This is a genomic window from Pseudomonas azerbaijanoccidentalis, from assembly GCF_019145495.1.
In the GTDB taxonomy this organism is placed as follows: domain Bacteria; phylum Pseudomonadota; class Gammaproteobacteria; order Pseudomonadales; family Pseudomonadaceae; genus Aquipseudomonas; species Aquipseudomonas azerbaijanoccidentalis.
The window spans coordinates 1-114,799 of record NZ_JAHSTU010000012.1 but is presented as its reverse complement, the minus strand read 5'-3'; the positions used below and the strand labels follow the sequence as shown (position 1 = coordinate 114,799).

The following is a 114,799-nucleotide window of genomic DNA, read 5'->3' as shown; positions in this document are numbered from 1 at the left end:
CATCAGTGCCGGGAACGAGCCGCGGGTCACCAGGCTGTCCAGGGTTTCGCGAGCGTACGGGAACAGGATGTTCGGGCAGAACGCACCCAGGGTGTGGCTCATCGAAGCGTCGTCCAGGTTCTTGATCAGGAAGATACCGGCCTGTTGCACTTCGGCGATGAACGCCACTTCGTCACCGTTTTTCACGGTAACCGACAAGGTCAGCACGACTTCGTGGAAGTCAGATTCCAGAGCCTTTTGGCGGGTGTTCAGATCCAGACCGACACTCGGCTCCCACTGCTGGCGGAAGATCGCCGGGCTTTTTGGGGCCTCGAAGGACAAGTCACGTACGTAGATGCGCTGCAAGGAGAATTGCGGTGCGGTTTCTTCTTCGCTAGCTGCAGTGTTCTGTTGGTCAGTCATCTCAGATCCTTTCTGATCTTGGGCTTTTATAGGGTATGAAATCGAATTCAAGCCTTGAGCAGTGCGTCGAGCTTACCGGCGCGCTCCAGGGCAAACAAATCATCACAACCGCCAACGTGGGTGCTGCCGATCCAGATCTGCGGCACGGATGTACGTCCGGCCTTCTGAGCCATTGCGGCACGCACCTGCGGCTTGCCATCGACCTTGATCTCTTCGAAGGCCACGCCTTTGTTCTCGAGCAGGTACTTGGCTCGGGAGCAATAAGGGCAGTAATCGCTGGAGTAGACGACGACGTTGCTCATATCACTTCACCAGCGGCAGGTTGTCGGCTTTCCAGCTGGAAACACCACCGGACAGCTTGGCAGCGGTGAAGCCGGCCTTCATCAGCTCGCGAGCGTGGGTGCCGGCAGTCTGGCCCATGGCGTCGACCAGAATGATGGTCTTGGCCTTGTGCTTTTCCAACTCGCCGACGCGGGCGGTCAGTTTGTCGTGAGGAATGTTCAACGCGCCAACAATGTGACCGGCGGCAAAGTCTTTGGCTGGACGAATGTCGATCACCACGCCCGCATCTTTGTTGACCAGGCCGGTCAGTTCACCGGTGCTCAGGCTACGGCCGCCGCCCTGCATCTGATACGCGATCAGTGCGGCCAGCAGTACGACGAAGATACCGACGAGAATGTAGTGGTTAGTGGCAAATTCAATCAGGTGAGCAACCATCGAAGGAGGTTCCAGGGCGTTAAAATGTCGGCCAGTATACACAGCCACTATGGTGGGCCAAACCCCGTCCGGCGGTGACGTGGCCGGAACTTCGCTTTAAACTGCGACTCCCTTTTTCCATTACCCCTTTTACCTCAGCCACGAGTGGATTCCATGACTACCACGCCTAAACCTTTGGTCCTGATGATTCTCGACGGCTTCGGTCACAGCGAAAACCCCGAATCCAACGCCATCTTCGCTGCGAAGAAGCCCGTACTGGACCGTTTGTGGGCCACTGTGCCGAACGGCCTGATCTCGGGCAGCGGCATGGACGTCGGCCTGCCGGATGGGCAGATGGGCAACTCCGAAGTCGGCCACATGAACCTCGGCGCCGGCCGCGTGGTGTATCAGGATTTTACTCGCGTCACCAAGTCGATCCGCGACGGTGAGTTCTTCGAGAACCCGACCATCTGCGCCGCCGTCGATAAAGCCGTCGCTGCGGGCAAAGCCGTGCACTTCATGGGCCTGCTGTCCGATGGGGGCGTGCACAGCCACCAGGATCACCTGGTCGCCATGGCCGAACTGGCCTTCAAGCGCGGCGCCCAGAACATCTACCTGCACGCCTTTCTCGACGGCCGCGACACGCCGCCGAAAAGCGCTCAGTCGTCGATCGAACTGCTCGATGCCACGTTCCAGGCGCTGGGCAAAGGCCGTATCGCCAGCATTATTGGCCGTTACTTCGCCATGGACCGTGACAACCGTTGGGACCGCGTGTCCCAGGCTTACAACCTGATTGTCGACGGTAACGGCGAGTTCAATGCCGCCACCGCCCAGGAAGGCCTGCAAGCCGCCTACGAGCGTGGCGAGAGCGACGAATTCGTCAAAGCCACCTCGATCGGCGAACCGGTAAAAGTCGAAGACGGCGATGCCGTGGTGTTCATGAACTTCCGCGCCGACCGCGCTCGTGAGCTGACCCGCGTGTTCGTCGAAGACGATTTCAAGGAATTCGAACGCAGCCGCCAGCCAAAACTGGCCGGTTTCGTCATGCTGACCCAATACGCCGCGAGCATTCCTGCCCCATCGGCCTTCGCTGCCGGCAGCCTGGAAAACGTACTGGGTGATTACCTGGCGAAAAACGGCAAAACCCAGCTGCGCATCGCTGAAACCGAGAAGTACGCGCACGTGACCTTCTTCTTCTCCGGCGGTCGTGAAGAACCGTTCCCGGGCGAAGAGCGCATCCTGATCCCGTCGCCAAAAGTCGCAACGTATGACTTGCAGCCGGAAATGAGCGCGCCAGAAGTGACCGACCGCATCGTCGATGCCATCGAAAACCAGCGCTATGACGTGATCGTGGTCAACTACGCCAACGGCGACATGGTGGGTCACAGTGGCGTGTTTGAGGCGGCGGTGAAAGCCGTTGAATGCCTGGACCAGTGCGTCGGCCGTATCGTCGAAGCCCTGGAAAAAGTCGGCGGCGAAGCCCTGATCACCGCTGACCACGGCAACGTCGAGCAAATGTCCGACGAAACCACCGGCCAGGCGCACACCGCGCACACCACCGAACCGGTACCGTTCATTTATGTCGGCAAGCGCGACCTGAAGGTCCGCGAAGGCGGCGTGTTGGCGGACGTGGCGCCGACCATGCTCAAGCTCTTGGGCCTTGAGCAACCGAAGGAAATGACCGGGACTTCGATTCTGGTGTAATCCAGTCGTCCAAACACCGCAAAACCCTGTGGGAGCTGGCTTGCCAGCGATAGCAATCTGGCAGCCAACAGATATGTTGAATGTGCCGACGCAATCGCTGGCAAGCCAGCTCCCACAGTGGTTTATGGGGTTTTCGAAAAGGAATTCGTGCTGCTACTTGCTCCAGTTATCACACAGTCCCAATTGGGCATTTTTTTTGCTGCCCATGGCGGGCATACTAGGCCGTCCCTTTCCCTGGTGTCGCCCGCCTCTATGCTTCGCGTCCTGATAGCCCTTGCTCTGACTTGCCTGCTCCAACCGGCCTTCGCTGACGAGCGCGCGCAAACCCAACAACAGTTGGACGCTACGCGTCAGGACATTGCCGAGCTGAAAAAGCTGCTGGGCAAGCTGCAGGAAGAAAAATCCGGTGTGCAAAAGGATCTCAAGGGCACCGAGACCGAAATGGGCAAGCTCGAGAAGCAGGTCGATGCCCTGCAAAAAGAGCTGAAGAAAAGTGAATCCGAGCTGCAGCGGCTCGATGCGGAGAAAAAAAAACTCCAGAGCGCGCGCACTGAACAGCAGCGACTGATCGCCATCCAGGCCCGCGCGGCCTACCAGAACGGTCGCCAGGAATACCTCAAGCTGCTGCTCAACCAGCAGAATCCGGAAAAATTCGCCCGCACCCTCACCTATTACGACTACCTGAGCCAGGCCCGCATGGAGCAGTTGAAGAACTTCAACGAAACCCTGCGCCAACTGGCCAATGTCGAAAAAGACATCGGCTTGCAGCAGGCACAGTTGCTGGTTCAGAAAAGCAGCCTCGACACCCAGCGCGACGAACTCGACAAAGTCCGCCAGGAACGCCAGCAAGTCCTGGCCAAGCTCAATGACGACGTGAAGGCTCGCGACCAGAAACTGGCAGCCCGCGAGCAGGATCAGGCAGACCTGTCTAAAGTCCTTAAAACCATTGAAGAAACCTTGGCTCGCCAGGCCCGTGAGGCAGAAGAAGCGCGACAAAAAGCGCTGATCGCCCAGCAGGAAGCCGAAAAAAAGCGTTTACGTGAGGCCCAGGCTCAAGCAGACGAGACTGACGCCCCACGCAAACCGGTCAAATCTACACCTGGCGCGCTGGTATCAAGCGCCGGCGAAACCTTCGGCGGCGCATTTGCGTCAACCCGCGGCAAACTTCCTTGGCCTGTCGATGGTCGACTGTTGGCACGCTTCGGTGAAAGCCGTGGCGACGATGCACGGACCAAGTGGGACGGCGTAATGATTGGCGCGTCCGCCGGCAGCACCGTACATGCGGTGCATGGCGGTCGCGTAGTGTTCGCCGACTGGTTGCGCGGCGCCGGGCTGCTGGTGATCCTTGATCACGGCAACGGTTTTTTGAGTCTTTATGGTCACAACCAGACATTGCTCAAGTCTGCGGGTGACGTGGTAAAAGCCGGTGAGTCCATCTCCACTGTGGGTAGCAGTGGCGGCCAGGACACACCGGCATTGTATTTCGCGATTCGTCAGCAGGGTCACCCGAGTGATCCGGCACAATGGTGTCGCGCGCAAGGATAAGCGCGCTGCCTAATTCAGGAGTTCGTTCGACATGCTGCATTTGTCCCGCCTTACCTCGCTGGCCCTGACGATCGCCCTGGTGATCGGCGCGCCTCTGGCGTTTGCCGCTCAACCAGCCCCGGCGGTCGCGCCTGCGGGCACTGCTGCGACCACCAAGGCGCCATTGCCGCTGGAAGAGTTGCGCACCTTCGCCGAGGTTATGGATCGGATCAAAGCCGCTTATGTCGAACCGGTAGACGACAAGACCCTGCTGGAAAACGCGATCAAGGGCATGCTCAGCAACCTTGATCCGCACTCCGCCTACCTTGGGCCGGAAGATTTCGCCGAATTGCAGGAAAGCACCAGCGGCGAGTTCGGCGGTCTGGGGATTGAAGTTGGCGCCGAAGACGGCTTTATCAAAGTGGTCTCGCCCATCGATGACACGCCAGCTTCCAAGGCCGGCATCCAGGCGGGCGACTTCATCGTCAAGATCAACGGCCAGCCCACCCGCGGCCAGAGCATGACCGAAGCCGTGGACAAGATGCGCGGCAAGATCGGCGAAAAAATCACCCTGACCCTGGTGCGCGACGGCGGCACTCCGTTCGACGTGACCCTGGCCCGCGCCATCATTCAAGTGAAGAGCGTGAAGAGCCAGTTGCTGGAGTCCGGCTACGGTTACATCCGCATCACCCAGTTCCAGGTCAAGACCGGCGAAGAGGTCTCCAAGGCCCTGGCCAAGCTGCGCAAGGACAACGGCAAAAAGCTCAAAGGCATCATTCTCGACCTGCGCAACAACCCGGGCGGCGTGTTGCAGGCAGCGGTGGAAGTGGTCGACCACTTCATCACCAAGGGCCTGATCGTTTACACCAAAGGCCGGATCGCCAACTCCGAATTGCGCTTCTCCGCCACCGGCAAGGACGAAAGCGAAGCCGTGCCAATGGTTGTGCTGATCAACGGCGGCAGCGCCTCGGCCTCGGAGATTGTTGCCGGCGCCTTGCAGGATCAGAAGCGTGCGGTGGTCATGGGGACGCCAAGTTTCGGCAAAGGCTCGGTGCAAACCGTGCTACCGCTGAACAACGACCGCGCCCTGAAAATCACCACTGCGCTGTACTACACGCCTAATGGCCGCTCGATCCAGGCCCAGGGCATCGTGCCGGACATCGAAGTGCGCAAGGCGAAGATCACCAGCGAACAGGACAGCGAATACTTCAAGGAAGCTGACCTGCAAGGTCACTTGGGCAATGGCAATGGCGGCGCCGACAAGCCAAGCAGCTCCGGCGGCAAAGCCAAACCGATGCCACAGGACGACGATTACCAGCTGGCCCAGGCCCTGAGCCTGCTCAAAGGGCTGAGCATCACCTCCGGCCGCTGAGATGTTTCTGCGGCTAGCCTTGGGCCTGTTGTGCTGCCTGGTGGGTGTTGCTCACGCTTCCCCCGCCGCTGCGGCGCCACAAAAGGCCTATCTGAGTTTAATCATCGACGACCTAGGGCAGAGCCTGCCCCGGGATCGCCGCGTGCTGGCCCTGCCAGGTCCTGTGACCACGGCGATCATGCCGGACACACCCCACGCCACCGAATTCGCCCGCGAAGCCCATCGCGCCGGCAAAATCGTCATCCTGCATATGCCCATGGATCCGGCCACCGGGCCCTTTGCCTGGCATCCCGAGCTTCCCATCGAAGAGCTTGAGAAACGCCTGAACGCGGCGTTCAAAATGGTCCCCTACACTGCCGGCATCAACAACCACATGGGCAGCCGCATGACCGCGCAGCCCGCCGCCATGGCATGGTTGATGGCGGACTTGCAGCGTCGTCATAAATTCTTCGTCGACAGCCGCACCAGCGCGCAAACCGTGGCGGCGCAGCAGGCACAGAAGATTGATCTGGCGAGCGTGTCGCGCGATGTGTTCCTCGATGATGAGCGCACTGAAGCGGCGATCTTCACTCAGCTACAGACAGCCATCAGCCTGGCGCACAAACAGGGCTCGGCGGTGATGATCGGGCATCCATACCCGCAGACATTAGCGGTGCTTGAACGTGAATTGCCGAAACTGAAGGCTCAAGGGATTGAGTGGATTGATATCAAACAGATGATCAGCGTGCGCAGCAATCGGGCGACGGCGGCGCATGGCAAGGATGGGGTTTACCGATAAAAAGATCGCAGCCTCCGGCAGCTCCTACATTGGAATGGTGTGCATCCTGTAGGAGCTGCCGGAAGCCGCGATCTTTTAAAAGGCTCTAGAGATACTTCGCCATGATGTCATCCACCACGCCGTCTTTACGCAGCTGATCCAGCGCGGCTTGCAGCTTGGCCACCGTTTCATCCGGGACGGCTTTATTCAGCGCCAGGTAAAGCTCGGCGCTGTTGAACCGCAGCACAGTCTTGAGCCCGCTCACGCCTTCCTGGCGCGCCAGATAGCGCCCGGCCGGATCGCCCGTGGCCCACAGATCAATCTGGCCGTTGACCAGCTTCTTCGCGTTGTCCTGATCACGCAAAACCACCACCGGGTTCAAGCCTTGCCTGGCCAGCGTCGTGGCAATGGCGTCGCCCTTGTAGGCGCCGATCTTGTACTTTCGTGCGTCATCCAGGGTTTCGAGGGTGATTTTGCTGTCAGCCTTGGCCAGCATAATCCAGTCATCCGGACCAATCGGTCCGACCCACTTGAAGAGTCGCTCGCGGTCCGGCAAACGCGCCATCACAAACGCCCCGTAACCTGGGTTTTCCAGGGCGAGTTTGTAGACCCGCTCCCAAGGGAAGCGCAAGGTCAGGCTGTAGGTGATGTCGGCACGCTTGAAGATTTCGCGAACGATGTCGGTGGCGATGCCATCGATGTTCTCGCCCTGGGCGAAGTTCTTGCCGTTCTTCGCCATGTTGTACGGAGGGAAATTTTCCGTCAGCAACACCATGTCGGTGTCAGGTCTGTCGGCGGCATGCGCCGCACTGACGAACAACAGAGAAGCGCTGGCAAGGGCAAAAAGAAGACGTTTAAGCATGTCTGGCTACCGAAATCCATGGCGTCCCCAAGAGTGCCCTGAGCCCGCCATGATGTCCACTGGCCTGTATGGGTTTGTTTAGCGCATCACGATGCCGCGATGAGCCATATAAGCCTTGGCTTCCTGCACGGTGTATTCGCCGAAGTGGAAAATACTCGCCGCCAATACTGCACTGGCGTGGCCTTCGAGAATGCCGTCGGCCAAATGCTGCAGGTTGCCGACGCCGCCGGAAGCGATCACCGGAATGCCCAGCGCATCGCTGATGGCACGGGTCACGCCCAGGTCGAAGCCGTTTTTCATGCCGTCCTGATCCATGCTGGTCAGCAGGATTTCACCGGCACCCAGGCCTTCCATCTTCTTCGCCCACTCAACGGCGTCGAGGCCGGTCGGCTTGCGACCGCCATGGGTGAAGATTTCCCAGCGCGGGGTTTCGCCCGGACCGGAGACTTTCTTTGCATCGATGGCCACCACGATGCACTGCGAACCGAAATGCTGCGCGGCTTCGCCGACGAATTCCGGGTTGAACACCGCCGCGGTGTTGATCGACACCTTGTCCGCGCCAGCATTGAGCAGGTTGCGGATGTCTTGCACGGTGCGCACGCCACCGCCCACGGTCAACGGGATGAACACCTGGCTGGCCATGCGTTCAACGGTATGCAGCGTGGTGTCGCGTCCGTCGACGCTGGCGGTGATGTCGAGAAAGGTAATCTCGTCCGCGCCCTGCTCGTCATAACGACGGGCAATTTCCACCGGATCGCCGGCGTCGCGGATGTTTTCGAATTTCACACCTTTAACGACACGGCCGTTGTCCACGTCCAGGCAAGGGATGATGCGTTTGGCCAGCGCCATGGTCAGTCCTCAGCCTTTGTACGAATCGCAGAAAGCTTGCGCTTCAGCGACGTCGAGGGTGCCTTCGTAGATCGCCCGGCCAGTGATTGCGCCGATGATGCCTGGCGCCTTGGCGTCGAGCAGCGTCTTGATGTCACCCAGGTTGTGGATACCACCGGAAGCGATCACCGGGATCGATGTAGCCGCCGCCAGTGCCGCGGTAAACGGCACGTTGCAGCCCTGCATCATGCCGTCTTTGGCGATGTCGGTATAAACGATGGCAGACACGCCATCGGCTTCGAATTGCTTGGCCAGGTCGATCACCTGAATGGTGCTGATTTCAGCCCAGCCATCGGTCGCGACGAAACCGTCTTTGGCGTCCAGACCAACGATCACCTTGCCCGGAAAAGCACGGCAGGCTTCAGCGACGAAGGCCGGATCTTTCACGGCTTTGGTGCCGATGATCACGTAGCTCACGCCAGCCTTCACGTAGTGCTCGATGGTTTCCAGGGAGCGGATGCCGCCACCGATCTGGATCGGCAGGTTCGGGTAGCGCTTGGCGATGGCCGTGACCACTTCGCCATTGACTGGCTGGCCTTCGAAGGCGCCGTTCAGGTCGACCAGATGCAGACGACGGCAACCGCCCTCCACCCACTTGGCAGCCATGCTCACCGGGTCATCGGAGAACACTGTGGAATCTTCCATGCGGCCCTGGCGCAGACGAACACAGGCACCGTCTTTAAGATCGATAGCGGGAATAATCAGCATCTGGCAAACCTTCAAATTTGAATGTTCAGCTTGGCTCGGAAATCAGTTTTTCTCGAGCGCCCACAGGTCGCTTTCGATGCTTTCGAACCTCTCTTTGAGGTGCGCCTGCACATCGAAAATCGCCCTGTTGTAATAGTGCGGAGCAATTTCACGGGTAAACAGCTCAAGAATTTCAGCCGCCTCGAACGAGCCGAGGTCGAGTTCAAAGCGGTCTTCCATGAAACGCTTGATCTTGTGATTGGCCTCGTTCTCCTGTTCAGGAGTGAGGGTCAGGATCGGCGGCTTTTTCTTGACGGCCATTTACCAGCGACCGTCCCACGCAGCGAAGTTCTGCAGCAATTGCAGGCCATGGGTATGGCTTTTCTCCGGGTGGAACTGCACGGCGAAACGCGAGCCATCGGCCAGCGCCGCGGCGAAATCGACCCCGTAATGACCGCCACCCACCACCTGACGCGCATTGGCGGCGGCGATGTAGTAGCTGTGCACGAAGTAGAAACGCGCCATGTCCGGAATGTCGTGCCACAGCGGGTGACTGACCTTCTGCTTCACTTCGTTCCAGCCCATGTGCGGGACTTTCAGGTGTTCGCCGTCTTCATGCAGGTCTTTGCCGAAGAACTTCACCGCGCCCGGGAACAGGCCGATGCAGTCAACGCCGTCGTTCTCTTCGCTGGTGTCGAGCAAGGCTTGCATGCCGACGCAAATACCGAGGAACGGACGATCCTGACTGACTTCACGCACCAGCGAGTCGAAACCGAGGCGACGAATTTCCGCCATGCAATCGCGAATCGCGCCGACGCCGGGGAAAACCACCCGGTCGGCTTCGCGAATCACGTTGGCATCGCTGGTGATCAAAACCTTGCCGGCACCGACGTGCTCGAGGGCCTTGGCCACCGAGTGCAGGTTGCCCATGCCGTAATCGATTACCGCGACTGTCTGCATTACAGAACGCCCTTGGTCGATGGCATTTGCCCGGCCATGCGGTCATCGAGCTCGACGGCCATGCGCAGGGCGCGGCCGAAAGCCTTGAAGACGGTCTCGATCTGGTGGTGGGTGTTGTGCCCACGCAGATTATCGATGTGCAGGGTGACGTTGGCGTGGTTGACGAAGCCCTGGAAGAACTCCTGGAACAGGTCAACGTCGAAACCGCCGACGGTGGCGCGGGTGTAGGGAACGTGCATCTGCAGGCCTGGGCGACCGGAGAAGTCGATCACCACGCGCGACAGCGCTTCATCGAGCGGCACGTAGGCGTGGCCGTAGCGACGGATGCCTTTCTTGTCGCCGATGGCTTTTGTGAATGCCTGCCCGAGGGTGATACCGACGTCTTCCACGGTGTGGTGGTCATCGATATGCAGGTCGCCCTTGCTGACAATATCCAGGTCGATCAGCCCGTGACGGGCGATCTGGTCCAGCATGTGCTCAAGAAAAGGAACACCGATATCGAATCGGGCCTTTCCGGTGCCATCAAGGTTGATCGAGGCTTTGATCTGGGTTTCCAGAGTGTCGCGCTCGACAGACGCCATACGTTCGGCCATCACCAGCTCCGCAAAATCATTGGGCGAAAAAGGCAACCATTATAGGGGCGCGGGCCGGAAACAGAAACACGGGAGGTGATATGACTGACGGAGTGAATCCGGGGTGTCGCGGGTAGACATGTGTATACAAGCTACCGGGGCACACCGCACAAACAAGTGTGGGAGCGAGCCTGCTCGCGAAAGCGGTAGATCAGCCAACAATTATGCCGACTGACACTCCGTCTTCGCGAACAGGCTCGCTCCCACAGTTTTCGCGTTTATGCAGCTAACACCTTAGTGAAACAGTACTGCCGTCTTCTGCAGAGTCACCCACACACCCCACGCCAACGGAATACCCACCGCCAGCCAGGCAGCAATTGCCAGAGGCTTGGTGCCCGGCGCCGCTTTCCACTCCAGCGAGGTGCTGGCGTCAGCGCCCTTGTCGTGACCCAGCGCCTGTTCGGCAGCCAGTTCTGCGTCGGTCATGAAGTACTTGTCGGCCACCGGACGCACCAGCAGGTTGCAGATGAAACCCAGCACCAGCAGGCCGGCGAGGATGTACAAGGTGATGTCGTAGGCCGCGGCACGTTCAACGCCGATGCTCAGCTGATACTCACGCAGGTAGTTCACCAGCACCGGACCCAACACGCCCGCCGCCGCCCATGCGGTCAGCAGACGGCCGTGGATCGCACCGACCATTTGCGTACCGAATAGATCCGCCAGGTAAGCCGGAACAGTCGCAAAACCACCGCCGTACATCGACAGGATGATGCAGAACGCCGCCACGAACAGCGCGACGTTGCCCAGGTGGCCGAGGTTCGGGATCAGCGCGTACAGCGCAAAGCCAAGGGCGAAGAACACGAAGTAGGTGTTTTTGCGTCCCAGATAGTCCGAGAACGAAGCCCAGAAGAAACGGCCACCGATGTTGAACAGGCTCAGCAGACCGGTGAAGCCGGCAGCGATCGCAGCGATCGAAGCCAGTTGCCCGGCATCCAGCTGACCAAATGGCAGGTCATTGCCCAACAATTTGCCGCCGAACACTTCCTGCAACAGCGGCGAAGCCATTCCCAGGATGCCGATACCGGCAGATACGTTCAGGCACAGCACCAGCCAAACGAGGCGGAATTGCGGGGTTTTCCACGCCACATTCACGTGTACGTGACGGTTGGTGATCATCGCGTTCGAGGCTTTTTTCGCAGGTGCGGTCCAGCCTTCAGGCTTCCAGCCGGTTGGCGGCACGCGGTAGGACAGTGCGCCACCGATCATGAACACGAAGTAGATCGCGGCCATGGCTACGAAGCTCTGCCATACGCCAACGCCTTCAGGCGAACCGAAGTGGCTCATCAAGGCTGTCGCCAACGGTGCACCAACCATCGCACCGCCACCGAAGCCCATGATCGCCATGCCGGTCGCCATGCCACGCTTGTCCGGGAACCACTTGATCAGGGTCGACACCGGCGAGATGTAACCCAGGCCCAGGCCGATACCGCCGATGACCCCGGAACCGATCCACATCAACCAGATCTGGTGCGTGTAGATGCCCAGCGCCGAAATCAACAGACCGCCACACCAGCACAGTGCCGATACAACGCCAGCCTTGCGTGGCCCGGCGTGCTCCAGCCAGCCGCCCCAGATGGCTGCCGAGCAACCCAGGAAGATGAAGAACAGGGTGTAGATCCAGCCGAGCATCGAGATCGGCCAGTCGCATTGCGAAGAAAAGACTTGAGCGATAAAGCTCATGTCCGGCGCACAGGCCATCGGTTTAGTGATGCCGAGCGCTTTGGACAACGGCAGCCAGAACACCGAGAAGCCGTAGGCCATGCCGATGCAGAGGTGGATGGCCAAAGCGGCCGGTGGTACCAGCCAACGGTTGAAACCGGGCTTGGCGATGATGCGCTCCTTAGACAGGAACGCTGGCTGGCCGGCAAAACCGTCCGCCGCGATACTCGTGGTCATTGTGTATCCCCCAATTATTAGTATGGTTCGCCAGACACTCTTCACCCCCAGCCTTTATGCGCACGCATGACTGTTTTCTAAGGCGAAGCTCCATTTTGGTGCGGCATCAAGTCGCAGAAGGACTGACGAACGGGCGAAGGTTACCATTTGCACGTGACAGAAAAACCAAACTGATATCACCTTTTTTACCGTTGTCTGTTCTCGTACCACTGAAGGATCCACCATGCCCATCGTTGTCGAGTCACTGAACCACGCCACTGAACAAGATCGGATGGATCTCCAGAAGATCTACCTTGACGCTCCACAGTGGCTGTTTGCACCGTTTGCAGGGGATGCGCAGCTGATTGAAGCCTGCCTGCAGGACGGCTCATTGATTGCAGGACGTTTCAACGATCGATTGTTGGGCGCGGCCCATCTGCAGCGCGGCGTGGAGATCTGGCATATGTCTCAATTGTGCGTCCGAAAAGTCACCCGACGTCGTGGGGTCGCGGAACGCCTGGTGCGGCAAGCGCAGACCATGGCTGCCCAGTCCGGCGCGTCCCTGCGCCTGTTAGCGCCCGCCGGTCACCTGGAGGCCCAGGCTTTGTCGGCAAAGCTGAACGTGCCGCTCGATGCCCTGTCCGACTGATCGCTGACCGGTCGTCTCTTTTGGAGCGCTATACTCCCCGGCTAAATTTTGAATTCGACTAACTACAAGGACTCGCCCATGAAAGCGTTCGGCAAAATCCTGGGTCTGGTACTTCTCGGGCTGTTGCTGATCATTGTGGCGCTGGGCTTTGCCCTGACGCACCTTTTCGATCCCAACGACTACAAAGACGAGATTCGCCAGATTGCCCGCGACAAGGCCCACATCGAGCTGACGCTCAATGGCGATATCGGCTGGAGCCTGTTCCCATGGCTTGGCCTGGAATTGCACGACGCCGGTGTCGCGACCCTGGCCAAGCCCACCGAGCCTTTCGCCGACTTGCAGATGCTTGGCCTGTCGGTCCGCGTGCTGCCGCTGCTGCGTCGTGAAGTGCAGATGAGCGACGTGCGCGTCGAAGGTCTCAACCTGCGCCTGACCCGCGACAAGGATGGCCACGGCAACTGGGAAGACATCGGCAAAGTGCCCAAGCCGGCAACCCCGGACACGCCACCAGCATCGTCCAGCGAGCCTGAGGCACCAACCACCGCTCAGGCAGAGAAACCGGCCCAGCCGATTCGCCTGGACATCGACAGCCTGACGGTCAACAACGCTCGCGTTGAATACAACGACGAAAAAACCGGCAAGCAGTTCAGCGCCGAAAGCATCCAGCTGAGCACCGGCCCGGTGCATGATTCCACCAACATTCCGGTCAAGCTCACTGCGTTCCTCGGCACCAACCAACCGGTTCTGCGGGTACGCAGCGAGCTCAGCGGCGAACTGCGTTTCGAACGCGCGTTGCAGCGGTACAAGCTTGAAGACATGAAACTGTCCGGTGAAATCGCCGGCGATCCGCTGCAAGGCAAGACCATGACCTTCGCCGCCCAAGGCCAATTGCTGCTCGACCGGGCCGCCAACGTCGCCGAGTGGACCGGGATCAAGATTTCCGCCAACCAATTGCGTGCGCTGGGTGAGTTGAAGGTCAATGACCTCGACAAAACCGCGCAGGTCAGCGGTGGCCTGTCGATTGCCCAGTTCGACCTGGCGAAGTTCGTCGACAGCATCGGCCAGAAACTCCCGGCCATGGCTGAAGGCAGCCTGAGTAAAGTTGAACTGGCGACGCGTCTCGCGGGAACGCCCTCGAGCCTTTCGCTGGACGACATCAACCTCAAAGTCGACGACAGCACGTTCACCGGCCGCATCGCCGTCGAGGATTTCGCCAAGCAATCTCTGCGCGCAAACCTCAAGGCAGACACGTTCAATGTCGACCGTTACCTGGCGCCGAAGTCGGCCGAGGCCAACAGCGCCAAGCAAGTACGTCAGGCTGAAGTCGCCAGTACCGAAGCCGATGCCATGGCCGGCGCCGGCAGCACGCCGCTGCCACAGTCGCCGACCAAAGAGGCGTGGAGCAGCGAGCGCCTGTTGCCAGTGGAACGCCTGAGCAAACTGGACGTGGACGCCGACCTCACCTTCGGCCAGTTGACCCTGGAAAAATTGCCAATTCACAATGCAGTGCTCAAGGCCAACGGCCAAGGTGGCATGCTGACACTGGCGAGCCTGCGCGGTGATTTGTACGAAGGTAACTTCGAAGCCAAGGGCACCCTCGATGTGCGTCAGCAGGCGCCTGTGCTGAACCTGCAGACGCAGATCAGCCGCGTGCCAGCGGAAAAAATCCTCGAGAGCCAGGGCAAAGAACCACCGGTCAAAGGTCTGGTCACGCTCAACAGCACCCTGACCGGCACGGGCAACAGCCAAAAAGCGCTGATCGAAACCCTTAACGGCAACGCCAGTTTCGTCATCAACAATGGCGTGTTGCTCAACGCCAACCTTGAGCAGCAGCTGTGCAAAGGCATCGCCACGCTCAACCGCAAAACCCTCAGCGGCGAGCCACGGGGCAAGGACACACCGTTCCAGGAGCTCAAGGGCAACCTCAATTTCCGTAACGGCGTGGCCAGCAATCCGGACCTGAAAGTGCGCATCCCGGGCATGACCGTCAACGGTGACGGCGATGTCGATCTGCGAGTGCTGGGTATGGATTACCGCGTAGGCATCGTTGTCGAAGGCGACACCAGCGCCATGCCGGACCCGGCCTGCCAGGTCGGCGACAAGTTTGTCGGTATCGAGTGGCCGCTGCGTTGCCGTGGTCCGCTGGAACTGGGCGCCAAGGCTTGCCGACTGGACAACGAACGCATGGGCCAGGTCGCGAGCAAACTGGCGGGCGAACGCATCGGCGAAAAAATCGACGAGAAGCTGGGCGATAAAGTCAGCCCGGAACTCAAAGACGCACTCAAGGGGCTGTTCAAGCGATGAGAGCCGAGCAGTTTTCAACGGCGGTGCTGGACTGGTTCGACCGCCACGGCCGGCACGATTTGCCCTGGCAGCAGGACATCAACCCGTATCGGGTGTGGGTCTCGGAAATCATGTTGCAGCAAACCCAGGTCAGCACCGTACTGAATTACTTCGACCGTTTCATGGCCTCGCTGCCGACGGTCGAAGCCTTGGCGTCTGCGCCGGAAGACGAAGTGCTGCACCTGTGGACCGGCCTGGGTTACTACACCCGCGCTCGCAATCTGCAGAAGACCGCGAAGATCGTCGTCGAGCAGTACGGCGGCGAATTTCCCCGGGATGTGGAAAAACTCACTGATCTGCCGGGCATCGGTCTGTCCACCGCTGGCGCCATTGCGAGCATCAGCATGGGCCTGCGCGCGCCGATTCTCGACGGCAACGTCAAACGCGTGCTGGCGCGCTTTACCGCGCAAGAGGGCTACCCCGGCGAGCCGAAGGTCGCCAAACAGCTCTGGGCAAACGCTGAGCGCTTTACGCCGCATGATCGGGTCAACGCCTACACCCAGGCGATGATGGACCTGGGCGCGACGCTCTGCACCCGCAGTAAACCCAGCTGTCTGCTGTGTCCGCTGGTGAAGGGGTGCGAAGCGCACATGCTCGGCCTGGAAACCCGCTACCCGATCCCCAAGCCGCGCAAAGCCATCCCGCAAAAACGCACGTTGATGCCGATGCTCGCCAACGGTGAAGGGGCGATTTTGCTTTACCGTCGCCCGTCAACGGGCCTGTGGGGCGGTTTGTGGAGCCTGCCGGAACTCGACGACCTCGACGACCTGCCACATCTGGCATCGCAGCACTCGCTGGAACTGGGCGCGCAGCAATCGCTTGCGAACCTGGTGCACACCTTCAGTCATTTCCAATTGTCCATCGAACCCTGGCTGGTTCAGGTCCAGGACGCCGGCCATCACGTGGCCGAGGCCGACTGGCTCTGGTATAACCTCGCCACCCCGCCGCGCCTGGGCCTTGCCGCCCCGGTCAAAACCTTGCTCGAACGCGCGGCCGCCGTATTGAACGCAGGAGAGTCGTCATGACCCGCACCATCATGTGCCGCAAGTACAAAGAAGAATTGCCAGCCCTGGAACGCGCTCCGTTCCCGGGCGCCAAAGGCCAGGACATTTTTGATCACGTCTCGGCCAAGGCCTGGGCCGACTGGCAAAAACACCAGACCCTGCTGATCAACGAAAAACGCCTGAACATGATGAACGCCGAAGATCGCAAATATCTTCAGGGCGAGATGGACAAGTTCTTTTCCGGCGAGGATTACGCCAAGGCCGAAGGCTACGTGCCGCCGTCCGAATAACCCCCCGATTTCGTAAGCGACGGAATTAATTTAAGAAATTTTAAAAAAGTCGTTGACGTAAATCCGAAAAACCCTTTTAATGCGCCCCGTTGCCCAGATAGCTCAGTCGGTAGAGCAGGGGATTGAAAATCCCCGTGTCGGCGGTTCGATTCCGTCTCTGGGCACCAAATACCGAAAACCCTGAATCGCAAGATTCAGGGTTTTTTTATGCCTGCGATTTGATAGCCATCAAAAAATCGGCCATTGCCACAGGCCATAAAAAACCTGGATCGCTGGATTCAGGTTTTTTGTTCGCGAGCCCTCCCTAGCTTTCGCCATTCCAATGGAAGACCAGGTTACGGGCCGCGCCGCTGCCGATATCCGCCACATCACGCCGCACCTCACCATTGCGTGTGGCGATGACGGTGTACTTGCCGGCCGGCAGTTGCACATACACCAACGGGCCGGCGTTATTCAGTTTCAGGACGGTCTGGCCTTGGGCTTTTTCAATGACCACGTCCACGTCCGGGATGTATTTGTTGTCCGCGCCGACAGCGAAGGTCATGTGCAGGTTGTAGCCCGTGGTTTGCTGGATGGCCTTTGCCTCATCCTCGCCAATCCCGCCGGACAGGTAAGTAATGCCGTTTTGTTCCTGCCGCTGAATCTGCACACCTGAGCTGCCGATAGGCTCAACGCTGGCAGCAGGTGCCATCGCAGAAAACATGAACGCGCCGACCGTGGCGATGGGCAATATCAGTGAATGGAAGTTCTTCATAGTGGCGACTCCCGGGCTCTACAGAACCCATTCGTTACCTGTGTTTTGATTTCTTGGCGAAGATACGAGTTTCAGAATGATTCAGTCTTGGGTTGAGTACGAAATGTACTACGAGAATCACTCCTCGGATCTGACCTGATATACGCCCGGTCCTGCGAGAGAAACCGGTATTTCCTGCCGACTTCTCAGTGTCGGCCGGCATCGTTGTCCCAGGCCGTTTGCGATTCTCTTCTGCGTGTTCAACGCCACGCGGAAGACTTCATGAGCGCTCTCAAACCCGGCGACACCCAAGACCCACAACTCGCTTCACTACTTGGCAATCTTGGCGAACCGATCCGCCAAGCACGTCAAAAAGTGTTGCGTGCGGTCGACACCCTTCAAGTGCAAACCTGCTGGCAGATCGGTCGGCATATTTTCGAGTTCGAGCAAGGAGGGGCTCGGCGCGCGGGTTACGGAAAACAATTGCTGTCGACCCTGGCAGAGGTGCTGACAGCGGAGTTTGGCAAAGGCTTTGACGCCTCCAACCTTCGCTACATGCGCCTGTTCTATCAAGCATTCCCAATTCGTGACGCACTGCGTCACGAATTGAGCTGGACCCACTACCGCCGTCTGCTTCGGGTCGACAACGATAGTGCTCGTCTCTGGTATATGAACGAATCAGCCACCCAAAACTGGTCAAGCCGCGCCCTGGAACGCCAGATCAACACGCTTTACTACGAACGCCTGCTGGCAAGCCGCGATCGCGGCAGCGTCAAGCAGGAGGCCGCTGCCAACATTCAGAACATGAAAGCCGGCCCTCGGGATTTCATCCGCGATCCGGTAGTGCTGGAGTTTCTTGGCTTGCCCAACGCGGGCAGACTTCAAGAAAGCGAAATAGAGCAGGCGCTGATCGAGCAGCTTCAGGGCTTCCTGCTGGAACTGGGCAAAGGATTTGCGTTCATCGCCCGCCAACAGCGCATCAGCACTGACAGTAAGGACTTCTACATCGATCTGGTGTTCTACAACTACCTGCTCAAGTGCTTTGTCATCTTCGATATCAAGCGCGGTGAGCTGACCCATCAGGATGTGGGGCAGATGGATATGTACGTGCGAATGTATGACGACCTCAAGCGCGCAGATGAAGACAGCCCCACCGTTGGCATCATTCTCTGCGCACAGAAAGATGAGTCCGTGGTGCGTTACTCGGTGCTGGAGGGCAATGAACAATTGTTTGCCAGCAAATATCAGCTGGTATTGCCGAGCGAGGAAGAGTTTCGCGCGGAACTGGATCGAGAGCGGGCAGTTCTGGAAGAGCGGCTCGATCAAAAGCCGTGATGGTTGCGGTGGATTGTTCATCGGCTGCGTGAAGACTATCGTTGGCAACTACCCGCAAAGGTCTGGCTCCGATGAATTTGCAGGAAACACCACTACTTGCTCCCGTACAAATCGAGCTTCCGTTAACCAGTGATGCGCTTGGCGAGCCCTTCAGGCAAACCGCTGCCGATGGCTTCGTCCTCGGCGGATTCGCCTGGCGGCATGCGGCTGCGGACTCCACTCGCCCGGTCGTCGTCATTAACGCCGCAACCTCGGTCCGCTGCCGACACTACTCGCGTTTCGCCGATTACCTGTTCGCTAACGGCTTCGATGTCATTACCTATGATTATCGAGGGATCGGCGAATCGCGTCCGGCGTCAATCAAAGGACTACAAGCCACTTGGACCGACTGGGGCGCCCTGGATTTCGAGGCGATGCTCCAACGTGCGCAGCAAGCGTTTCCCGGTCAGCCGATTGATGTGGTCGGTCACAGCTTTGGCGGCTGCGCAGCGGGCCTGGGAGCCTCCGGACAAATCATCCGACGCCTGGTGACGGTCGGCGCGCAATTCGCTTACTGGCGCGATTACGCGCCCGCCCATCGCTGGCGCATGTTTGGCAAGTGGCACGTGGTGATGCCTTTGCTGACGAAGATCTGTGGTTACTTTCCCGGCAAACGCCTTGGCTGGCTGGAAGACACGCCCGCCGGGGTGGTCCGTGACTGGAGCACGCCCACCGCCCGCTACGAAACGCGTCCCAGCGGTCGGATAATCAACGATCACCTGCCCTTCGCCAACGTCACCGCGAATACCCTGGCGATCAGCATCAGCGACGATCCCTACGGCACTATTGCGGCCATCGAACGCCTGCTCGCCTACTTCACCGGCAGCTCCAGGACACACCTGCGCATAACGCCCGAAGACATCGGCGAGACAGAAGTTGGTCATTTCGCCTTTTTTCGCAGCGCATACCAAGCCACACTATGGCCCATTGCATTGTCCTGGTTGCAGAACGGTGAGCTGCCCCCTGACACACCCGGGCGGACAATACCGCGCAGCCACCCCAATTAACGCATAACGGAACAACACCCATGGCCTCCGCCAACAAGCAGCAAAAACGCGCCTCCCGCGCCAAGGCCAAGGCCAAGCAGAACCGCAACCAACGCGCTGCCGCGCCGGTCGAGCTGGACCCGAACGATGACCGCATTGACTTTGAATCGGTTGATCTGACCGAGTTGTTCAAAGAAATGCTCGATGCGCAAAAGATCAGCCAACAAGCCATGTGCGCAGCCTTTCTTGAACACCCACTGCTTGCACTGGTGCTGGAGCAGGAGGGTGAAGAAACAGCGACGGACTTCATCATCGCGGCGCTGATCGAGTATCGCCAATGGTCTACCGAAGCGGATGAAGCCAGTGCTCTGGCGTGGATCGAATCCCCGGAGTTCCAGATTGACTACGTAACGGCGTCCGAAGTCATCGCAGCACAAAACCAACAGAAACCGAACTGAGTTCCCATGGCCTCCCTGAACAAGCAACAGAAACGCGCCAAACGCGCAAAAGCCAAAGCCAAGCAGATCAACATCCACGGCAGAAAGCCCGCCGAACTGGACGATGACCTTGGTCACCTTGCCGAGCCGATCCCGGAATACACCCTGGCAATGTTCAGCAAAATGCGCGACGCCGAAGCCGTCAGCCGCGGCGAAATGCTCTCGGTCCTGCTGACGAACCTGGCCTTCATCATCATCGACCATCCAGAACTGCTGGACATGGAGAACGCCGACGACGAAGGCATGGCCGCCACCCACCTGGCCGCCGACATGCTGATCGACTACCGCATGTGGGCCGACGGCATGGACCGCGAAACCGCCCAGGCCTGGCTCAGCGAGCCGCAATTCATCACCGACTTCGGCGATGCCCTGGACGTCTATAGCCGATCTCAGGCAGCGCCGGAAGAAAAAGCCGAGTAACCACTTGGCTTCGGCAAACAAAACGGCCGCTTGTCATCACTGACAGCGGCCGTTTTTATTTCAGCCAGAGTACTTAGCGCGCGACTGCCGCGACCAGTTTCTCATGGCGACGACGACGGGCCACCAGCAAGCCGGCAGCCACCACCATCAGGCTCAACAACCCTGTGGCGATGATTTCCACACGGTGGGCTTCCTGGAACAGCATGATGGTCAGGGCCGCAACGATGAAGACGATCACCGCGTAAGTCAGGCCCGGGAACAGCCACATGCTGAAGGCGATTTTTTCACCACGGGCAATGCGCTGCTTGCGCATACGCAGCTGCGAAAACGCGATCACCAGGTAAACCAGCAGTGCAATGGCGCCGGAACTGGCCAGCAGGAACTCGAACACCGCCGCAGGCGCCACGTAGTTGGCGAAGGTGGCAAGGAAGGCTGCACCGGTGGACAACATCACCGCCCAGTAAGGCGTGCCACTTTTATTGGTGCGCGTGGAAACCGCTGGCGCATCGCCGCGCTTGCCCAGGGAAAACAACATGCGCGACGACGTGTAGAGCGCCGAGTTCAGGCAGCTGGTTACCGCAACCAACACCACAATGTCGACGATCATCTTGGCGTTCGGGATGCCCATGCGGTCAAGCACAGTCTGGTAGGAACCAACGCTGGCCAGAATCGGGTCGTTCCAAGGCACCAGGGCCACGACGATGAAGATCGACACGAGGTAGAACAAGCCGATCCGCCAGATCACCGAGTTGGTGGCCTTGGAGATTTGCTTGCCCGGGTCTTTCGATTCAGCGGCCGCGATGGTCACGATCTCGGTGCCCATGAAGGAGAACATGGTGGTCAGGATTGCGCCCAACACGGCGCCCATGCCGTTTGGCAGGAAGCCTTGGGTGTCGAACAGGTGCGAAACACCGCTGACTTGACTGTTCGGCAGGAAACCGAAGATCGCCGCCAGGCCAAGAATGATAAAACCGATGATCGCCAATACTTTGATCAGGGCGAACCAGAACTCGAACTCACCGTAGTTCTTCACGCTGAACAGATTGGTCACGGTCAGCAGCATCGTGATGACCAGTGCGAAAGCCCAGATGTCCACACCCGGGAACCAGGCGTGCAGGATCGTCGCGGCGGCGTTGGCTTCCAGCGGGATCACCAGCACCCAGAACCACCAGTAGAGCCAGCCGATGGTGAAACCGGCCCAGTGACCGATTGCGCGGTCGGCGTAAGTGGAAAATGAACCGGTGTCCGGCGAAGCCACGGCCATTTCGCCGAGCATGCGCATCACCAACACCACCAGCATGCCGGCGGCGGCATACGCCAACAGAACAGCCGGACCTGCAGCAGCGATGGCGTGACCCGAGCCAACGAACAGGCCGGCGCCGATAACACCGGCAATCGACAGCATGGTCACGTGGCGCGGTTTGAGCCCCTGTTCGAGGCCATTAGAGCTTGGGGTACTGCTCATTAAAACTACCTTTGTAAGGAGAAGCGAATGCGTGCATCCCGTTTAGCGATCCTTCTCGTAAAAAGAAACCAACGGGGCGTTCCGGATTCTGCATGCAATAATTGCGCCAAAATGTTTCAAAACCCTCTGCAGCGGGGCTCTGCTCCTGACCGGACAGTCATCGCAAGTCATTGAGATTAATGGCAATTTGCCAGATCGTTACCCTGCGACCCACTTTAAGGACGAACCAAGGCACCCGAAACACACCCCAAAAATGCTCAACGCACAATAAAAGTGCGTTTGGCCGGTTAGCGCTTCCCACCCCCCGCCAAAGCTGGCAACATCGCGCCCTTTTTGCGACAGCCGCTGCGCTTTTTGTTTGAAAGCCAGGTTCAAACGGCTGTTCGGTTGTTGATGGGGCGACAGTCTGCTGTGCCGATGCGACAACCTGCCATATGCCACCCGTTTACTGCCCGTAGCGCTGTTGGCTGCCCTTGAAACGCTATGCTAGCTTGGCCGCCACGCCAGGAAGGCCGCCAACAGCAGGAGCGAAACACACAATGAGGAACGCACATGGCTGAGGCCACGCCCGCGCTTGAAATCCGCAACTTGCACAAACGCTACGGCTCGCTTGAGGTGCTCAAAGGTATCTCGCTGACCGCTCGCGACGGCGACGTGATCTCGATCCTCGGCTCCTCCGGCTCCGGCAAGTCCACGTTCCTGCGTTGCATCAACCTGCTGGAAAATCCGCATCAGGGGCAGATCCTGGTGGCCGGTGAAGAACTCAAGCTCAAGGCCGCGAAGAACGGCGAACTGGTTGCCGCCGATGGCAAACAGATCAACCGCCTGCGTAGCGAGATTGGTTTTGTGTTTCAAAACTTTAATCTGTGGCCGCACATGAGCGTGCTCGACAACATCATCGAAGCCCCGCGCCGGGTGCTCGGCCAGAGCAAGGCTGAAGCCATCGAAGTCGCCGAAGCCCTGTTGGCCAAGGTCGGCATCGCCGACAAGCGCCACGCCTACCCCGCGCAATTGTCCGGCGGCCAGCAACAACGCGCAGCCATCGCCCGCACGTTGGCCATGCAACCCAAGGTCATCCTGTTCGACGAGCCCACCTCCGCGCTTGACCCGGAAATGGTCCAGGAAGTACTTAATGTCATCCGCGCCCTGGCCGAAGAAGGCCGCACCATGCTGCTCGTGACCCACGAAATGGGCTTCGCCCGTCAGGTCTCCAGCGAGGTGGTGTTCCTCCACCAGGGCCTGGTAGAAGAGCAAGGATCGCCACAGCAGGTGTTTGAAAACCCGCTTTCGGCGCGCTGCAAACAATTCATGTCCAGCAACCGCTAACGGAGCTACCCGCATGCAGAACTACAAAAAGGTCTTCCTGGCTGCCGCCGTCACCCTGGCGTTCAGCGCCGGTGCCATGGCCGAAACCCTGAAGATGGGCATCGAAGCGGCTTACCCGCCGTTCAACAATAAAGATGCCAGTGGCAATGTCGTCGGCTTCGACAAAGAGATCGGCGATGCCTTGTGCGCCAAGATGAAAGTCGAGTGCACCGTCGTCACCTCCGACTGGGACGGCATCATCCCGGCCCTGAACGCCAAGAAGTTCGACTTCCTGATTTCCTCGATGTCGATCACCGACGAGCGCAAGCAAGCGGTAGATTTCACCGACCCGTACTACTCCAACAAGCTGCAATTCATCGCACCGAAAAGTGTCGACTTCAAAACCGACAAGGCTGCGCTGCAAGGCAAAGTGATCGGCGCACAACGTGCAACCCTCGCCGGTACCTGGCTTGAAGACAACATGGAAGGCGTTGAAGTCAAACTCTACGACACCCAGGAAAACGCCTACCTCGACCTGACTTCCGGTCGCCTGGACGGCATCCTCGCCGACAAATACGTCAACTACGAGTGGCTGAAAAGCGACGCCGGCAAATCCTATGAATTCAAAGGTGACCCGGTAGAAGAAAGCGACAAGATCGGTATCGCCGTGCGTAAAAACGATCCAATCCGCGAGAAGCTGAACGTCGCGCTGAAAGAAATCGTTGCTGACGGCACCTACAAGAAGATCAACGACAAGTACTTCCCGTTCAGCATCTATTGATCCTGACCTGCCGAACCGGCGCCCTCCTCTGAGGGCGCCGGTCCCCGGCATTGCCTGCCGCGATTTGAAAAGAAATCCATGATTATCGACCTCTACGGATTCGGCCCGGCGCTCGCCGCTGGCGCGCTGATGACTGTGAAACTGGCACTCTCGGCCCTGTGCCTGGGGCTGGTGCTCGGTTTGCTCGGCGCCTTGGCCAAGACTTCCCCGTACAAGCCGCTGCAATGGCTTGGCGGCACTTATTCGACCCTGGTTCGCGGCATCCCGGAATTGCTCTGGGTACTGTTGATCTACTTCGGCACGGTCAACCTGATGCGTGCCTTGGGCGAGTTCTTCGGCAACCCCGACCTTGAACTCAATGCTTTCGCCGCGGGTGTGATTGCGCTGGGACTGTGCTTCGGCGCCTACGCCACGGAAGTGTTTCGTGGAGCGATCCTCGCCATTCCCAAGGGCCATCGTGAGGCCGGCGTGGCCCTGGGCCTGTCGAAATGGCGCATCTTCACCAAGTTGATCATGCCGCAGATGTGGCGCATCGCCCTGCCCGGCCTGGGCAACCTGTTCATGATCCTGATGAAAGACACTGCGCTGGTATCGGTGATCGGCCTGGAAGAAATCATGCGTCATGCGCAAATCGGCGTGACCGTGTCCAAACAACCGTTCACGTTCTATATGGTCGCTGCGTTCATGTACCTGAGCTTGACGGTGCTGGCGATGACCGGCATGCACTTCCTGGAAAAACGCGCCGCTCGCGGCTTCGCGAGGAGCACACAATGAACTGGGAAGTCATCATCAAGTGGTTGCCGAAACTGGCCCAGGGCGCGACTCTGACGCTGGAGCTGGTCGCAATCGCCGTGATCGCCGGCCTGCTGCTGGCGATCCCGTTGGGTATCGCTCGCTCGTCGAAGCTTTGGTGGGTCCGCGCATTCCCCTACGGCTACATCTTCTTTTTCCGTGGTACGCCGTTGCTGGTTCAATTGTTCCTGGTCTACTACGGCCTCGCGCAGTTCGACGTGATCCGTAACAGCTCGATGTGGCCGTACCTGCGAGACCCGTTCTGGTGCGCCACGGCAACCATGACGTTGCACACCGCGGCCTACATCGCCGAGATACTGCGCGGCGCCATTCAGGCGATTCCTCCGGGCGAGATCGAAGCAGCGAGAGCCTTGGGCATGTCCAAACCCAAAGCGCTGTTCTACATCATCCTGCCGCGTGCCGCGCGCATCGGTCTGCCGGCGTACAGCAACGAAGTGATCCTGATGCTCAAGGCCAGCGCCCTGGCCAGCACCGTGACCCTGCTGGAGCTGACCGGCATGGCCCGCACCATCATTGCCCGGACCTACCTGCCTGTGGAGATCTTCTTCGCCGCCGGCATGTTCTATCTGGTGATGGCTTACGTGCTGGTGCGCGGCTTCAAGCTGCTGGAGCGCTGGTTGCGCGTCGATGCCTGCCAAGGGCGTTGAATCCCACGTGTTGACGGGCGAGGCCCTACTCGCCCGCTTCACGGCGCTGGATACTTTTCTTACAGAGCATCAGGCGCTGTGGAAGCCTCGACCGTTCACGCATCTTCATCTGCCGTGGGAAGCTTCCCACCCGGAACTGGCTGCCTGGCTACGCGGGCGGTCACTGAAAGATGCGGAAAACGCTCACAACCAACCTGCTCTTCTGGACGCCCCCGAGCCTTTCACCTCATTAGCGGCAATGTCCGTTGCACTGAGCGCCGTGGGTGAATTGCCAGCCCATGCGCTCCCAACGGCGGGCCATCGACTGAACGTCGACGTGCCTGGGCGCAAGTGGCATCAGATCGAAGCCTTCGCCAGTCGCTTGCAGTTTGCCGATGCACCCAGGCACTGGCTGGACTGGTGCTCCGGCAAAGGACACCTTGGGCGCCGGTTGTTGCAAACCGGCCAACAGCTGACCTGTGTGGAATACGACCCAGCGCTGGTTGCCAGCGGCCAGGCCCTCAGCCAGCGTCATCACCTGCATGCGCTACATGTTGAGCAAGATGTGCTCGCCGCCACCGCGGCTGCGCTGCTGAAAGCTGAACACACGCCCGTTGCCCTGCACGCCTGCGGTGATCTGCACGTACGGCTGATACGGCTGGCCAGTGCGGCAGGCTGCAAGCAGCTCGCCATCGCCCCCTGCTGCTACAACCGGATCAGCCTGGCCAATTACGCGCCGATGTCTACCGCCGCCCAAGGTTCAGGCCTGCGACTGTCGCTCGATGATCTCGCGTTGCCCATGAGCGAAACCGTCACTGCCGGCGCTCGCGTGCGACGGCAGCGCGATACATCCATGGCCCGGCGACTGGGCTTCGACCTGCTGCAACGCGAGCTGCGCGGCGTTGACGATTACCTGCCAACCCCGTCTTTGCCCAGTGCCTGGCTGGATAAACCCTTCGCCGATTACTGCCAGCATTTGGCCCAACTCAAAGAGTTATCCACAATCGCTACGCAAGATTGGTCAGCCCGCGAAGCCAGTGGCTGGCAACGCTTGGCGTATGTGCGCAATCTTGAGCTGCTCCGTGGACTTTTCCGACGCCCATTGGAGCTGTGGCTGGTGCTAGATCGGGCACTTTTCCTCACAGAGCAGGGATACACCATACGCCTCGGAACATTCTGTGAAAGCCCGCTTACGCCGCGCAATTTCCTATTCCTGGCAGAGTGCCCTTAAGCAACGCCAGCCTGTGGATAACTCTGTTGATGAAATTATCGTGGATCCAATATTTACAGCTGTTTCAGAGGTGAAACTAAAGTGTTCAGATTTTGAACAGGGGAATAAAGAACCTGAAAAACAGGGATTTGCGAATAGATGAGAACGAGTCCACAAATCTTCACCTAATCGCGTGCAACTCAAATTCCATTGTGCATAAGCATTCGATCAAAAGGACATAACCGCCAAATTCGGGGCGGCTTGGGCGGAATATGCGCAAGCTTTCACTCATTGAAGTGAAAACCAAGGCAACCGGGATCGTAGGCACCTTAGTGGCAACCAGCTAGTATCGGTGACCTCACAGGCAAATGATTCAGCAGAGGCCACGTTTTGAATCTCAATACCTTGATAGAGCATTGGCAGTCGGAAGTTTCCAACAAGAAAAAACGTGGCAGCCGCACCGGCCTTATCAGCAATATCCTCAAGCGTATTCGCAAGAACAATACGCTGCGCTACTTGTTCATGTTCCGTCTGGCCCAGTACTTCTATTCCGGTAACAGTTTTGCCCGCTGTTACGCCAAACGGCTGGAGCGCAAACTCAACCTCAAGTACGGCGTCGACATCAGTATCGATGCCCAGATCGGTCCAGGTTTTCGCATCGGGCACCTGCCCGGCGTGGTGATCACCGGCAGCGTCAAAATCGGCCGAAATTTTTTCATTCGCCAAAACACCACCATCGGCATCAAGACCCTGGGCTTGGACAGTTACGACCTGGTGATCGGTGACAATGTCAGCATCGGCGCCAACAGCTGCATCATCGCCGACACCCTGAACATCGGGGACAACGTCACGATCGGAGCCATGTCATTCGTCAACAAAGACATCTCTTCGGGGACGACGTTTTACAACCCGCGATGACCACCCGCCTGCGCCAGAAATCCGCAACAGAGGCCTGCGCAAAAATAGTCAGAATTCAGGGGTTTACAGAACCTGCCCAATCGCTATAATCGTCGCCCTGACACGCCGGTATAGCTCAGATGGTAGAGCAACTGACTTGTAATCAGTAGGTCCCGGGTTCGATTCCTGGTGCCGGCACCATACAAAACAAAGCCCTCGTAGAAATATGAGGGCTTTGTTGTTTCTGGCATCCAGGAATTCCCTGGATGCTTGCACATTGCTGCGATAAGTCCAACAAAGCCCTATCTCCATCGACAGACCAAGCTCTGCCCCCGCTCCTCCACCCGTTACAATTTCGCATTAGCGCAACATTGACGGGCTCTTACACCTACCTATAATGCACCCCAACACACCCGCCAAGCCTAGGTTGACCCAGTCAGCAAGCTCAAATCGTGCGGGTTTTTTTTGCCTGGAGAAAACTACATGAGGCCCTTCGACAAGCCGGCCCTCAGCGTAGAACAGCAATTGGAACTGCTAAAGCAACGCGGCCTGCAAGTCGCTAATGACGACCGCGCCATGCGTTTCCTCGAAGTGGTCACGCTGTTTCGCCTGAGCCCCTACATGCGCCCTTTTCAGGAGCCAAACCCTGAACACACCTTCAAGCCCGGCAGCACTCTGAAAGCAGTCGTCGACATCTACCGCTTCGATGGTTTGTTGCGACGCATCACCATGGATGCCATCGAACCTGTCGAAGTCGCCATCCGAGCGACTATCAGCAATCACATGTGCCCTAAATATGGGCCTGACTGGATAGCTGAGGCGTCAGTTTTCTCCTCGTCATATTCACATTCTGATTTATTACGCCCCCTGCGAGATCAACTGACCAAGGAACGGAACAAACTTGGACGTGAGATCGATCGTATAAAAAAGAGCCGTCAGGCTGATCAGGTCCAGCAGCAGCGGATTGAAAATCGCATGCGCGATAACTATTTTCGATTCTACGGGTCGACCTATGCCCATCCTGAGTTGCCGCCCGCCTGGGCTGTTCTGGAAGAACTTAGCCTTGGAACGGTATCGACCCTCTTCAATGCCATAGGAAAAAGCGTCGACAAAAAAGCGATCGCTAGCAGATTCAATCTCCCCTTCGAAGTATTGGCCTCCTGGCTCCACACCCTGACCTTCATTCGAAACTGCTGTGCCCACCACTCACGACTATGGAACCGAGAGCTCTCGATTCGACCATCCTTACCAAAGGAATGGATCATCCCAAATGCGCCAGACGACCGGCCCCAGCCAAAGCAGCGGCTATTTATCGTATTGACGATGCTGGCCTATCTAACCGACTTGATCAGTCCAGACAGCCAGTGGAAATTTCGTCTGGCCGAAATCATGGATCAGCGGGAACCGGGTTATTTGAAACTCATGGGATTTCCAGATGACTGGAAACGTCAACCGCAATGGTATTTGGAGTAAGGGAGGCCAGAAATCGTGGTTCTTTGCCATTGTGCCCGGCTAACCGTTAGGAGCGAACGCCACATGCCTGAAGCAAAAGGTGGCGCGTAAACCACAGATATCCAACGCAGGATAACTTCATCCAAAGCTGCAGAACTTCCTAAAATTCGAGCTTTGGCTCGAATTACTCACAGGTGAAGCAAAGATCGGGCAAGGGATGTCGTTGACAGCAACCCAGGTAGCCAGAACCTTTAAGGCTACGCCACACCGTGGTGCTTCTCCCAAAGTGCGATTAGCGTCCGGCGGTTCGCACGGTCACAGCGATGTGATGGATGCCTACTTTTACCAGTGTGCCCACTGTGGCAACTCATCCCCTTTTCATAGCTACCCTGCAGCAACCTATCCGCTTGGCCATTTCCTTGCTCCAACCTGCGCCCGTCTCTTTCTACCGGAAAGAGACGGGCGCTCCTACCGCTGCTGCAGCCCAACTCGTACAAGGCTTTGCGGCATTCCCCCTCGTGACAATCGGCGTGACAAACACCGAAGTCGCCAGCAACAGCGATGCAGATGATGGTGCCGCAGCCCACGGAACGGACTGCACCTGACTGACAGTCAGGCATGCCCCGGTTATCGCTTCACTGCCTTCACCCGACTCAAGATCTCGCGGCGCCGGTCTCGTCAGCCAGCGTAGCCTCCACCTGCCCACTTCTGCGGAAGTGTTCAGGAGGCCAGATCATGAGATGCCCAAGCTCCCGGTCGTAAAGAGCCGTCAGTCCCGCGTTAGTGGACAACCCTCACAGGTCGCAGGGGCCTTGATCCCTGATAACACTCAACATTCGTGGCGGGATGACGTGGGGTTGGTTTTAAAAGTTTGGCTTCGAGAGGAATGTGATCATGGCGTTGGTCGGTAGACGGGATAGGCGCAATTTTGGCTATGGTCGGCAGCTGAGCTATGCCGGGCCGCAGGCCCTGAAAGACCTGTTCGGTGGCGGGCACCACGGCACCGTGAAAGCGCACAGTGATAGGTGGCAAGCATTTGTGCGGTGGTGTCGGTCGGAGGATGGCCCGGGATTTAATGACGCTCGGCAGATTGATCGGCAGACCTTGCTGGATTACGCGGAGCATCTGCGTCACCTGGTTGAGCGCAGCGATCTCGCCATTGCTACCGCACAAAATCGACTGTCCAGCGTCAACCGAACCATGGCTGCGCTTCGCGGTGATCAATATGTGAAAGTGCCAAGTCCGAGCACGGCCTTGAGAAAGCAGCGCACCGCCATCCGCACGACAACTCCACAAGGCCAGGATCGCGAACACGTGATGCGCATCGTCGATGCGTTTTGCGAACACCAACTCGCGCGCGCGGCGGCCATTGCGCAGTTGGCGCGAGCCACCGGCATGCGCCTGCGCGAGGCAATTTTGGCCGACCTTCCGCGCCTTAGGCGTGAGGCCGAACAACTCGGCAGGATCAATATTCAGGATGGCACCAAAGGTGGCCGTTCAGGTGCGTCGGCTCCTCGTTGGGTCAGGGTCGATGACCCGATTCGAGAATCGCTCGAGTATGCCGAGCGAGTATCACCAAACGGCAGCCGTAATTTGCTGGCATCGCATGAAAGCTACCGAGACTTCCTGAACAATGTCGTCCACTCCGCACGAGACATCCTGCATGCGCATAACATTAAAGGCTTCCATGAATTACGGGCCGCCTATGCATGCGAACGCTACGAACAAATAACTCAGCATCTCGCACCCATCAATGGCGGCAGCTGCTACAAACTCAACCGGCATCTCGATCAGGAAGCACGAACGCAAATCAGCTATGAACTCGGACACGGCCGTATCGACGTGGTATCGGCTTACATCGGCGGCCGGTCATGAGAAAGCCGTTCGATATGGGGCTGTTTCTGGCTGGTGTTTTGACCGGGTCGCATACCACCCGCCAGCGTCACCTTCGTCAAGCAAAGGTGATCCATGCGGCAATCTATGAACGCTGGCAAAGGGACAACCCAAGAACCTGGCAGCGAAAGCATCTTGCCTGGTTTTTGGATCACCATGTAAGCAAACGTGCAGATTCGACTCGCTATTACTATCTGCTGACTGTGCGCTTGCTCGCGTGTCGCTTGCAAAAGCCTTGGCTGTTCCGCTTACCCGTCGAGAATAAGCATCCCATCGCATCGTGAACCCCGGAAATTAATCCACCCATGGAATTACGGAAATCAAAATCACGCTCTTGCGTAAACACCAAGCGTGCAAAGCAAGGCTGGCTCATCCGAAGTTAAATTATGGCCTGCTTGAATCGAGAAGTAACCAGTTGTGGTAGAGACGCTCAGATCACTCCAGGTACAACTTCGAAAAGCCTAGCTGCAAAAACTAGGCTCGATGGGGTAATTCTATACTAAAGTGTTAGGCGTCGGACTGGGCTCGATCTTTATATTTTTTCAATGCCCGCCCCAAAGCACATAGAAGTCTAGTGATGAAACGACGTATTCCGCTCCATACTTCTGAAAAAACTTTTACTGCACGACGGCGCTGAGCAGGTGGACGACTATCCATTTCGACCACTTTAGTAGTGGCGTTTGCTATTTTACCCCCAAGAATCATCGATGCTGCTAAGAAGTAAAAAAGTCGATGGTGTTTAGCTTTCTTTACTTGGGCCGCCAAGGCAACCAGTTTAGTAATTTGTGGTTTTGAAGCAACGAGCGAAGGAACTATACACTCACTACCCAATGCCACACTGGAAAGCAAAGATACATTTTCAACCTGTACATTCGGCTTATCTGGAAATGCAGAGCAGTAGGTGCTTGGCACTCTTTCGCAGAAACGAGAAGAAGGCGAGCTTCTAGTCACGCCAGCGGCAATACTTACCACTGGGCATACTTTCTGATTATATTCAGCAATCTCTTTCCGAATTTGAATTATCTTTTCCGGTGATATATCTCGACCTGGACGCTTATAGATATCCGTACTGCTATCCGGACCAAACTCTTTGAAGTAAAATTCACCATTTACCGCTATTTCACCAAGTTCTTGCTGAACATAAACTGACCACTGACACGATGAACTTCCATTTAATCCATGAGCGTCACAGTAGCTTTCATAAGCTCTAACCTGACCCAGTAAATACTCGCTGGATTTTTGTACCTCAGCAGTAGCCTCTTTAAGCTGGGAGATATTTTCGTTGGCACCGTTATCTGCAACGAAAAAGACCGCTGCGACAATTGCCATTGAAAACCATAGATGGTCATAGCACTGCCGAAAACGGTCACCCAAACTAAAATTATCGTAAATAATAATTATAGTTGCCCAGCCGGCTAAAGCTCCCAATACCAGAATAGGAACTATGCCCAATTCACTACCTAGCGTACCCGCACCTTGAATAACAAACCGCCCTGGCAAATAGTTAATAGATGGAAAAAAACCTAAAACATTTAATAAGCCCGGTGCTATGGACAGTAAAAAAAATATAAAAACCCCTCTCTTGCCCCCTAGGGCATGAGCCGCCATAGCGACCCATGGGATCAAGAAAAATGTTAATAACATAAGTCCCCCCAATGGAATCATGACAGCTTCTGAAGGTGACCAGTAACTTTCAACCAACATCCCCGCATCGTCATACTTAACAAAATTGGAAGACGCCCAATTGAGCCCCTCCAAAGTTTGATAAATACTGTACGCCCCACCATAAAGAAAATCGAAGTATGGTCGAAAAAAAGCTGAAAAACTCAAAATCATATATATATATAAATCCTCATTAAAATCTACAGTTAGTAAATGGTTAACCATCAAAACAACTCTTACTATTCAAAGCAAAAAAATCAACAATCTTAACAAAAACACAAGACTTAGAAGCACAAGCGTCTCGACGCCCCCGAATCACTACACAAAGATCCGAGCCAAATGCACGCACCACTGCTATCAGCCGACCGAGATTTACCCGATATGGAGACTATAACCTCAACCATCCAATTGGTTTTATGGAATAGTTTATACACAAAGAAGATCAAAATAATTATTAGCGAAACCAACCTAACAACTTCTCCAACATTCCTTTTTGTGCTACGCGCGGTGCAGATCCAGAGTTCTGCATTTCTTTTTTCGGAAGAGCAACCAACTCCGCAGAGTTTGCATAAAACAAAGCTTTCGCTGCCTTGTCACGTCTTTGCTCTGCCTCGATCTTGGCTTTATCCCAAGGCTCAGCCTCTATTACCCGACTCCCCTTAACCACATAGTGCGATCTACAAGGTAGATTCCAGTTGCCTACCGATGGCCATAGTGAAATTGACTCGCCGTCATAGGTCAACTTCCAGTCCGTTGGAGTCAGAGGTGTCACCACTTCAAGGCCACAGCCGCAACAGCAACTGTGGACTACGGTACCGTACTCCATCGAAACGTACAGAATGCCAGGTTCTAATTCTCGCGGGACCCCTTTTACGAAGCAGGGGGTAAGTTGGTTATAACGCATCATTGCGTGTCCCCATTCAGCAGCATATTTCCGTCGGTTGTATAGGAACAGTGATGTTCATTTTCTAGGTCACGGTAAAAGCCAAGAAGTTTTTTCCATTTGATTACGGCAAGTGCCGCGTTCATCATGTTTAATTCGGCGACCTGAATGTTCGACGCGTACACGTTTTCCGCGCCCCCTCCCTCGAAAGACACTCGCTTGCGAATATGATCACGTTTGATCGGGGTGCTAGCCGTCACGCGGAGAATGCCGCCCAGCGAGCCATTGACCAGTTCGAGTCCCATTCCCACATCCACGAAGGGAACTCCCATCTCTTCCAACTTCTGCACCGCCAAACGCTTTGGCTCGCCCGCATCCATACAGAGGAAGGCGAAGGTGGCTCCGTTCAGAAGGTTGAGATGATCTGCATCCATCGGCACTGCATGCGGCTGGATATGACGGTGCATTTTCCCGTAGATGCCAGCTAAGTAATGAACTTTCTTCGGGACCTCGCGGAGAGTGTCAATTGACGGGGCTCCAGGGGCGCGAAAAGCGTTGTGTTGTAGGAAATCGTCGCCGTCAATGAGACGGATCTCGCTCACCGGTGTTTTCGCCACTTGGTCGAGCACATACGATCCTGTGCCACCAACACCGAGGATTACGATGCGCTGTCCTTCAAGCCGCGCGGTCAACGCCCCAATACCCACTCGGTCAGATGCAGTTTCCAGATAGTTAAATACACTGTCCTCTTCTTCGTCCGGATGTCTGAACACCCGCGGAGTAGCGCCAGGTTTAAGAATTGCCGCGTGGCCAGAAATAATCGTCGCGTACGTCGTCATCTTCTGATGGTAATCGCTGTAACCCTCAGGCCCGGGTTTGCTGGAGAACATGTGCTGAGCACTCAGTCCGTGCCCCAGATCTACCGCTGCGCTCTGATGGGCGATTGCTTGGATGGGTGCGCCCTGGGAAGTGCACGGGAAGTCACCGTCGAAGTGAATCGTGTGCGGTTCGGGCTTTTGGGTGACGTTCCCGGACATACAAAGGCTCGAGACGAGCGTGCCGATCTTCACTTCCCGCTGCGCGTTAACGTACGGTACTTCGCGCATGACCAAAAAGCCGCCCACGATCTGCACGTAGTACCCATCCTCGCGCAAGCGCTTAAGGTCGTTATTAAGACTGAATGGTGCGGCTGACATTGATCACGCTCCCGTTCTTTACTTCAACAAAGCCGCTTGCGGCCAATTCACCGCTGTGGGGCTTAGAAGCCACACCGCGGTACGTAATCGAATACACGATCTCAGCTGTCGGAGCCTCACCCGGGTAAGCGATAGCTACTAGCTGCTCGAAAGTTTGGTGACTGTCATTGACCTGGACTTCGCGGCCATTAACTACGATGTCGATTTTCGGCTTGCGCTTGGGAGCAGTCACAAAATGCTCCACCCCCGGAGCTGTAAGATCCACCGCCTCGTTCGGTTCAATCTCGCGATCGTCACCTCCGCGGATGACCATGAAGACGGCCTCGCCCTCACCGGGTTTCGCCAGTTCGTAAAGTGCGGCGCCTGAAATCGCGGGCTTGCCCCATGATATTTGGCTGTCGTTGACAGTCAGCTTGAAATCGCGATCGGTCTGGAATGCCACAAAGCGTTCAGCACCGCGACCGCGTAGATCGAAGGGTTCATCAAGGCGCAAGTCTTCAAAATCCCCTGTTTCCAGAATTGCAAACAGGCTGTAGTCGTCATATGCACGCAATCCAGCAGCGACAAGGATTTGGCGACCCAGTGGCACGGGGTCGTTGACTTCAATTGCGCGGAAGTTCAGGTTTTCTTGGGCGAACAGAATGCGATAGGCGTGAGCCGAATGCAGATCGCGGCCCTCGCGAATTGCCTCACCTAAATCGTCTACATCTATAATTTTATCGGTTTTCATTTGCTGACCTTTACGGTTCAGCCAGACCCAGTGTCCGGCTTTACCTAGTCATCGGTGTAACAAAAGCAAACCGGTAAATTAATTTAGAAATTTTTGTGAAGCTGCCCTGGAGGGATAGGACCGCAGACAAAAAAAGCAGGACAGGCGGGACACACCCGCGATGATGGCTCAGTACGAAACACGCCAGAGCGGATACTTTCAAGTGAGGCCGCAAGCTTGATACTCCCGCCTTCCAGCTGCTTGGGCGTGAAGATCAATGGGTGGACTGCTTGGTCAGAAAGATAGACATACTCTACCTTTGCGTCGGGATAGCTCTGTCGTGAGGCCAACAGGAATGCCGTAGCACCAATCCCCGTCAGGTCACTTTTTCTGGAATGCCCAGTCCGTATCCGCCGAAACGTCAAGTGTCCATCGGGCGCCACTAACACGTCATCAGGTAACACAACGATTTGCTCTCCTCCGACAGTTAAACTCATGCCAATTGGCCGTTGAGTAGTATGGCCCTGTCGGATAGAAGCGAAAAAGCTCATCATGCCTTTGGCCATCTCAAGATAGTCCCCCGCATACCCATGCTGTGCGAGGCCGGAGAAGGAGAAGGTCTGATCCAAATAGTTGGCGATAGATTCGGGGGATGAGTCGCTTCCTTGAATCAGAGACTGGACAGTGGTACGGACCGCATCGTGCATTTGCATGAATGGCGTTAAAGTACGCTTACCTCCAACTTGTAACACGTAGGTATAGAAGAAACGACGCTGGCACGAATGGTAGAGCGAGACCTCATAGTCGGCTAGGCTCAGACCCGCATTCATCACCAACTCAATTGCCCCGTCTTCAGGCGCTTCGGGTACTGACCGTGAAAGCATAGTTGCAGCTATCTCGACATCGGTACCCAGCCTACTAATGAACTTCGACAATGCTCTCTTATGGCCAATGGCGTTTCGAGCGGCGGCGTACATGAATATCCGATCTCTGGCTCTCGACAGTGCAACGTAGAAAAGGCACTCCTGTTCTTTTTCATGCTCCCTCCGATGCGGCTCTTCGGTATCGCCACCATCTCCTTCGATCATATTCAACGGAGGCGGACAACCGAGGGGAAGCATCGCCCGAGGTAGCGTACCGGTATTCAACCCAGGCAGGTGCACCACTGGAAACTCCAAGCCTTTGGCACCGTGGATCGTCATTAGCCGCACCGCGTCGATACTTTGCGCCGCACTAGGTAGTTGTCGAAGATCTCTATCGTCGCCCAGCCTTACCAGACGCCGAATACGATCCAATAACCGCGAAATCGGCAATCCCTTACCGGCGGGCTGTACCTTGACGAAATTCATCAGTTGCCACGTTGCGATACCTCGCGCCCGATCGACTGCTTTAGACGACTGCGCTAAGTTTGCCGCCATTCGGGTTCGGTCCAGTAACACTGTTGCGATAACATCCCAAGGCGATGCACTCCCATCAAAGCCTTCAAGTGCGGCGGCAACCTTGCCTAATCCCGATCTACTTTCTGCGGAAAGACTATCAAGCGCTCCTCCTAGCGATCGCCAACTTCCAGCATCTAAGTCGTAATCCCTCAAGTGGCCTATTACCGCAGCCACATCCCCCAAAGTCATCTCAAACTCAGGAAGACAGGCTGTCCGCACAAGTCCCATTGCCCGGCGGTCTACCAATAGTGAAACCAGAGACAGGAGGTCCTTGACCTCAGGCCGCTCAAATAGGCTCCCCAAAAAGAGGACCGGTATATCGAGCATCTCGAGCTTCTGCCCCATTTCGGAAAGTTTTTCGTTACCAGTGCACAAGACTGCTTGGTCTCGATAGCTGTAACCTTCGGCGAGCATTTCCGCGACAGCGTCGGCAATGGCTACTACCTGTTGATCACCCTGATCCACCTGACGCAGTTGCACGGGATGACCACACTTACCCCTATCGGATTCCAGCCCACTTGCGCCATCACCAACGGCCATACCAACCGCAAAATTTGAGAACGCTGTCACGACCTCGCTCACAGATCGATAGTTCATTTTCAACCGGCCGCGCTCGCCGCCCACAAAGTCCTCAACCCCGAACCTTTCCATGTTGAAACTAGAAGCACCACGGAAGCGGTAGATCGATTGCTTCGCATCTCCCACGACCCACAAATTTTCCCCGTTACCACACAGCGCCGACAATAGCCTTACACTGCTCCGATTAACGTCTTGGTACTCATCAACTAAAACATGGTCGTAAGTGCCTCGAACGAGGCTTCTCACCTCCATATTATTTTCTAGCAATTGAACCGGAAGACAAACCAGATCACCGAAGTCGATGGCGCGCACGTGATGCTTTAGTTGCTCATACACTTCATAGACCTTGGCAACTTCTAGCGCTTTCTCGGCCGCGAACAGGTCTTCGTCGCTGACCGCCGATGCAAGCATAGACTCGGCAAGGGTTTGGTAAGCCTCAACCCCTACAACCTCATCTTTGGCTCGAGAAATAGCCGAAAGGATATCAACGATGATGTTGGTGGGGTCGTAGATGTCTCGATAATGATTGAGCCGCAGTCTGGGAAACTCGATCTCCAGTAACTCGACCGCCTCTGTGCGATCAAGCAAACGGGGGTCTGCTGGAAGTCCACATTCCGTATGAAAGCGCCTGAGAAGGTCCAAGCCAAAGGCGTGAAAGGTACCCGTCCACATAGCAGCTGCGGCGGCCTCGTCTGCACGAGCGACACGTTCTGCGATCTCACCTGCTGCTTTATTCGAGAACGTCAGCACCAAGATGCGGCGCGGGTCAACGCCATCCGCTAGAAGCCTCTCAAGACGGGCGATTAGCGTTTTAGTCTTTCCTGTGCCCGGCCCTGCCTCCAGTATGTACGCGCTTCCCCTATGGTTCGCCGCAATCGCCTGCAACTCGTTGAGTTGCCGTTCTTGATGCCCGTCCGACATGGCTGCGATGACAGGAAGCAGCAGTGAGTCAAGCAACTGCTGAGCCACTACATCGAAGGGAGCGCCTAATCTTGTGGCGATTTCCGAAGCCGTCATACCGTCTTCTAGGTGCAATTTCCGGACTACGGACCTGGGCAATAAGAAGTCACGAGCAAAAAGATCCATCTGGACCTCTCTTCGCTGTCGCCTTCCGTAATCCACTACACGTTCGATGCCAATAGGCGACGCCTCGGAACTACGGGCAGGATCAATACCATACGGCGTAGAGTCTTCGGAGTCTTCGACGTCATCCCCAAGCTCTATGTGACCTATTTCGTGGGCAATGAGGAAAGCCATTTCAAACTCGCTATCACCCCGCTCATAGAGGATGAGGCTTTCATCGCGCACAAAAGTCGCCCTACCACCGTTGAGGACCGCTGCACCTTTACTCGTAGATTCAGCATCCAGATTGCGGCGCTTTACCTCAGCGAGTGCAAACGTGAGTGGTCTCCAAGGATCGTGGCCGGCAACTATCGCCTCGTAGTGCAAGATTTCGGCAGCCTTGCGGGCGATCTCTACACCGTCCATCTCAGACGTCGTCCGCTAATAGCAACTCGATTTGCTCATCCGACAAACCGGCATCGCGCAACAATTGCTCGAATGTCACGCGAACAGCCTCTGAAGGTTTACCGTCAGCCTTGTAACTTCTCGTCTGTGACTGCGTAGGCAAGGAAAGCGAGTCCTGTAAGTCCTGCACGCTGCGTCCCAGCAAACCAGCGAGTCTAGCCAGAAAGCGCGTTGGAATGGATGCGACAATTACGGCTCGCTCACGAAACGCAGTAATCACCTGTCGAGGCACATCAAGCGTATGAGCAACTTCTCGCAATTTTGACACCGACAAGTCAGCGAACAAGTCTGCTACGGCCTTGATCGGAGCGCTTTGGATACGAGACCACGCCGTATCAATTCGTATTTGGTCTTCAATCGACATCGGGCTTTCATCCTGAATGTCGAACCGAAAAATTTCCTGGGAGAGATCTACCAACTGTGGCGCGTATTCAGGGTATTCCTGCAGATACCGTCGCAGCGTCTGACCGTCAGCATCGTGCTCCATTGCGAACGATTCGAGCACTTGATCAAGTGATAGCTTGGGGAGATGAGCGGACATTATTTCTCTCCTCGGGTTATAAACATCCGTATCCGGGAAAAAGCCATGTCACGGTGGGTCCGAATGGTTTTCTCTGACTTCCCGAGCGACTTAGAGATGGTCGCCGTGTCAGGATCATTTGAGTCGATCTGAACTCCTTGGCGCAACATTTCGATAATCCTCTGCTGCAATGGTGGTAACTCATCCATCGCTGCATCCAAGCGAGAACGGTAAATATAATCGTCAAGAATCGTTGCGTCGAAGAGATCATAAGAACCTACGGCCTGCTGGACGTTGATATCGAGCTCTCCATTTTCTTCCTCAGCTCCGAGGTCAGTGTTGCGATTGTCTTCCTTCCAAGCCTTGTCCTGAGCATCAAGCTTCAACCGTGCAAGGCCACCATTGAAGTGAATTTCGAAAAAATCCAAGCGTTCTTCGTACCCGGCACGCTCTTGAAGCAGAAGAGTCACGAGCTTGTCGTAGACCTGTTCAAATACCTGGCTCCTGACAAGGGAGAGTGATCCATCCGGGTTTTCTACCCTTGGCATTGCCCGTCGTACTCTCTCGGCAAGCACCTTAAAAAGCTGCTCAAAAAGCACTTGGTCATTGGTCCGACAGCTTCTTCGCACAAAGTGCAAAACACATTCAGTGGGAACGTAGCCTGGTTCGCCTTTCGGTAGCCGCGTCCGACTCACGATATCCTTAGCCGGAATGCCGCCGAGTTCAACTAAAGCTCGCTCAATATCAGGAAACCGTGTGTACAGGCTTCCGTCAGGCTTCTGTTTGCGCAAAGGAACAATCAAAACAAACTCCCTTTAAATTTTGGTGCTCGCCGACGCAGCTCACCTCGCAGCTACGGCCATAAGCCTAGGATGTCACAATAACATCACCGCTTGACAGTCCTACCCCTTTTGCTAGGCGGCTCACTTAAGACAAACCAAAAGCGAGAGGACCTTCCTTATCTAGACGTAAAGGGTAGCTTTAGAGGTAGAAAAGAATTTTCATCTTCAGAAAAATCATTAATGGCAAATAGTTAGGTATCCATTCGACTCCTGGTGCCGCACCATACAAAACAAAGCCCTCGTAGAAATACGAGGGCTTTGTTGTTTCCGGGGCTAAATGATCCAGCGCTGTTCGCAACAAGCCTGAGTCATCCATGACTCAACAGGCTCCGCTTAACCCACCTTCAAGAAAACCCGAAATCAAAACCTCAACCTGAACACCGTTCGCCAGATGTTCTTGAGCAATGACCGTTGGTGTTTTCTCCAGTTGCCCTCCCACCATTCGTCCTCATTAATGGCAACCGTTTGGATATCACTGCCTGTTTGCGTCGCCGCGTGCTGGCGGAAAAGCATCGGGAACACGCAATGTTGTTTGATCTGTTGCTTGAACAGGACATCGACCGGCGTTCCGCTATACGGCGTGCCGGCTAAAACCTGGCAGCCTTCGCGCGAGATGATGTAAGCGTGCAACGCCACCACCTCACCACGGGCGATGAATGGAAACCAGGTCAGCCAGGTTCTCCCCATGCTGTAGCCCAAGTGCAGCGCTTGAAAGGCGTTGTTGCGAACAAATCGGTTCACCCATCGCACCTGAGTAGCGCGAAGCGTGTAGGGTTTCGCATCGTCTTCGAAGACCAGAATTCTCTGCCAACCTTCAGCCAATAGCATTTTGGCCAGCGCTTGATGCGACTCATAGCAACCCCGGACTGGATCATCACAGCGCTGCGCAATGAAGAATTCAATCGGGTTGGAAATGTTACGTGAGACGGTTTGCCGGAAAAGCTCACGTCGGTCTTTGCGCTCGCCCAATGAGATGCAGAACACGCGGTCGACATCGAAAGCGACCCTTGGCAGGTTGAGCGGCATCCCCCTGCGAATCTGAACGCGATGCACTTGAAATCCTTGAATGACTTTTCCATAGCCCCGCGCCACAGAAAAGAATCAATGATCTACAAGAGTTTGCCTCTCTGTATGTCAGACGCTTCCTTAAATAAACGTGATCACGCATTTGATCATCACAAACAAGCCCTTTTCCCCTCATCAAAAAAAGAAGCCCTCGTATTGCTACGAGGGCTTCTTTCATTGCGGTGTGCATAACCAGATCTTAGTGACCCGCACTTTGGCCGCCATCGACGTGGAGGATTTCGCCGGTGACAAACTTGGCGTTGTCCAGGTACACGACCGCTTGTGAAATATCATCGATCTCGCCCATATGCCCGACCGGATGCAGAGCGCCCAGTGCAGCATGGGTTTCTTCGCCGTGCATTGGGGTTTTGATGATGCCAGGGCTGACCGCATTCACCCGGATACCACGCTTGGCGTATTCGATAGCCAGGGATTTGGTCGCCGCGTTCAAGCCGCCCTTGGTCAGCGAAGCCAGTACCGAAGGCACGCCGTCGATCGCGTGGTCCACCAGACTGGTGGTGATGTTGACGATGTGGCCGCTGCCCTGTTTTTCCATCTCGTTGATGGCCAGTTGAGTGATGTAGAAGAAACCGTTGAGGTTCACCGACAGCACGTTGGCGTAATCTTCAGCGGTATACGCAGTGAATGGCTTGGCGACGAAGATGCCGGCGTTGTTGACCAGGGTGTCGATGCGGCCAAAACGGGCGATCGCTTCACGGATGACGCTTTGCGCGGTTTCCGGTTCGCCGATGTCGCCGGCCACGGTCAGGATGTCCGGATCGGTCGAAGGCTTGATCGAACGCGAGGTAGCGACAACCTGGTAGCCGAGTGCGCGGAAGGCCTTGACCATGCCATCGCCCAGACCTTGGGATGCACCGGTGATCACAACGACTTTTTTCGAATTGCTCATGATAAATACCTCTAACAAAAGTGGGGTTTGAAATTTGGTGAATCAGGCTTCGGCAGGTGCCTGGGCCATTTGTCTCAACATCTGTTCGTAGTACTCGACCGATTGCGAACCAGACACCAGGTGACGACCGTTCAGCACCATGGCCGGGACCGAATTGATGCCGTGCTGTTGGTAAAACGCCTCCAATTCACGCACCTCTTCGGCAAACGCACCCGACGCCAACACCTCACGCGCACGGGCCTCGTCCAACCCGGCTTCATCCGCCAGCCGCACCAGCGTCGGCTGATCGCTCGGGTTCTGGCCTTCGCTGAAGTAAGCGCGGAGCAGGATCTTCTTCAGCGCCACCTGACGCCCTTCCACCTGCGCCCAATACAGCAACCGGTGAGCGTCGAAGGTGTTGTAGAAGTGGGTGCGTTTCTCCAGGTCAAACTTGAAGCCGATGGCATTGCCGCGTTCAATCTGCATCGCTTTGCCATTGGCGACGTCCTGGGCGGTACGTCCGTATTTGCGCATCAAGTGCTCGACGGCTTTCTCGCCTTCGGCCGGCATGCCCGGGTTCAGTTCGAAAGGCTTGTAGGTCAGCTCAACCGATACCTCACCCGCGACGTTATCTATCGCCTGCTCCAGTGCCGTCGCCCCCAGTGCGCACCATGGGCACACTACGTCGGAGACGAAATCGACGGTGACCGACGGCGTCATGACTGCCCCTCTTCCGCCAGTTGCTTGCGGTATTGAGTGGTGGTGATCCCGGCGTAACCCCAGTTATCGGTGTCGACTTCCTCGATCACGATGTGGGTCAGGTCAGGGCGTTTGTTGAGCACGCGCTCCAGTGTTTCAGTGATCTCGGCAATCACCTGAGCTTTCTGCTCAGTGGTAACGCCATCGCGGGTGATGCGTACGCTTACGAAAGGCATGAGGGAAACTCCAGTGACCTTCCCGTCGGGATGATGGGAGAGGCGTTGGAGCTCAATGTAGGGAGTTAGCTGGAGGGGATAAAGGTGGGGACGGGAACTTCATTCGTTACGTGGCGTAATCAATTAACTTCATGACGCTTGAATTAACCGCCACTCCTTCTTCAACTGATAATCGCCACAAGAGCGCGAAACCGACTGCCCTCAGGTGGCAATAGTCGGCGTTAGGAACCCCGTTGGTGACCTGAAAATCAGCGTTCGGGTGAGACCTCTTTTCCCTTGCTTGAGAGTGGACAATATCTAGCAAGCGTCTCAAAAAAAGCAGCCTGCTTAGGCTGCGTTTTTTGTTAGAGGCTCTTCAGACAGCGTAATGTTTGAATTCGTTACTGTCGCGGATGAGTAACTGCATCAGTTTAGGATGAATAAAGGTGTGTTCAGCCAAAGCATGGATGGCGGCAATCTTGGCAGTCGTCCAGCGCGCAGTTTCTTCCAAGGCACTCAACATGAATAACAGGCATGGCTCCCAAGCCCGTTTGGCTGTCACTTCCAACAGGAGTCGGTAGTAATCTGCGCGCTGGGCGATGATGTAGCGACTGAGGTAAAGAATCGGCAAATTCAGCAGACCTTCCTGAATCAAAAACAGGGTATTGAGGACCCGCCCTGTGCGACCATTACCGTCGACAAACGGATGAATGGCTTCAAATTGATAGTGCCCGACGGCCATGCGCACGAGAGGGTCAAGATCGGTTTCGTTATGTAGAAAACGCCCCCAGTTTATTGTATGTTTTTTGAGCAGATGAAGACTTCACTCATGTCGCCAGTGTAGACATGACGCCTTAACGTGTCGCAATTTTTCAATTTTTGCGACACGTTTCTGGAACATGTCGCCGCCGACGACACGTTCTCAACACATGTTCCCAACATCGAGTTTCGGCGACATGAGCTTTTTTCAAAGTCAAAAAAAGCCCCGAACCAGTCGGGGCTTCTTTTTTGCTTAGCCTTGCATCAGGCCTTGTTACCCATCATCAGAAAATATTGATCGGGTAATCCACAAACACACGTACTTCGTTGCCGCTGACGTTGTACTCGCTCGACTTCTGCGACACGCGCAGGATTGAGCTGCGCAGTTTCACGCTGAGGTCTTTGGCCGGGCCGCTTTGTACGACGTATTTGAACTGGTTGAAGATTTCACGCTCGGTGCCGCCTTCGCTGGTGGAGGTGGTGATGTTGTCACCGCGCACGTAAGCGAAGTTGTAGCTCAGGCCTGGAACACCGAAGGTGCTGAAGTCCAGGCCGTAGCCCAGTTGCCAGCTGCGTTCGTCTTCGGCGTTGAAGTCGGACCAGTAGGAGTTCGCCAGGTAGATGGTGTTGCCACCGTCACCGACGCGGTGTTGGTCTTTCTGGTAGCCGCCGTAGGCATAGCCCAGGTTGCTGTCGCCGGTGCTGCGCTGGTGCGCGAGCGTGAAAGAGTGCGCGCCGGTGGCGAAGGTGGCTGCCAGGCTCCAGATCTTGTTGTCGTCGCCGGTGACGATGCTTTCGCCAGGTACGGTATTTTCGCGGACATAGGAACTGTCCAGCTTGGTACGGTAGCCGTTGAAGTCCAGGGTCAGGGACTGATCCTTATCGATCGGGAACACGTAGTTCGCGTTCACGTATTGCTTCTTCAGCACGTCTTCTACGTCGGAAGCGTACAAGGAAGCCTTGAATTGCTCGGTGAACTGGTAGCTACCGCCCAACACGTTGATCGACTTCAAGCCACCGCTGTCACGGCCTTCAGCGCTTTTGCGCGATTCGGCGGTGAAGCGACCGGCGTTCAATTCCAGGCCCTTGATCTCCTTGGAGGTGATCAATGTACCGGTGTAGCTTTCCGGCAGCAGACGCACGTTGTCGTAGCTCAATACCGGCAGCGCCGGCATCTGGTCGCCGTAGGTCAGGGTTGTGCTGGAAAGACGGAATTTGACCGCCGCACCGCCCTTGGACAAGTCGTCGGCAGGTTCGCCACTGGAACCACGCTTGAAGAAGTCGATGCCTTGAGCACCGCTGCGACCTTCATTGCGCTCCAGATTGAGTGCGTACAGACCGAACGCATCCACACCCACACCGACGGTGCCTTGGGTGAAACCGGACGAGAACGTACCGATGGCCGCTTGGCCCCACTCGGATTTGTCGTCGTTACCGTTCTTGTAGTCACGGTTCATGTAAGCATTGCGCAGCAGCACTTTGAGGCTGCTGTCTTCAACAAATCCCTTGGATTCGGCCTGGTCGTTAGCCATAGCCTGTGTAGCGCTCAAAATCCCCAGAGCGATCAGACTGATTCGCTTGTTCAACATTTTGTTTTCCTTATTACGGGTTGAAACGCGCTGTGTCGAACGGCTGAAACGGCACTATCGCGCTCTTTTTTCGTTCCGCAAACAAAAAGGCCCGCACACGAGTTCTCGTGGCGGGCCTTTTTCTTATTTTTTGGACATGGCGGTTTGCCACAGGCGTTGGGCCGAATCGTAGCTGCGCACTCGACCATGTGTCAATTTCATGAATCGTCTGTAATTAGGCGAAAATCATCTAAGAATATGCTTTGCGTGGCAGAAACAATCAACCGAACTGTGTTTCTCAACTCAATTTCGCAGGCTCGCCCCATTTACGATCCAGTGGCCATGAAAAACGCGAAAAAAAAGCGCCGCCTTCCCGGCAGCGCTTTTTCCTTATCAATCCGTTGTTTTTCTTCTTATCCTTCGATCACATCCCACAACGCATCCAGTTCCGCTTCGCTGAATAGACCAGCGGGGTAGCGCTCGATCATCGTCCGGCGCGGATCAGTTTCACTGATCGGACGCGTTCCATTGGACTTGAACCAGTGCGCCAGGATCTGGAGCGATTCGCCATTTACTGCCAGGGGATGCAACGCCCGCTCGCTCACAACGTTCACTTCGGCGTTCATTTCAGCGCTCTCTCCCGGTTTGTGAGCGGCTAACTTATCCAAGGTTTATGACAGAACATCGCAGTTCTCCCCTCCCTGTTATGCATCGGTGGAGATACAAGAGCTATGCCAATGTTTCCGAACTGTCGACAAGCGGATACAAAAAAGCCCGCAGTCCTTAAGGGCTGCGGGCTTGGGGCATGACATCACGCGAAAACGTTTGCCTTACCGATTTTGCATTCAACTCAAGCTGTTACAACTGCACTCACTCTTTGTGCGGTGCCGGCTGTTGCTGGGTAAGGCAGTGGATATTGCCGCCACCCAGTAACAGTTCGCGGCCCGGCACCATGACGACTTCGTGCTGTGGGAACAGGTTCTGCAAAATCTCTTTTGCTGGACCATCAAACGGGTCGTCGAAGCTCGGTGCAATGATGCCGCCGTTGACGATCAGGAAGTTCACATAGGAGCCGGCCAGACGCACCGACGGATTGCGTTCCTGGGAGCCATCCACCGGATCGACACCGGCGCATTCTTCCTCGGTCGCGTACAGCGGCCCCGGAATCGGCATTTTGTGCACCGTGAACGGGCGCCCTTTCGCGTCGGTGCTGCTTTGCAGCACTTTCATGGCCGCCTGGCAGCGGGGGTAGTTCGGGTCTTGCGGGTCGTCGGTCCAGGCCAACAGCACTTCACCCGGGCGCACGTAGCAGCAGAAGTTATCCACATGGCCATCGGTTTCGTCGTTGAACAAACCGTCCGGCAGCCAGATGATTTTATCCACAGACAAATTAGCGCTGAGCACCGCTTCGATGTCGGCGCGGTTCAGGTGCGGGTTACGGTTGCGGTTGAGCAGGCATTCTTCGGTGGTGATCAGCGTGCCTTCGCCGTCGACATGGATCGAACCACCTTCGAGCACGAAACCTTCGGTGCGATAGCGCGGGCTGCGTTCGATCTCGCAGATCTTGCCGCCCACCTGCGAATCGCGGTTCCACGGCGAATACAGGCCGCCGTCGAAGCCGCCCCAGGCGTTGAAATCCCAGTTCACGCCACGGACTTCGCCATTGTTATTGATAACGAACGTCGGACCGGTGTCGCGAACCCAGGCGTCGTCGCTGGACATCTCGACAACGCGAATATTCGGCACATCGAGGCGCGCACGGGCGTTTTCGTACTGGCCGGCGGAAACCGCGACGGTCACCGGTTCGAAACGAGCGATGGCCTTGGCCACCGCCACGTGCGCGGCTTGCGCCGGTTTGCCGCCCAGGCGCCAGTTGTCCGGGCGCTCTGGCCAGATCATCCAGGTCTGGGTTTGCGGTGCCCACTCGGCCGGCATGTAAAAGCCGTCTGCGCGAGGGGTGCTGTTCAAAGTGGTCATGGCAGTCAGGACTCCAGGGATCCGTCGAGGGTTTTGATAGCACCATACAGGTTCGGGCGACGATCGCGGAAGGAGCCCCAAGCGCTACGTGTGTGTTCGAGTTTGTCGAGGTCGAAGCTGTGCACGAGCACGCCCTCTTCGGTCTCGTTGAGTTCCTGCACTTTCTCGCCGAACTGGTTGGCGATAAACGACGAACCGTAGAAGGTAATGTCGTAACCGTCCTGCTCTTCGTTGCCGATGCGGTTGCTGGCGATCAGCGGCATCAGGTTGGCGCCGGCATGGCCCTGTTGCACGCGCTGCCAGTGGTCACGGGACGAAATGGTCTTGTCGTGCGGCTCGCTGCCGATGGCGGTCGGGTAGAACAGGATTTCCGCACCTTGCAGCGCCATGCTGCGCGCGGCTTCAGGGAACCACTGGTCCCAACAGATACCCACGCCGATTTTCGCGTAACGGGTGTTCCACACCTTGAAACCGGTGTCGCCCGGGTTGAAGTAATACTTTTCGTGGTAGCCAGGGCCGTCCGGGATATGACTTTTACGATAAATCCCGAGGTTGCTGCCGTCGGCATCGATGATCGCAATGCTGTTGAAACGCGCGCGACCGGCCAACTCGTAGAAGCTGATCGGCAGCACCACTTGCAGTTCCTTGGCGACTTTCTGGAAATGCTTGATGGCGACGTTGTCTTCAACCGTCGTGGCCAGTTGCAGGTAATCGGGGTTCGGCTTCTGGCAGAAGTACGGCGCCTCGAACAGTTCCTGGATCAGGATGATCTGCGCGCCTTTGGCGGCGGCTTCACGGACCAGCCTTTCGGCCACTTCGATGTTGCCTTCAAGGTCCCAGGAACAGGCCATCTGAGTGGCGGCGACGGTAACGATACGGCTCATGGATCATCTCCGGGCAAGTGCTTTGACGGGCGAGCGTGGTTATCCACACCCTGGCAGTGGCGACTTTATAGCCGATAAAAATCGGCTTTCAAAGCGATATATATGCCTTTCGTCTAAATTTAAGCACTTAATCCCGATAACAATCGATTTATCACCCAAAAATGTAGGAGCTGCCGAAAGCTGCGATCTTTTGATCTTCAGCGCCATGAATGGCAAAGAAAAATCAAAAGATCGCAGCCTGCGGCAGCTCCTACAGGGGAGGATCAGAGGCCTTCGTCGAGCACCTTCGAAAGCATGTCGACGAAGAAATCCACGCTCTGGCGCGAGGTGACCATCGGCGGTTTGATCTTCAGCACGTTCAAGTAATCACCGGTCGGCTGCATGAAAATCCCCAACTCACGCAAGCGATCGCACAGCGCCGTGGTTTCTTCAGTGGCCGGCTCCAGGGTCTCGCGGTTGCGGATCAACTCAACGCCCAGATAGAAGCCCGAACCGTGGACCGCGCCGACTAACGGATGAATATCGATCAGCGCTTCCAGGCGCTCCTTGAAGTACCCGCCAACAACCTGGGCGTTCTCCCAGAGTTTTTCTTCTTCCATCACATCCAGCACTGCCATGCCGACCTGGCAACTCACCGGACTGCCGCCGGCCGACGAGAAGAAATAGCCTTCAGCCTCCAGCGCTTCGGCGATTTCGCGGCGAGTGATCACGGCGCCCAATGGCTGACCGTTGCCCATGCCCTTGGCCATGGTGATGATGTCCGGCACCACGCCCTGCTCTTCGAAACCCCAGAAGAAATGGCCCATGCGCCCGTAACCGACCTGTACTTCGTCGGCAATGCACACACCGCCCTGGGCGCGGACCATGGCATACACCTGCTTCAGGTAACCCGGCGGCAGCGAGATGCCGCCGGCATTGCCATACACCGGCTCACAGATGAAACCGGCCAGCTGGCGTTTTTGCTCGGCGATTTTTGCCAGGTTGTGTTCAACGCTGCGCACGTAGTCCGGCGCGCTGTCCGGCCCACGGAACTCACCGCGATAGGTGTTCGGCGCGGTCACCGGGTGCACCCAGTCCGGACGGCTGCTCAAGGCCTTGGGGTTGTCGGCAATCGACGTCGATACCGCGTCCGCGCCGACGGTCCAGCCGTGATAAGCCTCCAGCACGCTGAGCATGTCGCGTCCGCCGCTGTAAGCCCATGCCAGGCGGATCGCCAAGTCATTGGCCTCACTGCCGCTGTTGACCAGGAACACCCGGTCCATGGAGTCCGGCGCCAGTTTCAGCAAGCGCTCGGAGAACTCGGCAACCGCCGCATAGTTGAACCGTGAGTTGGTGTTGAGCAGCGACCACTGGCGACTGGTCACGGCGGCCATGCGCGGATGACCGTGCCCGAGCACCGCGACGTTGTTGAGCATGTCGAGGTAAGAGCGGCCCTGCATGTCGATCAAGTGGTTGCGCCAGCCACGCTCGATGCGCGGCGGATCGACGTAATAGTGTTTTTGCGTGCGGGCGAAACTGGCGTCACGGCGAGCCAGCAAGGTTTTTGAGTCGAGCTCTGCTTCAGCATCGCAGGCCAGCCCCAGTAACGCAGCCGGTGATGGGCACAACGCCTGCCAGGCAAGCGCGCGTGAAGGGGTACAAAACAGAGGTGCACTGAATGAAGCGCCTCGGCACAACTGCACAATCAGCGGTCCACCGACCGAGCCCAGCACCTGGCCTTTGACCAGCGCCGCACCGGCATGCAGTGACGGCGTGACGCCCCACAGCCGCACGCTCAGTTGCGGGCCGTCGAGTTGCAACACACCCGGCAACGGCTGATGAACCACGCCGGCAAACGGCGCCTCGACCGTGGTGCCGTCGGGCACACGCAACTCGACGTGCAGCGGGCACGTGTCCGGTTCGGCGGCGCTGTCCGGGCGCGTGCGCGACAGCCGATACTGCCCGTAGCGGCTGGCTGCCAGACCGTGCACGGCGCCAGCTTCGTCGAGCAAGCGCTGGTCGGTGCCTTCCTGCTCCCAGTTACCGGCCTCGAAGTGCGGGCTGAGGACACCCAGGTCAATCAGGGCAAACTCCCGTCCGACCAGGCTCGGCAGCAACGGCGCAAAGCCTTCGCTGGCAATATTCGGCAGGCCCTGGCCAACCGCCGTCAGGATGGCTGCTTCCATCAGCGCCAGCGGCACCGAGGTCGCTACGCGGAAAATTTCCCACTCATGGGCCAGGTTGTCGCGGCTGTAAGTGTTGCCCGGGTCGATGCTGACCTGCTGTTCACCGCTGAGCACCAGCACTGCGGCACGGGCGACGATCAGCGGCCACAGCGCCTGCAACTCTTCATGGGTCAGTGGATTGACCGCGTGATACGCCTGCACCGCCGGCAAGATACAAAACGGATCGCCTTCACCGTGATGCAACAGCGCAGCGCAGGTCACCGACAAATCAGTGATGCGCCAGGTGCGCACCAGGTCGCCGAAATCGATCACGCCTTGCAGCTGCCAATGACGTTGGGCGTCACGCTGCCACACCACGTTGTCGTCGGTGATGTCCATGTGAATGGCCTGCACCGGCAACTTGGCTTCCAAGGGCTGCAGATGCCGTTCGGCCTGATCGGCTGCTTCGGCAATCAGCCGACGCTGGTTTTCGTCCTGAATGACCGGCAGCAAATGCGCGATCAGCGCCTGTGCGTGGCGTGCATCCCATTGCAGCGTGCGCGCCAGCCCCGCATGGTCGAAATCCGCCAGTGCCAGGTCCATCTCGCCGCACAAGCGACCGAAACCGGCCACCACGGTGGGGTTGAAGTACTCAAGGTGTGTTAACGACTGACCTTCAATGTAATCCATCAGGCGCACATGCACCGCTTGGCCTGCGACTTCCAGGGAAAGCAGATCGGCACCGTTTTTCGCCGTGATCACCCGTGGCACGTGCACATCCGGGTGCTGTGCCAAATGTTTGAGTCCGGCATGCTGGGCTTGCAACTCCAACGCCGAATAATCGCCCCGACAGATTTTCAGGACAAAACGCCCCTGATCGCTGTCGACGCGGTAGTTGAGGTCCTGCTGACTGCCAAGCGCCTGCAACCTTGCGCTCAACCCGTAATGTTCCTCCAGCAGCTTTAGCGCTTGCTCCGCAGACACTTGCGGGCTGGGCAAACTGGCGCGATGAATCAGCGTGGCGAGCGGCATACAACGACCTCGGAAATTTTATCAGGCGCCTATATCGCCACTGCTTCGGGCGATACGCAACCCCCACCCCTCGCTTCGATCGGCCCCATGCGCAAGAATGTCGGGCATTACACCCACTGCTGGAGAAAGCCATGAAAGCCGTCACCACCGACCTGCCCGGGGTGCTGATCATCGAACCGACCGTCATGGGAGATGAACGTGGCTTTTTTTTCGAGAGTTTCAATACCCAGGCTTTCCAAGCAGCCACGGGAATGAGCCCGGTGTTCGTCCAGGACAATCATTCGCACTCAAAGAAAGGCGTGCTTCGGGGCCTGCATTACCAACTGCAAAACACTCAGGGCAAACTGGTGCGCGTCATCTCAGGCGAAATGCTCGACGTGGCGGTGGACATCCGCCGCAGTTCGCCGCACTTCGGCAAATGGGTCGCCGTGCACCTGTCCGCTGAAAACCGCCGTCAAATGTGGATACCAGAAGGCTTTGCTCATGGGTTTGTGGTGTTGAGTGAATGTGCCGAGTGCCTGTACAAGACCACCGACTATTACAACCCGACCGCCGAACGCAGCATCCGCTGGGACGATCCGGACCTGGCCATTGATTGGCATCTGGACAGCCCACCACAACTGTCGGCCAGGGATCAGAACGCTGTACTCTTCAAGGACGCCGACGTCTTTGCCTAGGCATAATGCGTCGATATCCACAGGCGCTCGATGCTCATGACTCCGACCCTCCCCCGCAGACCCCGTTGGCGCAGCCTGGCCCTGCTCGCACTGTGCCTGGCGCCGTTACTGTGGCCGCTTGAGCATTTGGCCGAACGCTACTACCGCAGCGAACTGGCCGGGCAGAACCGGCAGACGCTCGACCTCTACGTCGCCAACCTGCTGGGCACCTTGCATCGCTACGAAGTGTTGCCGCAGATTCTGGGTGATCTGCCGGCCCTGCGCGCCGTGCTCGGCGCTCCCGACGACAGCGTCACCCAAGGCAATGCCAACCGCCTGCTGAAAAACATCAGCGCCCAGACCGGCGCCGAAGTCATGTACCTGATGGACACCACGGGCAAGACGCTGGCGGCATCCAATTGGGACAAACACGACAGCTTCGTCGGGCGCAATTTTTCCTTCCGCCCGTACTTCAGCGAAGCCATGGCCGGGCGTCTGGGACGCTTCTTCGGGCTGGGCACCACGTCGGCCAAACGCGGTTACTTCTTCGCCGCTGCGGTGCGCAATGGCGAGAAAATCACTGGCGTGCTGGTGGTCAAGGTCGACCTCGACCACACCGAAAGCCTCTGGGGCAAAACCCCTGAGCAACTGCTGCTGACCGATCACAACGGCGTGGTCATCCTCACGTCGCGGCCCGAATGGCGCTTTCGCGCGACCCGAACCTTGAGCGATGAAGAGCGCAAGGCAATCATTGCGATCCAGCCCTACCCGACCCGTGATCCACGGCCGTTGAAACTCAATCCAAACGCCTGGCTGACCCAGACCCAACCGATCGCGGAAACCGGCTGGAACGTCAGCATCCTCGCCCCACGCACGCTGATCGACCGCCCGGTACGGACCGTGGTCGCCGTCGGTGGTGCCATGCTGTTGGTGGTGATGCTGTTGCTTGGCTTGATGATGCAGCGGCGTCGCCATTACCTGGAGCGAATCGCCTTCGAAGCCAAGGCGCGGCGTGAGCTGGAAGGCCGGGTGGCCGAGCGGACCAGCGACCTGGAAGGCCTAAACCGTCGACTCAAACAGGAAGTGCTGGAGCGCGAGCAGGCTCAGCAAGATCTGGTGCGCGCCCAGGATGATCTGGTGCAGGCCGGCAAGCTCTCGGCGTTGGGGACGATGTCGGCGAGCATCAGCCACGAACTCAATCAACCGCTGGCGGCCATTCGCAGTTATGCGGAAAACGCCGAAGTGTTGCTCGACCACCAACGCACCGACGATGCCCGCGGCAATCTCAAGTTGATCAGCGAACTGACCGGGCGCATGGCGTCGATCATCGCTCACCTGCGGGCCTTTGCCCGTCGCGATCGTCACGCGCCGGAAAGCGTCGCCCTGCAACCGGCACTGGACGACGCGCTGGCCTTACTGGCCAAGCGGCGGCGCAGCATGGAGGTCGAGTTGATCCGCGACCTGCCCGCCGCCGCATTGTGGGTCGAAGCCGGTGAAACCCGTCTGCGCCAGGTGCTCGGCAACCTGCTGGCCAACGCCCTCGACGCGCTCACCGAAAAAGGCCCGCCACGCAAACTCTGGCTGAGTGCCCAAACCACCGCCGATGGCGTCAACCTGTACATTCGCGACAACGGCCCCGGCTTTTGCATGGAAGCCCTTGGTCGCGCCAGCGAGCCCTTCTACACCACCAAGACTCGCACGCAGGGGCTTGGCTTGGGGCTGGCCATTTGCGAGACCCTGATGCGCGCCTTCGGCGGTGAACTGTCGTTCGCCAACCACAAGGAGGGCGGCGCACTGATTACCCTGAAGCTACGCGCAGGCGCACCGGGTGTGAGCCTGCAACCGTCCGAGGACCGAAGTGCATGACCATCGACAATCGCATTCAGGTCGTATTGATCGACGACGATCCCCACCTGCGCCAGGCCTTGAACCAGACCCTCGATCTGGCTGGCCTGAAAATTCTGCCGCTGGCCGAAGCCAAAGGCCTGGCCGGGCAGTTGGAGCGTGACTGGCCCGGTGTGGTGGTCAGCGACATTCGCATGCCGGGCATGGACGGTCTCGAACTGCTGACCGAACTGCACGCCCAGGACCCGGAGCTGCCGGTGCTGCTGATTACCGGTCACGGCGATGTGCCGCTGGCGGTGCAAGCCATGCGCGCCGGGGCCTATGACTTTCTGGAAAAACCCTTCGCCAGCGATGCCCTGCTCGACAGCGTGCGCCGCGCCCTGGCCCTGCGTCGACTGGTGCTGGATAACCGCAGCTTGCGTCTGGCCCTGAGTGACCGCAATGAACTGAGCACGCGACTGGTCGGGCAATCACCGTCGATGCTGCGCCTGCGCGAACAGATTGGCGCGTTGGCGGCGACCAAGGCCGACGTGCTGATCCTCGGCGAAACCGGTGCCGGCAAGGAAGTGGTGGCCCGGGCGCTGCATGATCTATCGAGTCGGCGGAACGGCCCCTTCGTGGCAATCAACGCCGGAGCGCTGGCCGAATCGGTGGTCGAAAGCGAACTGTTCGGCCATGAACCGGGCGCCTTCACCGGTGCGCAAAAACGCCGCATCGGTAAGTTCGAATTCGCCAACGGCGGCACGTTGTTCCTCGATGAAATCGAGAGCATGAGCCTGGATGTTCAGGTGAAATTGCTGCGTTTGCTGCAAGAACGTGTGGTCGAACGCCTGGGCGGCAATCAACTGATCCCGCTGGATATCCGCATCATCGCCGCCACCAAGGAAGACCTGCGCCAGTCTGCCGATCAGGGCCGTTTCCGTGCCGACTTGTACTACCGCCTGAACGTCGCGCCGCTGCGCATTCCACCGCTGCGCGAACGCGGCGAAGATGCGCTGGTGCTGTTCCAGCATTTTGCCGATGAGGCCAGCGGCCGCCACGGCTTGCCGCCCCACGAACTGCAACCGGGACAACGCGCGCTGCTGCTGCGCCACACCTGGCCCGGCAACGTGCGTGAACTGCAAAACGCGGCGGAGCGTTTCGCCCTCGGCCTGGAACTGGCACTGGATAACAACGAGGCGCAAGGCGCAGTCGGCACCGTGGTGGAACTGGTCAGCGGTGGCTTGAGCGAGCAAGTGGAAAACTTCGAGAAAACCCTGATTGCCGCCGAGCTGGCGCGCTCGCACAGTTCAGTGCGCAGCGTCGCCGAAGCCCTCGGCATTCCGCGCAAGACCTTGCACGACAAACTGCGCAAACACGGCCTGAGCTTCGCCGACAGCGGTGCCGCCAGCCACACCGACGACCTCGATTGAGCCTCGTCCAAATCAACTGCCAATAAGAGGCCCTGAATGAGCCGCGAAAGTCGTCAACTGGAATCCGTCCTCCACCACGACATCCCCCTCACCCGGGACATGGGCCTCAAGGTGATCGACTGGCACGATCAGCAACTGCGCCTGCACTTGCCGCTGGACGCCAACGTCAATCACAAAAGCACCATGTTCGGCGGCAGCCTGTATTGCGGCGCGGTGCTGGCCGGTTGGGGCTGGTTGCATTTGCGCCTGAAAGAAGAAGGCATCACCGACGGGCACATCGTGATTCAGGAAGGCCAGATCAGCTATCCGCTGCCGGTAACGGGCGATGCCAACGCGATCTGCCAGGCGCCGGATCCGGTGATCTGGAAGAAATTCCTGACCACGTTCCAGCGCTACAGCCGAGCGCGATTAACGCTGCATACTCGGGTCGTCAATGAGGGTCGTGATGAGGACGCAGTGCGGTTTACCGGGCAATATGTGTTGCACCGTTAACGCAAAAAATCGCAGCCTGCGGCAACTCCTACAGGGATCGGTGTAGGAGCTGCCGCAGGCTGCGATCTTTCAAGCTTAGCTTCGGGCCAAGGTCAACAACTGTTCCCGCCACGCGGCCTTGGCTGGCAGCGCCAAAAAGAACTCATTCAACAGCGATTCCCGCGCCGGATAACAGAACGGCGCACCGCTCAAATCCAGCACCTCACCGCCCGCGCCTTCGAGCACACCTTGCGCCGCCGCCGTGTCCCACTGCGAAGTCGGCGCCAGACGCGGATAGCAATCCGCCGCCCCTTCAGCCAGCAAACAAAACTTCAGCGAGCTGCCGATATTGGCCAGTTGCAGTTCGCCAAGGCTGGCACTCAAACCGGCCAACAAACGCTCCTGCTCCGGGCTGGAATGGCGGCGACTGGCAACCACGGTGAACGATTGACCGGGGGCCAGAACATCGCGCACCTGAATCGCCACCGGCGTTCCACCTTGATCGCCACGCCACGCGCCCATCCCGGCACCACCGACATAGAAGCGGCCGTTGGTCGGCATGGACACCACGCCGAATACCACTTGGCCGTTTTCGATCAGGGCGATATTGACGGTGAACTCCTCGCTGCCGCTAATGAACTCTTTGGTGCCGTCCAGCGGGTCTACCAGCCACCAGCGCTGCCATCCGGCACGCACGCTTTGCGGGATGTTGGCGTCTTCTTCAGAAAGCACCGGAATGCTTGGGTCCAGCGCCGTCAGCCCGGCCAGAATCAAGTGATGCGCGGCCAGGTCTGCCGCCGTGACGGGCGAGTCGTCGGACTTAGCCGTCACCGCTGTACCGGTACGCCAGAACGGCAGGATCGCTTCGCCGGCCTTCAAGGCCAGTTCAACCACGGGCGCCATCAAGGGATGCGGGAAATTCATGGCAGAAACACCCCTCGCTGGGTCAACAGATCACGGGCCAGATACAGCGCCGCCAAGGCACGGCCCTCGGTGAATTGCGGGTTTTGCGCCAGCGCCGACAACTCCCGCAGGTTGACCTTGCCCAGGCCCATCGGCTCGGGCTCGTCGCCCTCCAGACGTTCTTCGTAAAGGTCGGTGGCCAGCACCACCTGGATTTTCTGGCTCATGTAACCGGGCGACAGCGACAGCTCGGTTAAATGTTCCAATTGCCGCGCGCCAAAACCGGCCTCTTCCTTGAGTTCGCGCTCCGCCGCCGCCAGCACGTCTTCGCCCGGCTCAATCAAGCCTTTTGGCAGCGACAATTCGTACGCGTCGGTGCCACCGCAGTATTCCTCGACCAACACCGCGTGATCGGCATCGAGCATCGCCACGATCATCACTGCGCCATACCCTGCGCCCTTGCCGACCAATCGCTCATAAGTGCGTTCCACGCCATTGGAAAAGCGCAGTTTCAGCTCTTCAACGCAGAATAAACGGCTGGTGGCGACAATCTCGCGGGCGAGGATGGTGGGTTTCTGGCGCATAAAGAGGCTCCTTGGCGATAGCGGGTTACTATACCCGGCCTATCCTGATTGTTTACCTCGGATATCTTTTTTAGCGCTGGAGAAGTTTTTTATGTCCCTGCTGCCCTGGCGCGACATCGACACCGTTCTGCTGGATATGGATGGCACACTGCTGGACCTGCATTTCGATAACCACTTCTGGCTGGAGCATTTGCCCCAGCGGTATGCCGAATTGCACGGGGTCAGCCGGGCCATGGCCGAAATGGAGCTGCATCCATTGTTCGAACGCAACGCCGGTCAGTTGCAGTGGTACTGCCTGGATTTCTGGAGCGCCGAACTGAAGCTGTCGGTACGCGACCTGAAACAGGAAACCGCTCATCTGATCGCGCTGCGCCCGGACGCGGACACGTTCCTGGCGGCGATCAAACAGGCCGGCAAACGCGTGGTGCTCATCACCAACGCCCATCGGGATGCGCTGTCATTGAAACTGGAAAAAATCCAGCTGGCGCCATATTTCGAACGTTTGATCAGTTCCCACGACTACGGCTATCCCAAGGAAAACCCGCAGTTCTGGGACGCCTTGCAGGCAGACATCGGCTTCGACCCGACGCGCAGTCTGTTTATCGATGACACCTTGTCGATTTTGCGCAGCGCGCGGGACTTTGGTGTGGCGCATTTGCTGGCCGTGAAAGAACCGGACAGCCGCCAAGGGCCGAGGGATACAGCGGAGTTTGCGGCGGTTGATGATTATCGGGATTTGATTGCCGGCCTCTGATCACCGGTAGGAGCTGCCGCAGGCTGCGATCTTTTGATCTTGTTGATATCGAAATACCGAAGATCAAAAGATCGCAGCCTGCGGCAGCTCCTACAGGCCTCGCATTACTCGGGAATCCGCAATGTCTGCCCCGGATAGATCTTGTCCGGATGCGACAACATCGGTTTGTTGGCTTCGAAGATTTTATTGTACTGGTTGGCGCTGCCATACACGGCCAACGATATGGCGCTGAGCGTGTCGCCCTTCTTCACGACCACGAAACGCGCGGCCGCGGCTACTGGCCCGGTCACTGTGATCTGATCATCCACGCTGCCAACACCGGCAATATTACCCACGGCCAACAGGATTTTTTCCTTCTCTTCCTGGCTCGCCACCTCGCCGGTCACGGTCACTTTGTCGCCATCGACCGTCGCTTGTACATTCGGGTTACCCAAGCCGACTTTGCTGATGTGGTCCTTCAACTGCTCACTGGCATTAGCGTTGCCCGGCGTCAGCAAATCCAGCAGCTTTTCGCCCGCCTCTTTCACAAAACTCAAAAGACTCATGGTGCATTCTCCTTGGGATTGGGGTTCCAGACGCAAAAGCCTAGACCACCGCCGACAGTTGCGAATCCAACCCGACCAATGACCCCGCTTGCGATAGAATCCAAACCTTCCCGACCTCTGGAGCGACGATGGACATCAAGCAGCTGAAATTCCTCATCGCTCTGGATGAAACACGGCACTTCGGGCAAGCCGCCGCGCGCTGCCACATCACCCAACCGACGCTGTCCATGCGCCTGCGCAGCCTTGAAGAAGAACTCGACCTGCCCCTGGTCAATCGCGGGCAACGCTTCGAGGGTTTCACCGCGCCGGGCGAACGCGTACTGGCCTGGGCGCGTACCGTGCTGGCCGCCTACGACGGCCTGTACGCCGAGGCCGCAGCCTGTCGCGGCAATCTGGTCGGCACCCTGCGTTTGGGTGTGGTGCCGCTGTCGAGCTTCGATCCACTGCCGCTGCTGCAACGCTTGCACGCCGAACACCCGAACCTGCGCTTTGAATTATCGGCGCTCAGCTCGGAACAGATCCTCGAACAACTGGCCAATAATCGTCTGGATCTTGGGGTGTCCTATCTGGAGCGCCTGGACGGCGAACACTTCGACTCGCTGGCCTTCAGCGAAACCCGCATGGGCTTGCTCTACGATCAGCGTTTCTTCACTTTTGGCGATGCGCCATTGAGCTGGGAATCGTTGATCGAACTACCACTGGGCATGCTCACCAGCGGCATGCACTTTCGCCAGTCCATCGACCACAATTTCCACAGCCGTGGCCTCACTCCGCAACCGTTGTTGCAAACCGATGCCGTGCATCAACTGTTACAAGCTGTGCACGGCGGCCTGTGTTGCGCCGTGATGCCATTGGAGGGCGGTCTCGAAGGCCTCACCGAGCACTTGCGCCTGCAACCGATTGAAAACGCCCAGACGCTCGGCCGGCTGGGGTTGATCATGCGTCGTAGCGCACCGCGATCGGCGTTGGCCGAAGCGTGTTTTGCAATCTATCAACAATCGCTGATGGGCGCTTGATCGACGGCATCTATCGGTAGATCAGTAATAGCGATTAGACGCGACAACTTGCCGCGCCTAGTCTTAAAGCTGATCAATCCGTCGGTGATGCCATGAACGCCAAGCGCCCCTCCTGCGCGGCGCCCGCCCTTGAAACGCCCGCGCCCGCCGCCAGCCAGACGTACAGCTACAGCAACCTTGAACACTCGGAATCGGACAGCACCGCGCTGGCCGAGGAAGTGGCGTTGGCGATTGCCTACAACGGCATCAGCCAGGCGGTAATGCTGGTCACGCCCACTGACCTCGAAGACTTTATCGTTGGCTTCAGCCTGGGCAGCGGCATCATTCAAGACGCCACCGACATTTATGACCTGCAACTGAGCGGCTCCGGGTCGGCGCAATACGCGCAAGTGACCATCGCCAACCGCGCGTTCTGGAACCTCAAGCAACAGCGTCGGCAAATGGCCGGCACCAGCGGTTGCGGGCTCTGCGGCGTGGAGGCGGTGGAACAGGCCTTGCCAGACCTCAAGGTCTTGCCCGGCGCACCACTGCCACCGGCCGAATGGCTCGACGGTTTGCGCCAACGCATCGGCGCGTTCCAGCCGTTGGGCCAGTACAGCGGCGCGGTGCATGCGGCGGTGTTCATGAACGGCCAGGGCGAATTGCTACTGGGTCGTGAAGACATCGGCCGGCACAACGCCCTAGACAAACTGATCGGCGGCCTGGTCCGCCAAAACATTTCGACCGCAGGCGGATTGGCGATTGTCACCAGCCGTTGCAGCCTCGAACTGATCCAGAAAGTGTTACGCGCCGGCATCCAGACCCTGGTCAGCCTGTCGTCGCCCACAGGCCTTGCCGTGCAATGGGCCCGTCGTCACAACCTCAACCTCATCCATCTGCCCCAGAAAAATGCGCCACGGGTTTACAGCCCGGCTTTGGAGAACCAAGCGTGAGTCAACACCGTCAAGCCGACCAGACACCCGTTCCTCGTTACAAACCCTACAAAGGTCCGGCCGGTGGTTGGGGCGCACTGATCAGCGTCGCCCAAGCCTGGTTGACCAGTGACAACGCGCTGAAAAACCTGCGCATGATGCTCAAGACCAACAAGAACGGCGGTTTCGACTGCCCCGGTTGCGCCTGGGGCGACTCCAATGAAGCCGGCATGGTGGCGTTCTGCGAGAACGGCGCCAAAGCGGTGAACTGGGAGGCGACCAAACGGCGCGTGGATGGCAAATTCTTCGCCAAGCACAGCGTCACGGCCTTGCTGGAGCAGAGCGACTACTGGCTTGAATACCAAGGCCGCCTGACCGAGCCGTTGAGCTACAACGCCGAAACCGATCGTTACCAGCCCATCAGTTGGGACGATGCGTTTGCGCTGATCGCCAAACACCTCAAGCGCTTGTCGAGCCCGGATCAGGCCGAGTTCTATACCTCGGGGCGCGCCAGCAACGAAGCGGCGTATCTCTATCAGCTGTTCGTGCGCGCCTACGGCACCAACAACTTCCCCGACTGCTCGAACATGTGCCACGAGGCCAGCGGCGTCGCGTTGTCGCAAAGCGTTGGCGTCGGTAAAGGTACCGTGACCTTCGACGACTTCGAACACGCCGATGCGATTTTCGTCTGGGGCCAGAACCCCGGCACCAATCACCCGCGGATGCTTGAGCCGCTGCGTGAGGCAGTGAAGCGCGGCGCGCAGGTGGTGTGTATCAACCCATTGAAAGAACGCGGCCTGGAACGCTTCCAGCACCCGCAACACCCGATCGAAATGCTCACCAACAGCGACAAGCCAACCAACACCGCGTACTTCCGCCCGGCGCTGGGCGGCGACATGGCCGTGATGCGCGGCATGGCGAAGTTTCTGCTGCAATGGGAGCGCGATGCGCAAAAGGCCGGTGCACCGGCGGTGTTCGATCACGCGTTCCTCAATGAACACAGCGTGAACGTGCTGGATTACCTGGCCGTCATCGATGACACCGCGTGGGAGCAGATCGTCGAGCAATCGGGCCTGAGCCTGGTGGAAATCGAGCAAGCGGCGCGCATGTATCTTAAGGGCAAGAACGTCATCATGTGCTGGGCAATGGGCATCACCCAGCACCGCCATTCGGTGGCGACCATCCAGGAAATCGCCAACCTGATGTTGCTGCGCGGCAACATCGGCCGGCCGGGCGCGGGCCTGTGCCCGGTGCGTGGCCACAGCAACGTGCAAGGCGACCGGACCATGGGCATCAACGAACGTCCGCCAGTGGCGTTCCTTGATTCCCTGGAGCGGCGCTTCCAGTTCAAGGTCCCCCGTGAAAACGGCCACAACGTGGTCGAGGCGATCCACGCCATGGCCGAAGGTCGAGCGAAAGTGTTCGTCGCCCTGGGCGGCAACTTCGCCCAGGCCACTCCCGACAGCCCACGGACCTTCCAGGCCCTGAGCAACTGCGACCTGACCGTGCAGATCAGCACCAAGCTCAACCGCAGCCACCTGGCCCACGGTAAAGAGGCGCTGATCCTGCCATGCCTGGGCCGCACCGATATCGACCGCCAGGCCGAAGGTCCTCAAGCGGTAACGGTCGAAGATTCGTTCAGCATGGTCCATGCCTCCAACGGTCAATTGGAGCCGCTGTCGAACCAGATGCGTTCGGAGCCGGCGATTCTGGCCGGCATCGCGGCCGCCACACTGGGCAGCCATCCGGTGGACTGGAATTGGCTGGTGGCCGATTACCGGCGCATCCGCGACCTGATTGCCGACACCATCCCCAACTTCAAAGACTTCAACGAGAAGATCAAGAATCCGGGCGGCTTCTATCTGGGTAACAGTGCCGGTGCGCGCAAGTGGAACACCGCATCGGGCCGGGCCAATTTCAAGCCGAACATGTTGCCCAAGGATCTGGTCCACGAACGCACCCGCGCCACGGGTGTGCAACCGGACCTGATCATGCAATCAATGCGCTCCCACGATCAGTACAACACCACGATCTATGGCCTCAACGATCGTTATCGTGGCGTGAAGGGGCAGCGCGATGTGCTGTTCGTCAACGAAGCCGACATCATTCGCCTGGGCTTCAAGCCAGGGCAGAAGGCTGACATCGTTTCGCTGTGGGACGATGGCGTTGTACGTCGGGTGAAAGGCTTCACGCTGCTCGCGTTCGACATCCCGGCCGGGCAAGCGGCGGCATACTATCCGGAAGTGAACCCGCTGGTGCCGCTGGAAAGCACCGGGGATGGCAGCCATACGCCGACTTCGAAGTTCGTGGCGATCCGGCTGGAAGCGGCGAGTGAGTCGGGGTTGATCATGGCTAGATCGGCGTAAAAAAAAACAAAAGATCGCAGCCTGCGGCAGCTCCTACATCGATCCCTGTAGAAGCTGCCGTAGGCTGCGATCTTTTTGCAATGCCACTGCAACTTTCCAATCGCCCACAAAAAAGGCCGTTTTCAAATGAAAACAGCCTTTGCGAAGTAATAAAAGACCGGCGAAAAAACGTTAAGTTCCGCCCAAAAAACAGTAACTTGCACAATTGTATACAAGTCGTGTTATTCGTCGGATTTCGATTGTCACGACCATTCCAGAGCCTCAGGATCGCGCCGTCATCCCCTTGAGGTTCCTTTATGAAGTTCTCCTCGATTCTCTTGTTGTCCCTTGGCCTGGTCAGTGGCATCGCTTCTGCCGGCGGCACCACCGAAGCAGGTGTGGGCGGCGCATTGGGCGGGGTTTTGGGCTCGGTCGTCGGCCAATCGATTGGCGGCAATACAGGTTCCACCATCGGCGCAGCCTTGGGCGGCGCGGGTGGTAGCGCAGTTGGCGCAGACAAACGCAGCCGTGGCGAAGCCGCCATCGGTGGTGCGTTGGGCGCAGCAGGCGGTAACGTGGTTGGCCGCAGCGTGGGCGGCACCACTGGCAGCCTGATCGGCTCCGCAGCAGGCGGCGGCGCTGGTGGCGCGCTGGGTAACTACATGGGCAACAAGAGCGATGATGACGACGATGATCGTCATTCCCATCGCGGCCGTGATGATCGTCGCTACTACCGTGACGGCCACCCGGGTCGTGGTCACGCCTATGGCCATCGCAAGCACCACAAATACTACCGCCATCGCGACTGACCGCTAAGGTTTCGCTGGAAAGGTAAAAAAATCGCAGCCCTCGGGCTGCGATTTTTTTGCCTGCTTTTTACACCACCAAGCGCTGCAAAGCCTCGCGCAACCCGCTCGGGATTGACACTGGCAGATTGGAAGCGCGATCGACAAACACATGCACAAAGCGCCCCGCTGCACAGGCCTCGTCCTCTCCCTGCTTGAACACCGCCAACTCGTACTGCACCGAGCTGTTACCCAGCTTGCCGACGCGCAAACCGATCTCGATCCGGTCCGGAAAGGCGATGGAAGCAAAGTAATCACAGGCTGAGCTCACCACGAACCCAACCACTTCGCCGTCATGGATATCCAAACCACCGACCTCGATCAGGTAAGTGTTCACCGCCGTATCGAAAAAACTGTAGTAGGTCACGTTATTGACGTGACCGTAGGCGTCGTTGTCATGCCAACGGGTGGTGATGGGCTGGAAGTGCGGGTATTCGGTGCGATGGGGCATCAATGGGGTCCTTTCATGATTTCGAGTGAAGTTTACTTGTCAGCGAATCCCTTACCCACCGCCGCCAACTCGCCAATCAACCGCGCTGGACTCCAGTGATCGCCCTGGCGCGTCTCCAATGCCAACAAGCGCTGATGAATGTCCGCCAACCCCTGCTCATCCGCCCAGGCCATTGGCCCGCCCTTGTCCGCCGGGAAGCCATAACCATTGAGGTAGACCAGATCGATGTCGTGGGCCGAGCCGGCGATGCCTTCCTGAAGAATCTTCGCGCCTTCGTTGACCAACGCCAGCAGGCAGCGCTCCAGAATCTCCTCCTGGCTCACCTCTCGGCGATGGAACCCCAAGCCTTCGCTGACTTCCAGCACCAGCGCATCGACCTGCGGATCGTGCTCAGCCTGTCGACTGCCCGGCTCATAGTGGTAAAAACCGTTGCCGCTCTTCTGGCCGAAACGACCCAGTTCACACAGACGGTTATCCACCTGAACCTCTGGCGCATCCTGCCCCACACCCGACAATTGTCGGGAACGCCATTGCAGGTCGACGCCCACCACGTCGAACATGCGGAACGGCCCCATGGCGAAACCGAAACCTTGCAGCGCCGCATCCACCTGATAGGGGTACGCGCCTTCCAGCAGCATCTTGCGCGCCTCCAGCACATAGGTATTGAGCATGCGGTTGCCGATGAAACCATCGCAATTGCCAGCCACCACACTGACTTTGCCCATGCGCTTGCCCAGCGCCAAAGCGGCCTCAAGCACCGCCGGAGCCGTCTCGGCGCCACGGACGATTTCGAGCAGTTTCATGATGTGCGCCGGGCTGAAAAAGTGCAGGCCCAGGACTTGTTGCGGACGGCGTGTAACGGCAGCGATGGCGTCGATGTCCAGCGCTGAAGTGTTGCTCGCCAGAATCGCTTCCGGTTTGAGCAGGCCATCCAGCTCGCGGAAGATTGACTGCTTGAGTGCGAGGTTTTCGTAAACCGCTTCGATCACCAGGTCGACGTCACGGATGGCCTCGTAATTGGCGGCCGCCGAGACTCGGGCGATACGCGCATCGGCCTCGGCCTGATCAATACGCTCCTGGCGCACGCTGTGGGCGTAGGTGTCTGCCACAGTGACCAGCGCCTGCTCAAGCATCTGCGGATTGTTATCGACCCATTGCACCGCCACGCCGGCGTTGGCCAGGCACATGACAATGCCACGACCCATGGTGCCCGCGCCGATCACGGCTGCGCGCTGAATGTTGAACGGTGTCTGGCTCATATCTTGTTCTCTTGTTGGCGATCCAAAGACAGCCCTCACCATAGTCAGCCACCGCGCATTTTTGAAATTTATTCCTGTGATGAGCGACATTCAGCGCGTGGATGCACCCGGTGATCCCCTGTAGGAGCTGCCGAAGGCTGCGATCTTTTTGATCTTAAAAAGCAACGTCAAAAGATCGCAGCCTTCGGCAGCTCCTACAGGTTAAAGGTACGCTTCGGCCCACCCACGCACCTCGGCATACGGATAGTCCTCCAGCACCGCAAAACCTGGAATGGCCCGCGCCTTGAGCTTGGTGAACAACGGCACGGTGATCCCGCACAGAAACCGCGTTACCCGCTCAGCCGATGGCAAGCTGCCGGTGTGCTGCTCGTGCTTGTGGATAAACCCGCCACACAGCGCCTCAAAGTTTTTGTCCACAAGCGCCGGCAACTCCGGCGGTGTCGGGAGCCGTGCAACCTGCCCATGGCACACCGAGCAATGCCCACACTGCTGCGGGGCGTTGCTGTCGCCGAAATACTCGGCCAATCGAAAACCCAGGCAACGGTCGGTGGCAAACAAATCCAGCATCGCGTGAATTCGCGCGATTTCGGTTTGTTCGTGTTGAGTGAAACCGGCGTGGAGTTCAATGCTGAGTGCCTGAGCGTTGAAGTCCGTTTGCAGCACCGTGTAAACCTCGGTCATCAGCTTGCTTTCAAGCTCGACCCAGCCCTTCTCCTGGAAGTAATCCAGTGCCTTGACCACCCGGTTGCGCTCAGCCTGATACTGCTCGTACAGCGCGTCGAAATTCACCGTGGCCCAGCTCCGTGCCCGCTTGGAGGTCTGGATGATCGCTGCCACAAAATCCCTGCGCTCGCCTTCGAAACGGTCCAGCAATACCTCGGATTCCTCCAGGTATTTGAAACGGTACTCGGCGTAGTAGGCGTAGCGCGGAGCGATGATTCCACGCAGCTCCAATTGCACCAGCAAGGTCTTGAGCGGCAGCTGACGAATGTTGCTGTTATCCGCCAGTGGCCCCAGTAGAAATTCCCACTCCCCCTGTGGCGCGCAGGCCTGCAATTCGTCGAGCACATGGCGGATACCGTCGAGCTCAGGGGTATCGCCGAACACAAAGTTTTCCAGCACGTTGAGGCTGTCGCGGTTGGCTAGCACCAGACAATCGGACGGTTGACCATCACGCCCGGCGCGGCCGATTTCCTGGCTGTAGTTTTCGATGGATTTGGGCAAGTCGAAATGCACGACGTTGCGGATATTGCTCTTGTCGATGCCCATGCCGAAGGCGATGGTCGCGACGATGCAATTGGACTGTCCGCCCATGAAACGTTTTTGGATGCCGTCACGTTGATCGTGGGGCAAACCGGCGTGATAGGCCTCGGCCTGAATGCCGTTGCGTTGCAGATGTTCGGCTATGTGCTCGGCGGTTTTTTGCAGGGTGACGTAGACAATGCTGGGCTGGCCGGGTCGCTCGCTCATCCATTCGACCAGGCGCCGGCGTTTGTCCTGCCCGCGCACCGGCTCCACCCATAGATTGAGGTTCGGCCGGTAGAAACCGGTGGTCACCACGTCATCGGGAGCGATGGCGAATTTCGTCTGCATGTCGACGATGACCTTGGGCGTCGCGGTAGCCGTTAGCAGCAAGACTTGTGGGATGTTGAACTGGCGCTGGTAGTCCGGAAGCTTGAGGTAATCCGGGCGGAAGTTGTGGCCCCATTCCGAGATGCAGTGCGCTTCGTCCACCACCAGCAACGAGATCGGCACTTGCTGCAGGAAATTGCGGAACCGCTCGTTCTTCAGGCGCTCCACCGAGATCATCAAAATTTTCAACTCACCGGACTTGGCGCGCGCCATCACGTCGCTGGCGTCATCGCGGCTCTGAGCCGAATCGATACTGCCCGCTGCAATGCCATGGCGTTGCAGGAACGCCAATTGGTCCTGCATCAACGCCAGCAACGGCGAGACGACAAGCGTCAGGTGCGGCAGCAGTACGGCCGATAATTGATAGCACAGGGACTTGCCGGAACCGGTGGGAAAAATAGCCGCCGCCGAACGCCCCGCCAGCACGGCGCTGACGGTTTTCTCCTGACCGGGCCGAAACTGTGGATAACCGAAAACCTGTTCCAGGGTGTTGTGCATAAGCTGTCACTCCGTTGACTGCTGCGATGGGCAAAGCCTAGCCGGCGAATGCAGCGAGTCGAGAAAAGGTCGGGGCTAAAAACGATACGGGATGATACAGCGGATGGCATGTAAGACTTGAGGGATGTAGCGACCGTCAGATTGCTATCGCTAGCAGGCTAGCTCCCACACTGAATCTTCGGTGCCCACCAACCCCCTGTCGGAGCTAGCCTGCTAGCGATGGGTCCAGCACAGTCACCACAAAACCCGAAATAACCTACAGCATCTGAGGCACCGTCACCCACCCTGTAGTCCCTTTCCTCAAACCCCGACAAACCCCCTACAAATCCTGTCGACCTCAGCCGTCTTGTCGCACAACACCACGCGCTTCTATAGTCTGCGGCGCGGCTGAAAACAGTGTCTCGGCCTGCCGGGCACACTTGCCGATTTCGCACAGGACAACCCTCGATGAACAGCCCCGACCCACTGACCGACCGCTACCGCCCACTCAAAACCCGCTACAGCGAAACACCGGTCTTGGTCATCGACACCGAAGCCGACCCCTTCGAAATCCTCGACGCCGCCCGCCAACGCATCCGCGCCGCCAGCGACCTGCTCGAAACCCTCTATTGCCTGTGCTTCAAACAGGCCGACGCCAGCGACATCCCCAACATCGTCAGCGCCCTGTACCTGCTGACCCAGGATGGCAACGACCTGCTCGACATCGCCCGCCAACGCCTGCCGAAACTCACCGGCTAAGTCCCACCCCATTCCCTGTGGGAGCTGGCTTGCCAGCGATGAACGATAACGCGGTGCCATGTGGATAAGTCCGTCAGCAACGCCCTATCAAAGCTTCGGCAACGTCCTACAAAAGAAGACACCTTGTCGGCTATCGCCAACCGGTGACTCAAACCTATAGTCCGGACTGTCGCTGCCAAATCAGCGGCTCGGGCTTGGTCACCTGAATTAGATCTACGCACGCACCCGTTGTATGCTGCCGGCGCTTTTTTTGCGTCAGCATGCTTTATGGCGGCTGTGTTTGGGACGTCCTCGGACGTGCCGGGTAAGCGTGCGATCTCACCGGTTGACCAACCTGAACACAGTCGTCTCCCATCGCTTGGTCACGATGGCGACGAATCCTCCTGACGCATTCGAGATTACACATCATGAAATTCGCCATTGATCGCTACCGCCCACTTCAAACCAATCTCACCGACTCCACACCGTTAATCATCGACACACAGGCCAACCCCCAAGACATCCTCGAAGCCGCCCTCCAGCGCATCCGAGCGTCCAGCGATCTGCTCCGAACCCTGCACTGCCAAAGCTTCCTCGACGGCGACATCGAAGACATCCCGCACATCACCCACGCGCTCTACCTGCTGACCCAGGACGGCTGCGACCTGCTCAAAGTCGCCCAACAACGCATGCTCAACTGGAAAGCGCCAGTCTGACGCTATTCAGTCAACGCGCCGAAATGAAATTATTCCGACTGTTTCAACACTAAACAGCCGGAATAATGGCAGCTAGCATGCATTTCTTTGAGAAATCAGGGTCGATAAAATGGCGCACTCTCCAATTTCCCCGTCGCAGGGATCGCGTTGATGGTGACGATGCCTCAGTCGGCGCGAGCTACCTTGAGCTGGCCGAAGTGCTGATGGAACACGGCTCGCAAACCAATGCTGACCTTCGTGAGTTGTGGTCTCGGATTGTGGATCTGGAGCTTGCCCGGGAAGTGGCGGGGTATTTCCGGATCAATCGTGCGGATGCAGAAAGCATCATCGACAACTTCAAAGAAGTTGTCAGCCAATGGTCCACGCTAGCAGGGGCATTGGGCCTATCAAAACGCGAGCAGGACAATATGGCGCCTGCATTTCGATTAGCGGAGCCTATGCAATGAACCTCGCCCCCAACCTCCCCGACGACCCAACCCTCCATCAACTCATCCAGCTCCTGCACGAAGAACTCGGCTTCCCCGAGCGCAAAGCCATCAGCCTCAGCACCTCGATCAATTTCAACCTCGGCTGCAATGGCGCCGACGCACAACATCTGATCGAAACCCTCGAAGAACACTTCACCATCGATTTCGAAGATTTCGACAGCTATCGCTATTTCCAGCCCGACGGCTACGATGTGAATCTAAAGCGAAAAGCCAAGGGTCGCGGCGAGAAGGTGCCATTGACCCTCGGCATGCTCTACCGGGCCATCAAGGCCCAGCGCTGGGACACGGAGGAGCTGGAACGCCCGTAACGTACCCGGCGCATCACGATAAGGACATTGCGTGGACGTACTGATGGGCTTGTTGGCCGCCTTGCTGTGGGGCGGTACGGATTTTCTGGTGGGCTTGAATGCCCGCGCGGTGGGCGTAAAACGCGCCGTGTATTTTGGTCAGGCGCTGGGCTTTGCCATCATGAGCCTGCTGCTGATCGCCTTCCCCGTGTTCATTCTGCGGTCGATGGCCGCACCGCTTGATGTCTGGTTGATCGGCGTCGCTGCCGCCGTGCTGACCGTGTCTGGCGCGCTGGCCTTGTCCAAGGCCTTCGCCCTTGGTAAAGCCTCCATTGTGGCGCCGCTGGTGACGTCCTACGGCGTGGTAACCACATTACTGTCCTGGGCCGGCGGTGAGCAGATCAGCCTGCTTCAGTTGCTGTGTATCGCGCTGTGCGTACTGGGCGTGGTGCTCTCCAGCATTCATTCCGACCCAAAACTCCCGCACACCACCCAAAACAGCAGCTCCATTGCGTATGCGTTGCTGGCGGCGGTGTTCTACGGCACCAGTTTTTGGCTGCAAGGTCATTTTGTACTGCCAACCCTCGGGCCGGTGACCATGCTCTGGTTGGCGTATCTGGTGGGCCTTATCGTGCTGGTAGCGATGGTTCTGAGGATCGATGACGGTCTGAAAATCCCGCCGCTGAAAAACTGCCTCACATTGACGGGTGCCAGCCTGATGAACCTTGGTGGGTTTTCATCGTTCGCCTGGGGTGCGGTGGCCGGCTCGGTTTCGGTGGTGACGGTGATCAGCACGTTGTCAGGCGGAATTGCGGCGATCCTGGGGTATGTTTTTTTCAAGGAACGGCTGGGGAAAGTGCAGGTGCTAGGGGTCGTGCTGGTGTTGGTCGGGGCGTTTGTCTTGCACCTGAAAACCTGAAACGCAGTGCACAAAAAAGCCGCCCCAAAGGGCGGCTTTTTCATTGCATCAAACCAACACTTACAACTTAGGGCCCGCAGCCTTGATCGCGTCGCTCACTTCGAACTTCTTGAAGTTCTCGATGAACAGGCCGGCCAGTGCTTTGGCGGCTTCGTCGTAGGCGGCTTTGTCGGCCCAGGTGTTGCGTGGGTTCAGCAGGCCAGTATCAACGCCCGGTACGGCCACAGGCACGTCGAGGTTGATGGTGTCCAGGTGCTCGGTCTCGGTACCGATCAGCGCGCCGCTTTGGATCGCTGCGATCACCGCACGGGTGGTCGGGATGTTGAAGCGTTTGCCGACGCCGTAGCCACCGCCGGTCCAGCCGGTGTTGACCAGGTAGACCTTGGAGCCGAAACCGCGGATGCGCTTGATCAGCAGCTCTGCGTACTCACCAGCCGGACGCGGGAAGAACGGTGCGCCGAAGCAGGTGGAGAAGGTCGACTTGATGCCGGTGCCCGAACCCATTTCAGTCGAACCCACCAGAGCGGTGTAGCCGGACAGGAAGTGGTAGGCCGCTTGTTCTTCGTTGAGGATCGACACTGGCGGCAGCACACCGGTCAGGTCGCAGGTCAGGAAGATTACAGCGTTCGGCTCGCCACCGAGGTTCTTCTCGGAACGCTTGGCAACGTGCTCCAGCGGGTAAGCGGCGCGGCTGTTCTGGGTCAGGCTGACATCAGCGTAGTCGGCGTGCTTGGCGTCATCGATGACAACGTTTTCCAGGACTGCACCGTGCTTGATGGCTTTCCAGATAACCGGCTCGTTCTTCTCGGACAAGTCGATGCACTTGGCATAGCAACCGCCTTCGATGTTGAAGACAACGCCTTCGCCCCAGCCGTGCTCGTCGTCACCGATCAGGTAACGGCTTTCGTCGGCCGACAGGGTGGTTTTACCGGTGCCGGACAGACCGAAGAACAGGGTCACGTCGCCTTCTTCGCCGATGTTGGCAGCGCAGTGCATTGGCAGCACGTCAGCAGCCGGCAGCAGGAAGTTCTGCACCGAGAACATGGCTTTTTTCATCTCACCGGCGTAACGCATGCCGGCGATCAGCACTTTCTTCGCAGCGAAGTTGAGGATCACGCAACCGTCGGAGTTGGTGCCGTCACGCTCAGGCACGCATTCGAAGTTGGCAACGTTGAGCACTTGCCATTCATCACGGCCAGCCGGGTTGTACTGGGCCGGGTTGATGAACAGGCAACGACCGAACAGGTTCTGCCAGGCAGTCTGGGTGGTCATCTTCACGGCCAGGTAGTGCTCGGAAGCGGCACCTACATGCACGTGGGAAACGAAATGCTCTTGCGCGTTGTTGAACGCCTCAACGCGGTCCCACAGGGCATCGAACTTGTCGGCCGGGAACTTGCGGTTGATCGGGCCCCAGGCGATGGCGCCTGTGGTGCTCGGCTCATCAACGATGAAACGATCGACTGGCGAGCGGCCGGTACGGTGACCGGTACGAACAACCAGTGCGCCGGTATCGGCAAGCTCGCCTTCACCGCGGTTGAGGGCTTCTTTAACCAGATCATCAACACTCAGATCGGTGTACACGGCGTTATTGGCTTGCGTCATGAGGTTCCCCGTCGGCCAGTGGCCGAGTGCTCCAAACGTTTTTGTAGTAGAAAGTCGTGCACTACTACCGCGAAAAAAGTGGGCCGGATTATGCCAGAAAAGCCCAAAAAGAGTAGGCCCCTCCTGTCGTAACGGCGTTATTCCGGCACTAACCAGTGAATTTACCTGCGCTGAACCGTTTTAGTGACGGGTATCTGACGGCGTCTCGACACCCGCGCCGGCGAACAATTGAGTGACGTCGGCGGCGTCGAACAGGTACTGCTGGTTGCAGAACTGGCAGTCGATCTCGATTTTTCCACCGTGTTCGACCACCAGGTTTTGCGCGTCTTCCATACCCAAACTGACCAGTGCATTGGCCGAACGTTCGCGCGAACAACTGCAACGGAAACGCAGTTTCTGCACGTCGAACAGACGCACTTGCTCTTCGTGATAGAGACGATGAAGGACGGTTTCGTTGTCCAGGCCCAGCAATTCATCGGCAGTCAACGTCCCGCTCAGTGCGGTGAGGTGCTGCCAGCTGGCGGCGCGTTCTTCTTCGTCTTTCAAGCGGTCGGCGGGCAGTTGCTGCAGCAACAGGCCACGGGCACGACGGCCATCGGCGCAGAGTTTGATGCGCGTGCCGATCTGCTGGGACATGACGAAGTAGTTGGTGAAGCAATCGGACAGTGTTTCGCCGTCCAGATCCACCACGCCTTGGTAGCGCTGGCCTTGTTTCGGGTCGATGGTCAGGGTCAGCGAACCGTCAGGCATCAGGTCGGCCAGGGTGGCGTCAGGGGCAATCCGCTCTACCTCGTAACGGGCCAGGCCACGGATGTCGCGCTCGCTGGAGCACTCGATCATCAGCAACGGGATCGGGCCTTCGGAGCGGGCCTGAAGGATCAGCAACCCGTCGAACTTCAGGGTGCCGACCACCAACGCGGCGGCCGCCATCAGTTCGCCGAGCAGTTGTGCGACCGGTTCCGGATAGGCGTGCTTGGCCAGGACTTCGGCGTAGCTGAGCTCCAGCGAAACCATCTCGCCACGGGTGTCGCTGTCATCGAAGATGAAGCGTTGGGTGAAGTCGTTATCCGGTAGGTCGGTCATAAGTCTGGGTATCTGAAGTGGTGACTAGGTATGGCTTACAGGCCGGCGGCAGTGTGCGATTTACGACGAACGGCACATGCACGGCAGGCGAATTACCTCATATGGCTACGAACAGGCGCAATTACAAGTCTTTGCCTGGTTGATGCGATCGGCGGAGCGGGCAAATCATTCGTTGCTGCTGCCACGAAACTTGAACAGATCGCGCCGCTGTTTCTTGCTTGGCTTGCCATCGGTGCTCACGCCGAGGGCGCCTGCCTTGCGCTCTGCGGCAGCATTTTCGCGTTTGGCGATGCTGGCTTCGGTTTCGGTGTACAGGGTCTGCGCTTCCGGCGCGCCACGGCGCACGATCGACAACGCCTGGACCACCACGGTGCGCTCCTCGAAACCGGTGCGGAGCACGAACTCGTCGCCGATGCGTGGCTCTTTGCCAGGCTTGCAGCGCTCACCCCGGCAATGCACCTTGCCGCTTTCAATCGCCGCCTTGGCCAAGGCTCGGGTCTTGTAAAACCGCGCAGCCCACAACCATTTATCGAGGCGGACTTTGTCGTCCTCTTCGTTTTTTTGTGCCATGGGATTTCCTCGTTCTGAAATATTGGTGAACTGTACTACCGTTCTGTCGTACCAAGAATTACTCCGTCCCGGACTACAATGCTGACATTCCATAACCTCCTTGTGGGGCTGGAAATCCGGGCCGTAGATATCTGTCGCCTTTTAACCATTATTCTGCGTGAATACCGCGAATTCGGCCGCCTGCGGCCACCGTGGTTTCTACCGGTTGAGCAAATTTGAAGACATTTGACCATTTGACCGTTGTCGGTCTGCGCGAGTGGGTGGCGCTCCCGGATTTGGGAGTGGCCGGCCTTCGGGCAAAAATCGACACCGGTGCCAGTACCTCCAGCCTGCACGCCACCGACATCGAGACGTTCGAGCGCGACGGTGAGCAGTGGGTGCGTTTCACGGCGCACCTGGGCACGGTGGTGCAGTTGCGTCACCGCCGCTGCGAAGCGCCACTGGTGACAAAAAAAAGCATTAAAAGCTCTAACGGTCACGCGCAGGTGCGATACGTGATCAGCACCACCCTGGCCCTCGGTGATCGGGTCTGGCGGGTCGAGTTCACCCTCGCCTGCCGCAAGTCCATGCGTTATCGCCTGTTACTCGGTTCCAAAGCCTTGATCGACGGCCAGTTGGTGGTCAATCCAGGCATCAAGTACGTACAAGACAAGCCGGTGTTCCCGGTATCTACCTCCTCCACAGGTGTTGCATGAAGATCGCTGTGCTGTCGCGGAACCCGCGTCTGTATTCCACCCGTCGCCTGGTCGAAGCCGGTACCGAACGCGGCCATGAAATGGTGGTGGTCGATACCTTGCGCGCCTACATGAACATTGCCAGTCACAAGCCGCAGATCCACTACCGCGGCAAACCGCTGGAAGGTTTCGACGCCGTGATCCCACGGATCGGCGCCTCCGTTACTTTTTATGGCTGCGCGGTGCTGCGCCAGTTCGAAATGATGGGTGTTTTTCCGCTCAACGAGTCGGTGGCCATTGCCCGTTCGCGGGACAAGCTGCGCTCGCTGCAATTGCTGTCACGCCGGGGCATTGGTTTGCCGGTCACCGGGTTCGCTCACTCGCCGGACGACATTCCCGACCTCATCGAAATGGTCAACGGCGCTCCGCTGGTGATCAAGGTGCTGGAAGGCACCCAGGGCATCGGCGTGGTGCTGTGCGAAACCGCCACGGCGGCGGAATCGGTGATCGAGGCGTTCATGGGCCTCAAGCAGAACATCATGGTTCAGGAGTACATCAAGGAGGCCGGTGGCGCCGACATCCGCTGCTTCGTGGTGGGCGACAAGGTGATTGCAGCCATGAAACGCCAGGCCAAGCCCGGTGAGTTCCGTTCCAACCTGCATCGCGGCGGTAGCGCCAGCCTGATCAAGATCACACCGGAAGAACGCATGACTGCGTTGCGTGCGGCGAAGGTCATGGGCCTGTCGGTGGCGGGCGTGGATATCCTGCGCTCCAATCACGGGCCGCTGGTGATGGAAGTGAATTCGTCGCCGGGGCTGGAAGGCATCGAGACCACCACCGGGAAGAATGTGGCGGGGATCATCATTGAGCATCTTGAGAAGAATGGCGGGCCGAACATGACCCGGACCAAAGGCAAGGGTTAATGCAAAGATCGCAGCCTGCGGCAGCTCCTACAGTGTACGTATTCCCCTGTAGGAGCTGCCGCAGGCTGCGATCTTTTTAGCGGTTAAACCGCATCCCGCGGCAACATCAACCCCAACGGCAGGCGCACCCGCGCTTCCAATCCACCACCGGTACGGTTGCGCAGCTCGACATTGCCGCCATGCATCGAAGCAATCCGCTTCACGATCGCCAAGCCTAACCCGGTGCCCTTCCCGCCTCGGGCTCGGTCACCACGGGTGAACGGGTTGAAGATCGCTTCCAGCTCCGACGGATCAATCCCGGCACCACGGTCCATGACGCTCAGCACCACGTACGGTGCGCTCACATCCCCGGACACGTACGCCGCCACCTCCACGCCACTGCCGGCGTGATGCAGCGCATTGCCGATCAGGTTGTTCAGCAACCGCTTCATCGACACTCGGCGCAATGGGAACGGCTGGATTGGCTCCAGGCGCAAATGCACCTTCTCTTCGTTCTGGTTGTACGGTGCGGCGACTTCGCGGACCAAATCGCTCAAATCCACTTCTTCCACCGATTCATCGCGACCGTCGCGGATGAACGCCAGGAACTGGTCGAGAATCGCGTCCATGTCTTCGATATCGCGAACCATGTCATCGGTCAGGTCGTTGTGGTCGCCCATCAACTCCAACGACAGGCGCAAACGGGTCAACGGCGTACGCAAGTCATGGGAAACCCCGGCCAGCATCAGCTCACGTTCGCGCCCGGCCTGCTCAACGTCTTCGGCCATCTGGTTGAAGGCGCGATAAACCTCGGTCATTTCACTCGGCGTATCGCTGATCGGCAAACGCACACTGCGACCCTGGCCAAGTTGCCGGGCGGCGTAGACCAAACGTTTCAAAGGTTGGTTGAGCTGGCTGACGAAAATCCACGCCGATGCGGTGGACAGCAAACCAATGGCAAGGAACCAGCCCAGTACGTTCCAGATTTTCTGTCCGCGCAACGGGTGCGGATACAACGGCACTTTCAACCAGCCATCGCCCAGGCTTGGCGCCCGGACCCACAGTGCCGGCGGTGAATGCATGCGCAACCGGACTTCGGTGTCAGCACCCAATTCGGCCTGCATCTGCCGCTGATAGATCTCGCTGTAAGGCCAGTGCTGTTCGCCTTCCGGCACGCCCGCGCCCACCACACGGATCAGGGTGGCGGCTTCGGCAATCTTGTCGCGGTTGTTTTCATCGGCAGCCCAGTAGGCGCGCAACGTCAGGGCGACGCCGTGGCTGTATTGGCGGTCCACCAGCACGTCTTCGTTCATCAACAGATAAACCAGCGTCAGCGCCTTGGAGAACAGTACGACGATGAGCACCAGCCAAAGGGTGCGGGAGAAAAAGCTCTGGGGGAACCAAACCGGGGTTTTCATGGATAACCGTTACATACTTGCAGGAGCGAGCGATGCTCGCATATTGCGGATCGCGAGTCTGCGGGCAAGGCCATCTGACCTGACACCCGCACGACCCGCTCCTACAAATCGCCGATCACTTGGTGGCGGCGCCATCCGGAACGAACACGTAGCCCACGCCCCAGACAGTCTGGATGTAACGCGGCTTGGACGGATCGGGTTCGATCATCCGGCGCAGACGGGAGATCTGCACATCGATGGAACGCTCCAGGGCATCCCACTCGCGGCCACGGGCCAGGTTCATCAACTTATCGCGGGTCAGCGGTTGACGGGCGTTCATCACCAGGGCCTTGAGCACAGCGAACTCACCGGTGGTGAGCATGTGCACTTCTTCACCGCGCTTGAGTTCGCGGGTGGCCAGGGACAACTCGTAGTCACCGAAGGTCACGCTTTCGTCTTCGCTGCCCGGAGCGCCCGGCACCGGAGCCGACTGGCGACGAAGGACGGCTTTGACGCGGGCCATCAGCTCGTCGGGGTTGAACGGCTTGGCCAGGTAATCGTCGGCGCCCAGCTCCAGGCCCTTGATCCGGCTCAGCTCGTCGCCCTTGGCAGTGAGCATGATGATGGGAATCTGGTTGTTCGCGCCGCGCAAGCGACGGCAGGCGGTCAGGCCGTCTTCACCGGGCAGCATCAGGTCGAGGACGACCAGGTTGAACACTTCGCGTGCCAGCAGGCGATCCATTTGCTCGGTGTTCGGTACGGCGCGGGCGCGGTAGCCCTTGCTGACGAAAAAACGCTCCAACAGGCTACTAAGGCCTGGATCGTCGTCAACAATAAGAATTTTTTCGCCTTCAGCAATGTTTGCAGTGCTGCTCATTAGATGCTCCTTTGATCTCGGCGCGCATTATGGCGTAGCTGCCGTTATACGCACCGTGTGCATTGTTAGCAGATTTTTCCTTTACCGCCAGAAAACCAGCCACTGAAGCCGCAGCCCGCGATGCCCCCGAATGCCGGAACGCTGGTTATAATGCGCGGCCTTTTGTGTCAGGCAACATCAGACAGGTACTACAGACGGGCACCATTTTTTTCATGGCGCCGGCAGTAATTGTTCGATTTCACGGGTCAACGGGATACCTTTTGATCCAGGTAGCGGCGCAGCCCAGGCCGCTCAACCAGACTCGCCGAGGCCCTATCTCTGCGCCTGCGAGCCTGCTTTCACAATTTGTCAGGTGGTTTTATGGACAGCATCAACAGCCGCATCGCCGAGGAACTCGGTGTACGCCCACAACAGGTCGAAGCGGCCGTCGCGCTACTCGATGAAGGCTCTACCGTTCCCTTCATCGCCCGTTACCGGAAAGAAGTCACCGGCAGCCTCGATGACACCCAGCTGCGTCATCTGGAAGAGCGTCTACGCTACCTGCGAGAACTCGACGAACGGCGTATCAGCATCCTTGCCAGCATCGAAGAGCAAGGCAAGCTGACCCCGCAGCTCGAACGCGACATCAAGCTCGCCGACACCAAGACCCGCCTCGAAGACTTGTACCTGCCGTACAAGCAGAAGCGCCGCACCAAGGGTCAGATCGCCCTGGAAGCCGGCCTCGGCGAGTTGGCTGACGGCCTGTTCAACGACCCGACCCTGAGCCCGGAAGCCGAAGCCGCGCGTTTCATCGACGCGGAAAAAGGCGTGGCCGATGTGAAAGCCGCCCTCGAAGGCGCCAAGTACATCCTCATGGAGCGCTTCGCCGAAGACGCCGGCCTGCTGGACAAGCTGCGCAGCTACCTCAAGCAGGAAGCCACCCTCAGTGCCCGCGTGATCGCCGGCAAGGAAGAGGAAGGCGCCAAGTTCCGCGACTATTTCGAACACGACGAACCGCTGAAAAGCATGCCATCGCACCGCGCCCTGGCGATTTTCCGTGGCCGCAACGAAGGCATCCTCAGCTCCGCGCTGAAAGTCGGCGATGAGCTGCCGGGCACCATGCACCCTTGCGAAGGGATGATCGGCCAGCAATTCGGCATCCAGAACCAGAACCGCGCCGCCGACAAATGGCTGGGCGAAGTGGTGCGCTGGACCTGGAAGGTCAAGCTCTACACGCATCTGGAAACCGACCTGCTGGGCGAGCTGCGCGACGGCGCGGAAACCGAAGCGATCAACGTGTTCGCCCACAACTTGCACGACCTGCTGCTGTCGGCCCCGGCCGGCCCGCGTGCCACGCTGGGTCTCGACCCGGGCCTGCGCACGGGCTGCAAGGTGGCGGTGGTCGACTCCACCGGCAAGCTGCTGGATCACGCAACGGTTTACCCGCACGTGCCACACAACAAGTGGGACCAGACCATCGCGATCCTCGCCGCCCTGTGCGCCAAGCATTCGGTGGACCTGATCGCCATCGGCAACGGCACCGCCAGCCGTGAAACCGACAAGCTCGCCGCAGAGCTGATTAAAAAATACCCAGCCATGAAGATGACCAAGGTCATGGTGTCCGAGGCCGGCGCATCGGTTTACTCGGCCTCGGAACTGGCTTCCAAGGAATTCCCGGATCTGGACGTATCGATCCGTGGCGCCGTGTCGATTGCCCGTCGCCTGCAAGATCCATTGGCAGAACTGGTGAAGATCGACCCGAAATCCATCGGTGTCGGCCAGTACCAGCACGACGTGTCGCAACTGAAATTGGCCCGTGGCCTGGATGCGGTCGTCGAAGACTGCGTGAACGCCGTCGGTGTCGACGTGAACACCGCTTCCGTAGCGCTGCTGGCACGCATCTCCGGCCTCAACGCGACACTGGCGCAGAACATCGTCAGCCACCGCGACGAGCACGGCGCATTCAAAACCCGCGCTGCCTTGAAGAAAGTCGCACGCCTGGGCGAGAAAACTTTTGAACAAGCCGCGGGTTTCTTGCGCGTGATGAACGGCGAAAACCCGCTGGATTCGTCGGCGGTTCACCCGGAAGCCTATCCACTGGTGCAGCGCATTGCCGCTGAAACCGACCGTGATATCCGCTCGTTGATTGGCGATGCCTCGTTCCTCAAACGTCTGGATCCGAAGAAGTACACCGACGAAACCTTCGGTTTGCCAACGGTCACCGACATCCTGCAAGAGCTGGAAAAACCAGGCCGCGACCCGCGTCCCGAGTTCAAGACCGCCGAGTTCCAGGAAGGCGTCGAAGACCTCAAGGACCTGCAACTGGGGATGATCCTCGAAGGCGTGGTGACCAACGTGACCAACTTCGGCGCGTTCGTCGACATCGGCGTGCATCAGGACGGTTTGGTGCACATCTCTGCGCTTTCGGAGAAGTTCATCAAGGACCCACGCGAAGCGGTGAAGGCCGGTGACGTGGTGAAAGTGAAAGTCATGGAAGTCGACATCCCGCGTAAACGCGTGGGCCTGTCGATGCGCATGAGCGACACGCCGGGCGAAAAAATCGACGGTGCTCGCGGTGCACGTCCGGGTTCGGCGCCACGCCAGTCCCAGAACACCGCGCCGCGCAAGGAAACCACGGCGGCGGCCCCGGCCAATAACGCTATGGCTTCGCTGTTCGCCAACGCCAAGCAGTTGAAGAAGCGTTGATGGACGTCCCTGCCGGGTACACCGAAAGCGCTTTTTTCAAGCTGTTGGGCTGCCGCCTGCACAGCCTGGAAACCGGGGTGGCGCAAGTCGCCCTGGTGCTGGAGCCGGAACTGCGCAATCGCGCCGGCAAACTGCACGGCGGGGCCTTGTTCAGTCTGGTGGACATTGCCATGGGGCTGGCCTGTTCCAGCACCCACGGCTTTGACCAGCAGAGCGCGACCATCGAGTGCAAGATCAACTACATCCGCGCCGTCGCCGACGGTGAGGTGATGTGCACGGCACGGGTGATCCACCCGGGCCGCCGCACCCTGGTGGTTGAGGCCGACGTGGTGCAAGGCGACAAATTGGTCGCAAAAGCACAAGGCACGTTCGCTGTCCTGTAGCTAGTCGTCATCGATTTGAGTTAATTTCGGCGCAACGAACCCTGTAGGAGCTGCCGCAGGTTGCGATCTTTTGACTTTGTTTTTCAATAGCAAGATCAAAAGATCGCAGCCTGCGGCAGCTCCTACAGGTTATGTGTGCGGCTGACCGGTTAGAAAAACCAGGCGAAAACGCCAGTTTTAACTTCACCCTTGTAGACCGTCTTGCCCACCCCCATATTGGGGCGACTGACGCGTGAAGGAATCCAACTTGAGCGAACTTCTCAACCGCCGCCTGGCCCTGCTTGGCGAGCGCGCTAACCTCTCTCTGCTCGAACAGTGCCTTCACGGCATCGAACGTGAATGCCTGCGCGTGACCGATGAAGGTCGCCTGGCGCAAACGCCGCACCCGGAAGAATTAGGTTCCGCGCTGACCAATGAACAGATCACCACCGACTATTCCGAGTCGCTGCTGGAGTTCATCACCCCGGCCCTGCCCGATCCTGCCGATACGCTGGCGAGCCTGGACAGCATTCACCGCTTTGCCTACAGCAAACTCGGCAACGAGTACCTGTGGAGTCCGTCGATGCCGTGCCCGCTGCCGGCCGAGGAAGACATCCCGATTGCCTATTACGGCACCTCCAATATCGGGCAGCTCAAGTACGTGTACCGCAAGGGCCTGGCCCTGCGTTACGGCAAGACCATGCAGTGCATCGCCGGCATCCATTACAACTTTTCCCTGCCGGAAAAACTCTGGCCGCTGCTCAAGGAAGCCGAAGGTTTTGTCGGCAGCGACCGCGATTTCCAGTCGTCGTCCTACATCGCGCTGATCCGCAACTTCCGCCGCTACAGCTGGCTGCTGATGTACCTGTTCGGTGCTTCACCGGCACTGGACGCGGGCTTCCTGCGTGGTCGTTCGCACCAGTTGGAACAACTGGACCCGCAGACCCTGTACCTGCCTTACGCCACCAGCCTGCGCATGAGTGACCTGGGTTACCAGAGCAACGCCCAGGCCGGCCTGACGCCGTGCTACAACGATCTGACCAGCTACACCGACAGCCTGCGCAAAGCGGTGGCCACGCCGTACGCGCCTTACGTCGAAGTCGGCACGCACAAGGACGGTGAGTGGGTGCAGCTCAACACCAACATCCTGCAGATCGAAAACGAGTACTACTCCAACATTCGCCCGAAACGCGTGACCTACTCCGGTGAGCGGCCGATCCAGGCGCTGATGGCCCGTGGCATTCAGTACGTCGAAGTGCGTTGCCTGGACATCAACCCGTTCCTGCCAATGGGTATCGACCTCACCGAATCGCGTTTCCTCGACGCCTTCCTGCTGTTCTGCGCGCTCAACGACAGCCCTCTGCTGACCAACACCAGTTGCGGCAATGCCACGTCGAACTTCCTCAGTGTGGTCAAGGAAGGTCGTCGTCCTGGCCTGCAATTGCAGCGCAACGGGCAACCGGTTGAGCTGAAAGAGTGGGCCGCCGAGCTTCTGGAAAACATCGCGCCACTGGCTGCGCTGCTGGATCAGAGCCATGGCGGCGATGCCCACAGCAAGGCGCTGGATGCGCAACTGGCGAAGGTCCAGGACCCGTCCCTGACGCCATCGGCCCAGGTGTTGGCGGCGATGGCTGAGCACAAGGAGAGCTTCGCTCAGTTCTCTCTGCGCCAGAGCCAGGCCCACGCGGAGTTTTTCCGCCGCGAGCCGTTGCCGGCTGAGGATCAAGCGAGGTTTGAAGAGCGGGCGCGTTCCTCGCTGGCTGAACAGACTGAGCTCGAACAGAACGAAGTCGGCGATTTCGATGTGTTTGTCGGGTCGTATCAGGCGAGCATTCTGGCGATCAGTAATTAATCGTCGCCTCTGAAAAGATCGCAGCCTTCGGCAGTTCCCACAGGGGAATACATACTCCTGTAGGAGCTGCCGAAGGCTGCGATCTTTTGATCCTTTAGAATTTTCCGCTCATAAGCTCATTCGAAAAAGTTATTTATTTTCGAATTCTTAGATCATTTAGTCTCCTTTCACGCCGACTCTCGGTCGCCTGATAAGGAGCACCCCAATGAAACTGAATTTCCCTCTTCGCCTGCTGGCTGCCGCTTCTTTGGCCGCGGCGAGCATGTTTGCCCAGGCGGCCGACGTCACTGTCGCTTACCAGACCACCGTAGACCCGGCGAAAGTCGCCCAGGCCGACGGCGCTTATGAAAAAGCCACCAAGGCCGACATCAGCTGGCGCAAGTTCGATAACGGTGCCGACATCATCGCTGCCATCGCCTCCGGTGACGTGCAAATCGGTTACCTCGGTTCCAGCCCTCTGACCGCTGCCATCACCCGCAAAGTGCCGGTTGAAACGTTCCTGATCGCCACACAGATCGGCGCCGCCGAAGCTCTGGTTGCCCGGGACGGTTCCGGAATCAAGACCCCGCAAGACCTGATCGGTAAGAAAATCGCCGTGCCGTTTGTATCCACCGGCCACTACAGCCTGCTGGCGGCGCTGAAACACTGGAACATCGATCCGTCGAAAGTCACCGTCCTCAACCTCGCACCGCCAGCAATCATCGCTGCGTGGAAACGCGGCGACATCGACGCCACTTACGTTTGGGATCCAGCGTTGGGCGTTGCCAAGGAAAACGGCAAAGTGCTGATCACGTCCGGTGAACTGGCCAAGTTCGGTGCGCCAACCTTCGATGCCTGGATCGTGCGCAAAGACTTCGCCGAGAAGCATCCGGAAATCGTTACCGCGTTCGCCAAGGTCACCCTCGACGCCTACGCCGATTACCGCAAAGATCCAAAAGCCTGGCTCGCCAACCAAAGCAACGTCGACAAACTGGTGAAACTCTCCGGCGCCAAGGCCAGCGATATTCCGCTGCTGTTGCAAGGCAACGTCTACCCGCTGGCGGCTGACCAGGTCACCACCCTCGGCGCGCCGACCACCAAGGCCATCACCGACACCGCCACGTTCCTCAAGGAGCAGGGCAAAGTCGAAGCCGTACTGCCGGACTACGCGCCGTACGTCAGCGCCAAGTTCATCACCAACTGATCGGGAGTCAACGCGATGGCTTTGCTACAGCTGGAGCGCATCAGCGCACAGTACCCTGGCAGCCCGGAACCGGTGCTGGCGGATATTTCATTGAGCCTGGGGCCGCAGCAGTTGCTGGTCGCCCTCGGCCCGTCCGGCAGTGGCAAGACATCGCTGTTGAACCTGATTGCCGGCTTCGTCGAACCCAGCGCGGGGCGCATCACCCTCGACGGCGTGCCGGTCAAAGGCCCGAGCGCCGAACGTGGCGTGGTGTTCCAGGACGACGCTTTGCTGCCCTGGCAGGACGTGCTGGCCAACGTCGGTTTCGGTCTGGAACTGGCCGGCATTGCCCGGGAAAAACGTGAAATCCGCGCTCGGGAGATGCTTGCACTGGTTGACCTTTCAGGCTTTGAGAGCCGCCGCATCTGGCAACTTTCCGGTGGCCAGAAACAGCGCGTCGGACTGGCCCGTGCCCTCGCCGCCGATCCTCGTGTATTGCTCATGGATGAGCCCTTCGGCGCCCTCGACGCCTTTACCCGTGAACAGATGCAGGAACTGCTGTTGCAAGTCTGGCGACGTACCGCCAAACCCGTGTTCCTGATTACGCACGACATTGAAGAAGCCGTGTTCCTCGCCACCGACCTGATTCTGTTGGCGCCCAATCCTGGGCAAATCGTCGAACGCCTGAGCCTGGATTTCGGTCAGCGTTATGCTGCCGGCGAGTCGGCACGCTCGATCAAGTCCGACCCACGCTTTATCGAAACCCGCGAACACGTACTCGCCAAAGTGTTCTCCCAACGCAGCGCCGTCCAGCGCCAGGAGCACGCATGAGCAGCTACGAAATTCCCGCTGCGGCGGTAAAAACAAACACCCCTGTCATTGCAGCTCGTCGCAGCTTGAGCACGCGCTGGATCAGCCTGCTGACACTGGTCGCGCTGGTTGTCATCTGGTGGGCCGTGACAGCGACCGGTTTGATCGAGCCATTGTTCCTGCCGCCACCGGCCGCCGTGCTGCAAAAAGGCTGGCTGCTGGCGACCAGCGGCTACATGGATTCAACCCTGTGGCAGCACTTGGGTGCGAGCCTCAGCCGTATCGGTCTGGGTCTGGGCTTCGCGGTGTTGACGGCCGTGCCTGTCGGCATCGCCATCGGCCACAACCGTATCGCTCGCGGCATTCTCGATCCGCTGATTGAGTTCTATCGTCCGATTCCGCCGCTGGCTTATCTGCCGCTGATCGTGATCTGGTGCGGTATCGGCGAATTGTCGAAAGTGCTGCTGATCTACCTGGCGATTTTCGCCCCGATTGCCATCGCCACCGCCACCGGCGTGCGCACGGTCGACCCGGCCAAATTGCGCGCTGCGCAATCGCTGGGTGCGACGCGGGCGCAGTTGATTCGCCATGTGATTCTGCCGAGCGCCCTGCCGGACATTTTGACCGGTGTACGCATTGGTCTGGGCGTCGGTTGGTCGACGCTGGTCGCCGCCGAACTGATTGCCGCCACCAGCGGCCTGGGTTTCATGGTGCAGTCGGCGGCGCAGTTCCTGGTCACCGATGTGGTGGTGCTGGGGATTCTGGTGATCGCGCTGATCGCGTTCGCCATGGAAATGGGCCTGCGCAAACTGCAGCGCAAACTGGTGCCGTGGCACGGCCAGGCTCACTGAAGATCAATGTAGAGACAGACTGACTACGCCGACACCTCGGCGCCCCGGATTGAAGAGAACCACCATGAGCCACCTGACCATCGTCCCCCTCAGCTACGCCCTCGGCGCACAGATCAGCGGCGTCGACATCAGCCAGCCACTGAACCAGGAACAGCGCGATGCCATTGAGCAAGCACTGCTCAAGCATCAAGTGCTGTTCTTCCGCGACCAGCCGATCACCCCACAACAGCAAGCGCGTTTCGCGGCCAATTTCGGCGACCTGCACATTCACCCGATCTACCCGAATGTGCCGGAGCAACCGGAAGTACTGATCCTCGACACCGCCGTCACCGATGTGCGCGACAACGCGATCTGGCACACCGACGTGACCTTCCTGCCGACCCCGGCCATGGGCGCCGTGCTCAGCGCCAAGCTGTTGCCGGAGTTTGGTGGCGACACGCTGTGGGCCAGCGGCATCGCGGCGTATGAAGCCTTGTCGGAGCCGCTCAAAGCCTTGCTGGAAGGGCTGACCGCCACTCACGATTTCACCCGTTCATTTCCACTGGAGCGCTACGGCAACACGCCTGAAGCGCTGGCCCAATGGGAGGAAGCGCGGCGCAAAAATCCGCCGCTGTCACACCCTGTGATTCGCACACATCCGGTGAGCGGGCGTCGCTCGCTGTTCGTCAACGAAGGCTTCACTTCGAAGATCAATGAACTGTCGGAAACCGAGAGCGAAGCGATTCTGAAGTATCTGTTCGCCCACGCCACACGACCGGAATTCACCATTCGCTGGCGCTGGCAGAAAGACGACATCGCGTTCTGGGATAACCGCGTGACCCAGCATTACGCGGTAGATGATTACCGGCCCGCGCGGCGAGTGATGCAGCGGGCGACGGTTTTGGGGGATGTGCCGTTCTTTTAAGATCAAGAGATCGCAGCCTGCGGCAGCTCCTACATGGAAATGCGATCCCCTGTAGGAGCTGCCGCAGGCTGCGATCTTTTGCTTTTCGGGCTACTCCGCCGTCGAAGGTTTCTCCCAAAGATTGATCCCGCCCTCTTGGGCAAACCGGTCAACCTCTGCCAGTTCCTCTGCACTGAAGCTCAGATTCTTCAACGCCCCGACGTTCTCGATGATCTGCTCTGGCCGGCTCGCACCGATCAGTGCTGAAGTCACGCGCGGGTCGCGCAGGGTCCAGGCCAGCGCCAGTTGCGCAAGGCTTTGACCGCGACGCTTGGCAATCTCGTTGAGCGCACGCACATGAGCGATGTTGGCCTCGGACAAATGCGACGCCTGCAACGAACCACCGCCCGGACGATTAACCCGCGCATCCGCCGGCACACCGTTGAGGTACTTGTCGGTCAGCAAACCCTGCGCCAGAGGCGTAAACGCAATCACGCCCGTGCCCAGCTCATCGGTGGTGTCCAACAGGTCTTTTTCCACCCAGCGATTGAGCAGGTTGTACGCCGGTTGGTGAATCAACAACGGCACTTTCCACTCTTTCAGCAGCGCCGCGATTTCACGGGTTTTCACCCCGGAATAAGACGAGATGCCGATGTACAGCGCCTTGCCCTGCTGCACGGCCGTGGCCAATGCGCTGGCCGTTTCTTCCAGCGGCGTGTCCGGGTCGAAGCGGTGCGAATAGAAAATATCGACGTAGTCCACGCCCAGGCGTTGCAAGCTCTGATCAAGGCTGGCCAGCACGTACTTGCGCGAACCGCCGCCCTGACCGTAAGGGCCGGGCCACATGTCCCAACCGGCCTTGCTGGAAATGATCAGCTCATCGCGATACTGCTTGAAGTCTTCGCGCAGCAAACGACCGAAATTGATCTCGGCGCTGCCGTATGGTGGGCCGTAGTTGTTGGCCAGGTCGAAATGGTTGATGCCCAGGTCGAACGCCGTGCGCAATAACGCGCGCTGGGTGTCAATCGGCGTGCTGTCGCCGAAGTTGTGCCACAGGCCCAGCGACAGTGCCGGCAGCACCAGACCGCTGCGACCCACGCGGCGGTAAGGGATGGAGTCGTAGCGGTTTTCGGCAGCGGTGTAAGTCATCGAATCCTCTCTTGTCGGTCTTGAATCTGGTCTCGACTGCTTCGCCAGTCGCCCAGCATACGCGCAGACAAAAACCAGGAAACCCCGGATTCGACTAATTGCTGAAACGTTTCATATTTCTTTCTTCTAACCTTATGCCGACCATCCGCGCAGGCCAGGATCTTTTGAATTCATCGGGCCCCCGCGAACACCTCCCCCAACCAATCCACAAATACCCGGACCCGTGGCGACATGTGTCGGTTGTGCGGGTACAGCACAGAAACCGGCATGGACGGTGGTGGGGTTTTGATGAGGATTTCCTTGATCAGGCCCTGGGCGATTTGCGTTTCCATGCGGTAGTGCGGGCACTGGATCAGGCCGAGGCCGGCAATCGCCGAGGCGGCGTAAATTTCCGCGCCGAAGACTGAAACGGCACCGTCGATGGCCACTTCCCGGAGTTCGCCGTCCACCATGAACTCGAACGGGAACAACTTGGCAGTGGTTCGCGAAACGTAGTTCACCGCGCGATGGTTTTTCAGGTCGTCGAGGTTTTGCGGCTCGCCGTATTTGCGCAGATAGGCGGGGCTGGCGCAGGTGATCTGGCGCAGGTTGGCGACACGTTTACCGATCAGTGTGGAGTCGCTCAAGGTGCCGGCGCGCAACACGCAATCGATGCCTTCGCTGATGAGATCGACTTGCCGGTCGGCCTCGCTGATCGACAGCCCGATGTCCGGGTAGCGGGCCATGAATTGCGGCAAGGCCGGGATCACGTAGTGCCGGGCCAGGGTGCCATGCAAATCCACCCGCAAACGTCCCTTCGGCGCCACGCTGCGAAACGCCAGTTCGGCCTCTTCCAGTTCCGCCAGCAATTGCACACAACGCTGGTAATACGCCTCGCCATCCAGCGTCGGGCGCACCTTGCGCGTGCTGCGTTCCAGCAGGCGGGTGCCGAGCCAGGCTTCGAATTGATTGAGCGTGTGGGTCAGCGTGGCCCGTGGCAGGTTCAGGTCATCCGCGGCTTGGGTAAAACTGGCGCGCTCGTAGATGCGCACGAACACTTTCATCGCTTTGACTTGATCCACAGTAGGCGTCCAATTGTTGGCGATTTTTGAACAGTCAAGGCAACTCTGGTGCATTTATCGGCCTGAGTAAACCTGTGAAATTGGCTTCACCCCAACATCACAGGTACTTCGAAATGACTCACCAGACTCCGAAAGTTGCCCTCGTCACTGGCGCCTCCCGCGGCATCGGCGCGGTCATCGCCAAGCAACTCGCCAGCGAAGGTTTCGCCGTCGCCATCAACTACGCCAGCAGCGCCAGCGAAGCTTCGAAACTGGTGGTGGAACTGCGTCAGGCCGGGCATCAAGCCATAGCGATCAAGGCCGATGTGGCCAATGCAGACGACGTGCGGCGGATGTTCGACGAGGCCGAAACCCAGCTCGGCAAAATCGATGTGCTGGTGAATAACGCCGGCATTCTCAAGGTGCTGCCACTGGCGCAACACAGCGACGAGTTGTTCGATCAGACCTTCAACATTCATGCCCGTGGCACCTTCAACACCCTGCGCGAAGCCGCCACACGCTTGAACGACGGCGGGCGGATCATCAATTTTTCCAGCAGCACCGTCGGCCTGAACCTGCCGGGCTATGCGGTGTACATTGCCAGCAAAGCGGCGGTGGAATCGTTGACCCAGGTGTTCGCTAAGGAAATGCGCGGGCGCAACATCACCGTCAATGCGGTAGCGCCCGGGCCCGTGGCGACCGAGCTGTTTTTGCATGGCAAGAGTGAAGAGCAGATTCAGAGTTTTGCGAAGATGGCGCCGCTGGAGCGGCTGGGGCAGCCGGAGGATATTGCCCGTGTCGTGTCGTTTCTAGCCGGGCCGGATTCGGCCTGGGTCAATGGGCAGATTTTGCGGGTCAATGGCGGGTTGGTTTAACTGAGTTCACACTGAGACCGCAGTGATCTTAATCGCGAGCAGGCTCGCTCCCACAGGGATCGCGGTGATGTTGTAGGAGTGAGCCTGCTCGCGATGGCTGTTTCTAAAGCAATGCACATCTGAAGGGTGGGACTGTTCATGCACACGACGATCATCATCACCTTCGGCCTGATTCTCCTGGCGCTGATGCTCTACATTGGCGAGAAGATCGGCTTCAGCCGCCAGCTCCTGGCCTACAGCTTTATCGTGCTGTGGCTGGCGCTGACGCTGATTAACGGCGCGGTCGGTATCGTGCATGCCGGCCAGCCGCTAGGCACTGAACTGGTGGTGGGCAGCGCCGTCTTCGGAATCCCGGTGGCGGCGCTGGTGTTGTTCATGGTGATGACCACCGAAACGTGAAGCCCTCGATCACCGCACCAGATGCAAGAACTGCATGTGCCGTTCGTACTGATCGAGGATGTCGTTGATGATCTGCTCCTTGGTGTAGCCCACCAGATCGTAGTTCTGACTGCCCTCGCTCAAATGCACTTCGGCGCGGTAGTACCGACGGTTATTGAGTTCCTTGGAGCCCATGCCGCCCCGGGCAAACGACGGCGTGAAATAGCCGCGCATTTGCACCTGGTAGATAAACGGATGCTCATCGCCGTGACCGATTTCCAGGCTGACGCTGTCGTTGACCGGTTCTGGATGCGTCATGACCTTGAGGCCCTTCTCGATGAACACCGCCGAGACCTCTTCAATCGCCGGGCGCACCGTCGTATCGAGGAAGCGATACACCTCGTCCCGCGACGGGAAATGCACCGCCTGACTCAAGCGCTGACGCCAGCCACCGCGCCGTGAACCGGACACCGGCGCCAGGGAATGCAGCTGCGCGATTTGCTTTTGCGACTCCAGGTAAAACGCCTTGTGCAAGCCCCACATCATCAGCAGCAAAATCAGCGAGAACGGCAACGAGGTCAGGACCACCGCCGACTTCAACGCATCGATGCTGCCGGAGAACAGCAACGCACTGGTCACCAGCGCAGTCATCGCGCCCCAGAACACCCGCAGCCATTTCGGCCCGTCTTCATCCGGGTTGCCACCCTTGGCGGAAAGCGTCGACAGCACCACGGTGCCCGAATCGGCGGAAGTGACGAAGAACACAAAGCTGATGAACACCGTGACCGCGATGACGGTTTTGCTCCACGGGTAGGTTTCCAGCAGCAAGTAGAGGGTCATCGACGGATTGTCGATGGCCGACATGCCCAGCGCGCTCATGCCGTGGTTGAGCACTTGATCGATGGCGCTGTTGCCGAAGATCGACATCCACGCCAGGGTGAAACCCAACGGAATCAACAGCACGCCGAAGACAAATTCGCGAATGGTCCGGCCACGGGAAATCCGTGCGATGAACAGGCCCACGAACGGCGACCATGCGATCCACCAGGCCCAATAGAACACCGTCCAGCCGCCCAGCCAGTCGCTGGGTTTATCGTAGGCGTAGAGGTCGAAACTCTTCATCGGCAACGCGCCCAGATAATCACCGACGTTCTGGATCAACGTGTTGAGCAAATGCTGCGTGGGCCCGGCGAACAACACGAATAGCAGAAGCGCGCAGGCCAGCAACATGTTGATGTCGGACATCACCCGCACGCCCTTGTCGACGCCGGACACCGCGACGATGATCGCAGCGCCCATCATCAGCGTGATCAGGCCGACCTGAATCCACTGGGTGTGGGCAATGCCGAACAGGTAGTCCAGGCCGGAGTTGAGGTGCAACACACCGAAGCCCATGTCGGCACCGAGGCCGAACACCGTGGCGATGATGCCGAAGCCGTCCACAGCGTAACCGATAGGGCCGTTGATGCGTTTGCCAATCAACGGATACAGCGCCGAACGCAGGGCCAGCGGCAGGTTGTGTCGATACGCGAAGTAAGCGAGCGCCATGCCGACGAAAGCGAACACGCCCCAGCCGTGAAGACCCCAATGCAGAAAGAGAATCTGCATGGCCTGGCGCGCCGCCTCCGCCGTGCCCGCCTCGCCTTGCGGCGGCTGGAGCATGTGAGTCAGCGGTTCGGACACGCAGAAGAAGAACAACGTGATGCTGATCCCGGCGGCGAACAGCATGCCGGCCCAGGACAGGTAACTGAATTCGGGCTCGTCGTGGTCGGCACCGAGTTTGATCTTGCCGTAGCCCGATAACGCGGTGACCACCACGAAGACCAGATACAGGGTCATCGCCAACATGTAGTACCAGCCGACCGTGTTGGCCGCCCAGTTTTGTGCGGCCAGCAACCAGGCACCGGCCTGCTCGGGCATGGCAATGACCACGACACCGAACAACAGAATGAAACTCGCCGCAAAGTAGAACACTGGCGGGTTCATGCGGACGAGGCCGCTGGGAGGAAGGGATGATGCACTCATGAACGGTGCACCTCGAAGAGGTCAATCGTGGCTGTAGAAATCGGACTCAGCAAAGGCAAGCCTCCTGTTGTGAGCGGGCAGCGAACCACCGGTTTAACTTGAATGAACGTTCAAGTTAAACATGAATAGGGGGCTAAGGACTAATCGCAGGGCTGGGCGGTCGCTTTCTTACGCTAGCTCAAGGAGGGGTATAACGCGGCGGGAATTGGGGATTTCTGTAGGAGCTGCCGCAGGCTGCGATCTTTTGACTTTGGCTTTGGCTTTGCAGTGCCCTTGAAAAGATCGCAGCCTCGTTTCACTCGACAGCTCCTACAGCTCCTACAGTTGGCGCATCGGTTGATCTGGCCTTACTTCTGCGCCCCATCATCCAGCTGCAAATTCGCCTGGGTCAGGTTGCTGCCCGCCGGTACGCTGCGGGTCAGCCAGACGTTACCGCCGATGGTCGAACCCTGGCCGATGGTGATGCGCCCCAGGATGGTTGCACCGGCGTAAATCACCACGTCATCCTCGACGATCGGATGCCGCGCCTGGCCCTTCTGCAACTGACCATCTTCGTCCGCAGGGAAACGCTTGGCGCCCAGCGTCACGGCCTGATAAATCCGTACGCGCTCGCCGATGATCGCGGTCTCGCCGATCACCACACCCGTCCCGTGATCGATGAAGAAACTGCGGCCGATCTGCGCGCCCGGGTGGATGTCGATACCCGTCGCCGAGTGAGCGATTTCCGCACTGATCCGCGCCAGCAACGGCAAACCTGCGCGGTACAAATGGTGGGCCAGACGATGGTGAATCACTGCCAGAATTCCCGGGTAGCACAGCAGTACTTCATCGACACTGCGAGCCGCCGGGTCACCGTGATAGGCCGCCAGCACGTCGGTGTCCAACAGGCTGCGCAACCCGGGCAGGGCCAGGGCGAAATCCTGAATGATCTGAATGGTCTTGGCTTCGACCTCCGTATCGGCCTCGGCGCTGTGGCGGGCCGCATACCGCAGTTCGAGTCGCGCTTGTGCCAGCAAGGCATTCAGCGCGACATCCAGGGTGTGGCCGACGTAGAAGTCTTCACTCTCTTCGCGCAAGTCCACCGGCCCCAGACGCATCGGAAACAGCGCGCCGCACAGCGCTTCGAGAATGTCCGCCATGGCCGCCCGGGACGGTAACTCTCGGCCACCCTGCTCGCCGCTGACGCGGCCGTTTTGTGCACGCCACTGGTCACGTGCCGTGCGCAGCTGACTGACGATGGTCTGCAATTGCCAATGGCTGGAACGCTCACTCACGGTAAAAAACTCCTCACGGAGCGGCCGGACGGTCGGGCCGCGTCAACGGCGATTACTTTACGGCAACGGTCGTGGCGCAAATTAAGAACCAATTGTGCTGTGTTAAGCACTTTCAGCTATAAGTGATTGTCGGTTGCCCCGACAAATACGCGTGCCTATAGTCCTGACATCATTCACCGCCAGTACGGAACCATGTCCAATCAAGAGTTGATCAAACAACAGCTTGCCCGCTTTAACCGCCTCGACCTGCTTGGTCAGCCCACCTCCCTGGAAAAACTCGAACGGCTGTCGACCTGGCTTGGTCGCGATGTGTACGTCAAACGCGATGACCTTACGCCACTGGCAATGGGCGGCAACAAGCTGCGCAAACTCGAATACCTCGCTGCCGATGCCCTCGCCCAGGGTGCCGACACCTTGATCACGGCCGGTGCCTTGCAATCGAACCACGTGCGCCAGACAGCGGCCATTGCCGCCAAGCTCGGGCTCGGTTGCGTTGCCTTACTGGAAAACCCTTTGGGCACCGACGACGCCAACTATGTCGGCAACGGCAATCGGTTGTTGCTGGACTTGTTCGATACCAAGGTCGAACTCGTGGAGAATCTGGACAACGCAGACGAGCAGTTGGAAGCATTGGCCGCTCGCCTGCGCAACAATGGTAAAAAACCGTACCTGGTACCGATTGGTGGCTCCAACGCATTGGGCGCTTTGGGTTATGTCCGCGCAGGCCTGGAATTGGCCGAGCAGATCAAAGACACCGGCCTGAAGTTCGCCGCCGTGCTCCTGGCCTCAGGCAGCGCCGGAACCCACAGTGGTCTGGCACTGGCGTTGAGCGAAGCACTGCCGCAGTTGCCCGTCATTGGTGTGACGGTGTCGCGCAGCGATGAAGACCAGCGACCGAAGGTGCAAGGTCTGGCCGAACGCACCGCAGAATTGCTGGGCGTGAGCCTGCCCGAGAGCTTCAAGGTCGAATTGTGGGACGAATATTTCGCGCCGCGTTACGGCGAGCCGAATGCCGGGACGCTGGCGGCGGTAAAACTGCTGGCCAGTCAGGAAGGACTGCTGCTTGACCCGGTCTACACTGGCAAAGCCATGGCGGGGTTGCTGGACGGGATTGGACGCCAGCGCTTCGACGAGGGGCCGATCATTTTCCTGCACACCGGTGGGGCGCCGGCGTTGTTTGCCTACAAAGATTTCCTGTAAAGATCAAAAGATCGCAGCCTGCGGCAGCTCCTACTGGAGCTTGCCGATGCTTGTAGGAGCTGCCGCAGGCTGCGATCTTTTCAGAGCCTATTTCTTATTCGTAAATTGCATAACAAAAATAGAATTTATTATTTTCTAATCTAATAACGCCATCATATAGTCACGCCGCAGGCGAATTTGCAGCGAGACGCATACGCTGCTTTAGGGCAGGATATCGCAGTCGTCCAATTCCCGAATTTGCCAACTTTCCTAAAGCGTCTTCCATAAGAAAACACAGGGGCTTGTCATGAATTTTTCCGCACTACGTCGAAATCTGCTGGTGGGTTCGCTGGGCCTGGCACTGAGCGCCGGCCTGATCGGCCAAGCCGTTGCCGGTGAGCAACTGCAACAAATCAAGGACAAGGGCGTCATTAACGTCGGCCTGGAAGGCACCTACCCACCGTTCAGTTTCGTCGACGCCGACGGCAAACTGTCCGGCTTCGAAGTCGAGTTCTCCGAAGCGCTGGCCAAAGAGCTGGGTGTGAAGGTCAAACTGCAACCGACCAAATGGGACGGCATCCTCGCAGCGCTGGAATCCAAGCGTCTGGACGCCGTGATCAACCAGGTGACCATCTCCGAAGAGCGCAAGAAGAAGTATGACTTCTCCGAGCCGTACACCGTTTCCGGGATTCAGGCGCTGGTGCTGACCAAAAAAGCCGCCGAGCTGAACATCAAGTCCGCTGCCGATCTGGGTGGCAAGAAAGTCGGCGTGGGCCTGGGCACCAACTACGAACAGTGGGTCAAAGCCAACGTGCCGACCGCTGATGTGCGCACCTACGAAGATGATCCGACCAAGTTCCAGGACCTGCGTGTCGGCCGTATCGACGCCATCTTGATCGACCGTCTGGCCGCGCTGGAATACGCCAAGAAAGCCAAGGACACCACCGCTGCAGGTGAAGCGTTCTCCCGTCAGGAAGCCGGTATTGCATTGCGCAAAGGCGAGCCCGAACTGCTGGCTGCGGTGAACAAGGCGATCGACAAACTGCGCGCCGATGGCACCCTGAAAAAGCTCTCGGAAAAATACTTCAACGCTGACGTCACTCAATAATGGAAGAAGCTTTTCAACTCGCACTGGATTCCGCGCCCTTTTTGCTCAAGGGCGCGTACTACACGGTGATCTTGAGCCTGGGCGGGATGTTCTTCGGCCTGGTGATGGGCTTCGGCCTGGCGCTGATGCGCCTGTCGCGCTTCAAGCTGGTGAGCTGGATCGCCCGTATCTACGTGTCGTTCTTTCGCGGCACGCCGTTGCTGGTGCAACTGTTCGTGATCTATTACGGCTTGCCGCAATTGGGTCTGGAGCTTGATCCGCTGCCGGCCGCCCTGATCGGCTTCTCGCTGAACATGGCGGCCTATGCCTGTGAAATTCTGCGTGCCGCGATCAGCTCGATCGAACGCGGCCAATGGGAAGCGGCTGCCAGTATCGGCATGACCCGCGCACAGACCTTGCGTCGGGCCATCCTGCCGCAGGCGATGCGCACGGCATTGCCGCCGCTGGGCAACAGCTTTATTTCGCTGGTCAAGGACACCGCACTGGCGGCCACCATCCAGGTGCCGGAGCTGTTCCGTCAGGCGCAGTTGATCACCGCCCGCACCTTCGAAATTTTCACCATGTACCTTGCCGCCGCGCTGATCTACTGGGTTCTGGCCACGGTGCTTTCGCACCTGCAGAACAAGCTGGAAGAGCGGGTCAATCGGCACGATCAGGAGTCCTGACCCCATGATTGTCGTGGAAAAACTGACAAAGCAGTTCAAGGGTCAAGTCGTGCTCAACGGCATCGATCTGCAAGTGAAGGAAGGTGAGGTCGTGGCGATCATCGGGCCAAGCGGCTCGGGCAAGACCACGTTCCTGCGTTGCCTGAATTTTCTGGAAGAACCCACCAGCGGCCGGATCAAGGTCGGCGATATCGAGATCGATACCAGCCGCCCGTTGAACCAGCAGCAGGGCCTGGTGCGTAACCTGCGCCAGCACGTGGGCTTCGTGTTCCAGAACTTCAACCTGTTCCCCCATCGCACTGCCCTGGAAAACGTCATTGAAGGCCCGATCATCGTCAAGAAGATCCCGCCTGCTGATGCCATCGCCTTGGGCAAAAAACTGTTGGCCAAGGTTGGCCTGGCGGGCAAGGAAGACGCTTACCCGCGCCGTCTCTCGGGCGGCCAGCAACAGCGCGTGGCGATTGCCCGGGCGCTGGCGATGGAACCGGAAGTGATCCTGTTCGATGAACCGACCTCGGCGCTCGACCCGGAGCTGGTGGGCGAAGTGCTGGCGACGATCCGCGGCCTGGCCGAAGAGAATCGCACCATGGTCATCGTGACCCACGAAATGGCTTTCGCCCGTGACGTGGCCAACCGTGTGGTGTTTTTCGACAAGGGTGTGATCGTCGAACAAGGCGAAGCGAAGGCACTGTTTGCCAATCCGAAAGAAGAACGTACGAAACAGTTCCTCAGCAAGTTCCTGAACAACTCACACAACTAATACGCCCCCAGCGAAACCGTTAACTTCCACGGATGGAAGTTACACATCTCTTTACTGACTCCACCCCCCTAAAAAACGCTAGTTTATTTTCAGCCTACCAAGGCGGTATATATTTATATCTCGCAACAAACCTGCTCTGTCAATTCATCAGGATTACCCAATCAACTGTTGCTCTCCCACTTTTCACACCTTGAACATTCATCACCCGTATTCATGGGCATTTTCTACGCACGCGTAGCGTTTATTAACTTAAAAGCGTAGGAACTTTCTGAATCGAGTCATATTCCACCCCCAACTAACAAACGCCATTGACACTGATCCAGTCGAACTCTTATCTAGTCTCCAACACCTTCACCCCAACATCTAAATCAAAAAAAACTTATTGTTTTCACTCACACTTCACGGCTCTATTTTTCAGAAACGGATTTCGCTGCAATAACGTCAAGGAGACTCCATGAAAAGCACTTCGAACCCGCCCGTCCTCGCGGCCCCTACTCTGGCGCAATCCCACAAAAACGACATCAACATCACCTCGGCCGCGCACCTGCTGATCGACGTCCCGCCCTACCCCGACATGGACAACGGCGATCTGATCGAACTGTTCTGGGACAACTGCTACGTCGCCTCCCGAGTGCTGACGAACGATGAGGTGGGGCGCTCCGTTCAGTTGCGGGTACCGGAGAGCTTTATCGCCAATGGCTCTTCTCGTGTTCACTACCGCATCATGCAAATCGGTCAGGGGCCGGCGATATCGGCTGCCAGGCGCGTGCAGGTCAAGCTCGATTGCCCCGGTGGCCAGCCGTCTGACTTGTGCGGCGACGAAAATCAGGGCCTGGCGCCCGTGAGTCTTCCGGAAACGATTCGCCGCCAGGGTGTGAACCCCAACCAGATCAAGCGCGGGGTGCCGCTGACCATCGAGCCCTACCTGAACATGGCCGCCGACGACGAAATCACCCTGCGCTGGGGCGATGTGCGCATGGACCTGCCAACCCTGAAAGCTTGCGAGGTGGGCCAACCAATCCACGTCTGGGTGCCGCCGGCGGTCATCGTCGAGGCCGGCGAAGACCTGCGGCTGGAGGTGACTTATTGCATCCTTGATCGCGTGGGCAATAACTCACGCTGGGCGCCTGCACGCACGTTGAAGATCGGTTGTCGCAAAACACCCTGAACGATGAGTGCCTCCTGTAGCAGCGGGCGAAGCTTGCGTCTGTTGCTACACAAACAGTTGTTGCTCTGCGCACAGTAGCCCTTCTATATATATTCCTAAAAGTTAGTTCATTACTTATTTATAAACGCTTAGGGTATATGCACCGGACCACCGGACCTTCTTGTTTTCGTTCGCCGCACAACGGCGTTTCCATGAGATGTGAGGTAGGTATGGTCCGGAACACAATCACCCCAGTGCAGATCGCCAGGGCATTGCGTGCAGCCAAGGAGTGGCGCTGATGTCCAGTCTGGCAGATGCAATCGTTCAGAGTGATCTGGACATCGCCCCACTGTTGTTGCCCGCGCAAGTGCTGCGCAACGACGCACAAGCCATCAAGGCCGCTCATGAGCTGGCGCAAGCCGCCCGCCTGCAAGCGGCCAAACGCGACCAGCAGCGTAAGTTGCCGTGGTCGGAAATCGAACATTTTACCCGCAGCGGTCTGGGCAGCATTGCCGTCCCGCGCGAGTACGGTGGCCCTCAGGTTTCATTCGTTACCCTGGCCGAGGTGTTCGCGATCATTTCCGCGGCAGACCCGGCACTCGGGCAGATCCCGCAGAACCAGTTCGGCATCCTCAACCTGGTGCTGGGCAGTGCCACCGAAGCGCAGAAAAAACAGCTGTTCAAAAGCGTGCTCGATGGCTGGCGCATCGGTAATGCCGGACCGGAGCGCGGCACAAAAAACACGTTGGACCTCAAGGCGCGCATCACCGCCGATGGCGATGGTTTTGTGCTTAACGGGCAGAAGTTCTATTCCACCGGCGCGCTGTTCGCGCATTGGGTCGCGGTCAAAGCGCTCAATGACGACGGCAAACAGGTCCTGGCCTTCGTGCGTCGCGGAACGCCGGGGCTGCGCATCGTTGATGACTGGTCCGGCTTCGGTCAGCGCACCACCGCCAGCGGTACGATTTTGCTCAACAACGTGCGGGTCGATGCCGAGCTGGTGGTGGACAACTGGAAGATCAACGACAAGCCCAATACCCAAGGTGCGGTCTCGCAACTGATCCAGGCCGCCATCGACGCCGGTATCGCCCGGGGCGCGATCGACGATGCCATCGACTTCGTGAAAAAACGTGCCCGACCCTGGATCGATGCCAATGTCGAACGAGCCAGCGATGACCTCTACGTGATCGCCGATATCGGCAAGCTGAAGATTGAACTGCACGCCGCCGAAGCCCTGCTGCGCAAGGCCGGGCAGGTGCTCGATCAGGTCAGCGCCGCGCCGCTCACCGCCGAGTCCGCCGCCCGCGCTTCGATTGCGGTGGCCGAAGCCAAAGTGCTGACCACCGAAATCTCGCTGTTGGCCAGCGAAAAGCTCTTCGAGCTGGCCGGCAGCCGCGCCACCCTCGCCGAATTCAACCTGGATCGCCACTGGCGCAACGCCCGCGTGCACACCCTGCACGACCCGGTGCGCTGGAAGTATCACGCCGTGGGCGCCTACCACTTGAACGGCACCGTACCGGCTCGCCATTCCTGGATCTGACGACCAGACATCTGGAGAAATACATGACAAGTTCTCACCACGTCGCGGTCCTAACCAGCGATGAGCAAGCCCTGATTGTCGCCAGCGATCTGGCCGAAGATTTCAAACGCGACAGCGCCCTGCGCGATCGTGAACGCCGCTTGCCGCACCCTGAGCTGGAAGTGTTTTCCCGTTCGGGCCTGTGGGGCATCAGCGTGCCGAAAGAATACGGTGGCGCGGGCGTTTCCAACGTCACCCTGGCCAAGGTCATTGCCTTGATTGCGCAGGCCGACGGTTCGCTAGGGCAAATCCCGCAGAACCATTTTTATGCCTTGGAAGTGCTGCGAGTTAACGGCAGCCCCGAGCAAAAAAAACGCCTGTACGCCGAAGTGTTGGACGGCCAGCGTTTCGGCAATGCACTCGCCGAACTCGGTACAAAAACCGCCCATGACCGCGTCACCCGCCTGACTCGCGACGGCAGCGGTTATCGCATCAACGGTCGTAAGTTCTACGCCACGGGCGCGATTTACGCCCAGCGCATCCCGACCTCGGTAATCGATGAAAACGGCGTGCAGCAACTGGCATTCGTACCACGCACCAGCAAAGGCCTGACCGTCATCGACGACTGGAGCGGCTTCGGCCAGCGCACCACCGGCAGCGGTTCGGTGGTGTTCGAAGATGTCTTCGTCGCCGCCGAAGATGTGATCCCTTTCCAGAGCGCGTTCGAGCGCCCGACACCGGTTGGCCCGCTGGCGCAGATTCTCCACGCCGCCATCGACACCGGCATCGCCCGCGCCGCCTATGAAGATGCGCTGCATTTTGTGCGCACCAAGACCCGGCCGTGGATCGACGCGACCCATGAGAAAGCCATTGATGATCCGTTGACCCTCAAGAGCTTCGGCCACTTGAGCATTCGTCTGCACGCCGCCGAAGCGCTGCTCGAACGCGCCGGTGAGTTCCTCGACAAGGCCCAGGCTGACACCAACGCCGAGACCGTCGCGGCGGCCTCGATTGCCATCGCAGAGGCCCGCGCCATCAGCACCGAAATCTCCCTCGCGGCCGGCAGCACTCTGTTTGAACTGGCCGGCAGCCAGGCAACCCTGATCGAGCATGGCCTCGATCGCCATTGGCGCAACGCCCGCGTGCACACCCTGCACGACCCGGTGCGCTGGAAGTATCACGCGGTCGGCAACTACTACCTCAACGATGAAAATCCTCCGCTGCGGGGGACCATTTGATGAGCGTTGCGAAAAAGAAAATCCTGCTCAACGCGTTCAACATGAACTGCATCGGGCACATCAACCATGGTCTGTGGACGCATCCGCGTGACACATCGACCCAGTACAAAACCATCGAATACTGGACCGAGCTGGCACAGTTGCTTGAGCGTGGCCTGTTCGACGGGTTGTTCATCGCCGACATCGTTGGCGTTTACGACGTCTACCAGAACTCGGTGGACGTGCCGCTCAAAGAATCGATTCAACTGCCGGTCAACGATCCGCTATTGCTGGTTTCAGCCATGGCAGCGGTGACGAAAAACCTCGGTTTCGGTCTCACCGCCAACCTCACCTACGAACCGCCGTACCTGTTCGCCCGACGCATGTCGACGCTGGACCATCTGAGCCGTGGCCGGGTGGGCTGGAACATCGTCACCGGCTACCTCGACAGCGCCGCCAAAGCCATGGGTCTGAGCGAACAGGTCGAGCATGACCGTCGCTACGACCAGGCCGACGAGTACCTGGCAGTGCTCTACAAACTCTGGGAAGGCAGCTGGGAAAACGGTGCGGTGCTGAACGACCCGCAGCAGCGGATCTACGCGCAGCCGGAGAAAGTGCACAAGGTGGAGCACAAGGGCGAGTTCTATCAGGTCGAGGGTTATCACCTGTGTGAGCCATCGCCACAACGTACGCCGGTGCTGTTCCAGGCGGGTAGTTCGGATCGCGGCTTGCTGTTCGCCGGCCGGCATGCCGAGTGCGTATTCATCAGCGGCCAGACCAAGGCATCGACCAAGGTGCAAGTGGACAAGGTCCGCGCCAGTGCCGTTAACGCCGGACGCAATCCCGAGGACATCAAGGTGTTCATGGGCCTGAACGTGATCGTCGGCGCCACCGAAGAGCTGGCGTGGGCCAAGCACGCCGAATACCTGAGCTACGCCAGCGCCGAGGCCGGTGTGGCGCATTTCTCGGCCTCTACGGGGATCGATTTTTCCGAGTACGCCATCGACGAGCCGATTCAGTACGTGAAAAGCAACGCGATCCAGTCCGCCACCAAAAACCTGCAAAACAACGACTGGACCCGGCGCAAATTACTGGAACAACACGCCCTCGGCGGACGCTACATCACGGTGGTTGGCTCGCCGCAACAGGTGGCCGATGAGCTGGAGTCGTGGATCGCCGAGACCGGGCTGGATGGCTTCAACCTGACCCGAATCGTCACGCCGGAAAGCTATGTGGATTTCATCGATCTGGTGATTCCGGAGCTGCAACGGCGCGGGTCGTACAAGACTGCTTATGACGATGGCAGCTTGCGGCAAAAGCTGTTTCGCGACGGGGCGCATTTGCCTGCGCAACATACCGGTTCGGCTTACCGCCGCTAAAAGCATCGCTAGCAGGCTAGCTCCCACATTTGGAATGCATTCCCACTGTGGGAGCCAGCCTGCTGGCGATGAGGCCCGCCCGAACACCAAAAATCTTATGCACTGACTGGAAAAACCATTATGAAAAAGAACTACCTCTCTCACCCAGTCAAAGCACTGGCCCTGGCGCTCGGCCTCTTCAGTTCGGTAACCTTCGCCGCCGACGCGCCCCTGAAAATCGGCACCACCGCCGCCTTCGCCATCCCGCTGGAAGCGGCCGTCGAAGAAGCAGGGAAACAAGGCTTGAAAGTCGAACTGGTTGAATTCAGCGACTGGATCGCACCGAACGTCAGCCTCGCTTCCGGCGACATCGACGTGAACTACTTCCAGCACATTCCCTTCCTGGAAAACGCCAAGGCTGCCGCCGGTTTTGACCTGGTGCCGTTCGCACCGGGGATCATCAACAACGTTGGCCTCTACTCGAAGAAATACAAAAGCTTCGACGAACTGCCAGAAGGCGCCAGCGTCGCCATTGCCAACGACCCGATCAACAGCGGTCGTGGTTTGCAGCTGCTGGCCAAGTCCGGTTTGATCACTCTCAAACCCGGCGTCGGTTACAAAGCCACCGAAGAAGACATCATCGCCAACCCGAAGAAAATCAAGATTCTGCAGGTTGAAGCCGTGCAACTGGTACGCGCTTACGACGACGCCGATCTGGTTCAGGGCTACCCGGCCTACATTCGTCTGTCGAAGACCTTTGATGCCGGTTCCGCACTGCTGTTCGACGGCCTCGATCACAAGGAATACGTGATTCAGTTCGTGATCCAGCCGAAGAGCAAAACCGACCCGCGCCTGATCAAATTCGTCGATATTTATCAGCACTCGCCAGCCGTGCGCGCCGCACTGGATAAAGCCCACGGCAAGCTCTACCAAGCCGGTTGGGAGAGCTGAGCATGACTGCCGCGATTCAACGGCGACTGGAAACTCCAGAGCCCCAAAGCGCCGAGCGCACGCAGCTGTACCCCGAGCTGAATAACGCCCACGTGCGATTCGTCGGCCTGGGTAAAACCTACGATGGCAAACAAGGCCCGGTCGCCGCCCTGCACGGCATTGATCTGGCGATCCAGCGCGGTGAAGTGTTCGGCATCATCGGCCGCAGCGGCGCGGGTAAATCCTCGCTGATCCGCACCATCAACCGTCTGGAACAACCGACGTCGGGGCGGGTGCTGATCGATCAGGTCGACATCGGCGAGTTCGATGAGGACCGCCTGGTAGCGCTGCGGCGGCGCATCGGCATGATCTTTCAGCACTTCAACCTGATGTCGGCCAAAACCGTTTGGCAGAACGTTGAATTGCCGCTGAAAGTCGCCGGTGTGCCCAAGGAACAACGCGATCAGAAAGTCCGCGAACTGCTGGAACTGGTGGGCTTGCAAGCCAAGCACAAGGCCTATCCGGCGCAGCTGTCCGGTGGCCAGAAACAGCGTGTCGGCATTGCCCGCGCTCTGGTGCACGACCCGGCGATTCTGCTCTGCGACGAGGCCACGTCGGCGCTGGACCCGGAGACCACGCAATCGATCCTCGGCCTGTTGCGCGAGATCAATCAGCGCCTGGGCTTGACCATCATCCTGATCACCCACGAGATGGCGGTCATCCGCGAAATCTGCGATCGCGTCGTGGTCCTCGAACACGGTCGAATCGTCGAGCAAGGACCGGTGTGGGAAGTGTTCGGCAACCCGCAACACGAGGTCAGCAAGACCTTGCTCGCGCCGTTGCAGCACGCCCTTCCGCCGGAGCTGCAAAATCGTTTGCAGCCACAACCGCGGACCTCGGACGACGCAGTGGTGCTGCGCCTGCAATTCACCGGAACGGCCCAGGCCGAACCGGACCTGGCGGCGCTCTTCGGCGCCCTCGGTGGCCGCGTACGCTTGCTGCAAGGTGGCGTGGAGCGGATTCAGGGCCACGCGCTTGGACAACTGCTGCTGGCGGTGACGGGATCGTCGCTGAGTGCCGAAGATCTGCGGCAACGCGCCGGCAACTGGGCGCAACAAGCGGAGGTGCTGGGCTATGTGGTTTGATCGCCTGCTGCAGGGTTTTATCGACACGTTCTTGATGGTCGGCGTGTCGTCGTTGATTGCGCTGCTGGCGGGCATTCCGCTGGCGGTGATCCTGGTCACCAGCTCCAAGGGCGGCATCTACGAAGCCCCGGCACTGAACCGCGCATTGGGTGCGTTCGTGAACCTGTTCCGCTCGATCCCGTTCCTGATTCTGATGGTGGCGCTGATTCCGTTCACCCGCTTGATCGTCGGCACCACGTACGGTGTGTGGGCCGCCGTGGTGCCACTGACCATCGCGGCTACGCCGTTCTTTGCGCGTATTGCCGAAGTGAGTCTGCGCGAAGTCGACCACGGCTTGATCGAAGCCGCGCAAGCCATGGGTTGCCGCCGCGGGCATATCGTTTGGCATGTGCTGTTGCCGGAAGCGCTGCCGGGGATTGTCGGCGGGTTCACCATCACCTTGGTCACTATGATCAATTCGTCGGCCATGGCCGGGGCGATTGGTGCAGGTGGGCTGGGGGATATTGCTTACCGGTACGGCTATCAGCGTTTTGACAGCCAGATCATGTTGACGGTGATTGTGTTGCTGGTGGCGTTGGTGGCGGTGATTCAACTGGGCGGCGATCGGTTGGCGCGAGGACTGAACAAACGCTAGGCGAAGATCAAAAGATCGCAGCCTTCGGCAGCTCCTACATTGGCAATACGATCCCCTGTAGGAGCTGCCGAAGGCTGCGATCTTTTAAAGCGCGAAAGCGCTTATAGTTTGCGCATCTCCTTTTTTCTGCGCAGCCGACCATGAAACAAACCTCCGACGACCTCGAAAAAATCACCGCCACCACCCTCGGTCACTACAACTCGGTGGCCGAAGGCTTTCGCGAAGGCACCCGTGATCACGATGTCAGCCAGAACATCGACGCGCTGTTGCGGCACATTCAAGGGACGGCGCCGTTCGACATTCTCGATTTCGGCTGCGGGCCAGGTCGCGATCTGCAGACGTTCACCCGCATGGGCCACAAGGCCGTTGGCCTCGACGGTTCGGAAAAGTTTGCGCAGATGGCCCGTGACGACAGTGGTTGCGAAGTCTGGCAACAGGACTTCCTGAAACTCGATCTGCCAGCCGAGCGTTTCGACGGGATTTTCGCCAATGCCGTGCTGTTCCACATCCCGCGCCAGGAGTTGCCTCGGGTGTTGCAACAATTGCGCTCGGCGCTGAAACCGGGAGGCGTGTTGTTCAGTTCCAATCCCCGTGGCGAGAACCAGGAAGGCTGGAACGGACCGCGATATGGGGCGTATCACGACCTTCAGGCGTGGCAGCAGTTGTTGACCGAAGCGGGATTTGAGGAGCTCGAACATTACTACCGACCGGCGGGGCTGCCACGGGAGCAGCAGCCTTGGTTGGCGAGTGTCTGGCGTCGCATTGACTGAAAAAAATCAAAAAGATCGCAGCCTGCGGCAGCTCCTACATAGAGCCGGTTTTCACACCGTTTTTGTAGGAGCTGCCGCAGGCTGCGATCTTCTATTTTCCAGTCAGACCGCCTCTTTCTTCGGCTCGCGAATCTTGTACCAGGCCACATACAGCGCCGGCAAAAACAGCAGTGTCAGCAGCGTGGCGACAATGATCCCGCCAATCATCGCGTAAGCCATCGGCCCCCAGAACACTTCCCGGGCAATCGGGATCATGCCCAGGCTCGCCGCCGCGGCGGTCAGCAGGATCGGTCGCCGACGGTGTTCGGTGGCTTCCACCACGGCGTCCCATTGTGAAGACCCTTCGGCCACGAACGCGTCGATCTGGGTCACCAGAATCACCGAGTTGCGGATGATGATGCCGATCAGCGCCAGGATGCCGAGGATCGCGACGAAGCCCATCGGCGTTCCCGTCGGCACCAGCGCCAGCACCACGCCGATCAGGCCCAGCGGCGCGACGCTGGCCACCAGGAACATCTTCTGCACGCTGTGCAGTTGAATCATCAGGAAGGTGGCCATCAGGAACACCATCAACGGGATGACCTTGTTGATCGGCCCCTGGGCCTTGGCGCTCTCCTCCACCGTACCGCCCGTGGCGACCTTGTAGCCCGCCGGCAATGCTGCAGCGAATTGGTCGATGTCCGGCTTGAGCAGTTTCACCAGATCGGTGGGCTGAATTTCACCGATCACCGCCGTCTTGATGGTAATCGTCGGTTTACGATCGCGACGCCACACCAGCGGTTGCTCGAGTTCGTAGCGTACGGAGGCAAACGCAAGCAATGGAATCGAGGTGCCGCCCGGGGTGAGAATCTGCAGGTTCTGCAGGGTTTCCGGCGAACCCCGTTCGGCGTCTACGGCGCGACCCACCACGTTAATCAGGTAGATATCGTCGTCGACCTGAGTCACCGTCGAACCACTGACGATGCTGTTCATCAGGTTCGCCACGTCTTCGGACGACAAACCGAGTTGGCGGGCCTTGTCCTGGGCAATATCGATGCGCAGCACCTTGCCCGGCTCGTTCCAGTCGAAAATGATTTCGCCGATGTGCGGGTTCTTGTCCAACTGGCTGGCCAGATCGATGGCGTGCTTGCGCACCTGATCGATGTCCGGGCCGCTGACACGGTACTGGATCGGCCGGCCGACAGGCGGGCCCATTTCCAGCGCCTGGACGAAACTGCCGATACCGACGAAATCCTTGCGCAGACGTTCACGCAGGCGATCGCTGAGGGCTGCGCGGGTCTCGAAGTCTTTGGCGACGATCACCAGTTGCGCGTAGTAAGGGTTCTGCAGTTGCTGGTCGAGAGGCAGGTAAAAACGAATCGCCCCCTGGCCGACGTAAGTACTCCAGCGCACGATATCCGGGTCACCCTTGAGCGTCGCTTCGAGCTTGTCCACGGCCTTGCGGGTTTCATCGATCGAGGCGTTTTGCGGCAGGTTCAGGTCCACGAGGATTTCCGGGCGGTCCGAGGCCGGAAAGAACTGGTTCTGCACAAAGCGCATACCGACAACCGACAGCGCGAACAGCAGGATGGTGAGGCCAATCGCCCACCAGCGGTTGCGCATGCTCCACAACAGGCCGCTATTGAACGCCCGCCCCAGACGCCCGGGTTCGGCCGCATGCGGCTTCACATTGACGCTGAGGATGTGCACGCCGATGACCGGGGCGAACAGCACCGCCACCACCCACGAAACCAACATGGCCACGGCGATTACCGCAAACAGGGTGAAGGTGTATTCACCGGCCGAGCTGCCATTGAGGCCAATCGGCACGAAACCTGCGACTGTTACCAGCGTGCCTGTGAGCATCGGGAAAGCGGTCGAGGTATAGGCAAAGGTCGCCGCCTGCTCCTTGGTATCGCCCAACTCCAGACGTGAAACCATCATCTCGACCGTGATCATCGCGTCATCCACCAGCAGCCCCAGTGCGATGATCAACGCGCCGAGGGAAATCCGCTGCATGGTGATGCCGCTGTATTCCATGAACACGAACACCATCGCCAGCACCAGCGGAATCGAACACGCCACCACCAGGCCGGCGCGCACACCGAGGCTGATGAAGCTGACCACCAACACGATCACCACGGCTTCAAACAAGGCACTGGTGAATCCGCCAACAGCAGCTTCCACCACGACGGACTGATCGGAGACGTTGTGTACACCGACGCCCACTGGCAGGTTCGCAGTGAGCTCGCTGATACGTTGGTGTAGAGCCTTGCCGAACTCCTGGATGTTGCCGCCGGTTTGCATGGCAATGGCCAGGCCGATGGCCTGTTGGCCATTGAAACGGAATTCCGGGGTCGACGGGTCGACGTAGCCACGACGAATGTCGGCAATGTCGGCCAAGCGATAAAAGCGATCATTGAGTCGCAGATTGACGTTGGCCAGGTCCTTCTCGGAGATGAACTGCCCGGATGTGCGCACCGAGATTCGCTCGGGACCGGCTTCGATCACCCCTGCCGGCGTCACGGCGTTCTGCGCTTGCAGGCTCTGAACTACCTGTTGCTCATCGATGCCCAGCGCCGCCAGTTTGCGGGTCGAGAAATTCAGGTACAGGACTTCGTCCTGCTGCCCGACCATTTCGATCTTGCCCAATCCCGGCACGCCACGAATGTCGGCACGGGCCTGTTCGACGTAGTCGCGCAACTGGCGCAACGTCAGGCCGTCGGCGGTAAAGGCATAGATCGAACCGAACACATCACCGAATTCGTCGTTGAACGACGGTCCCTGGATGCCTTGGGGAAACGAGTAGCGAATGTCGCCGATTTTCTTGCGCACCTGGTACCAGATTTCCGGAATGTCCTTGGCCTTGGTGGTGTCGCGCAAGTAAACGTACACCGTGGACTCACCGGGGCGGGTGTAGCTTTTCACGTAGTCGAGCGAGTCGAGTTCTTCGAGTTTTTTCTCGATTCGGTCAGTGACCTGCTTGAGGGTTTCCTCCTGGGTCGCACCCGGCCAGCGGGTCTGGATCACCATGGTCTTGATAGTGAATGAAGGGTCTTCCTCGCGGCCCAGGTTCAAGTACGAGAACACGCCCATCAGCAACGCGACGAACATCAAATACCAGACAAACGACTGATGTTTGAGCGCCCATTCGGATAAGTTGAAACTCCCTTTCATTGTGGGCTGCCCTCATCTACTTTCACTTTCTGCCCCGGTTTGAGGCTGTTCACACCCGCGCTGACAATCCGCTCGCCGGTTTTCACGCCACTGGCCACGACCACCGTAGTGTCCGTACGGCTGACGATGCTGACATCGCGGGGAGATACGGTTTGTGACTGCGTATCGACGATCCAGATGCGCGGTTTGCCCTCAACCTCCTGCAATGCGCTCAGAGGCAGTTCGATTTGCGGCTTGATCGCCGAACTCAAGGTCACGCTGATCGCCGAGCCCAGACGAAACGCGGTGGGCGTTTCGCTCAGGGTCAGGCGCGCACGGCGGGTACGGGTGGCGCTTTCTGCCTGGGGTTCGATTTCACGGATGATGGCCGTGGTGTTGATTTCCGGGGTCAGTTGCAAGGCAACTTGGAACACCACGTCCTGGGGCAACTGATCGACCAGGGTGTCCGGCAGATCGATCACCGCTTCCTTGATGTCCGGTTGTGCCAGGGTGACCACTTGCTGGCCTGCAGTGACGACTTGCCCAGCCTCGGCCATCCACGCGGTGACCACCGCTTTGTGATCGGCGCGCAGTTCCACGTAGTTCAGTTGATCCTTGGCCTGGTTGACTGCCGCCTGGGCCTGGTCAAGGGAAGCCTGGGTGGTTTTCAGGTCAGTTTGTGCGGCATCGAGTTGCGCTTGGGAGCCTACGCCTTGATCGAACAGGCTCTGCTGTCGCCGCGCGGTGGCCTGGGCATTGATCAGATTCGCCCGGATACTCGCCAGATCGCCTTCTGCGGAACGCAACTGGTTTTTCTGATCGGTAGGATCCAGCGAGGCAAGCAAGGCGCCCTTTTCGACTTCCGCGCCGACATCGACGCTACGGCTGGCGATGCGTCCCGGCACACGGAAACCGACGTTGCTTTCATAACGGGCCTGGATGCTCCCCGCGAAGCGGCCGAGGTTTTGTTCACCCAGCGCTTCGACCTTGATCGACAACACCGGACGGACCGGTTCCGGTGCTGCTTCCTCTTTCGAACAGGCCACCAGCATCACACTGGCGAACACCAGTAACAGATGCTTCATGGTTGACTCTCCGCGGCCAATTCCTTGTAGGTGTTTTCAGCGATTTCCACGGCCACACCGGGGTGCAGCAACTGGCCGCCGGCAATGACGACTTTTTCGCCACCTTTGAGGCCATCGCTGATGATGACTTTACCGGTCAGGTAGCGGCCAACGGTGACGGTATGCAGCTGCGCCTTGCCTTCGCCGTCCACCAGCCACACGGCCGGGTCGCTGACTTTCTTGGTCAACGCCGACCATGGCAATTCCACCGCGGATTTACCCCGGGTATTGGCACTGGCACTCACCACCGAGCCCAGTTGCATGCCCGGTGGCAAGCTGTCGAGGGTGACTTTGACCTGTACGGTGCCGGTCTGCTCGGAGACCGCCGGGGTGATTTCCCGGACGGTGCCAGTGGTTTTGATCGCCGGATTGTCGAGCAGGCTGACCACGACGGCTTTGTCCGATGGCGGTTCGGCCAGCAGCGACTCATAGACATTGAACACCGCATCGCGCTCACCGTCCTGGGCCAGGCTGAAGATCGGCACCGTGGCCTGAACCACTTGCCCGACTTCTGCCTGGCGCTTAGTGATCACGCCCGGCGCATCGGAAATCAACGCGGTGTAACTCAGTTGTTCACGGGCATTGGCCAACTGCGCCTGGGCCGCCGCCAGCGAGCTTTGACTGCTGCGCAATGCAGCCTGGGCAGAGTCATACTCGCTTTGGCTGGTATAGCCCTTGGGCAACAGTTTTTGCTGACGCACGAATGATGCGGCGTTCTGTTTGACCTTGGCCTGTTCGGCGACGACTTGAGCCTGCGCCGAGTCGACATTGGTTTGCAGATCCTTGGGATCAAGCTTGGCAAGGACTTGCCGGGCAGAAATCCGGTCACCGACATCGACCGTACGCTGGATGATCTTTCCGCTCACGCGAAAAGACAGTTCGGTCTGCACCCGGGCCTGCACATCGCCGGTCAAGGTGATGTTGGCGGCATATTCGGCAGGTTTGACTTCTTGGACGAAAACCCGTGGCCGGGCCTTCTCAATCGGTGCTTGTTCATCACACGCGGTCAGCAAAGCCAGGAGGCTCAAGCCGATCGCGATTTTCATTCCAGGACCAGCCATGCAGACTCCTTTGCGTTATGCGAGCGCAATACGTCTGTCAGCTTAGAACAGGGTTTCAAACGCGCACACTGCGCGGCGTCAAATAAGCAACGAAATTGCGTGGTGTTCGCTGAAAAGATCGCAGCCTGATGCGGCGCCCGCAGGATCTGCCGCAGGCTGCGATCTTTTACCGGGTATTGACCAAAATCATCCCTGCCACTTGCCACCCTCGACAATCACGCTCTCAGGCTTGGTGTCATCGCTCAGCTCTTTACGCACATATTGGTCATACAGCTTGAGCAGATACTTCTCTTCCCCGAGCTTCGCCAACTCGGCATTCACCCAGTCACGCAGTTCGATGTTGCCCTTCTTCACCGCCGGCGCAATCGGCGCTTCAGCGCCCAGGGTCTGGCTCAGCACGCGGTAGCCAGGGTTTTGCTTGGCCCAGCTGAACAGCACCAGATTATCTTGCGCATAGGCATCGCCACGCCCATTGGCGAGCGCTTGCAGGGACTCGGAGTTCTTCTCGAACTTGAGCAGTTTCCAGTCCGGGTGATTCTTGGTCAGCCAGATGTCGGCCGTGGTGCCGGTGGTCACGATGGTGGTGCGGGTCGCCAGGTCATCAAGGTTTTTTACTTCGCTGTTTTGCGGCACCAGTGCCTGCACTGCGACCTTGAGGTTCGGGTTGGTGAATTCCACCGCTTCCTTGCGCTCCGGGGTCACGGTCATGTTGGCCAGGATCAGGTCGACCTTGTCGCTTTGCAGGAAGGGAATCCTACTGGCCGGTTCCACGGCGACAAACTCGACCTTGTTTTCATCCCCGAGCAAATCTTTGGCGAATTGCCGAGCGATATCGGTATCGAAACCGACGTAGCGCCCGGCCTCGTTGACGAAACCGAACGGCGGCTTGTCGGTGAAGACGCCCACGATCAACTTATCCCGTGCCTTGATTTTTTCCAGGTAGCCGGCCGGTGCAGCGCTTTCGCTGGCGACTTTGGGCTTGGGCGGTTCTTCGGTTTTGTTGCACCCGGCGAGCAACGCCAGGCCCAGCAGAGGCAGTAGCAAGAGTGAAGACTTGGCAGTTTTCATAGCAGTTCCAGTTCCTTTGTTTGAGTCGTTTTGGGTAGTGCGGCGACGTAGGAGAACTTCTCCAGGAACTGCTGCGCTCGTGCGGTTTGCGGGTTCGTAAAGAAAATCTCGGGAGGGTTTTGTTCGAGGATGCGCCCGGCATCCATAAACACGATGCGATCGGCCACGGCGCGGGCGAAGGCCATTTCGTGAGTGACGATCAACAGGGTCATGCCCTCGCGGGCCAGGCCCTGGATAACTTCCAGTACCTCCTTGACCATTTCCGGGTCAAGGGCAGCGGTGACTTCATCGAAGAGCATCACCTTGGGATTCATGCACAGCGAACGGACGATGGCGATGCGTTGTTGTTGGCCGCCAGAGAGCTGACGCGGGAAGGCATCTCGCTTGTCCGACAGGCCAACACGTTCAAGTAATGCCTCTGCCTGGGCTCGCGCTTCGTGGCGTTCTCGCTTCTGCACCTTGAGCGGACCTAGTAGCAGGTTGTCGAGCACGCTCATGTGCGGGAACAGGTGATAACTCTGGAACACCATGCCGATCTGCTGCCGCACTTCACGCCAGTCGGTGGTCTTTTCCAACAACTCTCGGCCGGTAAATTTCAGGCTGCCGCTGTGGGCGACTTCCAGGCCATTGAGGCAACGCAGCAAGGTGCTTTTGCCGCAGCCGCTGGGGCCGAGAATGACGATGACTTCGCCCGGCTTAACGCTCAGGTCGATCTCTTTGAGTACCTGATGCTCACCGAAAAACTTGTTGAAACCCTTGAACTCGATCAATGCGCTCATGCTTGCGTCCAGCGCCGTTCCAACACGCGCGAAGCGGCCGACAACGGGTAGCAAATGAAAAAGAAAAACAGGAACAGAGCGCCGTAGATCAGCACCGATTCATAGGTGCGTTCGATGATCTGCTGACCGACCTTGATCACGTCTACCACACCGATCAACACTGCCAGGGAACTGGTCTTGATGATGCGCGTGTAGACGTTGATGGTCGGCGGCGTCATGCGTTTCAACGCTTGCGGCAACAACACGTAACCGTAGAGTTGCGGGCCATTCAGGCCGATCGACAAACCGGCCTCACGCTGCCCCCGTGGCAACGAATGCAGCGCGCCACGAACCACTTCACCGACCTCGCTGGCACCCCATAGCGACAGCACCAACACGGCGCACCAGAAGCTCGGAATGCTCAGGCCAAAAAAGATCGGCAGCGCAAAGAACAACAGGTACAGCCAGACCAGCACCGGGATCGCCCGGAACAGCTCCAGGTACACCCGCAAGAATGCATTCAGCCACCGCACATTCAGCGTGGTCAGCACACCGTAGAGCAAACCGCCCAAGGTGCTGATGACGATGCTCAGAAAGGAAATCGACAGGGTTTGCGCAGCGCCTTTGCCCAGTTGCGGCAACGACACCCACAACAACTCAAGACCCGAACTGGCCATGTTGTAGCCTCCTTTCCAGGCGACTGAGCAGCAGCGACAGCGGCAAGAACAGCAGCACGCAAATCAGCGTCAGCACGGCGAGCATTTCGTAGGTTTTGTAATAGAGCGCGATGTAGCTCTTGGTGGTGTAGAGAATTTCCGGCACCGCCACTGCCGAGACCACGGTGGTTTCTTTGAGCAGGAATATGAAATTGGCAAACAGCGACGGCAAACTGAGGATGCCGGCCTGCGGCAGAATCACGAAACGCAGCAACTGTCCGTGGGACAGACCGATGGAGCGGCCGGATTCCAGTTGCGCCTCGGGCACCGCTTCCACGCCCGCACGCAGCACCTCGGTGAGGTACGCACCGCCCAGGAACGTCATGGTGATGATCGCGGCGGCAAAACCCGAGACCTTGATCCCGAGCGCGGGCAAGGCGAAGTAAACGAAGAACAGTTGAATCAACAGCGGCGTGTTGCGCGCCAGTTCAACGTAGAGCCCCACCAGCCTGCGCAGGTAAGGCGTACGAAATACCAGAATGGTCGCGTTGACGATGGCCACCAGCAATGAGGTGCCGATGGCGATAAATCCGACCTGCAGCGTAACGCCCACAGCCTTGAGAAACGCCGGTAGGGTGCTAAGGATAAAAGCGTAATCGAAGTTCATTGAACATCCTGGACGTCGCTCGGTAAGCGACGGTGGCGCAGTCCTTGGGACGTGGGTAACGGCCCAGCAAGCGCCAACTCTAAAGGCATAAGAACCAGAATTTAAATACCGTTAAAGCATATTGATATCACGCAAAAAACTACCCTGCGGCATTTGCCGAGGCGGCGTAAGACGTCTATTTTCCTTTGCGCCGTAGGAAGGATCTTTTTTTCGAATTGCCCCTCCAAGGACGGACCGCTTTTGGCCAGACTCCCCGGCCGATCACTCACAAGGAAGAGAAAATGGCAGACGTAAAAGTGCCCCCGCCGATGAATCCGCAGGACATCGTCAAATTGCTGGTGGCGTTGCGCAGGGCATTGAAGGCCAGGGTGGCGTGAAACCGTGAACAAAAAGATCGCAGCCTTCGGCAGCGCCTACAGAGTGATGAGTACACCTGTAGGAGCTGCCGGAGGCTGCGATCTTTTGCTTTTGCGGGGCAATAAAAAACGCCGACGCTGTATCAGCCGT

107 protein-coding genes, 2 tRNA genes and 2 pseudogenes (1 of these 111 cut by a window edge) are annotated in these 114,799 nt (G+C 58.4%); 60 read left to right on the top strand and 51 right to left on the bottom strand.

From position 1 onward, the window contains the following. The 3 genes in view from secB to KVG88_RS29005 are tightly spaced (at most 47 nt apart) and all read right to left on the bottom strand, a layout consistent with a single transcriptional unit that may run on beyond the window. Positions 1-402, bottom strand: partial view of a protein-export chaperone SecB gene (secB, locus tag KVG88_RS29015; protein WP_150702707.1) — the 5' portion only. Its footprint begins 84 nt before the window's first position; 402 of the gene's 486 nt are visible here — the first part of the coding sequence; the start codon lies at positions 400-402; its stop codon lies beyond the left edge, outside the window. 47 nt (positions 403-449) lie between these two features. Beyond that, the gene (grxC, locus tag KVG88_RS29010) at positions 450-704 is read right to left on the bottom strand and encodes a glutaredoxin 3 (protein ID WP_008058538.1); all 255 of its coding nucleotides are present in this window, start codon (positions 702-704) and stop codon (positions 450-452) included. 1 nt (position 705) lies between these two features. After that, positions 706-1,119: a rhodanese-like domain-containing protein gene (locus KVG88_RS29005; RefSeq protein WP_056852206.1), complete on the bottom strand. Its 414-nt coding sequence runs from the start codon at positions 1,117-1,119 to the stop codon at positions 706-708. Positions 1,120-1,272: 153 nt separating this feature from the next. Between KVG88_RS29005 and gpmI the strand changes: the two genes are divergently transcribed. From gpmI to KVG88_RS28985, 4 genes are all read left to right on the top strand, one after another. After that, positions 1,273-2,802 (top strand): 2,3-bisphosphoglycerate-independent phosphoglycerate mutase, encoded by a 1,530-nt coding sequence (gene gpmI / locus KVG88_RS29000; RefSeq protein ID WP_150702706.1) that lies wholly within the window; start codon positions 1,273-1,275, stop codon positions 2,800-2,802. A 252-nt stretch (positions 2,803-3,054) separates the two neighbouring features. After that, entirely contained in the window at positions 3,055-4,347 is a 1,293-nt protein-coding gene (locus tag KVG88_RS28995) for a murein hydrolase activator EnvC family protein (protein ID WP_150702705.1), read from the top strand. 31 nt (positions 4,348-4,378) lie between these two features. After that, positions 4,379-5,698 (top strand): S41 family peptidase, encoded by a 1,320-nt coding sequence (locus KVG88_RS28990; protein WP_217873419.1) that lies wholly within the window; start codon positions 4,379-4,381, stop codon positions 5,696-5,698. Position 5,699: 1 nt separating this feature from the next. Then, positions 5,700-6,476: a divergent polysaccharide deacetylase family protein gene (locus tag KVG88_RS28985; protein WP_150702703.1), complete on the top strand. Its 777-nt coding sequence runs from the start codon at positions 5,700-5,702 to the stop codon at positions 6,474-6,476. Between the two features lie 85 nt (positions 6,477-6,561). Here the strand turns inward: KVG88_RS28985 and KVG88_RS28980 are convergent, their stop codons facing one another. From KVG88_RS28980 to KVG88_RS28950, 7 genes are all read right to left on the bottom strand, one after another. Then, positions 6,562-7,317: a substrate-binding periplasmic protein gene (locus tag KVG88_RS28980; protein WP_217873418.1), complete on the bottom strand. Its 756-nt coding sequence runs from the start codon at positions 7,315-7,317 to the stop codon at positions 6,562-6,564. A 78-nt stretch (positions 7,318-7,395) separates the two neighbouring features. Beyond that, positions 7,396-8,166, bottom strand: a complete 771-nt coding sequence (gene hisF, locus KVG88_RS28975) for an imidazole glycerol phosphate synthase subunit HisF (protein ID WP_007897430.1) — start codon at positions 8,164-8,166, stop codon at positions 7,396-7,398. A gap of 9 nt (positions 8,167-8,175) precedes the next feature. Continuing rightward, positions 8,176-8,913 carry a 1-(5-phosphoribosyl)-5-[(5-phosphoribosylamino)methylideneamino]imidazole-4-carboxamide isomerase gene (hisA, locus tag KVG88_RS28970; RefSeq protein ID WP_015093076.1) on the bottom strand — a complete coding sequence of 246 codons (738 nt, stop codon included), beginning with the start codon at positions 8,911-8,913 and terminating at the stop codon, positions 8,176-8,178. Between the two features lie 42 nt (positions 8,914-8,955). Next, positions 8,956-9,213 (bottom strand): DUF2164 domain-containing protein, encoded by a 258-nt coding sequence (locus KVG88_RS28965; protein WP_150702700.1) that lies wholly within the window; start codon positions 9,211-9,213, stop codon positions 8,956-8,958. After that, a complete protein-coding gene (gene hisH, locus KVG88_RS28960) occupies positions 9,214-9,852 on the bottom strand; it encodes an imidazole glycerol phosphate synthase subunit HisH (protein ID WP_008080553.1) in 639 nt (212 codons plus the stop codon). It lies immediately after the preceding gene. Continuing rightward, a complete protein-coding gene (hisB, locus tag KVG88_RS28955) occupies positions 9,852-10,445 on the bottom strand; it encodes an imidazoleglycerol-phosphate dehydratase HisB (protein ID WP_007939452.1) in 594 nt (197 codons plus the stop codon). The genes hisH and hisB overlap by 1 nt, the downstream gene beginning before the upstream one ends. A 273-nt stretch (positions 10,446-10,718) precedes the next feature. Beyond that, positions 10,719-12,380 (bottom strand): OFA family MFS transporter, encoded by a 1,662-nt coding sequence (locus KVG88_RS28950; protein ID WP_150702699.1) that lies wholly within the window; start codon positions 12,378-12,380, stop codon positions 10,719-10,721. Between the two features lie 223 nt (positions 12,381-12,603). Here KVG88_RS28950 and KVG88_RS28945 point away from each other — a divergent pair, with 223 nt between their 5' ends. The 5 genes from KVG88_RS28945 (at position 12,604) to KVG88_RS28925 (ending at position 16,812) form a co-directional block, all read left to right on the top strand. Continuing rightward, positions 12,604-13,008, top strand: a complete 405-nt coding sequence (locus KVG88_RS28945; protein WP_217873417.1) for an acetyl-CoA sensor PanZ family protein — start codon at positions 12,604-12,606, stop codon at positions 13,006-13,008. Between the two features lie 78 nt (positions 13,009-13,086). Next, positions 13,087-15,312, top strand: coding sequence for an AsmA family protein (locus tag KVG88_RS28940; protein ID WP_217873416.1), 2,226 nt, complete (start codon positions 13,087-13,089; stop codon positions 15,310-15,312). After that, positions 15,309-16,376, top strand: a complete 1,068-nt coding sequence (gene mutY / locus KVG88_RS28935; RefSeq protein ID WP_150702696.1) for an A/G-specific adenine glycosylase — start codon at positions 15,309-15,311, stop codon at positions 16,374-16,376. The genes KVG88_RS28940 and mutY overlap by 4 nt, the downstream gene beginning before the upstream one ends. Next, positions 16,373-16,645: an oxidative damage protection protein gene (locus tag KVG88_RS28930; RefSeq protein ID WP_150643273.1), complete on the top strand. Its 273-nt coding sequence runs from the start codon at positions 16,373-16,375 to the stop codon at positions 16,643-16,645. Before mutY ends, KVG88_RS28930 begins: the two co-directional genes overlap by 4 nt. A 91-nt stretch (positions 16,646-16,736) precedes the next feature. Then, positions 16,737-16,812 (top strand) — tRNA-Phe (locus KVG88_RS28925). Positions 16,813-16,949: 137 nt separating this feature from the next. Here the strand turns inward: KVG88_RS28925 and KVG88_RS28920 are convergent. Then, a complete protein-coding gene (locus KVG88_RS28920; protein WP_217873415.1) occupies positions 16,950-17,399 on the bottom strand; it encodes a carboxypeptidase regulatory-like domain-containing protein in 450 nt (149 codons plus the stop codon). A gap of 261 nt (positions 17,400-17,660) precedes the next feature. Between KVG88_RS28920 and KVG88_RS28915 the strand changes: the two genes are divergently transcribed. The 4 genes from KVG88_RS28915 to KVG88_RS28900 all read left to right on the top strand — a co-directional run bounded on the left by KVG88_RS28915 (position 17,661) and on the right by KVG88_RS28900 (position 20,655). Next, positions 17,661-18,713 (top strand): PDDEXK nuclease domain-containing protein, encoded by a 1,053-nt coding sequence (locus KVG88_RS28915; protein WP_217873414.1) that lies wholly within the window; start codon positions 17,661-17,663, stop codon positions 18,711-18,713. Between the two features lie 71 nt (positions 18,714-18,784). Beyond that, on the top strand, positions 18,785-19,759 hold the full coding sequence (locus KVG88_RS28910) for an alpha/beta hydrolase family protein (RefSeq protein WP_217873413.1): 975 nt from the start codon (positions 18,785-18,787) through the stop codon (positions 19,757-19,759). Between the two features lie 20 nt (positions 19,760-19,779). Then, positions 19,780-20,196: a hypothetical protein gene (locus tag KVG88_RS28905; protein ID WP_217873412.1), complete on the top strand. Its 417-nt coding sequence runs from the start codon at positions 19,780-19,782 to the stop codon at positions 20,194-20,196. A 6-nt stretch (positions 20,197-20,202) separates the two neighbouring features. Then, the gene (locus tag KVG88_RS28900) at positions 20,203-20,655 is read left to right on the top strand and encodes a hypothetical protein (RefSeq protein ID WP_217873411.1); all 453 of its coding nucleotides are present in this window, start codon (positions 20,203-20,205) and stop codon (positions 20,653-20,655) included. Positions 20,656-20,728: 73 nt separating this feature from the next. Here KVG88_RS28900 and gabP read toward each other — a convergent pair whose 3' ends face one another. Continuing rightward, positions 20,729-22,120 (bottom strand): GABA permease, encoded by a 1,392-nt coding sequence (gene gabP / locus KVG88_RS28895; RefSeq protein WP_217873410.1) that lies wholly within the window; start codon positions 22,118-22,120, stop codon positions 20,729-20,731. Positions 22,121-22,672: 552 nt separating this feature from the next. On the opposite strand from gabP, the gene KVG88_RS28890 reads away from it, so the two are divergent. The 10 genes from KVG88_RS28890 (at position 22,673) to KVG88_RS28845 (ending at position 31,381) form a co-directional block, all read left to right on the top strand. After that, entirely contained in the window at positions 22,673-23,446 is a 774-nt protein-coding gene (locus KVG88_RS28890) for an ABC transporter ATP-binding protein (RefSeq protein ID WP_007972784.1), read from the top strand. Between the two features lie 13 nt (positions 23,447-23,459). Continuing rightward, positions 23,460-24,206 carry an ABC transporter substrate-binding protein gene (locus KVG88_RS28885; protein WP_150702689.1) on the top strand — a complete coding sequence of 249 codons (747 nt, stop codon included), beginning with the start codon at positions 23,460-23,462 and terminating at the stop codon, positions 24,204-24,206. Between the two features lie 78 nt (positions 24,207-24,284). After that, positions 24,285-24,980, top strand: coding sequence for an ABC transporter permease (locus KVG88_RS28880; RefSeq protein ID WP_057712425.1), 696 nt, complete (start codon positions 24,285-24,287; stop codon positions 24,978-24,980). Beyond that, complete coding sequence (locus KVG88_RS28875) at positions 24,977-25,666, top strand: ABC transporter permease (protein ID WP_150702688.1); 690 nt, start codon at positions 24,977-24,979, stop codon at positions 25,664-25,666. The genes KVG88_RS28880 and KVG88_RS28875 overlap by 4 nt, the downstream gene beginning before the upstream one ends. Further along, on the top strand, positions 25,647-26,876 hold the full coding sequence (locus KVG88_RS28870; protein WP_217873409.1) for a methyltransferase: 1,230 nt from the start codon (positions 25,647-25,649) through the stop codon (positions 26,874-26,876). Before KVG88_RS28875 ends, KVG88_RS28870 begins: the two co-directional genes overlap by 20 nt. Positions 26,877-27,245: 369 nt before the next feature. Beyond that, positions 27,246-27,773: a serine acetyltransferase gene (locus KVG88_RS28865; protein WP_217873408.1), complete on the top strand. Its 528-nt coding sequence runs from the start codon at positions 27,246-27,248 to the stop codon at positions 27,771-27,773. 104 nt (positions 27,774-27,877) lie between these two features. Further along, a tRNA-Thr gene (locus KVG88_RS28860) sits at positions 27,878-27,953 on the top strand. Between the two features lie 282 nt (positions 27,954-28,235). Continuing rightward, positions 28,236-29,225: an Abi family protein gene (locus KVG88_RS28855; protein WP_217873407.1), complete on the top strand. Its 990-nt coding sequence runs from the start codon at positions 28,236-28,238 to the stop codon at positions 29,223-29,225. Between the two features lie 873 nt (positions 29,226-30,098). Next, the gene (locus tag KVG88_RS28850) at positions 30,099-31,079 is read left to right on the top strand and encodes an integrase domain-containing protein (RefSeq protein WP_217873406.1); all 981 of its coding nucleotides are present in this window, start codon (positions 30,099-30,101) and stop codon (positions 31,077-31,079) included. Further along, positions 31,076-31,381, top strand: coding sequence for a hypothetical protein (locus KVG88_RS28845; protein ID WP_024697660.1), 306 nt, complete (start codon positions 31,076-31,078; stop codon positions 31,379-31,381). Before KVG88_RS28850 ends, KVG88_RS28845 begins: the two co-directional genes overlap by 4 nt. A gap of 223 nt (positions 31,382-31,604) precedes the next feature. Here the strand turns inward: KVG88_RS28845 and KVG88_RS28840 are convergent, their stop codons facing one another. From KVG88_RS28840 to KVG88_RS28760, 17 genes and pseudogenes are all read right to left on the bottom strand, one after another. Next, positions 31,605-32,984, bottom strand: coding sequence for a hypothetical protein (locus KVG88_RS28840; protein ID WP_217873405.1), 1,380 nt, complete (start codon positions 32,982-32,984; stop codon positions 31,605-31,607). Between the two features lie 229 nt (positions 32,985-33,213). Next, positions 33,214-33,663 carry a ubiquitination-like system serine protease family protein gene (locus KVG88_RS31140; RefSeq protein ID WP_225934197.1) on the bottom strand — a complete coding sequence of 150 codons (450 nt, stop codon included), beginning with the start codon at positions 33,661-33,663 and terminating at the stop codon, positions 33,214-33,216. Then, a complete protein-coding gene (locus KVG88_RS28830; protein WP_217873403.1) occupies positions 33,663-34,838 on the bottom strand; it encodes a ThiF family adenylyltransferase in 1,176 nt (391 codons plus the stop codon). Before KVG88_RS28830 ends, KVG88_RS31140 begins: the two co-directional genes overlap by 1 nt. Then, positions 34,813-35,568, bottom strand: coding sequence for a multiubiquitin domain-containing protein (locus KVG88_RS28825; protein WP_217873402.1), 756 nt, complete (start codon positions 35,566-35,568; stop codon positions 34,813-34,815). Before KVG88_RS28825 ends, KVG88_RS28830 begins: the two co-directional genes overlap by 26 nt. Positions 35,569-35,651: 83 nt before the next feature. Next, positions 35,652-38,873 (bottom strand): UvrD-helicase domain-containing protein, encoded by a 3,222-nt coding sequence (locus KVG88_RS28820; protein WP_367616862.1) that lies wholly within the window; start codon positions 38,871-38,873, stop codon positions 35,652-35,654. Between the two features lie 181 nt (positions 38,874-39,054). Beyond that, the gene (locus KVG88_RS28815; RefSeq protein ID WP_217873400.1) at positions 39,055-39,633 is read right to left on the bottom strand and encodes a hypothetical protein; all 579 of its coding nucleotides are present in this window, start codon (positions 39,631-39,633) and stop codon (positions 39,055-39,057) included. After that, positions 39,633-40,415, bottom strand: coding sequence for a sigma-70 family RNA polymerase sigma factor (locus tag KVG88_RS28810; protein ID WP_217873399.1), 783 nt, complete (start codon positions 40,413-40,415; stop codon positions 39,633-39,635). The genes KVG88_RS28815 and KVG88_RS28810 overlap by 1 nt, the downstream gene beginning before the upstream one ends. Before the next feature lie 399 nt (positions 40,416-40,814). Next, on the bottom strand, positions 40,815-41,468 hold the full coding sequence (locus tag KVG88_RS28805; RefSeq protein ID WP_150702716.1) for a glycosyltransferase family 25 protein: 654 nt from the start codon (positions 41,466-41,468) through the stop codon (positions 40,815-40,817). A 250-nt stretch (positions 41,469-41,718) separates the two neighbouring features. After that, positions 41,719-42,429 (bottom strand): SDR family NAD(P)-dependent oxidoreductase, encoded by a 711-nt coding sequence (locus KVG88_RS28800; protein WP_217873398.1) that lies wholly within the window; start codon positions 42,427-42,429, stop codon positions 41,719-41,721. A gap of 42 nt (positions 42,430-42,471) precedes the next feature. Further along, on the bottom strand, positions 42,472-43,128 hold the full coding sequence (locus tag KVG88_RS28795; RefSeq protein WP_217873397.1) for a DsbA family oxidoreductase: 657 nt from the start codon (positions 43,126-43,128) through the stop codon (positions 42,472-42,474). Further along, positions 43,125-43,343, bottom strand: a complete 219-nt coding sequence (locus KVG88_RS28790) for a tautomerase family protein (protein ID WP_056852134.1) — start codon at positions 43,341-43,343, stop codon at positions 43,125-43,127. The genes KVG88_RS28795 and KVG88_RS28790 overlap by 4 nt, the downstream gene beginning before the upstream one ends. 355 nt (positions 43,344-43,698) lie before the next feature. Next, positions 43,699-44,115, bottom strand: a pseudogene (locus tag KVG88_RS28785) (Fic family protein); the annotation flags it as partial. A 250-nt stretch (positions 44,116-44,365) separates the two neighbouring features. Next, the gene (locus KVG88_RS28780; protein WP_150702679.1) at positions 44,366-45,670 is read right to left on the bottom strand and encodes an OprD family porin; all 1,305 of its coding nucleotides are present in this window, start codon (positions 45,668-45,670) and stop codon (positions 44,366-44,368) included. Positions 45,671-46,062: 392 nt separating this feature from the next. Next, positions 46,063-46,275, bottom strand: coding sequence for a hypothetical protein (locus KVG88_RS28775; protein WP_217873396.1), 213 nt, complete (start codon positions 46,273-46,275; stop codon positions 46,063-46,065). 244 nt (positions 46,276-46,519) lie between these two features. Continuing rightward, positions 46,520-47,626, bottom strand: a complete 1,107-nt coding sequence (gene aguA / locus KVG88_RS28770; RefSeq protein ID WP_217873395.1) for an agmatine deiminase — start codon at positions 47,624-47,626, stop codon at positions 46,520-46,522. 5 nt (positions 47,627-47,631) lie between these two features. Further along, entirely contained in the window at positions 47,632-48,510 is an 879-nt protein-coding gene (aguB, locus tag KVG88_RS28765; RefSeq protein ID WP_217873394.1) for an N-carbamoylputrescine amidase, read from the bottom strand. A 263-nt stretch (positions 48,511-48,773) separates the two neighbouring features. Beyond that, positions 48,774-51,686, bottom strand: coding sequence for an aminotransferase (locus tag KVG88_RS28760; RefSeq protein ID WP_217873393.1), 2,913 nt, complete (start codon positions 51,684-51,686; stop codon positions 48,774-48,776). A 131-nt stretch (positions 51,687-51,817) separates the two neighbouring features. Between KVG88_RS28760 and rfbC the strand changes: the two genes are divergently transcribed. The 4 genes from rfbC to KVG88_RS28740 are packed head-to-tail and all read left to right on the top strand — an operon-like array spanning position 51,818 to position 56,091. After that, positions 51,818-52,363, top strand: a complete 546-nt coding sequence (gene rfbC, locus KVG88_RS28755; protein WP_217873392.1) for a dTDP-4-dehydrorhamnose 3,5-epimerase — start codon at positions 51,818-51,820, stop codon at positions 52,361-52,363. A gap of 36 nt (positions 52,364-52,399) precedes the next feature. Beyond that, positions 52,400-54,208 carry a sensor histidine kinase gene (locus tag KVG88_RS28750; protein WP_150702674.1) on the top strand — a complete coding sequence of 603 codons (1,809 nt, stop codon included), beginning with the start codon at positions 52,400-52,402 and terminating at the stop codon, positions 54,206-54,208. Continuing rightward, on the top strand, positions 54,205-55,599 hold the full coding sequence (locus tag KVG88_RS28745; protein WP_217873391.1) for a sigma-54-dependent transcriptional regulator: 1,395 nt from the start codon (positions 54,205-54,207) through the stop codon (positions 55,597-55,599). The genes KVG88_RS28750 and KVG88_RS28745 overlap by 4 nt, the downstream gene beginning before the upstream one ends. A gap of 36 nt (positions 55,600-55,635) precedes the next feature. Then, the gene (locus tag KVG88_RS28740) at positions 55,636-56,091 is read left to right on the top strand and encodes a YiiD C-terminal domain-containing protein (protein WP_150702672.1); all 456 of its coding nucleotides are present in this window, start codon (positions 55,636-55,638) and stop codon (positions 56,089-56,091) included. Between the two features lie 75 nt (positions 56,092-56,166). Here the strand turns inward: KVG88_RS28740 and cysQ are convergent, their stop codons facing one another. Both cysQ and nudE read right to left on the bottom strand, forming a co-directional pair. Continuing rightward, the gene (cysQ, locus tag KVG88_RS28735; RefSeq protein ID WP_217873390.1) at positions 56,167-56,994 is read right to left on the bottom strand and encodes a 3'(2'),5'-bisphosphate nucleotidase CysQ; all 828 of its coding nucleotides are present in this window, start codon (positions 56,992-56,994) and stop codon (positions 56,167-56,169) included. Next, positions 56,991-57,557 carry an ADP compounds hydrolase NudE gene (gene nudE / locus KVG88_RS28730; protein WP_034148495.1) on the bottom strand — a complete coding sequence of 189 codons (567 nt, stop codon included), beginning with the start codon at positions 57,555-57,557 and terminating at the stop codon, positions 56,991-56,993. The genes cysQ and nudE overlap by 4 nt, the downstream gene beginning before the upstream one ends. Before the next feature lie 91 nt (positions 57,558-57,648). Between nudE and yrfG the strand changes: the two genes are divergently transcribed. Beyond that, on the top strand, positions 57,649-58,311 hold the full coding sequence (gene yrfG / locus KVG88_RS28725; RefSeq protein WP_150702670.1) for a GMP/IMP nucleotidase: 663 nt from the start codon (positions 57,649-57,651) through the stop codon (positions 58,309-58,311). Positions 58,312-58,415: 104 nt separating this feature from the next. Here yrfG and lysM read toward each other — a convergent pair whose 3' ends face one another. Continuing rightward, positions 58,416-58,856, bottom strand: a complete 441-nt coding sequence (gene lysM / locus KVG88_RS28720; protein ID WP_150702669.1) for a peptidoglycan-binding protein LysM — start codon at positions 58,854-58,856, stop codon at positions 58,416-58,418. Positions 58,857-58,984: 128 nt separating this feature from the next. Here lysM and KVG88_RS28715 point away from each other — a divergent pair, with 128 nt between their 5' ends. The 4 genes from KVG88_RS28715 (at position 58,985) to KVG88_RS28700 (ending at position 63,937) form a co-directional block, all read left to right on the top strand. Then, entirely contained in the window at positions 58,985-59,872 is an 888-nt protein-coding gene (locus KVG88_RS28715) for a LysR family transcriptional regulator (protein ID WP_150702668.1), read from the top strand. A 92-nt stretch (positions 59,873-59,964) separates the two neighbouring features. Next, the gene (gene fdhD / locus KVG88_RS28710) at positions 59,965-60,804 is read left to right on the top strand and encodes a formate dehydrogenase accessory sulfurtransferase FdhD (RefSeq protein WP_150702667.1); all 840 of its coding nucleotides are present in this window, start codon (positions 59,965-59,967) and stop codon (positions 60,802-60,804) included. Further along, positions 60,801-63,149 (top strand): FdhF/YdeP family oxidoreductase, encoded by a 2,349-nt coding sequence (locus KVG88_RS28705; RefSeq protein WP_217873389.1) that lies wholly within the window; start codon positions 60,801-60,803, stop codon positions 63,147-63,149. The genes fdhD and KVG88_RS28705 overlap by 4 nt, the downstream gene beginning before the upstream one ends. Before the next feature lie 296 nt (positions 63,150-63,445). Next, on the top strand, positions 63,446-63,937 hold the full coding sequence (locus tag KVG88_RS28700) for a glycine zipper domain-containing protein (RefSeq protein ID WP_217873388.1): 492 nt from the start codon (positions 63,446-63,448) through the stop codon (positions 63,935-63,937). A gap of 67 nt (positions 63,938-64,004) precedes the next feature. Here KVG88_RS28700 and KVG88_RS28695 read toward each other — a convergent pair whose 3' ends face one another. The 3 genes from KVG88_RS28695 to KVG88_RS28685 form a co-directional block, all read right to left on the bottom strand. After that, positions 64,005-64,424 carry an acyl-CoA thioesterase gene (locus tag KVG88_RS28695; protein ID WP_150702664.1) on the bottom strand — a complete coding sequence of 140 codons (420 nt, stop codon included), beginning with the start codon at positions 64,422-64,424 and terminating at the stop codon, positions 64,005-64,007. Between the two features lie 32 nt (positions 64,425-64,456). Then, a complete protein-coding gene (locus tag KVG88_RS28690; RefSeq protein WP_217873387.1) occupies positions 64,457-65,683 on the bottom strand; it encodes a 3-hydroxyacyl-CoA dehydrogenase in 1,227 nt (408 codons plus the stop codon). 201 nt (positions 65,684-65,884) lie between these two features. Beyond that, positions 65,885-67,813: a RecQ family ATP-dependent DNA helicase gene (locus KVG88_RS28685; protein WP_217873386.1), complete on the bottom strand. Its 1,929-nt coding sequence runs from the start codon at positions 67,811-67,813 to the stop codon at positions 65,885-65,887. Between the two features lie 447 nt (positions 67,814-68,260). On the opposite strand from KVG88_RS28685, the gene KVG88_RS28680 reads away from it, so the two are divergent. The 5 genes and pseudogenes from KVG88_RS28680 (at position 68,261) to KVG88_RS28660 (ending at position 70,940) form a co-directional block, all read left to right on the top strand. After that, the gene (locus KVG88_RS28680; RefSeq protein WP_217873385.1) at positions 68,261-68,551 is read left to right on the top strand and encodes a hypothetical protein; all 291 of its coding nucleotides are present in this window, start codon (positions 68,261-68,263) and stop codon (positions 68,549-68,551) included. Positions 68,552-68,958: 407 nt separating this feature from the next. Further along, positions 68,959-69,246 carry a type I-C CRISPR-associated protein Cas8c/Csd1 gene (locus tag KVG88_RS28675; RefSeq protein WP_217873384.1) on the top strand — a complete coding sequence of 96 codons (288 nt, stop codon included), beginning with the start codon at positions 68,959-68,961 and terminating at the stop codon, positions 69,244-69,246. Positions 69,247-69,386: 140 nt separating this feature from the next. Beyond that, positions 69,387-69,692: pseudogene (locus KVG88_RS28670) on the top strand (type II toxin-antitoxin system HipA family toxin); the annotation flags it as partial. Then, complete coding sequence (locus tag KVG88_RS28665) at positions 69,689-70,042, top strand: DUF1493 family protein (protein ID WP_217873383.1); 354 nt, start codon at positions 69,689-69,691, stop codon at positions 70,040-70,042. The pseudogene KVG88_RS28670 and the gene KVG88_RS28665, both read left to right, overlap by 4 nt. A gap of 43 nt (positions 70,043-70,085) precedes the next feature. Then, entirely contained in the window at positions 70,086-70,940 is an 855-nt protein-coding gene (locus tag KVG88_RS28660; RefSeq protein ID WP_150736014.1) for an EamA family transporter, read from the top strand. Between the two features lie 60 nt (positions 70,941-71,000). Here the strand turns inward: KVG88_RS28660 and KVG88_RS28655 are convergent, their stop codons facing one another. The 3 genes from KVG88_RS28655 to KVG88_RS28645 form a co-directional block, all read right to left on the bottom strand. After that, positions 71,001-72,542 (bottom strand): phosphoenolpyruvate carboxykinase, encoded by a 1,542-nt coding sequence (locus KVG88_RS28655; RefSeq protein ID WP_217873382.1) that lies wholly within the window; start codon positions 72,540-72,542, stop codon positions 71,001-71,003. 180 nt (positions 72,543-72,722) lie between these two features. Further along, on the bottom strand, positions 72,723-73,625 hold the full coding sequence (hslO, locus tag KVG88_RS28650) for an Hsp33 family molecular chaperone HslO (RefSeq protein WP_217873381.1): 903 nt from the start codon (positions 73,623-73,625) through the stop codon (positions 72,723-72,725). 165 nt (positions 73,626-73,790) lie between these two features. Then, entirely contained in the window at positions 73,791-74,195 is a 405-nt protein-coding gene (locus KVG88_RS28645) for an RNA-binding S4 domain-containing protein (protein WP_150702657.1), read from the bottom strand. Between the two features lie 215 nt (positions 74,196-74,410). Here KVG88_RS28645 and rimB point away from each other — a divergent pair, with 215 nt between their 5' ends. Continuing rightward, a complete protein-coding gene (gene rimB / locus KVG88_RS28640; RefSeq protein ID WP_150702656.1) occupies positions 74,411-74,890 on the top strand; it encodes a retropepsin-like aspartic endopeptidase RimB in 480 nt (159 codons plus the stop codon). Next, entirely contained in the window at positions 74,887-75,792 is a 906-nt protein-coding gene (rimK, locus tag KVG88_RS28635; protein ID WP_053160729.1) for a 30S ribosomal protein S6--L-glutamate ligase, read from the top strand. Before rimB ends, rimK begins: the two co-directional genes overlap by 4 nt. Before the next feature lie 83 nt (positions 75,793-75,875). Here rimK and KVG88_RS28630 read toward each other — a convergent pair whose 3' ends face one another. Together KVG88_RS28630 and ompR are read right to left on the bottom strand one after the other, a co-directional pair. Continuing rightward, positions 75,876-77,189 carry an ATP-binding protein gene (locus KVG88_RS28630; protein ID WP_217873380.1) on the bottom strand — a complete coding sequence of 438 codons (1,314 nt, stop codon included), beginning with the start codon at positions 77,187-77,189 and terminating at the stop codon, positions 75,876-75,878. Positions 77,190-77,304: 115 nt separating this feature from the next. Then, entirely contained in the window at positions 77,305-78,045 is a 741-nt protein-coding gene (ompR, locus tag KVG88_RS28625) for an osmolarity response regulator transcription factor OmpR (protein WP_020795794.1), read from the bottom strand. Between the two features lie 360 nt (positions 78,046-78,405). Between ompR and KVG88_RS28620 the strand changes: the two genes are divergently transcribed. The 7 genes from KVG88_RS28620 (at position 78,406) to tauD (ending at position 86,671) form a co-directional block, all read left to right on the top strand. Continuing rightward, positions 78,406-80,730 (top strand): Tex family protein, encoded by a 2,325-nt coding sequence (locus KVG88_RS28620; RefSeq protein ID WP_150702654.1) that lies wholly within the window; start codon positions 78,406-78,408, stop codon positions 80,728-80,730. Beyond that, on the top strand, positions 80,730-81,113 hold the full coding sequence (locus KVG88_RS28615; protein WP_150702653.1) for a PaaI family thioesterase: 384 nt from the start codon (positions 80,730-80,732) through the stop codon (positions 81,111-81,113). The genes KVG88_RS28620 and KVG88_RS28615 overlap by 1 nt, the downstream gene beginning before the upstream one ends. Positions 81,114-81,360: 247 nt before the next feature. Then, positions 81,361-82,944, top strand: coding sequence for a glutamate--cysteine ligase (gene gshA / locus KVG88_RS28610; RefSeq protein ID WP_150702652.1), 1,584 nt, complete (start codon positions 81,361-81,363; stop codon positions 82,942-82,944). A 205-nt stretch (positions 82,945-83,149) separates the two neighbouring features. Further along, complete coding sequence (tauA, locus tag KVG88_RS28605) at positions 83,150-84,127, top strand: taurine ABC transporter substrate-binding protein (RefSeq protein ID WP_150702651.1); 978 nt, start codon at positions 83,150-83,152, stop codon at positions 84,125-84,127. Between the two features lie 15 nt (positions 84,128-84,142). Then, positions 84,143-84,937 carry a taurine ABC transporter ATP-binding subunit gene (gene tauB / locus KVG88_RS28600; protein ID WP_150702650.1) on the top strand — a complete coding sequence of 265 codons (795 nt, stop codon included), beginning with the start codon at positions 84,143-84,145 and terminating at the stop codon, positions 84,935-84,937. After that, on the top strand, positions 84,934-85,767 hold the full coding sequence (gene tauC / locus KVG88_RS28595) for a taurine ABC transporter permease TauC (protein WP_150702649.1): 834 nt from the start codon (positions 84,934-84,936) through the stop codon (positions 85,765-85,767). Before tauB ends, tauC begins: the two co-directional genes overlap by 4 nt. Positions 85,768-85,831: 64 nt before the next feature. Further along, positions 85,832-86,671: a taurine dioxygenase gene (gene tauD / locus KVG88_RS28590; protein ID WP_217873379.1), complete on the top strand. Its 840-nt coding sequence runs from the start codon at positions 85,832-85,834 to the stop codon at positions 86,669-86,671. 90 nt (positions 86,672-86,761) lie between these two features. Here tauD and mgrA read toward each other — a convergent pair whose 3' ends face one another. Together mgrA and KVG88_RS28580 are read right to left on the bottom strand one after the other, a co-directional pair. Further along, entirely contained in the window at positions 86,762-87,799 is a 1,038-nt protein-coding gene (gene mgrA, locus KVG88_RS28585; RefSeq protein WP_217873378.1) for an L-glyceraldehyde 3-phosphate reductase, read from the bottom strand. 170 nt (positions 87,800-87,969) lie between these two features. Then, positions 87,970-88,860: a LysR family transcriptional regulator gene (locus KVG88_RS28580; RefSeq protein ID WP_217873377.1), complete on the bottom strand. Its 891-nt coding sequence runs from the start codon at positions 88,858-88,860 to the stop codon at positions 87,970-87,972. 113 nt (positions 88,861-88,973) lie between these two features. Between KVG88_RS28580 and KVG88_RS28575 the strand changes: the two genes are divergently transcribed. Both KVG88_RS28575 and KVG88_RS28570 read left to right on the top strand, forming a co-directional pair. Beyond that, the gene (locus KVG88_RS28575; protein WP_217873376.1) at positions 88,974-89,714 is read left to right on the top strand and encodes an SDR family oxidoreductase; all 741 of its coding nucleotides are present in this window, start codon (positions 88,974-88,976) and stop codon (positions 89,712-89,714) included. Between the two features lie 138 nt (positions 89,715-89,852). Continuing rightward, complete coding sequence (locus KVG88_RS28570) at positions 89,853-90,113, top strand: hypothetical protein (protein WP_150702644.1); 261 nt, start codon at positions 89,853-89,855, stop codon at positions 90,111-90,113. Positions 90,114-90,122: 9 nt separating this feature from the next. Here KVG88_RS28570 and betT read toward each other — a convergent pair whose 3' ends face one another. Further along, positions 90,123-92,078 (bottom strand): choline transporter BetT, encoded by a 1,956-nt coding sequence (betT, locus tag KVG88_RS28565; RefSeq protein ID WP_217873438.1) that lies wholly within the window; start codon positions 92,076-92,078, stop codon positions 90,123-90,125. Positions 92,079-92,464: 386 nt separating this feature from the next. Continuing rightward, positions 92,465-93,391, bottom strand: coding sequence for a serine O-acetyltransferase EpsC (gene epsC / locus KVG88_RS28560; protein WP_150702642.1), 927 nt, complete (start codon positions 93,389-93,391; stop codon positions 92,465-92,467). A 207-nt stretch (positions 93,392-93,598) separates the two neighbouring features. Here epsC and KVG88_RS28555 point away from each other — a divergent pair, with 207 nt between their 5' ends. The 12 genes from KVG88_RS28555 (at position 93,599) to KVG88_RS28500 (ending at position 105,823) form a co-directional block, all read left to right on the top strand. Next, positions 93,599-94,591: a D-cysteine desulfhydrase gene (locus KVG88_RS28555; protein WP_217873437.1), complete on the top strand. Its 993-nt coding sequence runs from the start codon at positions 93,599-93,601 to the stop codon at positions 94,589-94,591. A 286-nt stretch (positions 94,592-94,877) separates the two neighbouring features. After that, positions 94,878-95,678 carry a cystine ABC transporter substrate-binding protein gene (tcyJ, locus tag KVG88_RS28550; RefSeq protein ID WP_150702641.1) on the top strand — a complete coding sequence of 267 codons (801 nt, stop codon included), beginning with the start codon at positions 94,878-94,880 and terminating at the stop codon, positions 95,676-95,678. Next, a complete protein-coding gene (gene tcyL / locus KVG88_RS28545; protein WP_150702640.1) occupies positions 95,678-96,343 on the top strand; it encodes a cystine ABC transporter permease in 666 nt (221 codons plus the stop codon). Before tcyJ ends, tcyL begins: the two co-directional genes overlap by 1 nt. Positions 96,344-96,347: 4 nt before the next feature. Next, positions 96,348-97,103, top strand: coding sequence for an L-cystine ABC transporter ATP-binding protein TcyN (gene tcyN, locus KVG88_RS28540; RefSeq protein ID WP_150702639.1), 756 nt, complete (start codon positions 96,348-96,350; stop codon positions 97,101-97,103). 454 nt (positions 97,104-97,557) lie between these two features. Then, complete coding sequence (locus KVG88_RS28535) at positions 97,558-98,271, top strand: hypothetical protein (RefSeq protein ID WP_217873375.1); 714 nt, start codon at positions 97,558-97,560, stop codon at positions 98,269-98,271. Between the two features lie 277 nt (positions 98,272-98,548). Next, the gene (locus KVG88_RS28530) at positions 98,549-99,790 is read left to right on the top strand and encodes an SfnB family sulfur acquisition oxidoreductase (RefSeq protein WP_217873374.1); all 1,242 of its coding nucleotides are present in this window, start codon (positions 98,549-98,551) and stop codon (positions 99,788-99,790) included. Between the two features lie 23 nt (positions 99,791-99,813). Then, complete coding sequence (locus KVG88_RS28525) at positions 99,814-101,007, top strand: SfnB family sulfur acquisition oxidoreductase (RefSeq protein WP_217873373.1); 1,194 nt, start codon at positions 99,814-99,816, stop codon at positions 101,005-101,007. Then, the gene (locus KVG88_RS28520; protein WP_150702635.1) at positions 101,007-102,365 is read left to right on the top strand and encodes an LLM class flavin-dependent oxidoreductase; all 1,359 of its coding nucleotides are present in this window, start codon (positions 101,007-101,009) and stop codon (positions 102,363-102,365) included. The genes KVG88_RS28525 and KVG88_RS28520 overlap by 1 nt, the downstream gene beginning before the upstream one ends. 120 nt (positions 102,366-102,485) lie before the next feature. After that, a complete protein-coding gene (locus KVG88_RS28515) occupies positions 102,486-103,295 on the top strand; it encodes a MetQ/NlpA family ABC transporter substrate-binding protein (protein ID WP_150702634.1) in 810 nt (269 codons plus the stop codon). 2 nt (positions 103,296-103,297) lie between these two features. Continuing rightward, positions 103,298-104,419 carry a methionine ABC transporter ATP-binding protein gene (locus KVG88_RS28510; RefSeq protein WP_150702633.1) on the top strand — a complete coding sequence of 374 codons (1,122 nt, stop codon included), beginning with the start codon at positions 103,298-103,300 and terminating at the stop codon, positions 104,417-104,419. Beyond that, entirely contained in the window at positions 104,409-105,053 is a 645-nt protein-coding gene (locus tag KVG88_RS28505) for a methionine ABC transporter permease (RefSeq protein ID WP_008057629.1), read from the top strand. Before KVG88_RS28510 ends, KVG88_RS28505 begins: the two co-directional genes overlap by 11 nt. A 140-nt stretch (positions 105,054-105,193) precedes the next feature. Next, on the top strand, positions 105,194-105,823 hold the full coding sequence (locus tag KVG88_RS28500) for a class I SAM-dependent methyltransferase (RefSeq protein ID WP_150702632.1): 630 nt from the start codon (positions 105,194-105,196) through the stop codon (positions 105,821-105,823). A gap of 102 nt (positions 105,824-105,925) precedes the next feature. Here KVG88_RS28500 and KVG88_RS28495 read toward each other — a convergent pair whose 3' ends face one another. From KVG88_RS28495 to KVG88_RS28465, 7 genes are all read right to left on the bottom strand, one after another. Then, complete coding sequence (locus KVG88_RS28495; RefSeq protein WP_150702631.1) at positions 105,926-108,979, bottom strand: efflux RND transporter permease subunit; 3,054 nt, start codon at positions 108,977-108,979, stop codon at positions 105,926-105,928. Further along, positions 108,976-110,043, bottom strand: coding sequence for an efflux RND transporter periplasmic adaptor subunit (locus KVG88_RS28490; RefSeq protein WP_150702630.1), 1,068 nt, complete (start codon positions 110,041-110,043; stop codon positions 108,976-108,978). The genes KVG88_RS28495 and KVG88_RS28490 overlap by 4 nt, the downstream gene beginning before the upstream one ends. Then, positions 110,040-111,143, bottom strand: a complete 1,104-nt coding sequence (locus KVG88_RS28485; protein WP_150702629.1) for an efflux RND transporter periplasmic adaptor subunit — start codon at positions 111,141-111,143, stop codon at positions 110,040-110,042. Before KVG88_RS28485 ends, KVG88_RS28490 begins: the two co-directional genes overlap by 4 nt. Before the next feature lie 186 nt (positions 111,144-111,329). Continuing rightward, positions 111,330-112,211 carry a transporter substrate-binding domain-containing protein gene (locus KVG88_RS28480; protein WP_150702628.1) on the bottom strand — a complete coding sequence of 294 codons (882 nt, stop codon included), beginning with the start codon at positions 112,209-112,211 and terminating at the stop codon, positions 111,330-111,332. Beyond that, a complete protein-coding gene (locus KVG88_RS28475) occupies positions 112,208-112,990 on the bottom strand; it encodes an amino acid ABC transporter ATP-binding protein (RefSeq protein ID WP_150702627.1) in 783 nt (260 codons plus the stop codon). Before KVG88_RS28475 ends, KVG88_RS28480 begins: the two co-directional genes overlap by 4 nt. Beyond that, a complete protein-coding gene (locus tag KVG88_RS28470; protein WP_217873372.1) occupies positions 112,987-113,646 on the bottom strand; it encodes an amino acid ABC transporter permease in 660 nt (219 codons plus the stop codon). The genes KVG88_RS28475 and KVG88_RS28470 overlap by 4 nt, the downstream gene beginning before the upstream one ends. Then, entirely contained in the window at positions 113,627-114,292 is a 666-nt protein-coding gene (locus KVG88_RS28465; protein ID WP_217873371.1) for an amino acid ABC transporter permease, read from the bottom strand. Before KVG88_RS28465 ends, KVG88_RS28470 begins: the two co-directional genes overlap by 20 nt. Positions 114,293-114,799 lie beyond the last annotated feature (507 nt).

Bases quoted from the DNA above. Each gene is read 5' to 3' on its own strand.
- KVG88_RS28845 (WP_024697660.1), top strand. From the start codon at position 31,076: ATGAGAAAGCCGTTCGATATGGGGCTGTTTCTGGCTGGTGTTTTGACC.
- KVG88_RS28485 (WP_150702629.1), bottom strand. From the start codon at position 111,143: ATGGCTGGTCCTGGAATGAAAATCGCGATCGGCTTGAGCCTCCTGGCT.
- KVG88_RS28905 (WP_217873412.1), top strand. From the start codon at position 19,780: ATGGCCTCCGCCAACAAGCAGCAAAAACGCGCCTCCCGCGCCAAGGCC.
- KVG88_RS28930 (WP_150643273.1), top strand. From the start codon at position 16,373: ATGACCCGCACCATCATGTGCCGCAAGTACAAAGAAGAATTGCCAGCC.
- tauB (WP_150702650.1), top strand. From the start codon at position 84,143: ATGGCTTTGCTACAGCTGGAGCGCATCAGCGCACAGTACCCTGGCAGC.
- KVG88_RS28945 (WP_217873417.1), top strand. From the start codon at position 12,604: ATGCCCATCGTTGTCGAGTCACTGAACCACGCCACTGAACAAGATCGG.
- hisF (WP_007897430.1), bottom strand. From the start codon at position 8,166: ATGGCGCTGGCCAAACGCATCATCCCTTGCCTGGACGTGGACAACGGC.
- KVG88_RS28500 (WP_150702632.1), top strand. From the start codon at position 105,194: ATGAAACAAACCTCCGACGACCTCGAAAAAATCACCGCCACCACCCTC.
- KVG88_RS28980 (WP_217873418.1), bottom strand. From the start codon at position 7,317: ATGCTTAAACGTCTTCTTTTTGCCCTTGCCAGCGCTTCTCTGTTGTTC.
- KVG88_RS28900 (WP_217873411.1), top strand. From the start codon at position 20,203: ATGGCCTCCCTGAACAAGCAACAGAAACGCGCCAAACGCGCAAAAGCC.
- KVG88_RS28515 (WP_150702634.1), top strand. From the start codon at position 102,486: ATGAAAAAGAACTACCTCTCTCACCCAGTCAAAGCACTGGCCCTGGCG.
- KVG88_RS28990 (WP_217873419.1), top strand. From the start codon at position 4,379: ATGCTGCATTTGTCCCGCCTTACCTCGCTGGCCCTGACGATCGCCCTG.
- KVG88_RS28985 (WP_150702703.1), top strand. From the start codon at position 5,700: ATGTTTCTGCGGCTAGCCTTGGGCCTGTTGTGCTGCCTGGTGGGTGTT.
- yrfG (WP_150702670.1), top strand. From the start codon at position 57,649: ATGTCCCTGCTGCCCTGGCGCGACATCGACACCGTTCTGCTGGATATG.
- hisH (WP_008080553.1), bottom strand. From the start codon at position 9,852: ATGCAGACAGTCGCGGTAATCGATTACGGCATGGGCAACCTGCACTCG.
- KVG88_RS28745 (WP_217873391.1), top strand. From the start codon at position 54,205: ATGACCATCGACAATCGCATTCAGGTCGTATTGATCGACGACGATCCC.
- KVG88_RS28510 (WP_150702633.1), top strand. From the start codon at position 103,298: ATGACTGCCGCGATTCAACGGCGACTGGAAACTCCAGAGCCCCAAAGC.
- KVG88_RS28520 (WP_150702635.1), top strand. From the start codon at position 101,007: ATGAGCGTTGCGAAAAAGAAAATCCTGCTCAACGCGTTCAACATGAAC.
- KVG88_RS28480 (WP_150702628.1), bottom strand. From the start codon at position 112,211: ATGAAAACTGCCAAGTCTTCACTCTTGCTACTGCCTCTGCTGGGCCTG.
- KVG88_RS28490 (WP_150702630.1), bottom strand. From the start codon at position 110,043: ATGAAGCATCTGTTACTGGTGTTCGCCAGTGTGATGCTGGTGGCCTGT.
- KVG88_RS28825 (WP_217873402.1), bottom strand. From the start codon at position 35,568: ATGAAAACCGATAAAATTATAGATGTAGACGATTTAGGTGAGGCAATT.
- KVG88_RS28870 (WP_217873409.1), top strand. From the start codon at position 25,647: ATGCCTGCCAAGGGCGTTGAATCCCACGTGTTGACGGGCGAGGCCCTA.
- KVG88_RS28675 (WP_217873384.1), top strand. From the start codon at position 68,959: ATGAAATTCGCCATTGATCGCTACCGCCCACTTCAAACCAATCTCACC.
- ompR (WP_020795794.1), bottom strand. From the start codon at position 78,045: ATGAGCAGCACTGCAAACATTGCTGAAGGCGAAAAAATTCTTATTGTT.
- KVG88_RS28505 (WP_008057629.1), top strand. From the start codon at position 104,409: ATGTGGTTTGATCGCCTGCTGCAGGGTTTTATCGACACGTTCTTGATG.
- rfbC (WP_217873392.1), top strand. From the start codon at position 51,818: ATGAAAGCCGTCACCACCGACCTGCCCGGGGTGCTGATCATCGAACCG.
- KVG88_RS29005 (WP_056852206.1), bottom strand. From the start codon at position 1,119: ATGGTTGCTCACCTGATTGAATTTGCCACTAACCACTACATTCTCGTC.
- KVG88_RS28780 (WP_150702679.1), bottom strand. From the start codon at position 45,670: ATGTTGAACAAGCGAATCAGTCTGATCGCTCTGGGGATTTTGAGCGCT.
- KVG88_RS28470 (WP_217873372.1), bottom strand. From the start codon at position 113,646: ATGGCCAGTTCGGGTCTTGAGTTGTTGTGGGTGTCGTTGCCGCAACTG.
- nudE (WP_034148495.1), bottom strand. From the start codon at position 57,557: ATGCGCCAGAAACCCACCATCCTCGCCCGCGAGATTGTCGCCACCAGC.
- KVG88_RS28890 (WP_007972784.1), top strand. From the start codon at position 22,673: ATGGCTGAGGCCACGCCCGCGCTTGAAATCCGCAACTTGCACAAACGC.
- gpmI (WP_150702706.1), top strand. From the start codon at position 1,273: ATGACTACCACGCCTAAACCTTTGGTCCTGATGATTCTCGACGGCTTC.
- mgrA (WP_217873378.1), bottom strand. From the start codon at position 87,799: ATGACTTACACCGCTGCCGAAAACCGCTACGACTCCATCCCTTACCGC.
- KVG88_RS28665 (WP_217873383.1), top strand. From the start codon at position 69,689: ATGAACCTCGCCCCCAACCTCCCCGACGACCCAACCCTCCATCAACTC.
- KVG88_RS28690 (WP_217873387.1), bottom strand. From the start codon at position 65,683: ATGAGCCAGACACCGTTCAACATTCAGCGCGCAGCCGTGATCGGCGCG.
- KVG88_RS28525 (WP_217873373.1), top strand. From the start codon at position 99,814: ATGACAAGTTCTCACCACGTCGCGGTCCTAACCAGCGATGAGCAAGCC.
- KVG88_RS28830 (WP_217873403.1), bottom strand. From the start codon at position 34,838: ATGTCAGCCGCACCATTCAGTCTTAATAACGACCTTAAGCGCTTGCGC.
- KVG88_RS28700 (WP_217873388.1), top strand. From the start codon at position 63,446: ATGAAGTTCTCCTCGATTCTCTTGTTGTCCCTTGGCCTGGTCAGTGGC.
- KVG88_RS28850 (WP_217873406.1), top strand. From the start codon at position 30,099: ATGGCGTTGGTCGGTAGACGGGATAGGCGCAATTTTGGCTATGGTCGG.
- fdhD (WP_150702667.1), top strand. From the start codon at position 59,965: ATGAACGCCAAGCGCCCCTCCTGCGCGGCGCCCGCCCTTGAAACGCCC.
- KVG88_RS28875 (WP_150702688.1), top strand. From the start codon at position 24,977: ATGAACTGGGAAGTCATCATCAAGTGGTTGCCGAAACTGGCCCAGGGC.
- KVG88_RS28645 (WP_150702657.1), bottom strand. From the start codon at position 74,195: ATGGCACAAAAAAACGAAGAGGACGACAAAGTCCGCCTCGATAAATGG.
- KVG88_RS28495 (WP_150702631.1), bottom strand. From the start codon at position 108,979: ATGAAAGGGAGTTTCAACTTATCCGAATGGGCGCTCAAACATCAGTCG.
- KVG88_RS28750 (WP_150702674.1), top strand. From the start codon at position 52,400: ATGACTCCGACCCTCCCCCGCAGACCCCGTTGGCGCAGCCTGGCCCTG.
- KVG88_RS28775 (WP_217873396.1), bottom strand. From the start codon at position 46,275: ATGAACGCCGAAGTGAACGTTGTGAGCGAGCGGGCGTTGCATCCCCTG.
- KVG88_RS28940 (WP_217873416.1), top strand. From the start codon at position 13,087: ATGAAAGCGTTCGGCAAAATCCTGGGTCTGGTACTTCTCGGGCTGTTG.
- KVG88_RS28615 (WP_150702653.1), top strand. From the start codon at position 80,730: ATGGACGTCCCTGCCGGGTACACCGAAAGCGCTTTTTTCAAGCTGTTG.
- KVG88_RS28685 (WP_217873386.1), bottom strand. From the start codon at position 67,813: ATGCACAACACCCTGGAACAGGTTTTCGGTTATCCACAGTTTCGGCCC.
- KVG88_RS28880 (WP_057712425.1), top strand. From the start codon at position 24,285: ATGATTATCGACCTCTACGGATTCGGCCCGGCGCTCGCCGCTGGCGCG.
- KVG88_RS28790 (WP_056852134.1), bottom strand. From the start codon at position 43,343: ATGCCTTTCGTAAGCGTACGCATCACCCGCGATGGCGTTACCACTGAG.
- betT (WP_217873438.1), bottom strand. From the start codon at position 92,078: ATGAACCCGCCAGTGTTCTACTTTGCGGCGAGTTTCATTCTGTTGTTC.
- KVG88_RS28855 (WP_217873407.1), top strand. From the start codon at position 28,236: ATGAGGCCCTTCGACAAGCCGGCCCTCAGCGTAGAACAGCAATTGGAA.
- cysQ (WP_217873390.1), bottom strand. From the start codon at position 56,994: ATGAATTTCCCGCATCCCTTGATGGCGCCCGTGGTTGAACTGGCCTTG.
- KVG88_RS28620 (WP_150702654.1), top strand. From the start codon at position 78,406: ATGGACAGCATCAACAGCCGCATCGCCGAGGAACTCGGTGTACGCCCA.
- KVG88_RS28740 (WP_150702672.1), top strand. From the start codon at position 55,636: ATGAGCCGCGAAAGTCGTCAACTGGAATCCGTCCTCCACCACGACATC.
- lysM (WP_150702669.1), bottom strand. From the start codon at position 58,856: ATGAGTCTTTTGAGTTTTGTGAAAGAGGCGGGCGAAAAGCTGCTGGAT.
- KVG88_RS28885 (WP_150702689.1), top strand. From the start codon at position 23,460: ATGCAGAACTACAAAAAGGTCTTCCTGGCTGCCGCCGTCACCCTGGCG.
- KVG88_RS28570 (WP_150702644.1), top strand. From the start codon at position 89,853: ATGCACACGACGATCATCATCACCTTCGGCCTGATTCTCCTGGCGCTG.
- grxC (WP_008058538.1), bottom strand. From the start codon at position 704: ATGAGCAACGTCGTCGTCTACTCCAGCGATTACTGCCCTTATTGCTCC.
- KVG88_RS28655 (WP_217873382.1), bottom strand. From the start codon at position 72,542: ATGACGCAAGCCAATAACGCCGTGTACACCGATCTGAGTGTTGATGAT.
- KVG88_RS28535 (WP_217873375.1), top strand. From the start codon at position 97,558: ATGAAAAGCACTTCGAACCCGCCCGTCCTCGCGGCCCCTACTCTGGCG.
- KVG88_RS28795 (WP_217873397.1), bottom strand. From the start codon at position 43,128: ATGACGCCGTCGGTCACCGTCGATTTCGTCTCCGACGTAGTGTGCCCA.
- KVG88_RS28715 (WP_150702668.1), top strand. From the start codon at position 58,985: ATGGACATCAAGCAGCTGAAATTCCTCATCGCTCTGGATGAAACACGG.
- KVG88_RS28465 (WP_217873371.1), bottom strand. From the start codon at position 114,292: ATGAACTTCGATTACGCTTTTATCCTTAGCACCCTACCGGCGTTTCTC.
- tauD (WP_217873379.1), top strand. From the start codon at position 85,832: ATGAGCCACCTGACCATCGTCCCCCTCAGCTACGCCCTCGGCGCACAG.
- KVG88_RS28475 (WP_150702627.1), bottom strand. From the start codon at position 112,990: ATGAGCGCATTGATCGAGTTCAAGGGTTTCAACAAGTTTTTCGGTGAG.
- KVG88_RS28760 (WP_217873393.1), bottom strand. From the start codon at position 51,686: ATGCCGCTCGCCACGCTGATTCATCGCGCCAGTTTGCCCAGCCCGCAA.
- KVG88_RS28815 (WP_217873400.1), bottom strand. From the start codon at position 39,633: ATGTCCGCTCATCTCCCCAAGCTATCACTTGATCAAGTGCTCGAATCG.
- rimK (WP_053160729.1), top strand. From the start codon at position 74,887: ATGAAGATCGCTGTGCTGTCGCGGAACCCGCGTCTGTATTCCACCCGT.
- KVG88_RS28995 (WP_150702705.1), top strand. From the start codon at position 3,055: ATGCTTCGCGTCCTGATAGCCCTTGCTCTGACTTGCCTGCTCCAACCG.
- KVG88_RS28965 (WP_150702700.1), bottom strand. From the start codon at position 9,213: ATGGCCGTCAAGAAAAAGCCGCCGATCCTGACCCTCACTCCTGAACAG.
- gabP (WP_217873410.1), bottom strand. From the start codon at position 22,120: ATGAGCAGTACCCCAAGCTCTAATGGCCTCGAACAGGGGCTCAAACCG.
- mutY (WP_150702696.1), top strand. From the start codon at position 15,309: ATGAGAGCCGAGCAGTTTTCAACGGCGGTGCTGGACTGGTTCGACCGC.
- KVG88_RS28530 (WP_217873374.1), top strand. From the start codon at position 98,549: ATGTCCAGTCTGGCAGATGCAATCGTTCAGAGTGATCTGGACATCGCC.
- aguA (WP_217873395.1), bottom strand. From the start codon at position 47,626: ATGACCACTTTGAACAGCACCCCTCGCGCAGACGGCTTTTACATGCCG.
- KVG88_RS28575 (WP_217873376.1), top strand. From the start codon at position 88,974: ATGACTCACCAGACTCCGAAAGTTGCCCTCGTCACTGGCGCCTCCCGC.
- aguB (WP_217873394.1), bottom strand. From the start codon at position 48,510: ATGAGCCGTATCGTTACCGTCGCCGCCACTCAGATGGCCTGTTCCTGG.
- hisB (WP_007939452.1), bottom strand. From the start codon at position 10,445: ATGGCCGAACGTATGGCGTCTGTCGAGCGCGACACTCTGGAAACCCAG.
- tauC (WP_150702649.1), top strand. From the start codon at position 84,934: ATGAGCAGCTACGAAATTCCCGCTGCGGCGGTAAAAACAAACACCCCT.
- tcyL (WP_150702640.1), top strand. From the start codon at position 95,678: ATGGAAGAAGCTTTTCAACTCGCACTGGATTCCGCGCCCTTTTTGCTC.
- KVG88_RS28915 (WP_217873414.1), top strand. From the start codon at position 17,661: ATGAGCGCTCTCAAACCCGGCGACACCCAAGACCCACAACTCGCTTCA.
- KVG88_RS28840 (WP_217873405.1), bottom strand. From the start codon at position 32,984: ATGGTTAACCATTTACTAACTGTAGATTTTAATGAGGATTTATATATA.
- KVG88_RS28800 (WP_217873398.1), bottom strand. From the start codon at position 42,429: ATGAGCAATTCGAAAAAAGTCGTTGTGATCACCGGTGCATCCCAAGGT.
- KVG88_RS28910 (WP_217873413.1), top strand. From the start codon at position 18,785: ATGAATTTGCAGGAAACACCACTACTTGCTCCCGTACAAATCGAGCTT.
- KVG88_RS28660 (WP_150736014.1), top strand. From the start codon at position 70,086: ATGGGCTTGTTGGCCGCCTTGCTGTGGGGCGGTACGGATTTTCTGGTG.
- tcyJ (WP_150702641.1), top strand. From the start codon at position 94,878: ATGAATTTTTCCGCACTACGTCGAAATCTGCTGGTGGGTTCGCTGGGC.
- KVG88_RS28695 (WP_150702664.1), bottom strand. From the start codon at position 64,424: ATGCCCCATCGCACCGAATACCCGCACTTCCAGCCCATCACCACCCGT.
- tauA (WP_150702651.1), top strand. From the start codon at position 83,150: ATGAAACTGAATTTCCCTCTTCGCCTGCTGGCTGCCGCTTCTTTGGCC.
- KVG88_RS28680 (WP_217873385.1), top strand. From the start codon at position 68,261: ATGAACAGCCCCGACCCACTGACCGACCGCTACCGCCCACTCAAAACC.
- tcyN (WP_150702639.1), top strand. From the start codon at position 96,348: ATGATTGTCGTGGAAAAACTGACAAAGCAGTTCAAGGGTCAAGTCGTG.
- hisA (WP_015093076.1), bottom strand. From the start codon at position 8,913: ATGCTGATTATTCCCGCTATCGATCTTAAAGACGGTGCCTGTGTTCGT.
- hslO (WP_217873381.1), bottom strand. From the start codon at position 73,625: ATGACCGACCTACCGGATAACGACTTCACCCAACGCTTCATCTTCGAT.
- KVG88_RS31140 (WP_225934197.1), bottom strand. From the start codon at position 33,663: ATGCGTTATAACCAACTTACCCCCTGCTTCGTAAAAGGGGTCCCGCGA.
- KVG88_RS28630 (WP_217873380.1), bottom strand. From the start codon at position 77,189: ATGAAAACCCCGGTTTGGTTCCCCCAGAGCTTTTTCTCCCGCACCCTT.
- KVG88_RS28950 (WP_150702699.1), bottom strand. From the start codon at position 12,380: ATGACCACGAGTATCGCGGCGGACGGTTTTGCCGGCCAGCCAGCGTTC.
- KVG88_RS28920 (WP_217873415.1), bottom strand. From the start codon at position 17,399: ATGAAGAACTTCCATTCACTGATATTGCCCATCGCCACGGTCGGCGCG.